The 115,343-nt window shown below is 44.6% G+C and carries 112 protein-coding genes (2 of these 112 cut by a window edge); 97 read left to right on the top strand and 15 right to left on the bottom strand.

The window, feature by feature from the left end; translation table 11 throughout:
* The 10 genes from mutS to NYR53_RS20085 all read left to right on the top strand — a co-directional run.
* Window positions 1-307, top strand: the end of a protein-coding gene (gene mutS, locus NYR53_RS20130; RefSeq protein WP_261306445.1) for a DNA mismatch repair protein MutS. Its footprint begins 2,321 nt before the window's first position; only the last 307 of its 2,628 coding nucleotides appear in the window; its start codon lies off the left edge, out of view; it ends in the stop codon at window positions 305-307.
* Between the two features lie 62 nt (window positions 308-369).
* The gene (locus NYR53_RS20125; protein ID WP_261301003.1) at window positions 370-1,803 is read left to right on the top strand and encodes a S41 family peptidase; all 1,434 of its coding nucleotides are present in this window, start codon (window positions 370-372) and stop codon (window positions 1,801-1,803) included.
* Window positions 1,804-1,808: 5 nt separating this feature from the next.
* The gene (gene mutL, locus NYR53_RS20120) at window positions 1,809-3,854 is read left to right on the top strand and encodes a DNA mismatch repair endonuclease MutL (RefSeq protein WP_261301002.1); all 2,046 of its coding nucleotides are present in this window, start codon (window positions 1,809-1,811) and stop codon (window positions 3,852-3,854) included.
* A 10-nt stretch (window positions 3,855-3,864) separates the two neighbouring features.
* On the top strand, window positions 3,865-4,635 hold the full coding sequence (locus tag NYR53_RS20115) for a class I SAM-dependent methyltransferase (RefSeq protein ID WP_367618551.1): 771 nt from the start codon (window positions 3,865-3,867) through the stop codon (window positions 4,633-4,635).
* Window positions 4,629-5,597 carry a tRNA (adenosine(37)-N6)-dimethylallyltransferase MiaA gene (miaA, locus tag NYR53_RS20110; protein WP_261301000.1) on the top strand — a complete coding sequence of 323 codons (969 nt, stop codon included), beginning with the start codon at window positions 4,629-4,631 and terminating at the stop codon, window positions 5,595-5,597. Before NYR53_RS20115 ends, miaA begins: the two co-directional genes overlap by 7 nt.
* 64 nt (window positions 5,598-5,661) lie before the next feature.
* Window positions 5,662-5,898 carry an RNA chaperone Hfq gene (hfq, locus tag NYR53_RS20105; protein ID WP_090821433.1) on the top strand — a complete coding sequence of 79 codons (237 nt, stop codon included), beginning with the start codon at window positions 5,662-5,664 and terminating at the stop codon, window positions 5,896-5,898.
* A gap of 138 nt (window positions 5,899-6,036) precedes the next feature.
* Complete coding sequence (locus NYR53_RS20100; protein ID WP_261300999.1) at window positions 6,037-8,595, top strand: transglycosylase domain-containing protein; 2,559 nt, start codon at window positions 6,037-6,039, stop codon at window positions 8,593-8,595.
* Window positions 8,596-8,697: 102 nt separating this feature from the next.
* Window positions 8,698-9,426: a peptidylprolyl isomerase gene (locus NYR53_RS20095; protein WP_261300998.1), complete on the top strand. Its 729-nt coding sequence runs from the start codon at window positions 8,698-8,700 to the stop codon at window positions 9,424-9,426.
* 45 nt (window positions 9,427-9,471) lie between these two features.
* A complete protein-coding gene (locus NYR53_RS20090) occupies window positions 9,472-10,131 on the top strand; it encodes an alpha/beta hydrolase (protein WP_261300997.1) in 660 nt (219 codons plus the stop codon).
* A gap of 5 nt (window positions 10,132-10,136) precedes the next feature.
* Entirely contained in the window at window positions 10,137-10,832 is a 696-nt protein-coding gene (locus NYR53_RS20085) for a YdcF family protein (protein WP_261300996.1), read from the top strand.
* Between the two features lie 72 nt (window positions 10,833-10,904).
* Here NYR53_RS20085 and NYR53_RS20080 read toward each other — a convergent pair whose 3' ends face one another.
* Both NYR53_RS20080 and NYR53_RS20075 read right to left on the bottom strand, forming a co-directional pair.
* Window positions 10,905-11,774: an SDR family oxidoreductase gene (locus NYR53_RS20080; protein ID WP_261300995.1), complete on the bottom strand. Its 870-nt coding sequence runs from the start codon at window positions 11,772-11,774 to the stop codon at window positions 10,905-10,907.
* Window positions 11,775-11,810: 36 nt separating this feature from the next.
* Complete coding sequence (locus NYR53_RS20075; protein ID WP_261300994.1) at window positions 11,811-12,608, bottom strand: GNAT family N-acetyltransferase; 798 nt, start codon at window positions 12,606-12,608, stop codon at window positions 11,811-11,813.
* Window positions 12,609-12,913: 305 nt separating this feature from the next.
* Between NYR53_RS20075 and NYR53_RS20070 the strand changes: the two genes are divergently transcribed.
* From NYR53_RS20070 to NYR53_RS20010, 13 genes are all read left to right on the top strand, one after another.
* Window positions 12,914-13,387, top strand: a complete 474-nt coding sequence (locus NYR53_RS20070) for a GNAT family N-acetyltransferase (RefSeq protein ID WP_261300993.1) — start codon at window positions 12,914-12,916, stop codon at window positions 13,385-13,387.
* A gap of 22 nt (window positions 13,388-13,409) precedes the next feature.
* Window positions 13,410-14,411 carry a lipoate--protein ligase gene (gene lplA / locus NYR53_RS20065; protein ID WP_261306444.1) on the top strand — a complete coding sequence of 334 codons (1,002 nt, stop codon included), beginning with the start codon at window positions 13,410-13,412 and terminating at the stop codon, window positions 14,409-14,411.
* Window positions 14,412-14,434: 23 nt separating this feature from the next.
* Window positions 14,435-15,061, top strand: a complete 627-nt coding sequence (locus NYR53_RS20060) for a histidine phosphatase family protein (RefSeq protein WP_261300992.1) — start codon at window positions 14,435-14,437, stop codon at window positions 15,059-15,061.
* 28 nt (window positions 15,062-15,089) lie between these two features.
* On the top strand, window positions 15,090-15,389 hold the full coding sequence (locus NYR53_RS20055; RefSeq protein ID WP_261300991.1) for an antibiotic biosynthesis monooxygenase family protein: 300 nt from the start codon (window positions 15,090-15,092) through the stop codon (window positions 15,387-15,389).
* A gap of 86 nt (window positions 15,390-15,475) precedes the next feature.
* Window positions 15,476-16,453, top strand: a complete 978-nt coding sequence (locus tag NYR53_RS20050; RefSeq protein WP_261300990.1) for an AAA family ATPase — start codon at window positions 15,476-15,478, stop codon at window positions 16,451-16,453.
* Between the two features lie 175 nt (window positions 16,454-16,628).
* Window positions 16,629-18,113, top strand: coding sequence for an FTR1 family iron permease (locus NYR53_RS20045; RefSeq protein WP_261300989.1), 1,485 nt, complete (start codon window positions 16,629-16,631; stop codon window positions 18,111-18,113).
* A 28-nt stretch (window positions 18,114-18,141) separates the two neighbouring features.
* Complete coding sequence (locus tag NYR53_RS20040; protein WP_261300988.1) at window positions 18,142-19,311, top strand: EfeM/EfeO family lipoprotein; 1,170 nt, start codon at window positions 18,142-18,144, stop codon at window positions 19,309-19,311.
* A gap of 25 nt (window positions 19,312-19,336) precedes the next feature.
* Window positions 19,337-20,614: an iron uptake transporter deferrochelatase/peroxidase subunit gene (efeB, locus tag NYR53_RS20035; RefSeq protein WP_261300987.1), complete on the top strand. Its 1,278-nt coding sequence runs from the start codon at window positions 19,337-19,339 to the stop codon at window positions 20,612-20,614.
* 189 nt (window positions 20,615-20,803) lie between these two features.
* Window positions 20,804-22,129 carry a GTPase HflX gene (gene hflX / locus NYR53_RS20030; RefSeq protein ID WP_261300986.1) on the top strand — a complete coding sequence of 442 codons (1,326 nt, stop codon included), beginning with the start codon at window positions 20,804-20,806 and terminating at the stop codon, window positions 22,127-22,129.
* Window positions 22,130-22,161: 32 nt separating this feature from the next.
* Complete coding sequence (locus tag NYR53_RS20025) at window positions 22,162-23,382, top strand: methionine gamma-lyase family protein (protein ID WP_437180189.1); 1,221 nt, start codon at window positions 22,162-22,164, stop codon at window positions 23,380-23,382.
* Window positions 23,383-23,477: 95 nt separating this feature from the next.
* Window positions 23,478-23,888: a MerR family transcriptional regulator gene (locus NYR53_RS20020; RefSeq protein ID WP_261300984.1), complete on the top strand. Its 411-nt coding sequence runs from the start codon at window positions 23,478-23,480 to the stop codon at window positions 23,886-23,888.
* 40 nt (window positions 23,889-23,928) lie between these two features.
* Window positions 23,929-25,269 carry a type I glutamate--ammonia ligase gene (glnA, locus tag NYR53_RS20015; RefSeq protein ID WP_261300983.1) on the top strand — a complete coding sequence of 447 codons (1,341 nt, stop codon included), beginning with the start codon at window positions 23,929-23,931 and terminating at the stop codon, window positions 25,267-25,269.
* 110 nt (window positions 25,270-25,379) lie between these two features.
* Complete coding sequence (locus tag NYR53_RS20010; protein ID WP_261306443.1) at window positions 25,380-26,618, top strand: aminopeptidase; 1,239 nt, start codon at window positions 25,380-25,382, stop codon at window positions 26,616-26,618.
* Window positions 26,619-27,164: 546 nt separating this feature from the next.
* Here the strand turns inward: NYR53_RS20010 and lexA are convergent.
* On the bottom strand, window positions 27,165-27,782 hold the full coding sequence (gene lexA, locus NYR53_RS20005; RefSeq protein WP_029195983.1) for a transcriptional repressor LexA: 618 nt from the start codon (window positions 27,780-27,782) through the stop codon (window positions 27,165-27,167).
* Between the two features lie 147 nt (window positions 27,783-27,929).
* Between lexA and NYR53_RS20000 the strand changes: the two genes are divergently transcribed.
* The 3 genes from NYR53_RS20000 (at window position 27,930) to NYR53_RS19990 (ending at window position 29,495) form a co-directional block, all read left to right on the top strand.
* Window positions 27,930-28,337, top strand: a complete 408-nt coding sequence (locus NYR53_RS20000) for a LysM peptidoglycan-binding domain-containing protein (protein ID WP_261300982.1) — start codon at window positions 27,930-27,932, stop codon at window positions 28,335-28,337.
* 140 nt (window positions 28,338-28,477) lie between these two features.
* The gene (locus tag NYR53_RS19995) at window positions 28,478-28,660 is read left to right on the top strand and encodes a DUF896 domain-containing protein (RefSeq protein ID WP_047677001.1); all 183 of its coding nucleotides are present in this window, start codon (window positions 28,478-28,480) and stop codon (window positions 28,658-28,660) included.
* A 43-nt stretch (window positions 28,661-28,703) separates the two neighbouring features.
* Window positions 28,704-29,495, top strand: a complete 792-nt coding sequence (locus NYR53_RS19990; RefSeq protein WP_261306442.1) for an HAD family hydrolase — start codon at window positions 28,704-28,706, stop codon at window positions 29,493-29,495.
* A 77-nt stretch (window positions 29,496-29,572) separates the two neighbouring features.
* On the opposite strand, the gene NYR53_RS19985 is transcribed toward NYR53_RS19990, so the two are convergent.
* Entirely contained in the window at window positions 29,573-30,115 is a 543-nt protein-coding gene (locus NYR53_RS19985) for a 1,2-dihydroxy-3-keto-5-methylthiopentene dioxygenase (RefSeq protein ID WP_261300981.1), read from the bottom strand.
* A 255-nt stretch (window positions 30,116-30,370) separates the two neighbouring features.
* Between NYR53_RS19985 and metH the strand changes: the two genes are divergently transcribed.
* Together metH and rnz are read left to right on the top strand one after the other, a co-directional pair.
* The gene (gene metH / locus NYR53_RS19980; RefSeq protein ID WP_261300980.1) at window positions 30,371-33,808 is read left to right on the top strand and encodes a methionine synthase; all 3,438 of its coding nucleotides are present in this window, start codon (window positions 30,371-30,373) and stop codon (window positions 33,806-33,808) included.
* A 105-nt stretch (window positions 33,809-33,913) separates the two neighbouring features.
* Window positions 33,914-34,843, top strand: coding sequence for a ribonuclease Z (gene rnz / locus NYR53_RS19975; RefSeq protein ID WP_261300979.1), 930 nt, complete (start codon window positions 33,914-33,916; stop codon window positions 34,841-34,843).
* 43 nt (window positions 34,844-34,886) lie between these two features.
* On the opposite strand, the gene tlp is transcribed toward rnz, so the two are convergent.
* Window positions 34,887-35,102 (bottom strand): small acid-soluble spore protein Tlp, encoded by a 216-nt coding sequence (gene tlp / locus NYR53_RS19970; RefSeq protein ID WP_047677018.1) that lies wholly within the window; start codon window positions 35,100-35,102, stop codon window positions 34,887-34,889.
* Between the two features lie 203 nt (window positions 35,103-35,305).
* On the opposite strand from tlp, the gene NYR53_RS19965 reads away from it, so the two are divergent.
* The 5 genes from NYR53_RS19965 to NYR53_RS19945 all read left to right on the top strand — a co-directional run bounded on the left by NYR53_RS19965 (window position 35,306) and on the right by NYR53_RS19945 (window position 39,403).
* On the top strand, window positions 35,306-35,731 hold the full coding sequence (locus NYR53_RS19965) for a CidA/LrgA family protein (RefSeq protein ID WP_261300978.1): 426 nt from the start codon (window positions 35,306-35,308) through the stop codon (window positions 35,729-35,731).
* Complete coding sequence (locus tag NYR53_RS19960) at window positions 35,721-36,410, top strand: LrgB family protein (RefSeq protein ID WP_261300977.1); 690 nt, start codon at window positions 35,721-35,723, stop codon at window positions 36,408-36,410. The genes NYR53_RS19965 and NYR53_RS19960 overlap by 11 nt, the downstream gene beginning before the upstream one ends.
* 187 nt (window positions 36,411-36,597) lie before the next feature.
* Window positions 36,598-37,368, top strand: a complete 771-nt coding sequence (locus tag NYR53_RS19955) for a GNAT family N-acetyltransferase (RefSeq protein ID WP_261300976.1) — start codon at window positions 36,598-36,600, stop codon at window positions 37,366-37,368.
* A gap of 20 nt (window positions 37,369-37,388) precedes the next feature.
* Window positions 37,389-38,372: a lysophospholipid acyltransferase family protein gene (locus tag NYR53_RS19950; RefSeq protein ID WP_261300975.1), complete on the top strand. Its 984-nt coding sequence runs from the start codon at window positions 37,389-37,391 to the stop codon at window positions 38,370-38,372.
* Between the two features lie 35 nt (window positions 38,373-38,407).
* On the top strand, window positions 38,408-39,403 hold the full coding sequence (locus NYR53_RS19945) for a metal-dependent hydrolase (RefSeq protein WP_261300974.1): 996 nt from the start codon (window positions 38,408-38,410) through the stop codon (window positions 39,401-39,403).
* A 95-nt stretch (window positions 39,404-39,498) separates the two neighbouring features.
* Here NYR53_RS19945 and NYR53_RS19940 read toward each other — a convergent pair whose 3' ends face one another.
* Window positions 39,499-40,101 (bottom strand): nitroreductase family protein, encoded by a 603-nt coding sequence (locus NYR53_RS19940; protein WP_261300973.1) that lies wholly within the window; start codon window positions 40,099-40,101, stop codon window positions 39,499-39,501.
* Between the two features lie 87 nt (window positions 40,102-40,188).
* Here NYR53_RS19940 and NYR53_RS19935 point away from each other — a divergent pair, with 87 nt between their 5' ends.
* The 25 genes from NYR53_RS19935 (at window position 40,189) to NYR53_RS19815 (ending at window position 68,439) form a co-directional block, all read left to right on the top strand.
* Entirely contained in the window at window positions 40,189-40,473 is a 285-nt protein-coding gene (locus NYR53_RS19935) for a hypothetical protein (RefSeq protein WP_261300972.1), read from the top strand.
* Window positions 40,474-40,600: 127 nt separating this feature from the next.
* Window positions 40,601-42,847: a DEAD/DEAH box helicase gene (locus NYR53_RS19930; RefSeq protein WP_261306441.1), complete on the top strand. Its 2,247-nt coding sequence runs from the start codon at window positions 40,601-40,603 to the stop codon at window positions 42,845-42,847.
* 86 nt (window positions 42,848-42,933) lie between these two features.
* Window positions 42,934-44,310 (top strand): ribonuclease H-like domain-containing protein, encoded by a 1,377-nt coding sequence (locus tag NYR53_RS19925; protein ID WP_261300971.1) that lies wholly within the window; start codon window positions 42,934-42,936, stop codon window positions 44,308-44,310.
* Window positions 44,311-44,535: 225 nt separating this feature from the next.
* The gene (locus tag NYR53_RS19920; protein WP_261300970.1) at window positions 44,536-45,345 is read left to right on the top strand and encodes an Fpg/Nei family DNA glycosylase; all 810 of its coding nucleotides are present in this window, start codon (window positions 44,536-44,538) and stop codon (window positions 45,343-45,345) included.
* 15 nt (window positions 45,346-45,360) lie between these two features.
* Entirely contained in the window at window positions 45,361-46,194 is an 834-nt protein-coding gene (locus NYR53_RS19915; RefSeq protein WP_261306440.1) for a deoxyribonuclease IV, read from the top strand.
* A gap of 11 nt (window positions 46,195-46,205) precedes the next feature.
* Window positions 46,206-46,583 (top strand): cyclic-phosphate processing receiver domain-containing protein, encoded by a 378-nt coding sequence (locus tag NYR53_RS19910; protein WP_261300969.1) that lies wholly within the window; start codon window positions 46,206-46,208, stop codon window positions 46,581-46,583.
* Window positions 46,584-46,604: 21 nt separating this feature from the next.
* The gene (locus NYR53_RS19905) at window positions 46,605-47,381 is read left to right on the top strand and encodes an ABC transporter ATP-binding protein (RefSeq protein WP_261300968.1); all 777 of its coding nucleotides are present in this window, start codon (window positions 46,605-46,607) and stop codon (window positions 47,379-47,381) included.
* Window positions 47,382-47,401: 20 nt separating this feature from the next.
* Window positions 47,402-48,439 (top strand): SAM-dependent methyltransferase, encoded by a 1,038-nt coding sequence (locus tag NYR53_RS19900; RefSeq protein WP_261300967.1) that lies wholly within the window; start codon window positions 47,402-47,404, stop codon window positions 48,437-48,439.
* 86 nt (window positions 48,440-48,525) lie between these two features.
* Window positions 48,526-50,166: a serine/threonine protein kinase gene (locus NYR53_RS19895; RefSeq protein ID WP_261306439.1), complete on the top strand. Its 1,641-nt coding sequence runs from the start codon at window positions 48,526-48,528 to the stop codon at window positions 50,164-50,166.
* A gap of 105 nt (window positions 50,167-50,271) precedes the next feature.
* Window positions 50,272-50,784, top strand: a complete 513-nt coding sequence (locus NYR53_RS19890) for an acyl-CoA thioesterase (RefSeq protein WP_261300966.1) — start codon at window positions 50,272-50,274, stop codon at window positions 50,782-50,784.
* 257 nt (window positions 50,785-51,041) lie between these two features.
* Window positions 51,042-52,157: a nucleotide-binding protein gene (locus NYR53_RS19885; protein WP_261300965.1), complete on the top strand. Its 1,116-nt coding sequence runs from the start codon at window positions 51,042-51,044 to the stop codon at window positions 52,155-52,157.
* Complete coding sequence (locus tag NYR53_RS19880; RefSeq protein WP_261300964.1) at window positions 52,154-53,416, top strand: TadA family conjugal transfer-associated ATPase; 1,263 nt, start codon at window positions 52,154-52,156, stop codon at window positions 53,414-53,416. Before NYR53_RS19885 ends, NYR53_RS19880 begins: the two co-directional genes overlap by 4 nt.
* Window positions 53,413-54,285, top strand: coding sequence for a type II secretion system F family protein (locus NYR53_RS19875; protein WP_261300963.1), 873 nt, complete (start codon window positions 53,413-53,415; stop codon window positions 54,283-54,285). The genes NYR53_RS19880 and NYR53_RS19875 overlap by 4 nt, the downstream gene beginning before the upstream one ends.
* A 1-nt stretch (window position 54,286) precedes the next feature.
* Window positions 54,287-55,156 (top strand): type II secretion system F family protein, encoded by an 870-nt coding sequence (locus NYR53_RS19870; protein WP_261300962.1) that lies wholly within the window; start codon window positions 54,287-54,289, stop codon window positions 55,154-55,156.
* Between the two features lie 15 nt (window positions 55,157-55,171).
* On the top strand, window positions 55,172-55,399 hold the full coding sequence (locus NYR53_RS19865) for a Flp1 family type IVb pilin (RefSeq protein WP_261300961.1): 228 nt from the start codon (window positions 55,172-55,174) through the stop codon (window positions 55,397-55,399).
* Window positions 55,389-56,393, top strand: a complete 1,005-nt coding sequence (locus NYR53_RS19860) for a TadE family protein (protein ID WP_261300960.1) — start codon at window positions 55,389-55,391, stop codon at window positions 56,391-56,393. The genes NYR53_RS19865 and NYR53_RS19860 overlap by 11 nt, the downstream gene beginning before the upstream one ends.
* A gap of 14 nt (window positions 56,394-56,407) precedes the next feature.
* Window positions 56,408-58,699: a hypothetical protein gene (locus tag NYR53_RS19855; protein WP_261300959.1), complete on the top strand. Its 2,292-nt coding sequence runs from the start codon at window positions 56,408-56,410 to the stop codon at window positions 58,697-58,699.
* Window positions 58,700-58,716: 17 nt separating this feature from the next.
* A complete protein-coding gene (locus NYR53_RS19850; protein ID WP_261300958.1) occupies window positions 58,717-59,382 on the top strand; it encodes a TadE/TadG family type IV pilus assembly protein in 666 nt (221 codons plus the stop codon).
* 36 nt (window positions 59,383-59,418) lie between these two features.
* On the top strand, window positions 59,419-59,928 hold the full coding sequence (locus tag NYR53_RS19845; protein WP_261300957.1) for an A24 family peptidase: 510 nt from the start codon (window positions 59,419-59,421) through the stop codon (window positions 59,926-59,928).
* Between the two features lie 13 nt (window positions 59,929-59,941).
* The gene (locus NYR53_RS19840) at window positions 59,942-61,423 is read left to right on the top strand and encodes a DUF6382 domain-containing protein (protein WP_261300956.1); all 1,482 of its coding nucleotides are present in this window, start codon (window positions 59,942-59,944) and stop codon (window positions 61,421-61,423) included.
* A 196-nt stretch (window positions 61,424-61,619) separates the two neighbouring features.
* Window positions 61,620-63,176 (top strand): ABC-F family ATP-binding cassette domain-containing protein, encoded by a 1,557-nt coding sequence (locus tag NYR53_RS19835; protein ID WP_261300955.1) that lies wholly within the window; start codon window positions 61,620-61,622, stop codon window positions 63,174-63,176.
* Between the two features lie 13 nt (window positions 63,177-63,189).
* The gene (locus NYR53_RS19830) at window positions 63,190-63,480 is read left to right on the top strand and encodes a Dabb family protein (RefSeq protein ID WP_261300954.1); all 291 of its coding nucleotides are present in this window, start codon (window positions 63,190-63,192) and stop codon (window positions 63,478-63,480) included.
* A gap of 177 nt (window positions 63,481-63,657) precedes the next feature.
* A complete protein-coding gene (locus NYR53_RS19825) occupies window positions 63,658-64,680 on the top strand; it encodes a M42 family metallopeptidase (RefSeq protein ID WP_437180188.1) in 1,023 nt (340 codons plus the stop codon).
* Complete coding sequence (locus NYR53_RS19820; RefSeq protein WP_261300952.1) at window positions 64,677-66,650, top strand: ABC-F family ATP-binding cassette domain-containing protein; 1,974 nt, start codon at window positions 64,677-64,679, stop codon at window positions 66,648-66,650. The genes NYR53_RS19825 and NYR53_RS19820 overlap by 4 nt, the downstream gene beginning before the upstream one ends.
* Window positions 66,651-66,825: 175 nt before the next feature.
* Window positions 66,826-68,439, top strand: a complete 1,614-nt coding sequence (locus NYR53_RS19815; protein WP_261300951.1) for an ABC-F family ATP-binding cassette domain-containing protein — start codon at window positions 66,826-66,828, stop codon at window positions 68,437-68,439.
* A 57-nt stretch (window positions 68,440-68,496) separates the two neighbouring features.
* On the opposite strand, the gene NYR53_RS19810 is transcribed toward NYR53_RS19815, so the two are convergent.
* Window positions 68,497-68,709, bottom strand: coding sequence for a hypothetical protein (locus NYR53_RS19810; RefSeq protein WP_261300950.1), 213 nt, complete (start codon window positions 68,707-68,709; stop codon window positions 68,497-68,499).
* Between the two features lie 72 nt (window positions 68,710-68,781).
* Here NYR53_RS19810 and NYR53_RS19805 point away from each other — a divergent pair, with 72 nt between their 5' ends.
* From NYR53_RS19805 to kapB, 3 genes are read left to right on the top strand one after another with little or no spacing between them, the layout of a single operon-like run.
* Entirely contained in the window at window positions 68,782-69,303 is a 522-nt protein-coding gene (locus NYR53_RS19805; RefSeq protein WP_261300949.1) for a hypothetical protein, read from the top strand.
* Complete coding sequence (locus NYR53_RS19800) at window positions 69,303-69,623, top strand: thioredoxin family protein (RefSeq protein ID WP_261300948.1); 321 nt, start codon at window positions 69,303-69,305, stop codon at window positions 69,621-69,623. The genes NYR53_RS19805 and NYR53_RS19800 overlap by 1 nt, the downstream gene beginning before the upstream one ends.
* Window positions 69,624-69,650: 27 nt before the next feature.
* Window positions 69,651-70,040: a kinase-associated lipoprotein KapB gene (gene kapB / locus NYR53_RS19795; protein ID WP_261300947.1), complete on the top strand. Its 390-nt coding sequence runs from the start codon at window positions 69,651-69,653 to the stop codon at window positions 70,038-70,040.
* On the opposite strand, the gene NYR53_RS19790 is transcribed toward kapB, so the two are convergent.
* Window positions 70,037-70,258, bottom strand: coding sequence for a hypothetical protein (locus NYR53_RS19790; protein WP_261300946.1), 222 nt, complete (start codon window positions 70,256-70,258; stop codon window positions 70,037-70,039). The two genes, kapB and NYR53_RS19790, sit on opposite strands and share 4 nt — an antisense overlap.
* Window positions 70,259-70,531: 273 nt before the next feature.
* Between NYR53_RS19790 and NYR53_RS19785 the strand changes: the two genes are divergently transcribed.
* From NYR53_RS19785 to NYR53_RS19680, 22 genes are all read left to right on the top strand, one after another.
* Entirely contained in the window at window positions 70,532-71,608 is a 1,077-nt protein-coding gene (locus NYR53_RS19785; protein WP_261300945.1) for a Gfo/Idh/MocA family protein, read from the top strand.
* A 16-nt stretch (window positions 71,609-71,624) separates the two neighbouring features.
* The gene (locus tag NYR53_RS19780; RefSeq protein ID WP_261300944.1) at window positions 71,625-72,260 is read left to right on the top strand and encodes a trimeric intracellular cation channel family protein; all 636 of its coding nucleotides are present in this window, start codon (window positions 71,625-71,627) and stop codon (window positions 72,258-72,260) included.
* A 38-nt stretch (window positions 72,261-72,298) separates the two neighbouring features.
* Window positions 72,299-72,778, top strand: coding sequence for a hypothetical protein (locus NYR53_RS19775; protein WP_261300943.1), 480 nt, complete (start codon window positions 72,299-72,301; stop codon window positions 72,776-72,778).
* A 145-nt stretch (window positions 72,779-72,923) separates the two neighbouring features.
* Window positions 72,924-73,085: a hypothetical protein gene (locus tag NYR53_RS19770; RefSeq protein ID WP_261300942.1), complete on the top strand. Its 162-nt coding sequence runs from the start codon at window positions 72,924-72,926 to the stop codon at window positions 73,083-73,085.
* 21 nt (window positions 73,086-73,106) lie between these two features.
* The gene (locus NYR53_RS19765) at window positions 73,107-73,811 is read left to right on the top strand and encodes a YhcN/YlaJ family sporulation lipoprotein (protein ID WP_261300941.1); all 705 of its coding nucleotides are present in this window, start codon (window positions 73,107-73,109) and stop codon (window positions 73,809-73,811) included.
* A 467-nt stretch (window positions 73,812-74,278) separates the two neighbouring features.
* On the top strand, window positions 74,279-75,163 hold the full coding sequence (locus tag NYR53_RS19760; RefSeq protein WP_437180187.1) for an ATP-binding protein: 885 nt from the start codon (window positions 74,279-74,281) through the stop codon (window positions 75,161-75,163).
* 4 nt (window positions 75,164-75,167) lie between these two features.
* Window positions 75,168-77,093 carry a nitric oxide reductase activation protein NorD gene (locus tag NYR53_RS19755; RefSeq protein ID WP_261300939.1) on the top strand — a complete coding sequence of 642 codons (1,926 nt, stop codon included), beginning with the start codon at window positions 75,168-75,170 and terminating at the stop codon, window positions 77,091-77,093.
* Window positions 77,094-77,240: 147 nt separating this feature from the next.
* The gene (gene purT / locus NYR53_RS19750; RefSeq protein WP_261300938.1) at window positions 77,241-78,419 is read left to right on the top strand and encodes a formate-dependent phosphoribosylglycinamide formyltransferase; all 1,179 of its coding nucleotides are present in this window, start codon (window positions 77,241-77,243) and stop codon (window positions 78,417-78,419) included.
* Window positions 78,420-78,462: 43 nt separating this feature from the next.
* Window positions 78,463-78,945: an acyl-CoA thioesterase gene (locus NYR53_RS19745; protein WP_261300937.1), complete on the top strand. Its 483-nt coding sequence runs from the start codon at window positions 78,463-78,465 to the stop codon at window positions 78,943-78,945.
* Window positions 78,946-79,575: 630 nt separating this feature from the next.
* Window positions 79,576-80,910 (top strand): group II intron reverse transcriptase/maturase, encoded by a 1,335-nt coding sequence (ltrA, locus tag NYR53_RS19740; RefSeq protein ID WP_261300466.1) that lies wholly within the window; start codon window positions 79,576-79,578, stop codon window positions 80,908-80,910.
* 977 nt (window positions 80,911-81,887) lie between these two features.
* The gene (locus tag NYR53_RS19735; RefSeq protein WP_261300936.1) at window positions 81,888-82,586 is read left to right on the top strand and encodes an MBL fold metallo-hydrolase; all 699 of its coding nucleotides are present in this window, start codon (window positions 81,888-81,890) and stop codon (window positions 82,584-82,586) included.
* 78 nt (window positions 82,587-82,664) lie between these two features.
* Entirely contained in the window at window positions 82,665-82,952 is a 288-nt protein-coding gene (locus NYR53_RS19730) for a GNAT family N-acetyltransferase (protein WP_261300935.1), read from the top strand.
* Window positions 82,953-83,203: 251 nt separating this feature from the next.
* Window positions 83,204-83,779 carry a histidine phosphatase family protein gene (locus NYR53_RS19725; RefSeq protein ID WP_261300934.1) on the top strand — a complete coding sequence of 192 codons (576 nt, stop codon included), beginning with the start codon at window positions 83,204-83,206 and terminating at the stop codon, window positions 83,777-83,779.
* Entirely contained in the window at window positions 83,776-84,366 is a 591-nt protein-coding gene (locus NYR53_RS19720) for an HAD family hydrolase (protein ID WP_261300933.1), read from the top strand. Before NYR53_RS19725 ends, NYR53_RS19720 begins: the two co-directional genes overlap by 4 nt.
* Window positions 84,367-84,476: 110 nt before the next feature.
* A complete protein-coding gene (locus tag NYR53_RS19715) occupies window positions 84,477-84,944 on the top strand; it encodes a DinB family protein (RefSeq protein WP_261300932.1) in 468 nt (155 codons plus the stop codon).
* 178 nt (window positions 84,945-85,122) lie between these two features.
* Window positions 85,123-85,938 carry a class I SAM-dependent methyltransferase gene (locus tag NYR53_RS19710; protein WP_261300931.1) on the top strand — a complete coding sequence of 272 codons (816 nt, stop codon included), beginning with the start codon at window positions 85,123-85,125 and terminating at the stop codon, window positions 85,936-85,938.
* A gap of 16 nt (window positions 85,939-85,954) precedes the next feature.
* Entirely contained in the window at window positions 85,955-86,401 is a 447-nt protein-coding gene (locus tag NYR53_RS19705; RefSeq protein ID WP_261300930.1) for an NUDIX hydrolase, read from the top strand.
* 71 nt (window positions 86,402-86,472) lie between these two features.
* Window positions 86,473-87,351 carry a methyltransferase domain-containing protein gene (locus NYR53_RS19700; protein ID WP_261300929.1) on the top strand — a complete coding sequence of 293 codons (879 nt, stop codon included), beginning with the start codon at window positions 86,473-86,475 and terminating at the stop codon, window positions 87,349-87,351.
* A 122-nt stretch (window positions 87,352-87,473) separates the two neighbouring features.
* Window positions 87,474-88,325, top strand: a complete 852-nt coding sequence (locus NYR53_RS19695; RefSeq protein ID WP_261300928.1) for an ornithine carbamoyltransferase — start codon at window positions 87,474-87,476, stop codon at window positions 88,323-88,325.
* Between the two features lie 67 nt (window positions 88,326-88,392).
* The gene (locus NYR53_RS19690) at window positions 88,393-88,890 is read left to right on the top strand and encodes a GNAT family N-acetyltransferase (RefSeq protein ID WP_261300927.1); all 498 of its coding nucleotides are present in this window, start codon (window positions 88,393-88,395) and stop codon (window positions 88,888-88,890) included.
* A 660-nt stretch (window positions 88,891-89,550) separates the two neighbouring features.
* A complete protein-coding gene (locus NYR53_RS19685; RefSeq protein ID WP_261300926.1) occupies window positions 89,551-90,354 on the top strand; it encodes a sugar phosphate isomerase/epimerase family protein in 804 nt (267 codons plus the stop codon).
* A 7-nt stretch (window positions 90,355-90,361) separates the two neighbouring features.
* Entirely contained in the window at window positions 90,362-91,156 is a 795-nt protein-coding gene (locus NYR53_RS19680; RefSeq protein WP_261300925.1) for a TIGR00266 family protein, read from the top strand.
* 90 nt (window positions 91,157-91,246) lie between these two features.
* Here NYR53_RS19680 and NYR53_RS19675 read toward each other — a convergent pair whose 3' ends face one another.
* Genes NYR53_RS19675 through cysT form a run of 4 tightly spaced genes read right to left on the bottom strand, consistent with a single transcriptional unit; the run spans window position 91,247 to window position 95,103 of the window.
* The gene (locus tag NYR53_RS19675; RefSeq protein WP_261300924.1) at window positions 91,247-92,359 is read right to left on the bottom strand and encodes a sulfate ABC transporter substrate-binding protein; all 1,113 of its coding nucleotides are present in this window, start codon (window positions 92,357-92,359) and stop codon (window positions 91,247-91,249) included.
* Window positions 92,360-92,394: 35 nt separating this feature from the next.
* Window positions 92,395-93,480 carry an ABC transporter ATP-binding protein gene (locus NYR53_RS19670; protein ID WP_261300923.1) on the bottom strand — a complete coding sequence of 362 codons (1,086 nt, stop codon included), beginning with the start codon at window positions 93,478-93,480 and terminating at the stop codon, window positions 92,395-92,397.
* A gap of 13 nt (window positions 93,481-93,493) precedes the next feature.
* Window positions 93,494-94,300, bottom strand: a complete 807-nt coding sequence (locus NYR53_RS19665; protein WP_261300922.1) for a sulfate ABC transporter permease subunit — start codon at window positions 94,298-94,300, stop codon at window positions 93,494-93,496.
* The gene (cysT, locus tag NYR53_RS19660; protein ID WP_261300921.1) at window positions 94,297-95,103 is read right to left on the bottom strand and encodes a sulfate ABC transporter permease subunit CysT; all 807 of its coding nucleotides are present in this window, start codon (window positions 95,101-95,103) and stop codon (window positions 94,297-94,299) included. The genes NYR53_RS19665 and cysT overlap by 4 nt, the downstream gene beginning before the upstream one ends.
* Before the next feature lie 504 nt (window positions 95,104-95,607).
* On the opposite strand from cysT, the gene NYR53_RS19655 reads away from it, so the two are divergent.
* The 9 genes from NYR53_RS19655 (at window position 95,608) to NYR53_RS19615 (ending at window position 103,023) form a co-directional block, all read left to right on the top strand.
* Window positions 95,608-96,399, top strand: a complete 792-nt coding sequence (locus NYR53_RS19655; RefSeq protein ID WP_261300920.1) for an ABC transporter permease subunit — start codon at window positions 95,608-95,610, stop codon at window positions 96,397-96,399.
* A 16-nt stretch (window positions 96,400-96,415) separates the two neighbouring features.
* Window positions 96,416-97,186 (top strand): ATP-binding cassette domain-containing protein, encoded by a 771-nt coding sequence (locus tag NYR53_RS19650; RefSeq protein WP_261300919.1) that lies wholly within the window; start codon window positions 96,416-96,418, stop codon window positions 97,184-97,186.
* Window positions 97,187-97,212: 26 nt separating this feature from the next.
* Complete coding sequence (locus NYR53_RS19645; protein ID WP_261300918.1) at window positions 97,213-98,823, top strand: FAD-dependent oxidoreductase; 1,611 nt, start codon at window positions 97,213-97,215, stop codon at window positions 98,821-98,823.
* A complete protein-coding gene (locus NYR53_RS19640) occupies window positions 98,823-99,161 on the top strand; it encodes a 4Fe-4S binding protein (RefSeq protein WP_171646110.1) in 339 nt (112 codons plus the stop codon). Before NYR53_RS19645 ends, NYR53_RS19640 begins: the two co-directional genes overlap by 1 nt.
* Before the next feature lie 47 nt (window positions 99,162-99,208).
* Window positions 99,209-100,231, top strand: coding sequence for an ABC transporter substrate-binding protein (locus tag NYR53_RS19635; RefSeq protein ID WP_261300917.1), 1,023 nt, complete (start codon window positions 99,209-99,211; stop codon window positions 100,229-100,231).
* Window positions 100,232-100,254: 23 nt separating this feature from the next.
* Window positions 100,255-100,665, top strand: coding sequence for a DUF4395 domain-containing protein (locus NYR53_RS19630; RefSeq protein ID WP_261300916.1), 411 nt, complete (start codon window positions 100,255-100,257; stop codon window positions 100,663-100,665).
* Window positions 100,666-100,870: 205 nt separating this feature from the next.
* A complete protein-coding gene (locus tag NYR53_RS19625) occupies window positions 100,871-101,701 on the top strand; it encodes an alpha/beta hydrolase family protein (protein WP_261300915.1) in 831 nt (276 codons plus the stop codon).
* A gap of 19 nt (window positions 101,702-101,720) precedes the next feature.
* Complete coding sequence (locus tag NYR53_RS19620) at window positions 101,721-101,930, top strand: YezD family protein (RefSeq protein ID WP_261300914.1); 210 nt, start codon at window positions 101,721-101,723, stop codon at window positions 101,928-101,930.
* A gap of 118 nt (window positions 101,931-102,048) precedes the next feature.
* Window positions 102,049-103,023, top strand: a complete 975-nt coding sequence (locus tag NYR53_RS19615; RefSeq protein WP_261300913.1) for an alpha/beta fold hydrolase — start codon at window positions 102,049-102,051, stop codon at window positions 103,021-103,023.
* Between the two features lie 291 nt (window positions 103,024-103,314).
* Here the strand turns inward: NYR53_RS19615 and NYR53_RS19610 are convergent, their stop codons facing one another.
* The 3 genes from NYR53_RS19610 to fadR are packed head-to-tail and all read right to left on the bottom strand — an operon-like array spanning window position 103,315 to window position 105,708.
* On the bottom strand, window positions 103,315-104,298 hold the full coding sequence (locus NYR53_RS19610; RefSeq protein ID WP_261300912.1) for an electron transfer flavoprotein subunit alpha/FixB family protein: 984 nt from the start codon (window positions 104,296-104,298) through the stop codon (window positions 103,315-103,317).
* Between the two features lie 19 nt (window positions 104,299-104,317).
* Window positions 104,318-105,082 (bottom strand): electron transfer flavoprotein subunit beta/FixA family protein, encoded by a 765-nt coding sequence (locus NYR53_RS19605; RefSeq protein WP_261300911.1) that lies wholly within the window; start codon window positions 105,080-105,082, stop codon window positions 104,318-104,320.
* A 38-nt stretch (window positions 105,083-105,120) separates the two neighbouring features.
* The gene (gene fadR / locus NYR53_RS19600; RefSeq protein WP_261300910.1) at window positions 105,121-105,708 is read right to left on the bottom strand and encodes a fatty acid metabolism transcriptional regulator FadR; all 588 of its coding nucleotides are present in this window, start codon (window positions 105,706-105,708) and stop codon (window positions 105,121-105,123) included.
* 293 nt (window positions 105,709-106,001) lie between these two features.
* Here fadR and NYR53_RS19595 point away from each other — a divergent pair, with 293 nt between their 5' ends.
* The 5 genes from NYR53_RS19595 to NYR53_RS19575 form a co-directional block, all read left to right on the top strand.
* Window positions 106,002-108,035, top strand: coding sequence for a (Fe-S)-binding protein (locus NYR53_RS19595; protein ID WP_261300909.1), 2,034 nt, complete (start codon window positions 106,002-106,004; stop codon window positions 108,033-108,035).
* A gap of 87 nt (window positions 108,036-108,122) precedes the next feature.
* Window positions 108,123-110,516: a 3-hydroxyacyl-CoA dehydrogenase/enoyl-CoA hydratase family protein gene (locus tag NYR53_RS19590; RefSeq protein ID WP_261300908.1), complete on the top strand. Its 2,394-nt coding sequence runs from the start codon at window positions 108,123-108,125 to the stop codon at window positions 110,514-110,516.
* Between the two features lie 74 nt (window positions 110,517-110,590).
* Entirely contained in the window at window positions 110,591-111,775 is a 1,185-nt protein-coding gene (locus tag NYR53_RS19585) for an acetyl-CoA C-acyltransferase (protein WP_261300907.1), read from the top strand.
* Between the two features lie 115 nt (window positions 111,776-111,890).
* Window positions 111,891-113,663, top strand: a complete 1,773-nt coding sequence (locus tag NYR53_RS19580; RefSeq protein ID WP_261300906.1) for an acyl-CoA dehydrogenase FadE — start codon at window positions 111,891-111,893, stop codon at window positions 113,661-113,663.
* A 35-nt stretch (window positions 113,664-113,698) separates the two neighbouring features.
* Window positions 113,699-115,343, top strand: partial view of a long-chain-fatty-acid--CoA ligase gene (locus tag NYR53_RS19575; protein WP_261300905.1) — the 5' portion only. It continues 26 nt past the right edge of the window; only the first 1,645 of its 1,671 coding nucleotides appear in the window; it begins with the start codon at window positions 113,699-113,701; its stop codon lies off the right edge, out of view.

Raw genomic sequence — 115,343 nt, 5'->3', positions numbered from 1 at the left:
CGAAATCGCAGGGCTGCCCGAGGACATCATTCAGCGCTCTTATGAGCTGCTGAATGGGTTTGAAGAGCGGGCGGCGGGCGCTGCGCAGATCGCCGCAACGACGGCAGCCGTTCCACCAGCGGCAGCCCCTGTACAGCAGCTGTCCCTCTTCGAGGACGACAGCAGTACAAACACGGCTGCTAAGAAGAAGCAGCCGGACGGTAAATCTCAGATGGTGCTCGACCAGCTGAAAGGGATTGATTTAATCAATATGACGCCGCTGCAGGCGCTCAATTTAGTATACGAATGGAAGCAAAAGCTGCAATAGCTGCAATAGCTTGCTTAGCACGTTTTTAAGGCCTAATCATATATATTCGAGGAGAGACGCACATGAAACAACCAAGAATGAGAACAATGAAGGTTACACTAGCACTGGCGTCGGCTCTTATGACGGTTCTACCCCTAAATGCATTGGCACAAGAAGATTTACAAACCCAGCAAGTCAGAGAAATCATTGGCAAACTGCATGTGAGTGGTGTAACAGAAGAAGCGTTAGCTAATCAAAGCATTAAGCAAATGATAGAAGGTCTGAAAGATCCATATACTGTATTTTTCAGCCAAGAAGAGTACGGCCAATTCTCCAGCTCCCTAGAAAATAATTATGTTGGTATGGGCGCTCGAATCGGGATCGATGACAAGGGTGTGTATCTATCTGAGGTTTTTGCAGGTTCATCTGCCGAATCAGCAGGCTTGCAGCGTGATGACTATGTCCGTGCCGTGGATGGCACACCTGCTTCTACAACCTCTATTGATGAAGTCAGAAACAAAATCGTTGGTGTAGCGGGCACGAAAGTTAATGTTACCGTTCAACGCGGAGACAAAGAGTTAACCGTCGAGATTACTCGCAAAGGGATCAATGTACCGGAAGTGTATAGCAAGAGCTTCACGAATGGTGTTGGTTACATTCAAATAACGGATTTCTCAAGCGATGCAGACGAGGATTTTGATAAACAGCTTACGAATCTGCAGGCAAAAGGTTTGAAATCGTTGATTATTGATGTTCGTAATAATCCAGGAGGTCTTGTGGATACGGCTCAGAACATTGCCAAGCATTTTGTCAAAGAAGGTGTTCTAATTCATACAAGAGACCGCAATGGTGTAGATGATCCGGTGTTGATCACGGGCGGAACGGAATTGTCTATTCCTGTTTATATTTTGGCGAATGAGTATAGCGCTAGCGCTTCGGAAGTGCTGTCAGGCGCACTGCAGGACTATAACGTTGCCAAAGTGATCGGCATGCAAACGTATGGCAAAGGCAGCGTACAACAGCTTTATCAATTGGATAGTAACAGTGCGCTGAAAGTGACGGTTGAAGAGTATTTAACGCCTAATAAACGTAAGGTCAACAAAGTCGGAATCACACCGGACATCAAAGTGGACGGGGCTTCTGCTCAATTGATTACCGCTTTACAGACAGCAGGGATCACAGATATTAACGTCGAGATTTCCAAGCACAGTGTGACTTATAACGGCGTAGAAATAGGAAGTGGATTCGGTAATTTCCGTGAAAATGGCAAATTATATGCATCAACTCGCGGCCTAGCGGCACTTGTTGGAGCTACGATTACATGGAACGATGCGACCCGAACAGTCGAAATTTCCGATAATAAAGGAACGCATACGATACCTGTAGAGGCTGACAAACTAATCATTGAAAATGGGACTAGCTACGTCAATGTTGATCTTTTCGATGATTATTTTCCACAGCTGCAAGTGAAGGATCAAGGGGAGAATGTTTCCATTCGCGCTGTAAAGGGGAACTAAGAAATATGGGTAAAATCCAGCTCTTAAGCGAACATATTGCGAATCAAATCGCCGCTGGGGAAGTCGTTGAACGACCTTCTTCTGTGGTGAAAGAACTCGTCGAGAACTCGGTGGATGCCGGCAGTACTCGGATTGATGTGACGATTGAAGAGGGTGGTCTTCAGCTGATTCGGGTGTCCGATAACGGCTCCGGTATGGCTTTGGAAGATTGCGAATTAGCTTTTCAGCGTCATGCAACGAGTAAAATTTCAACAAGTAAAGACTTATTCTCGATTCGAACATTAGGCTTCCGAGGTGAGGCTTTGCCGAGTATAGCATCCGTATCTAGGCTAGAGTGTGTCACTAGCTCTACGAATGATGGACTGGGGCGGAAAATTTCCATTGAAGGCGGCTCGATTCGCAGTGTCGAAGAAACGGCTGCTTCTCGCGGGACTGAAGTGTCGGTGAGGGAGTTATTTTACAACACACCGGCGCGGTTGAAATATATGAAAACGATCCAAACCGAGCTTGGCCATATCTCCGATTATTTGTATAGATTAGCGCTGGCTCACCCAGGTATCGCCTTTTCGTTGAAACATAACAGCAATCTCCTGCTTCAAACGTTGGGCAACGGAGATTTGCTTCAGGTCATCGCCGGCATCTACGGTACGGCAATCGGCAAACAAATGCTTCCTCTCCAAGTGGAAAGCTTGGACTACACCATCACGGGTTTCGTGGCGAAGCCCGAAATGACCCGCGCGAACCGTGGCGGCATCTCGACCATAGTTAATGGTCGTTACGTGCGCAACTTCGCGCTGAATCAAGCGCTGCTGCAGGGTTATCATACCCTGCTGCCGATCAACCGCTACCCGGTGGCCGTGCTGCACATCGGGATGGATCCTGCCTTAGTGGATGTGAACGTGCATCCATCTAAGCTTGAGGTCCGCTTCAGTAAAGAAGCGGAGCTAACTGCGTTAATCGAAGCCGAAGTGAAGCGGCTTTTTGGGAGGCAGGTGCTGATCCCGCAAGGGATGAAGCCTGCAGCACCCAAGGGCGCATACGTTCAGGAACAGCTGGATCTTACAAGAACGGTTGAGCCAGTAACTGATTCAAGCTCAACTACGCCGGCAGCTTCATCTGCGATCCCTGCGAAGCTTCCGGATTCTACAATTCAACGCGTACTCGTGGATTCAGACCGTATGGTTTTGCCACAAGTGAAGGAGGCCGTTACACCGTATCGACCAGAATCGGTGTCAACTTCCCGACCGCTTGCAGATGAGCCGCAAAGAAGTTCGACATCTTCGATAGCTTCTGGAGCTTCTGGAACATCATTTTCGAGCCGTCCGTCATCGCCATCCAACAACAGCTACACGTCTCCTGCTGGAGGCAATCCCAGAAGTACGTCGATTCAGCAGCAGCGTCGGACGAATGAAGCATTCATGGACCTGCTGCCCTCCAAACAGGAAGGCGAGGCTCCCCTGCTTCCCGCTTTTCCAAGATTGGACCCGATCGGTCAAATGCATGGCACTTATTTGGTCGCCCAAAACGAAGAAGGCTTGTTCCTGATTGATCAGCATGCTGCGCATGAACGAATTAATTATGAATATTATTATGAGCATTTTGGCAATCCTGCTGAGGCAAGCCAAGAATTACTCGTTCCTATTACTTTAGAGTTTACACCGTCTGAAGCTGGTATTATTGCCGAGAAGCTGTCGCTTTTTGAGCAAGCAGGCGTGTATATGGAGGCTTTCGGCGGGAATACGTTTCTTGTCCGTGCGCATCCCCACTGGTTTCCTTCAGGCGAAGAGAAGGGGATCATCGAGGAAATGTGTGAGTGGGTTCTCAGTGAGAAAAAAGCTGTAGACATCGCCAAACTAAGAGAAAAGGCGGCTATTATGTGCTCTTGCAAAGCATCGATCAAAGCTAATCAAGGACTAAGTGTTCTTGAAATGGAAACGCTGATCGATCGGCTAGCAGGCTGCCGTAATCCTTACACCTGCCCGCACGGACGGCCCATTGTCGTCAGCTTTACGACTTATGAACTGGAAAAAATGTTTAAGCGAGTGATGTAAACCCGTGTTAGTGACAACTTCATATAATCCGTCCAGTGTTTTATTGGACAAAGCCGTACGATTGGCTGCTGCGTATGACGGCCGAGTCGTACCCCGAAGGAAGTATTCTTTGGAACATCTTAGGAATAATTATAAGGATGATTCCCTTCTGCTTGTGACAAGAGATGAGATCAGGTACTATGGAGATGACCAACCTGCGTACTTTTTTCATCCAAGTATGGCCCTCGTTCGTGTCAAACGTATGCAGCGAGGTGAAGCCGATTTATTAATTGAGGCTTCTGGTGCAGCATTTGGCGATGATATCGTGGATTGTACAGCAGGTTTAGCGTCGGATTCTATCGTTTTCTCCTTTGCTGTTGGCCCGCAAGGAAGCGTCACGGCACTTGAAAGCGAAAAGATTCCAGCTATGCTGATCCAAGAGGGTTTAGCCGTTTATGAATCGGAAATTCCCGAGCTTAACGAGGCTATGAGGCGCATCACGGTTAGAAAGACACATCACCTCGCGTATTTACAGCAATTGGCACCGCAAAGTGTAGATGTTGTCTATTTTGACCCGATGTTTCGCAGTCCGATTGAGGAATCTCAAGCGATTTCTCATCTTAGACGCAATGCGAACGATGAAGCTGTCCGTATGGCATCTATCGAAGAGGCTAAAAGAGTTGCACGCAAGAGCATTGTGCTCAAAGAAAACAGAGACAGTAAAGAATTTGCCCGGCTCGGGTTCGAGCATGTATTGCGATCGACGACCAAAACAACGTATGGAGTGATTCGACTGTGTTAGCCCCATCAGCCAAGCCGAAATTACTCGTGCTACTAGGTCCCACGGCAGTTGGCAAGACCAAGCTAAGTTTAGAAATCGCTCAGAAGTTTGGCTGCGAAATTATTTCCGGAGATTCCATGCAGGTGTATCGAGGTATGGATATTGGAACAGCCAAAGCGAGTGAAGCTGAGCAGAAGCTTGTCCCGCATCATTTGATTGATATTCATGATCCTTCCTATCCCTTTTCGGCGGCTGAGTTTCAAGAGCGTGTAAAGGCATTGATTCTGGACATTCATTCGCGTGGGAAGCTTCCATTTATTGTAGGAGGTACAGGCCTTTATATCGAGTCTGTATGTTACGATTATCAATTCACGGAAGTCAGTATGGATGAAGCTTTCCGCCAAGAACAGGAAGCGTTCGCTATTGAGCATGGGGACGAGGCGCTGCATCAGAAGCTGCGTGATATTGATCCTGAAAGCGCTGATCGACTTCATGCCAATGATCGCAGACGTGTAATACGAGCTCTTGAGATCTATTATATCTCTGGTGAAACGATGACAGCCCATTTGGCAGCCCAGAAAAAAGAGTCTCCTTACGAACTATGTATCATTGGACTGACGATGGATCGCGCTACTTTGTACAAGCGAATTGAGGAACGTATCGACGTTATGATGCAGGAGGGGCTTATTGAGGAAGTTCAATCGATCCTAGCCGCAGGCTGTCCCAAGCAGGCGATTTCTATGCAGGCACTCGGTTACAAAGAAATCGTCAGCTATCTGGAAGGTGAGTTGAGTTTAGAGGAAGCGGTAACGCTGCTTAAGCGTGACACGCGCCGATTTGCGAAGCGCCAAGTGTCATGGTTTCGGCATATGAAAGACATTCATTGGGTGGATGTTACGGTATCAGCAAATTTTTCTGCCCATTTCCAAATTATTAATGATATACTAGCAGGAAAGTTTGTACATAAAATTGAATATAATTAACAAATACACCAACAGAAAATAGCGCCTTCTGGCGATAGTTTCATTCCATTGAGGGGGACCACTGATGAACAGATCCATTAATATCCAGGACAATTTTCTTAATCAATTACGTAAAGAAAGCATTCCCGTTACCGTATATTTAACCAATGGGTTTCAAATCAGAGGACTAATTCGCGCTTTTGACAACTTCACAATCATTATTGACAGTGAAGGCCGTCAACAAATGGTTTACAAACATGCCATCTCCACCTTCACGCCGCAACGAGCTGTTTCTTTAATGGCTGCTGAAGCTTCGGAATAATCCGTCCTCGAACGTTTAAGTATGCAACTTTTTTATGGACTGAATCGTCTAACCGAATAGAAACTTGTGGGAGCAACCTTGTTTAAGGTTGTTCTTTTGTTGGTTACTACAAGAGAGAAATGAACAACGAGGGAGTCGATGGATTTGGAGAAACCTACGAATAAGCAAACAACTGCGAATACAAAGACGAAACCACAAGGAAGCAAAAAAGGCTCTAAGAAAAAAGGATTCAATGTTCGCCAATTTATTATGGGTTCGATTATTGCTGCCATTCTGGCTATTATTTGTGCAATGGGCATTTATATCGTCGTTATTATGAACGGCTTTAAGATTCTTGATAACAACATTGATAAGATTGATACGGCGAGTGAATCGACGCTCATTTATGCGCAAGAAGAAGGAAAAGATAAGACTGCAAAGGAAATTGGTAAAATCTATAAAGGTGAAAATCGAGAAAGTGTGAACATCAAAGATGTTCCGGAGCGATTAAAGCAAGCCTTCATTGCAACGGAAGATCGTCGGTTTAACGAGCATTCAGGTGTTGATTTTATATCCATTGGGAGAGCGCTTGTTAAAGATATTATTCATATGAGCGCTGTAGAGGGTGGAAGTACAATTACCCAGCAGCTCGCTAAAAATGTGTTCCTGAGTTCCGAGAAAACAGCTTTTCGTAAAGGGACGGAAATGTCAATCGCTTTCGCATTAGACGAAAGGTTTAGTAAGGATGAAATTCTTGAGAAATATTTAAATCGGATTTTCTTCGGCAGTAACGCCTATGGCATTAAAGCGGCAGCCAAGGTGTATTTCGGTAAATCCAATTTGAATGATTTGAAGGTATGGGAGATGGCGACGCTAGCTGCTTTGCCAAAAGCGCCTTCGAAATATTCGCCACTCGCTCATCCGGACTTATCGAAGGAACGTCGAGCTGTCGTTCTTAGGCTGATGACTGATCAAGGCTATATTACAGAGGCCGAGCGTGCTGAAGCTGCAGCAGTAGATTATGTTCCGCCTGCAGCGTCTACGCAAGGCACCAAGGATTATGCGACTTTCTTGGATTATGTGGTAGATGAAGCTGAAAATATGTATGGCATCGATGAAGATGAATTGCTGACCAAAGGCTACCGCATCTATACGACCATGAATGAGAAAGCGCAAAAAGTGATGGAGCAGACTTATGCAAATCCAAGCTTTTTCCAGAAGGATGCTTCTGATGGTCAAAAGATTCAGAGTGCCATGGTTATTATGGATAACAAAACAGGCGGTTTGATGGCAATGGTAGGCGGCCGGGATTACAAAACAAAAGGCTTCAGTCGGGTCTATTCCAAAAGACAGCCGGGATCATCGTTCAAGCCGATAGCAGCATATGGTCCTGCGCTTGAGAGCGGGAATTATACACCGTATTCCATCTTAGATGATACGCAGACAACTTTCGGTAACGGGACTTACTCTCCACGTAACTATGACCGTACTACACATGGGCAAGTGACGATGTTTGAGGCCGTCAAAAAGTCTTATAATTTGGCTCCTGTTTGGTTATTAGATCAACTTAAAGTATCGAAAGCGATTGAATTTGCCAAAAAAGTCGGCGTTCCTCTCAATGAACAAAAGGACAAGAACTTGTCCATTGCGCTGGGTGGACTAACGGATGGCGTTTCTCCCTTGCAAATGGCGACGGCGTACACAGCATTTGCTAACCAAGGGATGCAAAATAAAACACATGCCATCCTACGCATAACGGATTCGAAAGATAAAGAAATCGTTGCCTATAAGCCTGAGAAGAAACAGGTTATTCAACCTAAAACAGCTTATTACATGACGCTGCTGCTTCAAGGTGTTGTAGAACCAGGCGGTACAGGGACTAAAGCGAAATTCAATCGTCCTGTTGCCGGCAAAACGGGTACAACTGGACTGGACATCAAGGGAATTGAACAATATGATCGTGATGTGTGGTTTGTCGGTTATACGCCGGAGTGGACAGCAGCTGTCTGGGAAGGTTTCGATAAAGTAGATGCGAAGCACTATGTTACAATCGGCAGCGGAAGCCCGTCGGCTATCTTTAAAGAAGTGATGTCGAAGTCGCTGGAAGGGCGACCTGTGACGAACTTCGTGAAGCCAGATGGGGTGCCTGATCTAACGGAACCGCCAAAAGGGATCTCGGATTTAACGGCTGTTTATTCACCTGAAACGAAGTCGGTTAAATTGGCCTGGACCTCACTAGGAGAGAAGATTGCTTATCAGGTGTTCCGAAAAGGTACCAAAGACACAGAGCCGAAGATGCTGATTCAATCGGCAACAACTGAGGTGAATGATACTACTGTTAGCAGCGAAGAAACTTATCAATATTATGTTGTACCGATTAATTTGGACTCAAATACTGAGGGTGCCAAATCCAATATAGCTTCTGTCGAAATACCGAAGGATGGCACACTACCTGACGGTACCAAGCCATCGCCTTCACCATCGGTCTCGCCGTCTACATCACCTGGTAAGAATCCGCTAGAGCCGACGCTATCGCCGGGTACGAAGCCTACGCCATCGCCCGGAAGTACGAATAAGCCTGGCACAAGTCCAACGCCAAGCATCAACCCAAGTCCAAGTCCTACCCCATCTCCGGCTAATAAGCCGGTTGATGGTTCCGAGGAAAAGCCGAAGGATGGCAAGCAAGACGGGGGACAGGTTATTGTACCGAAGCTATAGTAACTTGTTACTTTAGCGGGGTCTTTCGGATCGAAGCATGAAATACAACTAGACCCGCATTCCGCGGGTCCACACTACATACTATTAACGGAGGAATTTTCAATGAATTTGCCTTTCAACATGATTAAACCAGCTAAGCTATTTCCACTCACGTTAATCGCGTTAACGTTAATCGTTTCTGCCTGCGGCAACAAACCTACTGAATCTGCCGGTGGTTCAGCAACGCCTAAAAGCGGCGCAACGACGCCTGCTGCTACTTCGGTAGCATCCCCAGCGGCATCGCCAACTGCAGCTCCAAAGCAATGGAGCAAAGAGCCAGATATGACGATCGACCCGAACAAAACCTATCAAGCTGAAGTCACAACGTCCAAGGGATCGTTTACCATTGATCTGTTTGCTAAGGAAGCTCCGAAGACCGTTAACAACTTTGTGTTCCTATCCAAAGAAGGCTTTTATAACAATGTGACGTTTCACCGCATTATCAAATCGTTCATGATTCAAACAGGAGATCCGCTTGGCACAGGCAGAGGCGGTCCAGGCTACAAGTTTGCAGATGAGCTGAAAACTTCGCATAAATATGAACCCGGCATTGTCGCGATGGCGAATTCCGGTCCCAATACGAATGGCAGTCAATTTTTCATTTGTTCAGGTGAAGATTGTGCGAATCTAAATAAACAACCTAACTATTCGATTTTCGGCAAAGTAACGTCAGAAGGCATGGCAACAATAGCTAAAATCGCCGATACACCTGTTGAGATGGGTGGCGAAGCCTCACCAAGCAAGCCAAAGGAAAAAGTAACGATTAACGCAATCGCCATTAAAGAAAAATAGATGATCGTATTTTAATATTGTATGTTGGATAGGAGAAAAAACCGCGTGAAACAACCATGTTTATTGTTCCATGGATTCACCGGTGGACCTTATGAGGTTGAGCCGTTAGCACGGCATTTACGTGAACGCGGACAGCTTTGTGAGGTCCCGAGACTCCCATGGAACGGAGAATTCAGTCATCAATTAAGAGATTCGCATTGGGAAGATTGGGTACGTGAAGCTGAAGAGCATGCTGAGCGAATGACGCTCCAATATGGATCATTTGATATGGTAGGCTTCTCGATGGGAGGGCTGCTTGCCGCTTATTTATCCGTTCGATATCCGGTTCGAAGGCTGATCCTTTTGAATACGGCAGTTATTTATGTCAGTCCTAGAAGAATGCTGGATGTCATTCGAGATGAGTGGAAGTATCAAAGGAAAATCAGCTTTATTAAAGCGAAGTCCACGCCGCTGCGAGCTGCTTGGCAGTTTACGCAGCTCGTTCGACATTTGAAACCAGAACTAAGTCAAGTAAGCATACCGACACTCATCGCGCAGTCTGAGAAAGATCATGTCATTCATCCGCAAAGTGCGCAATACATCTACAGAAAGCTTAAAGGGCATCGCGAGCTGCATTGGCATTCGAGATCTAATCATTTGATTTGTCTGAGTGAGGATGCGGCCACGTTGTTTCGTCAAGTCAGTGCATTTTTGGATAAGGAGTAGCAAGGATGACTGTACAGCCAAACATGAATAAGAAACAACGAGCCATCTCTCCAACACCGAAAAAACGCCGACGAACAGGGCAAAAATCTAAGTTCAACCGTATGCTTACGAAAGTGTTTCGGATTGTAGTTACCGTATTCATCTTGCTTGTCGCTTGGATCGTCTATATCCAATGGAAGGTTCAAATTGCTCCTGATCAAACGCTGCCTAAGCAAGTTGACGTGGGTATCGTACTAGGAGCTTCCTTGCGCCAAGATATCCCCAGCCCTGGCCTCCAGGAGCGTCTAGATTTGGCTATTGCCCTTTATAAAGAGGGACGGTTTAAACAACTGATCGTTTCCGGAGGTCTGGATCATAACGGCTCCAAACTAACGGAGGCGGAGGGAATGCGTAATTATTTGGTTAAAAAAGGGCTTCCAGCCAAAAGCATTTTGATAGAGCCGCGGGCGACAAGTACTTATGAGAATTTGCTTTACAGCAAGCAAATTATGGACGAGCAAGGTCTTGTAAGTTCGATTATCATGACCCATCAATTTCATGGTTCTCGTTCACTCGACATCGCGGAAACGATCGGCTTGAAGCAGCCTCTTATTTCATCTACGAAGTCAGAAGTGCTCTTCATGCCTTACCATGAAGCGAGAGAAACGCTGGCTTACACGAAGTGGTATTGGACAAAGCTGCTACTAAAGGTAGGCATATGAGATAACAAAGAAGCATGACCTGTTAGCGGGAATTTCCCACTTGCTGGTCATGCTTTTTTTTTTGTGCCTTCGTTATCCGTTTACAATGGCTCCACCGTTTACATGCAGGATTTGACCAGCCATATAGGACGAATCCTCACTTGCAAGGAAAACATAGCTGGCAGCGAGCTCACTTGGCTGACCGGCACGTTTCATGGGTGTTGTCGAGCCGAACGTGGCAACTTCCTCTGCGGTGAACGTAGAAGGAATGAGAGGCGTCCAGATCGGACCAGGAGCCACGCCATTCACGCGTATGCCTTTAGCATTCAGTTGAAGAGACAGGGAGCGTGTGAAGGTGACAATGGCCCCTTTTGTAGCGGAATAATCGAGCAGCTGCTCATGACCGTGATAAGCGGTAATAGAAGCCGTGTTGATAATTGCGCTTCCGGATTTCAAGTGGGGTATTGCAGCTTTGGTCAAATAAAAGAAAGAGAAGATATTGGTTCGAAACGTCCGCTCCAGCTGCTCCGAAGTGATATTCTCGATGCTAGGCTGAGGATGCTGTTCTGCTGCATTGTTAACTAAGATATCGAGTTTTCCGAACTTCCCGATAGCTTGTTCAATGATTTGCTTGCAGAACTTTTCGTCACCAATGTCTCCGGCCACATGCAGACACTTTCGACCTGCCTTTTCCACATGACGCTGTGTTTCTTCCGCATCCGTATGTTCGTTCAAATAGACCAATACGACATCAGCGCCCTCTTTGGCATAGGCAATCGCGACAGCGCGGCCAATTCCGCTATCGCCTCCTGTAATCAGGGCGACTTTATCCTTAAGCTTGCCAGCTGCTTTATACCCAGAATGCTCAAAGACAGGAAGAGGGTTCATCTTTGCTTCAATGCCCGGTTGCTGGTCCTGATGCTGAGGCGGGAATGCCGGTTTCTTTTCTGTTGCTGTTGCCATGTGTTTATGCTCCTTTCATCCTAGACAAATTCTTTGTTAGGATGATACAAGGGGCTGCAATTCATACTTAGTTCGGTAATGATAGCCATAACTAGCTTGGTAACCCAGCTTTTCATACAAAGTTACCGCTGGTTTATTGGAAGTAATAACCTGTAAATACTGCTTCGTAGCACCGTGGTCCATACTCCATTCCGTCAGTGCGTGCATGAGGACGTATCCGAGTCCTTTGCCTCGGTAGTCTTCATGGATAACGACGTTTACAAAACCTGCCCATTCGTTCTCCACAATAGCTGTGCCTAACGCGATGATCTGGTCGTTTAATTTCAGCTTTAGGAACCCTTTTGAAGTCGGCATTCGTTCAAATAGTCCGTAATAGAAAGTTTCGCGTTCTTCGGGAAACTGTTCAAGCTTGAGAAAAGCATCAAGCCATGGAGCATCTGCTGCTTCAGCCCATTCAATCTGGACGGATGAATTCTTTTGCATGATCTTATTGTTTGCGTTATCGCAGACTTGTTGACTTGTTGCGGTCATCATTAAACATGGTGTGTCTATCACATATCCTTTTGTTTCAAGAAATTCATCCAGACCTTCGGGGGAAGCGTCGCTAATTTGAAAAATTGCGGGTAAACCAAGCTTTTGATAGAATTGCTCTATTTTCGCAAGCCAATTAGGATCATCTGGATATTCACCGATGGCAAGGACGCTGTTTGCACGTTTAGTGACGCCTCGGGAGGCCCGTAGGAGCCAATTGTCAAGGGAAGTGCATGTTTCGGCAGGCCACGTGTTTGAAGCCACTTTATCGATGGTGATAAAAAAGTCTGTTTTTTCGTACATTTCCAGCGTTCCTTCCTAATATAAGTTTCCAATATTATAAATAAAATTATAGAGTTATGTATATAAAATAATCCTGCGTATTTTAGTGTTGTAAAAATATCCCTAAAGATGCTAGATACTCAACTCGCCCCGGTAATCAGCTACTTTAACGATGAAAAACATCCTTAAAATTGCTCCTTCCCCCTCGCCACCCACAATCTTTATTCACCAAACTCACACACATATCCTTCCGCCAACGTGCTCCGCCAAAGTGGTAAAATATTATCCTTTGTTGTAAGCTATGAAACAACAGGAGGTGGATTTTCTTGGGACTCATCATTCGTACCGCACAATTAGAAGATTACGAATCCGTGAATGCCATCATTCGAGTAGGGCAGGAAGAACATGCGGATGCGTTGCCGAAGCGTTTTGCCAGGTTAGATCACGTTGTTGCTATGGGTTGGTACCGAAGTTTTTCAGATCAACAGAACAAAGTGATTTTAGTCGCAGAGAAAGAAGGCTTGGTCGTTGGGGTTGCTATGCTGGAAATGAAGAAATCGCCTACCTACGAAGCGCTTGTTCCTCGAACTTATGCGTATTTAAATGAACTGGCCGTTTCACCGGATTTTCTGCGTCAGGGTATTGGTACAAAGCTATATGAAGCTTCTATTGCCTGGGCTAAGGAGCGTTCAGCTGCTTCACTTGAATTAAACGTATGGGAATTTAATGAGCGTGCCATTGCCTTTTATCAATCTTTAGGGATGTCAACCTTAAATCGGACCATGACGACCGAGATATGATCAACAACGAAGGAGCATGATTATGCTATTTATCGATAACGAAGGAATCACAGATCCTCGGATTAATTTAGCCATAGAGGAATATGCCCTAAGACAACTCCCTAACGATGAGAGTTACTTGCTCTTTTACATCAACGAACCATCCATTATTATTGGTAAAAATCAAAATACAATTGAAGAAATCAATCCCGAATATGTCAAAGCGAATAACCTTCATGTGGTTCGGAGATTATCGGGTGGCGGAGCCGTATATCATGATTTGGGCAACCTGAATTTCAGCTTCATTACACGGGATGACGGTAACTCATTTCACAATTTTCAAAAGTTTACTGAACCCGTTGTTGAAGCTCTTCGTAAGCTTGGTGTTGAAGCGGCTTTAACGGGCCGCAATGATATCCAGGTGGGTGAGCGCAAAATTTCGGGCAATGCACAGTTTGCAACCAAGGGCAGGATGTTCAGTCACGGAACACTGCTCTTCGATTCAGAAATCGAAAACGTCGTATCAGCCCTTAAGGTTAATCTCGATAAGATTCAGTCCAAGGGCATTAAATCGATTCGCAGCCGGGTCGCTAACATCATCGAGTTCTTGAATGAGCCGATTACGATGGAGGAATTCCGAAATAAGCTTCTTGTTTCTATTTTCGGTGCCGAAGAGTCTGAAGTTCCCCTGTACAAGCTATCTGAGGAGGACTGGGACCGTATTCACGAACTATCTGAGGAGCGCTATCAGAACTGGGACTGGAACTACGGGAAATCACCCAAAAGTACAGTGCAAAATTCCAAACGCTTCGAAGGCGTCGGTACCATAGATGTGCGTTTAGATATTGAAGTAGGTCATATTCATGATATAAAAATATATGGAGACTTCTTCGGAGCCAGTGACGTAGCAGAACTAGAGGAAGCGCTGCGTGGTTCGCGGTATGAAGAGTCATCTGTAAGCGAACAGTTGTCAGGAGTGGAATTGCAGCGTTACTTTGGTGCGCTGGATTTGGAGTCTTTTATAGCATTAATGATGTTAAATTAGTGCAAGGAAGGGGGATGAAGACGATGACAAAGCTTTATTTAATTCGACATGGGGAAACGATGTGGAATGTGGAGCGCCGAATGCAGGGTCACTTGGATTCACCGCTTTCTACTTTAGGGGAGCAGCAAGCCTCTTGGTTGTCAAATGCTTTGAAGGATGTTCATTTTGATGTTCTATATGCGAGCAGCAGTGGTCGTACTTTGCAAACGGCGAATATCGTGAAAGGCTCGCGTGAGTTGGCGATTCATGCCTCGGATGAGTGGAAAGAAATGAATCTAGGTGCTTGGGAGGGGCGGATTTCGGCAGAAATTGCGGATCTGGATCCTGACAATTTCCATGCATTCTGGAATGCGCCTGATCTGTATAGACCTACGCAAGGTGAGTCTTATGCGGATTTGCAGGCTCGCGTTATACCAGCCACTGAGCAGCTGCTAAAGGAACATGAAGGTAAAACAATTGCCTTAATTTCACATACAGTCACGTTGAAAATGATCATGGCTTACTTCGAACGAAGAGCTCTAGCAGACTTGTGGAATCCGCCATATTTTCACCCTACTTGTTTAAGTCTTGTCGAAATCATTAATAATGAGCCTCTTATCCGGCTTCACGGGGATACGTCCCATTTTCAAGAGGAAGCTTTTGGTTTCTAACATACAGTATCAACTGGAGGAGATATCCATGATCTTAGAAGTAGCCATCCTTCCTGTAATCACAGGGAAAAATGCAGAGTTCGAAGCGGCGTTTCGCCAGGCATCATCCATTATTTCATCGATGAAGGGCTACATATCTCATGAGCTGCAAACGTGTATCGAGGATAGCAACAAATATTTGCTGCTCGTTCGATGGGAAACACTGGAGGATCACACCGTAGGCTTCCGCGGCTCTGAAGAATATCAAGAATGGCGAAAGCTGCTGCACCATTTCTATGACCCATTCCCGGTGGTCGAACATTATACGCTGTCACAAAAGTATCATTAACGGCTATCGCGGTCTAAAATGCGTCAAACGAGCGTAGGATGGATTGATACGAACCATCAAACCATCCTGTAAACGAGGTGATCCTCATGAGTGGTCGAAGCTTGCCATCCAGACAGATCAACATCGTCTTACGGCAGCCAGAGCCTGGTATGCATAGGCGAGCCGTTGATGGAGTAGGCAGCCTGACTCACGCTTCGCCGCTAGCCGATGCCGAGCCGCAGCTCACAGGAAAGAAGACGCCTCTCGAGGGTCCGCTTTCGGAAGTTTTCAAAGAGCTGAATCAACTGATTGGCCTTGATAATGTCAAAGAGTTGGTGCATGAAATCTATGCGCTCTTACAAATTTCGCAATTTCGCGCAGAAGCCGGGCTGCTCAGCAATGCGCACGTGTACCATATGATTTTCAAAGGGAGCCCCGGAACGGGTAAAACGACTGTAGCTAGACTCATGGGTCGTATGTTTCATGCCATGGGTGTTTTGAGCAAGGGTCATTTTATTGAGGTGGAGCGTGCAGATTTAGTAGGAGAATACATTGGACATACAGCTCTTAAGACTCGTGAGTTGATGAAAAAGGCAATGGGCGGCATCCTTTTCATTGATGAAGCCTATAGTCTGGCACGTGGAGGAGATAAGGATTTTGGTAAGGAATCCATCGATGCGCTGGTCAAAGGTATGGAGGATAAGAAGAATGATTTCATTCTTATTCTTGCAGGGTATAGCGACGAAATGGAGCAATTTCTGGCTACGAATCCAGGACTTCCTTCACGGTTTCCTATTCAAATTGATTTCGAGGACTATCCGATTGAACAGCTGATTCAGATTACCGAGCTCATGGCGAAAGACCGAGAATATGTTCTTCTCCCGCAAACGATTGTGAAGCTGAAGCAGCATTTAACCGATGAGAAAGCCGCAACGTGGCGTGCATTTAGTAATGCAAGGTATGTTCGGAACATTCTGGAGAAAGCGATGCGTCATCAGGCGGTAAGGTTGCTTAGTCAATACGTAAACGCGCCTTCCAAATTAGAATTGATGTCAATAAGGCCTGAAGATATGAAATTTAAATGAATTTTATAAAGCGATTTAACTTTTAACAGTTAAATGGCTTTTTTTTCTGGAATAAAACAATTGACAGATTGCTTGAACCGAGTAAAATAGACAGAGTGATTGATTGGTTGATAATGATTATCAATATTAACTTGGTTGAATTTGGGTTTTATTTTTCAATAGGGAGTTGTGATTCATGCGTAAAGTCATCTTAGTGAGTTGGTTAGCGCTAATAATGCTGCTATCAATTCCTTTAACAGTAGGTGCTAAGGCGGAGGACGATCTGGCCAAGGCGGATGAAGGTATCGTTCGCGCCATTCAAGCTGCGGAGAGCGGGAAGTTGGAGGATGCCTCTAAACTATTCGATACGTTTCAAATGAATTGGTTGTCCTATGAAAATGGTATTAAGGATCGCTCGCTGGCAGCCTATCAAAAAATTGAACAAGCGATGGGCGAAGTATCCTTCCAAACGCTCAAGCAGCCAATTGATTCGCAGAAATTGATCGCAGGATTGAATAATCTGCACTATTTGAACAAGAGTTTTATAGATGGCAATATGGATGCTTTCGGTAAAGTGGTTCAGAGCAATGGGGATATTACGGTGAGTTCATTGGTTGCTTTGCTGGAGAAAGCGGCGGATCAAATGAAGCAGAATGATATCGTAGGTGCTTCCGCAAGTATCCAAGAGCTTCGTAGTTCCTGGTTGCAGATTGAAGGTATAGTACTTACACAATCCTCATCTGTCTACACCTCGATGGAAAGAGACATGGTTACTGCGTACGCACAGCTGTCTGCTGTACCTGTTCAAGCTGATGAGGCTTCCGCAACCATTGCGCGAATGCACGCTGATTTGAAACCGTTAGCGGCCAAAACAAGCTATACCATGCTGGATGCAACGACTATTTTGCTCCGAGAAGGTCTGGAAGCTTTGTTAGTCGTTATTGCCTTACTAGGTTTCCTGAATAAATCAGGTCATGGTGATAAAAAGCAATGGATTTGGTATGGCGTACTTGGAGGCTTGCTCGTTAGTATGGCGCTTGGTATTGTCGTTCAACAGTTGTTTTCCGCAAGTGCATTTGGGAACAACAACTTCTTAATTGCTGGATGTACAGGGATTTTCGCCGCAGTCATGCTGCTGTATATGAGCTACTGGTTACACAGCAAATCAAGCGCTTCAAATTGGCAAAAGTACATACGGGATCAAAGCGTAAAAGCTTTGGCTACCGGAAGTCTCGTTTCTCTCAGTTTGCTTGCTTTTCTTGCTGTATTCCGTGAAGGAACAGAAACAGTCCTTTTCATGATTGGTATGGCATCCTCCATATCCTTGAGCTCACTTCTTGGAGGCATAGGAATTGGCGTTGCCGTCCTGCTCATTGTAGCTTTCTTAATCCTTAAAATTGGCTTACGTATTCCAATGCGTCCATTCTTTCTAGTTTCAAGCTTCTTCGTATTTTATCTTTGCTTTAAATTTGCGGGGATGGGTGTGCACGGGCTTCAGTTGGCAGGATATTTGCCCGCAACGACAGCTTCCTGGCTGCCAAGTTGGGACTTTATCGCACTGTATCCTACGTTAGAGAGTGCTATACCGCAATTTATTTTACTGATATCCGCGTTGTTCGCAGTTATCTGGGACCGTCGTAAAACGATTCAAATGAAAAATATGGCCTTATCTAAATCATAAATTAGAGAAAAGTGGAGGGGACTATCCCATGAACAAACGTCAACAACTTATCATTTTAGCAGCTGCAACAACACTTGTACTGGCAGGCTGCGGCAAAACAGAAACAACAACGGAAGTGACGAAAGTACCAGTCAAAGAAGGCTCAGCAGCACTCCTTACAAGTATTGAGCAATTGAAGGGTCAACTAGACACAAGTAAGGTTAAAGATCCGCAGAAGCAATCCGCACTGCTTGAAAATCAGTGGGCTAGCTTTGAAGATGAAGTAAAACCTAAGTTCCCAGAGCTATATTTTAAAGTAGAGAAGTTTCTGACTCCATTAGAAGCGGGATTGAAACAAGACAAGCTGGATTATGCGACATTAACGGCGCTCAATAATAATTTGAAAGCAGCAATTGCGGAGCTCAGGACATCCCTTGAAGATAATAAAGGTGCAGTTAATAAAGATGTCATCACCGCTTCCAAAGAACTGCAAGAAGCTGCAAAAGCTTATAATAATTATGTTCAGGAACAAGGGAAACAATTAGTTGCTGGACTCGAACAGCTGGATGCTGCAGTAAAGAGCGGCGATCTAAAAAAGGCACAAGAATCCTATGGACAATCCCGGATGCCTTATGAGAGAATTGAGCCTATTATTGAAGCTTTTAGCGAGCTGGATGGTGTAATGGATGCTCGTGTGGACGATTTTAAGGATGAAAAGGATCCGCAGTTCACAGGGTATCATCGTATAGAGTATTTGTTGTTTGTTAAAAAGAATGTGAAGGAAGCGGAAGCTTTTTCTTCACGATTGCTAGAAGACGGCAAGAAAATGCAGCAAGCAATTGCAACCACTACTATTGAGCCTACCGATTTTATCGCCGGTGTTGGGGAATTGATGGAAGAAGCGCAATCCAAGAAAATCACGGGTGAAGAAGAGCGCTGGAGTGGCGCCACTATACCTGTTATTCGTGCTAACGTTGAAGGTGCGCAAGCTATCTATGATCTCGTCAAAGGTGAGTTGAAGAAGAAAGACGCGGCGCTAGATGAGAAAATCAGCAAAAGCTTAGCTGCGGTTATTGAAACTATGAATACACTTTCACCTGCGGGTGCTGCTTGGAACGATTTTAGCAAAATAGAACAAGCCAAACAAATCGATTTGAAAAATAAACTCGAGGCATTCGCTGAGCCGCTAGTGAAAATGCCAGGAACATTAAGCAAATAAGGGAATGGAGAGGAGATCAACGGTAATGGGGGATAAAATGAATCGTCGTGCTTTCTTGGGGATGACGGCGGCAGGTGCTGCAGGCGTTGTCATTGGGGATCTGCTCGGGAAGGCACAGAAAGTGATACCTACCGGTTCGAACAAACAACTAGGTACTGTCGCTGCAAGCGCAGCGAATGAAACCATCTCATTTTATGGTGCTCATCAAACCGGTGTTGTGACTCCGGCCCAGAACTTTGCGAACGTGGCAGCATTTGATGTGACGACTCAGGATGTGAAGGAGCTAAAAGAGCTTTTGCAGCAATGGACCGAGATGGCAGCGACTCTTATGGAAGGCAAGCCTCTCGCGGTTGAACCTCAGGAAGGTAAATTCCCTCCTGTGGATACAGGGGAACAAATGGGCCTCGATACGGGTAAACTAACGATTACTTTCGCAGTTGGTGCTTCTTTGTTCGAAAAGGATGGTGTCGATCGGTTTGGACTTCGTTCTCGCAAACCAGCAGGTCTCACGGAAATGCCTATTTTCCATAAAGACTCGCTGCAAGAACAATTGACCCATGGAGACATCATTATTCAGGCTTGTGCAGATGATCCGATCATCTGTTTCCATGCGATTCGCAACTTATCGAAAGCGGCTCGCGGCGTTGCCCATTTGCGTTGGCAGCAGACCGGACAGTTAGGCGTGAAGTCCCAAGGGACGAAACGGAACTTGTTTGGCTTCAAGGACGGTACGGCTAATCCAGACTTGCAAGATGAACAATTTATGAAAAATAATGTTTGGGTTGAGTCGGGAGACGGTGCCTCATGGTTTGCAGGTGGAACCTACATGGTTGTTCGTCGGATTCATATGCGCATTGAAACATGGGATCAACAACCATTTTCGGATCAAGAAGAGATTATAGGACGACAGAAGGTTTCCGGAGCACCGATGGATGGACATTCGGAATTCGATAAGCCTAATTTCGCCGACGATGCCAAAGGTGAAGTCACACCACTTGATTCTCATATTCGCCTTTCAAATCCGCGCACGGGAGAGAATTCAGAACGTGAGCGCATTTTACGCCGCGGGTATAATTTCATGGATAACCTCGATAACGTTGGACGAATCAATGCCGGTTTGCTGTTCGTTTGTTTCAATCGGAATATCCAAACGCAGTTTGAATCCATCCAGAAAAGATTGACGAATCCGAAGCTTCCAGACAAGATGCTTTCTTATACGGACACAACTGGTGGAGGTTATTTTGCTGTACTGCCGGGTGTTCCATCTAAAGGTTCGTTTTTGGGACAAAGTTTATTTACTTAAAATAGGTGGAAAGCTACCGAGAGGCCGATGGTCTTTCGGTATTTTTGTGCCTTCTGATGGGAACACCGTTATAATCGAATTTTCCACTCATGCAAATTGACTTTCCCAAGCATTTCCTACACAATGATGAAGGAATACGCCCGCATGAGGCTATTTCGATCGTTTGAATGCAGCGTAAAGGAGACACTTATGAAAACAACTTCACATATGGTTGAGAAAGAAATCGATGACCGCGCGGTACTCGTTAGTCTGGTCACTCAGAAACAGAAGAAAAATGAATTATTAGCGGAATACTCGCTACAAGAGTTGGTCAAGTTAGCGGAAACAGCAGGTGTGCTTGTTTTGGAGACATTGACACAGAACAAAGAAACAAAGGATTCCAAATGGTTTATTGGTAAAGGGAAAGTTGAAGAGCTAAAGCTGCGTTTGGAGGAGCTTGGCGGGAATACGGCTATCTTCGATCAAGAGTTATCGGGTGCTCAAGTCCGTAACCTAGAGGCAGCCTTAGATGTGAAAATTATCGACCGCACGCAGTTGATTCTGGATATTTTTGCTCAGCGTGCCAAAACACGTGAAGGTATTATTCAGGTTGAGTTGGCGCAGCTCAGCTACTTGCTTCCAAGGCTGTCGGGACAAGGTAAGAACTTGTCACGTCTTGGTGGCGGTATCGGGACGAGAGGTCCCGGGGAATCGAAGCTGGAGACCGATCGTCGGCACATTCGCGGACGTATTGACGAGCTGAAGGCGCAGCTGGAAGAAGTAGTTCGTCATCGGACTTTGCATCGAGAACGCCGGAAGAAGACCGGTGTGTTTCAAGTTGCCCTTGTCGGCTACACGAATGCAGGGAAATCAACTTTATTAAAACAATTGACGCAAGCGGACGTCTATATTGAGAATCAGTTGTTTGCTACGCTGGATCCGACATCGCGGACGATGGAATTGCCAAGCGGCAAAGAGATCGTTCTAACGGACACCGTAGGTTTTATTCAGAACCTGCCGCATGATCTTGTTGCATCTTTCCGTGCTACGCTGGAAGAGGCCAATGAGGCCGATTTGATCCTTCATGTCGTTGACAGCTCAACCGATATGAGAAATGAGCAAATGCGCGTTGTCGCTGAGGTTTTGGAAGAGCTGGGCGCACATCAGAAGGAACAGCTGACCATTTTCAATAAAATTGATCTGTGCTCGCAAGAAGATAGAGAAATGCTTTCTACCGAAGGTGAATTTCTGAAAATCAGCGCGTACAATCCAGATGATCTGGAACGTCTGCGAATCGCCATTCAAGAGAAGCTGATGGGTGAGAGTAAAGAGTTCCGCATTCCAGCTGACAAAGGAGATATCATTTCCCTTATGTACCGAATTGGCGATGTCCTGGAGACGGATGTGGACGGAGAAGATATGCTGTTCAAAGTTCGCGTGAACAAGGATGATTACGTCAAATTGGCCTATCAATTGGTGGCTTACGATCAACATGCTCAGCAAGAGGCTCAAGATAGTGAGGGAGAGATTTACTAATCATGCAATTCGGGGATAAAGTTATGGAATTAATGGAAAGCGCAGAACGTCAAATAGATAGCGCTTTTCGCCAGATTGAGAAAACCATTGATCTAAACCAGTGGAAAGTGATCAGCGCTTTCCAAAAACATAAGGTAAGCGATTACCACTTTGCTTCTTCGACAGGGTATGGCTACAATGATCGAGGCAGAGAAGTGCTCGATCTTGTCTATGCGGATGCGATGGGGGCTGAAGCAGCACTCGTACGACCGCACTTTGTTTCAGGTACGCACACCATAGGCACCGCTTTATTCGGTGTGCTGCGACCGGGCGAACATCTACTTTACATAACGGGTAAGCCTTATGATACGTTGCATAAGGTCATTGGCAAGCCTAGCGACGGTATGGGATCGCTGCAGGACTTTGGCATCGTGTACAGCGAGGTTGCGTTGACTGAGGATGGCGCGCCGGACTGGTCGGCCATTGCGGCTGCCATTCAGCCGAACACGAAGGTGATCGGCATACAGCGATCGCGCGGCTACTCGTGGCGGCCTTCGTTCACGGTGGAACAAATCGGAGAAATGGTCCGATTTGTCAAGGAAGTGAACCCGGCCCTGATCGTCTTCGTCGATAATTGCTACGGCGAGTTCACCGAGCTGCTGGAGCCGACGCAGGTTGGCGTCGACCTCATGGCCGGCTCGCTGATCAAGAACCCCGGCGGCGGTATCGCCCCATCCGGAGGCTACATTGCCGGGCGGCGCGACCTCGTAGAGCTCGCCGCCTACAGACTGACCGCCCCCGGTATCGGGGGCGAGGTCGGTGCCATGCTCGGCGCCACGCGAGCAATGTTTCAAGGGCTTTTCCTTGCCCCTCACTTGGTGGGGCAAGCCGTCAAGGGCTCGGTCTTCGCCGCCGCGGTGTTCGAAGAGCTAGGCTTCGAGAGCCATCCGCGGTGGCAAACGCCGCGAACGGATCTGATCCAAGCGATCCGCTTCACGTCGGCGGATCACTTGATCACGTTCGTGCAGGGCATCCAGAAGGCGGCTGCCGTGGATTCGCACGTTGTGCCGGAGCCGTGGGATATGCCCGGCTATGAGCATCCCGTCATTATGGCAGCCGGGACGTTCATCCAAGGCGGCAGTCTGGAGCTGTCCGCGGATGCGCCGATTCGTGAGCCTTATATCGCTTATTTACAGGGCGGGCTTACCTATTCACACTGTAAGTTAGGGGTATTAACAGCGATCCAACATATGGAAGACAAGGGATTGTTATGAAAAATAAGACTGTGAACAAACCTAACACTCCTTGACACGTTTTTGTTACAAAGGTACAATAGTGGAGAGGTACTTACTGACCAGGAGTGATTAGCATGAGTGATGAAATACGTAGAAATATGGCGTTATTCCCGATCGGGATCGTCATGAAGCTGACTGATTTAACCGCCAGACAAATTCGTTATTATGAGCAGCATGAACTTATTATTCCGGCTAGAACAGCTGGTAATCAACGACTGTATTCGTTTAATGATGTAGAACGACTTCTTGAAATTAAAGATTTAATTGAAAAAGGCGTGAACATCGCCGGGATCAAGCAGGTTCTTCTCCCTGTTGATAAAGATTCAGAAGATGCAACGATTTTGAACGAACACACAGAAGTGAAGCGTAAAGAATTAACCGACTCCCAACTGCACAAAATGCTTAAGCAGCAGTTGATTGGCGGAGGTAAACGCCCTGATCAGGTATCTCTGATTCAAGGTCAGCTTTCCCGATTTTATAAATAGCAATTCCTAACCGCTTGTAAATTGAGAGGAGACTGCACACGTGAGCTACAACAATAATTTTTCCAAAGAAGACATCTTACGTATTGCCAAAGAAGAAAATGTTCGGTTCATTCGTTTGCAATTTACAGACTTGATGGGAAGCATCAAGAACGTAGAAATTCCTTACAGCCAACTCGAAAAAGCACTCGACAACAAAATGATGTTCGATGGTTCTTCCATCGAGGGTTATGTGCGAATTGAAGAGTCTGATATGTATTTGTATCCTGATTTGGATACATGGGTTATTTTCCCTTGGGTAACTGAGAGCAAAGTTGCACGTTTAATCTGTGATATCTATATGCCTGATGGCAGACCGTTCGCAGGAGATCCGCGTGCGATCTTGAAAAATGCTTTGAAACAAGCTGAAGAAATGGGCTTTACGGCTATGAACGTAGGTCCAGAACCAGAATTCTTCTTGTTCAAAACAGATGAAAAAGGGAATCCAACAACGGAACTGAACGACCAAGGTGGATATTTCGATTTGGCTCCGATGGATTTAGGCGAAAACTGTCGCCGCGATATTGTGTTGACGCTTGAAGAGATGGGCTTTGAAATTGAAGCATCTCACCATGAAGTAGCGCCAGGTCAACATGAAATCGACTTTAAATATGCAGATGCGATTAAAGCGGCTGACCAAATTCAAACCTTCAAACTCGTTGTCAAAACCGTTGCTAGACAGCATGGTTTGCATGCGACTTTTATGCCTAAACCTTTGTTCGGCATGAACGGTTCTGGTATGCACTGTCACCAATCGTTATTCAAAGGTGATGTGAATGCGTTTTATGAAGAGAACGATAAATTAGGTTTAAGTAATGTAGCTAGACATTATATGGCGGGTGTACTTCGTCATGCACGTTCTTTCGCTGCGATTACGAACCCTACTGTTAACTCTTACAAACGTCTAGTGCCTGGATATGAAGCGCCAGTTTATGTAGCTTGGTCGGCAAGTAATCGTAGCCCGATGATCCGAATTCCGGCATCCCGTGGATTAAGCACTCGCGTTGAAGTTCGTAACCCGGATCCGGCTGCTAATCCATATTTGGCGCTTGCTGTAATGCTTGCTGCCGGACTGGATGGCATCAAGAACAAAATGCAGCTTCCTCCTCCTACCGATCGTAACATTTATGTTATGACTGAAGAAGAAAGAGAGAGCGAGGGCATTCCTACATTGCCATTGAACTTGAAACAAGCGTTGGACGAGCTGCTTCGCAATGATGTAATTTGCGATACACTTGGCGAACATGCTTTGGCTCACTTCTATGAACTTAAAGAAATCGAGTGGGATATGTATAGAACACAAGTTCACCAATGGGAGAGAGATCAATATCTGTCCCTGTACTAATCGCTTAGCAAGTTGATATTCATGCAACAATTAGATACGAAAAGCCCGTCATTCTTCAGGAAATATTCTGAGCTGATGGGCTTTTTCACGCGAAGGAGATCATACGTATGATAGACAACTTTCAGAAAAATTTGGAAAAGTACGCTGAACTTGTTGTTAAAATAGGAGTTAACCTCGGTAAAGGCCAAGATCTGATGATAGAGTCGCCGATAGAATCCATAGAATTGACTAGACTCATTGTTAAGAAAGCCTACGAGGCAGGGGCGAATTTTGTTCAAGTACACTGGCAGGATGATGTGATAACTCGCAGTAGATTTGAATATGCCCATGATGAAGCTTTTGATTATTATCCAGAGTGGTATACGAGTATGTTAGAACGTTTTGTAGAAAACGGTGGAGCATTGCTGAACATCAAAGTGCCGGATCCTGATTTGTACGCGGGCATTGATGCAAGTTTGGTTTCTAGAGCATCTAAAGCGATGGCTACGGCTAGAGCTAAGTATCAGCATTATGTGAGAACAAGTAAGTTCAGTTGGTGCTTAATCAAAGCGCCTACGGTGGCGTGGGCATCCAAAGTGTATGCCGATTTGCCTGAAGAACAGCGGGTCGATGCGATGTGGGAGGACATTTTCCGGATAAATCGTGTTTATGAAGATGATCCGATTGCGGCATGGCGAGTACATATGGATCAATTGAAGCGCGTTCGCAGCGTGTTGAATGAGAAGCAATACGAGGCGCTTCAATATCGAGCGGCAGGAACAGATTTGCGAGTCGAACTGCCGGAAGGCCATATTTGGCTTGGCGGTGATACGGAGAACGCAAGTGGAATTCGATTCGTAGCGAATATGCCGACTGAGGAAGTTTTCACGATGCCTAAGCGAACGGGAGTCAATGGCACGGTGTCGAGCACCAAGCCATTAAATGTGAATGGGGCGCTTGTGGATCGGTTTTCGTTCAAGTTCGAGGGCGGTAAAGTTGTGGACTATCAGGCGGAAGTCGGCTATGAACATCTAGCAAAGTTGCTGGATATGGATGAGGGCGCACGGTATTTGGGAGAAGTTGCTCTCGTACCTTTTAATTCGCCGATCTCTAATCTTGACCGCATTTTCTACAATACGGGCATCGATGAGAATGCATCCTGCCATCTGGCTTTAGGAAGCTGCTACCCGATCAATTTGCAAGGTGGTGTCACTTTATCAAGTGAAGAGTTAAAAGCCCGAGGTGGGAACACCAGTTTGATTCATGTGGATTTCATGATCGGGACGGCTGATCTTGAGATCGATGGTGTCCTTGGTGATGGTACCGTTGAACCTATTTTCCGTCGTGGGAATTGGGCGATTGCTTTTTAGTTGATTATTTAGCTAATATTTTAGCTTAATTTCAATGGTCGAAGTACTCTTGGGTTTATCAATAGGATAGTGAGCAGTGAGCAGATGGAAGACGGAAGATGGAGATAAAGATAAAAGTTAGTAGTTGGAAAATAGAAGTCTATAGAGACCGTTAATTTATCCAAAAGTGTTGTGATTTTTAGAATAGAAGTCCTTAAAGGCTTCTATTCCTTGAAATTGAAGCAAAAGGGACCCAATATTACCGAATAGAAGTCTCTAGAAGCTTCTAATTCAGCAAACTGCGATCCTAATGAGTCAATAGCAGTCTCTAAAGACTCTTATCTGAATCGACAGTTCAGCCTTCTTGGCTATGATGGGATTAAAGCCCATATCATTAACTTTTTTAAATCCATAATTTGGATTTGTTGGACTACTATCTGCTAAGTTCACCCAGTTGATCCATAACTTCATCCATTTAGCCTGTTAATATCGAAAAGAACCGAGGGACTATTGTCCTCTCGGTTCTTTCTCATTGGTATTGTAAGTAGAATAAGGGCTGTATGTCTATTACATATCCCGGAACAAACCAATGACACGGCCAAGAATCGTAACATGTTTCAAAAGGATAGGCTTCAAAGCCGAGTTCTCCGGTTGTAGACGAATATGATCCTTTTCTTTGTAAAAGCGTTTCACCGTTGCTTCGTCATCTTCGGTCATCGCTACAACAATGTCTCCGTTATTCGCGGTTTGCTGCTGCTTAACGATAACATAATCGCCATTATGAATACCCGCTTCGATCATACTATCACCCATGACGCTAAGCATGAACACATTATTATCTCCTACCATGCTGACAGGAAGAGGGAAGTAGTCTTCAATGTTCTCTGTTGCAGTAATAGGTACTCCGGCTGTAACTTTACCAACGAGAGGGACGCGAGCTACAGAAACTGCAAAATGCGTTTCAGCACCGTCTAGGCCTAGAATTTCAATAGCACGAGGCTTAGTAGGATCTCGACGAATCATACCTTTCTTCTCAAGACGCTCCAAATGACCATGCACAGTAGAACTAGAAGCTAGTCCAACAGCTTCGCCGATTTCTCTAACGGAAGGTGGATACCCCTTATCTTTCACTTCATTCTTAATGAATTCCAATATAGCTTGTTGACGCTGCGAAATCTTACTCAATAGTTATCACTCCAATACTGGGAATCATTACCCAAAGTATAACATAGAACCCGAGTTCGTACAAACATAAGTTCGAGAAAAGGGTTGACTCAAACATGTGTTCGTGTTATTCTAATATCAGAACAAATGTTTGGGAGATGATTATTCATGTATATGGCTTATTCAAACACTAACACAACACACACACCTCATAGATCTGCTAGCCCATCCAAAGGGATGACTTTTATTCCTAGTAATACAAAAGCGATTGTTCGCTTCATCCTATTAGCAGTCATTCTTGGTACGGTGTTTTCATTTGGTGCTATGGTTCAAGCCTATGCAGGGGATGGAGCAGCAACTGCAAAGACCACAGTTTCCGTTACTTCTATTAACTCTTCTCCGAAAGCTGTCGCTCAAGATCAAGTCGTCATTCAACGCGGAGATACACTTTGGGAAATTGCTTCCACTCACAATAAAGGCAACGAGAACATTCGTTCTTACGTAGATAAATTGAAGACAATCAATCATTTAACCACGAGCTCCCTGAAAGAAGGACAGGTTTTATTGCTTCCTTAATTTCACTATGCTTTCTTGATAGACTTTAAACACGATGAGGCTTGGACATGTTCCTATGCCTCTTTTTGTTGTCTCTTGACATTCCTTAATAGGGATGGCAAAGTAGTACTCATATTGAATTTTTGACATGGAGGATTACGATGAGTGACAACATGGAACAAAATATCGAACGTATTAATGAGCTTGCTCGTAAAGCGAAAACAGTTGGCTTAACCGATGCGGAAATCGATGAACGCAACGAACTCAGAAAGAAGTATATTGAAGCATTTCGTGGCAATCTTAAAGTTCAACTTGATTCCATCAAGTTTACGGACGAAGAGTAATCGCTGCTCATATAGATACAACATTCAAAAGGGGAAATGAATGATGACGTTGAAAGCCGTACTTTTTGATTTAGATGATACGCTTCTGTGGGATGATCGCAGTGTGCAGGAAGCATTCGAAGCGACATGTGCTGAAGCTGCGAAACACGTAGCCGTAAATCCTGAAGAATTGGAAGCTTCCGTTCGCAAAGAAGCGCGTTCTTTATATGAATCTTATGAAACTTTTGCATTTACGAAAATGATAGGTATTAATCCTTTTGAAGGCTTATGGGCAAATTTCACACAAGGTGAGAATGAGAACTTTCGTAAGCTTGAGAAACTAGCGCCAGGATATCGCACAGAGTCTTGGACTAGAGGGCTTGGTGCGCTGGGAATAGAGGATCGTGAGCTTGGGTATAAGCTTGGAGAACTTTTTCCGGCAGAACGCCGCCGCCGTCCTTACGTTTATGAGGAAACGTTCCGAGTGTTGGACGCTTTGAAAGGCAACTATCGATTGCTGTTGTTAACGAATGGCTCGCCAGATCTGCAAAAGGAAAAATTAGCAGGTGTCCCCAAAATCGCGCCATACTTTGATCATATTGTGATCTCTGGTGAATTTGGTGTTGGTAAGCCTGCAACATCTATTTTCAACCATGCATTGGGATTACTCGGGATAGAAGCAGAGGAAGGAATCATGATCGGAGATAAATTGACTACGGATATTCTTGGTTCTGGCAGCGTTGGTATGCGCAATATTTGGATTAATCATCATGGGCTTCAAAGTGGAGATGAGATTGTTCCTGCGTATGAGGTTTCCCGTCTTCAAGATATTTTGCCGATTATTACGAACGGATAACATAAAATAAACAAAAACCCAGCGGTTGCTTAGGACGTTAAGTCCAGCGCAGTTGGGTTTTTGTTCATATAATAGAATTAGGCTTTAATAAATTCTGGATCATCAATGTTATAAGCAATCCAGCCATCTTTTTCGATGAAAAGACGAACGGCAACGATCTCGCGATTATCCATTAGTGTGAAGAAATGGTTCGTGTTTTCAGGAACGGAGATAACATCACCTGGTTCAAGTTCAACGTCAAAATAGCCAACTTCGCCTTCGGATTTGATAATGAAAATCCCTCGTCCAGAAACGATTGCGCGAATTTCATCTTCTGTATGGGTGTGCACCTGTTCGAATTTCTTCAGGAGCTCTTCGATGTTAGGTGTTGAATCGGAAAGTGCGATAACATCCCAAATTTCATAACCGCGTCTAGCAGCCAAATCACGAATTTCTTCTTCATAAGTGCTAATAATTTGAGCTTTGTCTTCATCGCTAAGAATGAATTTCTCACGTAGTGTTTCCGGAAGTTTGTTAGCATCCCAGTGTTCATAAACAACATTTTGACTATCCAAGAAGGCTTTAACCTGCTCTTCGCCTTCAATACGTTCATTCGTATTGCGAATTCTAATTTGTGCCAAGCTGCATCCCTCTTTCTAAGTAAATATAAATATAGGGATCTTTGACATACGATCAAAGTCTCTCCTTTGAATTATAGTGGAAATTTAGCTAGCTGTCGATGGTTGAACATAAGAATTTCCGATAAAACCTATAGGTAAATATGATATTTCAAATTCTTTTCATAGAAGCCGTATTCTGTTACACTAAAACATAACATATTTTGTCGTTTTTTTAGTTTTCTATTGCTTTAGGATAAGTTGAGAGGGAGTCATGCAATGATCAAAACACCGATACAAGAGCAGCTTAAAAAGAAAATCATGATCCTTGATGGTGCCATGGGTACAATGATTCAGCAAGAGAACTTAACAGCTGAAGATTTCGGGAGCGATGATTTGGACGGATGTAATGAAATTCTTTGTGTTACACGGCCGGATGTTATTCGCAAAATTCACGAAGCTTACTTCGCCGCGGGCGCTGATATGATAGAAACCAATACATTCGGGAGCACGAGTGTGGTACTTGCGGAGTATGATTTGCAAGACCGCCATCGCGAATTAAATCTTGCAGCAGCTAAACTGGCTATCGAGGCAGCGAATAAATATTCGACACCGGAGTGGCCTCGTTATGTTATCGGAGCCATGGGGCCTACGACCAAGACGTTGTCAGTAACCGGTGGAGTCACATTCGCTCAGCTAGAGGAAAGCTACTACGAGCAAGCGTTAGCACTCGTTGAAGCGGGTGTGGATGCTCTTCTACTGGAAACTTCCCAAGATACTCTGAACGTAAAAGCAGGCAGTATCGGGATTCGCAGAGCTTATGAAACATTGGGTGTTGAGCTTCCGATCATGATCTCGGGTACCATTGAACCGATGGGCACAACATTAGCCGGTCAAAATATTGAATCCTTCTATATTTCTTTGGAACATTTGAAGCCTATTTCAATGGGTTTGAACTGTGCTACTGGTCCTGAATTTATGCGGGATCATATTCGAACGTTGTCTGATATTGCTGAAACAGCGATTAGTTGTTATCCGAATGCCGGTTTGCCGGATGAGAACGGACATTACCACGAGTCTCCCGAATCTTTGGCCAAAAAGATGGCTGGTTTTGCTGAGCAAGGCTGGTTGAATATTGCCGGGGGCTGTTGTGGCACAACGCCTGATCATATTCGCGCAATGTCAGAGACACTCTCTCAGTATAAGCCAAGAACGCAATATGGGTCGCATTTACCTGCTGTCTCAGGGATTGAAACGCTATTTATTGAGCCTGAAAATCGTCCTATCATGGTCGGCGAACGGACCAATATTTCGGGTTCAAGAAAATTTAAACGCCTTATTAAAGAAGGAAAGTTTGAAGAGGGCTCTGAGATTGCACGTAATCAAGTTAAAAACGGTGCTCACGTTATTGATATTAACCTGCAGGATACAGACATTGACGAAGCTTATGCCGTTGAAGAGTTTATGCAGCAAGTTGTGAAGAAAGTCAAAGTTCCGTTAATGATTGACTCGACCTATGACCATATCATTGAGCTAGGACTTAAATACTCCCAAGGTAAAGCGATCATTAACTCCATCAACTTGGAGGATGGCGAGACGAAGTTCGAAGCAATTTTGCCTTTAATCAAACGTTACGGAGCTGCCGTTGTTTGTATTCTTATCGATGAACGAGGTCAAGCTGTTTCACGCGAAGCGAAGATCGAAGTGGCGACGCGGGCTTACGAGCTTTTGACAGAAAAGTATGGCATGAAACCTGAGGATATTATTTTTGATCCCAATATGTTCCCAGTAGGCTCTGGAGATCCGCAGTATATCGGTTCCGCCGTTGAGACGATTGAAGGCATCAAGCTGATTAAAGCTAAGTATCCTGCTGCTAAAACAATTCTTGGCTTAAGTAATATCTCCTTTGGTTTACCTGACGCAGGGCGTGAAGTGCTGAATTCCGTCTATCTGTACCATTGTACGAAGGCAGGTTTAGATTATGCCATTGTGAATACAGAAAAACTGGAGCGTTATGCATCCATCCCGGATACAGAACGTCAATTGGCTGAAGAACTTATTTACAATACGAATGATGAGACATTGGCACAATTCGTTGCCCATTTCCGTGAGAAGAAGGTCGAAAAGAAAGAGAAAATTTCGAATCTGTCTCTGGAAGAAAGACTTGCTTCTTATGTCGTAGAGGGGACCAAAGAAGGTCTGATCCCTGATTTGGAGCTTGCTTTACAGAAGTATTCGCCTCTTGAAGTCATCAACGGACCTCTTATGAAGGGGATGGAGGAAGTTGGACGCCTCTTTAATGGCAATGAACTGATTGTGGCAGAGGTTTTACAAAGTGCGGAAGTGATGAAGGCTTCCGTTAATTACTTAGAACCTTTCATGGAGAAATCCGAAACTGCCGTTAAGGGTAAAATTATTTTAGCAACAGTCAAAGGTGATGTGCACGATATTGGAAAAAATCTCGTCGAAATCATCCTTTCGAATAATGGCTATAAAATTATTAATCTCGGGATCAAAGTACCACCAGAGCAAATCATCGAAGCCTATCGTAGAGAGCTGCCGGATGCGATTGGTTTATCTGGATTACTTGTGAAATCGGCTCAGCAAATGGTGATTACGGCTCAAGATTTACGCACGGCAGGTGTGGATGTGCCGATTCTGGTTGGCGGGGCTGCGCTAACACGCAAATTCACCAAAACGCGTATTCAGCCTGAATATGAGGGTGTTGTGCTTTATGCGAAGGATGCGATGGACGGATTGGATATTGCCAATCGATTGAGTGACCCTGAACAACGCCAACGTCTCATTCAGGAACTCAGAGAAAGCTTGGAGTCCGATGTGATGGATACCGGCAAGAAGGAAGATAAACTGCCGCAGCTCACTCGTGTGAGTTCGTCTGCCGTATCGAAGGATCTTCCTGTGCAAGTTCCGCAGGATACAGATCGCCATATCATGAGAGATTACCCGATTAGTCATCTGATGCCTTATGTCAACATGCAGATGCTGCTCGGACATCATCTTGGTTTGAAAGGCAAAGTTGAGCAGCTTCTTAGCGACAAAGATACGAAAGCCCTTCAGCTCAAGGATACAGTGGATTCAATACTATATGCTGCTCAGCATAATGGGATTATCAAAGCCCATGGGATGTACCGTTTCTTCCCAGCACAATCCAGCGGTAACGATGTCATCGTGTATGACCCGCAGGATCACAGTAAAGTGCTTGAAACCTTCACATTCCCGCGTCAAGATAAAGAACCATACCTTTGCTTATCCGACTACCTGAAGTCAGTAGAAAGCGGGCAAATGGATTACGTCGGTTTCTTACTTGTTACGGCAGGGCATGATATTAATGATTTAGCTAAAGAATGGCGAGATAAAGGGGATTATTTGAAATCTCATGCTCTTCAAGCAACGGCACTGGAAATGGCTGAAGGATTTGCGGAGCGGATTCATCATATCATGCGAGATGTATGGGGAATTGCCGATCGCGTAGATATGACGATGCAGGAGAGATTTGGGGCTAAATATGTCGGACAACGATTCTCCTTCGGTTACCCGGCATGTCCGAATCTCGAGGACCAAGCGAAATTGTTCAACCTGCTGAAGCCAGAGGATATTGGCGTTGAGCTGACGGAATCGTTCATGATGGAGCCGGAGGCATCTGTTTCAGCGATCGTATTTGCCCATAAGGAAGCTCGTTACTTCAACGTAGGATAGAAAGTTTATGAATAAAGCGAGGCAGCTTGTACGGACTACAAAGTTCGTCGGCGTCCTCGCTTTCCATTTTGGCATTGTGATTTTAGAGAGAATGGAGTTTAGATCGTGGACTTGTATTTTTTGGGCACGGGGGCGGGAATGCCTTCCAAACAACGAAATGTCACCTCAATAGCTTTAAATTTGCTGGATGAACGTGGAACCTATTGGCTGTTCGACTGTGGAGAAGGGACGCAGCAGCAGATTCTAAACTCTCCAGTGAAACTGGGACGAACGGAGATGCTTTTCATCACGCATCTGCACGGGGATCACTTGTACGGTTTACCTGGCTTGTTAACGAGTCGTTCCTATTTGGGAGGGGATACACCTCTTACGCTATATGGACCGCGGGGTCTTAAGAGTTTTGTTGAAACAGCCCTCTCCGTAAGCGGGGCTCATTTAACATATACGCTTCAGATCGTGGAAATCGAGGAAGAAGGTCTAATCTTCGAAGACGAAAGCTTCCAAGTAGAGACGGCACGGCTAGAACATCGTATCGAATGCTTTGGTTTCAGGATCGTAGAGAAAGATCAACCTGGCAAGCTTATGCAGGAAAAACTAACGGAACTCGGCATACCGGCGGGACCTATTTATGGTAAGTTGAAGCAAGGCCAATCCGTCCAGTTGGAGGATGGTCGTACGCTTCACGGGACGGATTTTCTAGGAGCGCCGATACCTGGACGCATTGTCGTTATTCTTGGTGACACGCGCTATTGCAGAGGGGCTCAGCACTTGGCGCGAGGTGCTGATGTGCTAGTGCACGAGGCTACGTTCGCCATGGATAAGCAGGAGCTCGCGTATTCGTTTGATCATGCCACTTCCGTCGATGCGGCAAGAACAGCTCAGGAAGCGGGAGCGAATGCACTGATCATGACGCATATTAGCTCGCGATATCAGGGGGATGCCGTATTGGAACTTTTGCAGGAGGCTCAGAAGATTCACAGCAATAGCTACATAGCTAAGGATTTCTGGAGCTTTGAAGTGCCGCGTAAAGGGTAAAAAAGAAGCCTCTTCCAATTATGGAAGGGGCTTCTCGCTTTAATTATCTGTTCGTTTCGTCTTTTTTCTCCTCGATGAAGCCGCTAATGCTTTCTTTGCGGCGTTCATTCTTGGATTCGATGCTTTGTTTTTCCTCGGCAGTTATTTCATCCGCATGTTCGTCCAAGTAGTCCTCAGCTTCGTGCAAATTGGCTATCGTATGATCGATGGCGTTCTGCAAACGGGCTGGATTATCTTCGCGATTGTCTGGCTTTGCCATAGTATTTCTTCCCTCCCTTTAAGGCGATTGATTGACATCCTGTTATACAATTCCACAAAGTCAACAAGATTATTCACTGTTTAAGAAGTCAATTTCCTTGATTCTCCTCATACAATAAACAAAATCCCACGTCAACCGAGGTGATCATATGGAAATTACACTCGCTGAAGTGCTGCTTTCTATCTTTATGTCCTCGATTTTTTGTGTTATGTTTAGGGAAATACGAAATTATTACAAAGACTCTGGATAGTGCTGCTCACAGCTGGAATGGAGAATTTATGCTCGGTTTTGCTATATTACTAGGCTTTAATTTCTTAGGTTATGTGCTTCAGATGAGCCTGCACCTGCCGCTACCCGGCAACGTGATCGGGCTCATTCTTTTTACCGCGGCTTTGTTCATTAAGCTCATAAAGCTGGCTTGGGTGGAAGAAGCGGCTTCACTGTTGACAAGGCATATGATGCTCTTTTTTATTCCTTTTACCGTTGGCGTTCTTGCATTTATTCCGATCATTGGAGCTAATTGGCTTGCTATTTGCGGAGGGACTGTCGGTGCGACGGTGGCTGTTCTTGTGGTAACGGGTTGGGTATCTTCAAAGCTAGGACAGGAGAGTGCCAAACATGGCGAATAGCATGCTGCAGCATCCATTGTTTGGACTATCACTAAGTGTAATCAGCTATGCGTTAGCCAATTTGTTGTATCAACGATGGCGGTTTATGCATCCTCTTTTTAGTTGTACGGGGTTCATTATCATTATATTAGTATGCTTTCATATTCCTTATGAAGACTTTAGACGAGGAGCAGACGTGCTAACGCTTTTATTGGGGCCTGCAACTGTAGCGTTAGGCGTACCTCTTTATAAATACAAAGAATTAATACGTAGAAATTTGGCGCGGGTCTTAATAAGTGTTTTGGCGGGGGCTATTACGGGGATTGCAGCTAGTGCGGCCATCGTGGGGTTATTGGGAGGAAGTCAGTCCATTATCCTAAGTATGCTTCCCAAGTCGGTAAGCTCGGCCATCTCCATTGAGATAGCCGCGCGGTTAGGTGCGATTCCTGAATTAACAGCGGTTTTAACAACTTTAACTGGGCTGCTGGGCAGTATGTTTGGTACTCGGATCTTGCGTTGGTTTCGAATTAGAGATGATATCTCGATTGGCATTGCAATTGGAACAGCGGCACATGGCATCGGAACAGCCAAAGTATTCAAGGATTCTGAACAGCAGGGGGGATTTGCTGGATTATCCATGGGGATTTGTGGAATTATGACTTCGATTTTATTTATACCTATTTACATCTGGTTAAAATAGTTCCGTGCATGTTATTAAGGAACAGAGCTCGTTAAGAGCTCTGTTCCTTTTTACATTCAAAAAAAAGGAAAATGCTGAGGTGCGACATTCAAGAAATATTACAAATTCTTAATAACACGAAAACGAACATTTAATAATCCTCTGCTAACCTTAAGTTATAAGACTCAAGTTGAAAGGCGTGAGGAAGATGAGTGGACCACTTCTGAGTACGGCGCCCCAGCAAGCCAAGCTGTCGGTTAGGCTGGCAAGCAGCGCACAAGAGATTGAGCAAGCTATGCGGCTAAGGTATCAAGTTTTCGTCGAGGAAGAGAAGAACATGAGGATGCTGAATGAGCAGGGGCTTGAGAAGGACGCCTACGACGATTACTGTGATCATCTCATTGTGAAAGATATCGAAACCGAGCAAGTGATCGGTACTTATCGGTTGCTTCCAGGGGAGCGAGCTTTGAACGGGATCGGATTTTATTCCGAGACTGAATTCGATCTTACTGCCTATTCTGATTTGAAAAGTCAAACGCTCGAGCTTGGACGGAGCTGTATTGCTCCCGAATATCGTGGCGGAAAAGCGATTCAACTCCTTTGGGAAGGAATTGCAGGTTATATTAGCGAGCGTAATTATTCGCATTTAATCGGATGTGCGAGTGTGCATGTGGGTAATTTGGAGGAACTGAATTTGATCTACTCGATGCTGCGCCATAAGCAGGTGATAACAGACCGATTCGGTATTGAACCGCTTGCCACGCATCGTATCCCAGGTCTTGCTCAAATAGAAATCGATGGCAATGAAAAAGAGCTGTTCCGTAAACTGCCGCCTCTGATGAAAGGCTATCAATGGCTCGGAGCGGAGATTGGCGGAGACCCGGCATATGATGAGCTATTCGAGACCGTTGATTTCTTTATTATTTTACAAAAAGATCGTGTTACACGTCGTTATAAACGCCACTTTCTGACTACTTAAGCAGGTAAGGAGGACTTACCTTGTACGAATGGATTTCCAAGCTGACACTGAATGAACGTAGATTACTTCGCATCGAGAGAGTGCTCCGCGTTTTTCCAATTTGGATGATGTCGGCTGCTTGTTCTATGTTAGCGTTTGCGCTTTATCAGGCATTCCGAAAAGGGTTTCTGAAGCGAGTGGAACATAATTTAATAGACTTACTAGGTACTATGCCTAAGAGTTCATTAAAAGCTATTTCCAAGCACTATGTTCAAAATATCGTGTATACGCTTTATGAAATTCTTTTCCTTTCTGTTCGGTTGAAAAAGCTTCATGCGAGTCACTTTGACGTGCAAGGTGAGGAACATCTACAAGAAGCACAGCATCAAGCGAAGGGGAAGGGATTCATTGTCTATGCACCGCATGTTGGCAATTTTTTTAACTATTATTGGTATTTGACTCAGAAATTCGATTGCTTAACGGTGGCTTCAGCGGGAAGTCCCGAACTTAAACCTCTGTATATGAAGTTTGCTGCAATGGGTTGTAAAGGCTTAGATTACGATAGTGTCCCCCCACTTGCGCTATTTCGTACATTGAAAAAGCATGTGCAGAGCGGCGGAGTTGTTTTCATCCTCGGTGACTTCTGGAGACAGACATTTCCTTTATCTAGGCTATTTGGCCGACTGACTCGTACGCCTGAAGGTGCAGCCATGTTAGCGCTTGATCAGCATGTGCCGGTTGTACCTTTCTACGGGTATCGTGTAAAAGGGTTTAAACATAAGTTAGTTTATGGATCTCCCATGCATTTACACGAACAATTTGAGCGTTCAGGACGTTCAGAGCGTGCGGAGGCTAACTTACTTTTGAATGCGTTCATGGAGCGAGTTGTCCGTGAGCAGCCTTCGGCATGGTTTTATTGGTTTAATGTTCATGAACGATGGGAGAAGGTTCCATCATTAGATGCCGATAACACAAGTAATGATGGGATCGGAAGCATAGATTTGACCACAGAAGCAGCAGGATGATTCACACAACGACCAAAAGGATTGGTGATCGACACATGGACACTGGAAGCCACTTATTGTTCGGCGTCACGTTAGCGGGATTGGCTTGTTTGGAACCGGCAGTCGCACAAGAGCCTGCGCTGGCTCATGCCATACTTGCAGGAACACTCATTGGTTCACATGCCCCTGATTTTGACACCATTGCACGTCTGAGAGGATATGCGAAATATGTTCGCGTTCATCGAGGGATCACACATTCGCTGCCGGCTTTGTTCATTTGGCCCATCCTTTTAAGTCTGCCCCTCGCTGCCATGTTTGGTGTATGGGACCACCTGATAAGCTTATACCTATGGACATTTGCAGCTGTCGTGTTCCACGTATTTCTAGATTTGTTCAATGTGTATGGCGTTCAGTGCTTCCGTCCATTTTCCCAGAAATGGTTCCATCTCGACACCCTCTGTCTCTATGAACCATTCTTATTTGGTCTTCATGGCTTTGGTGTCCTACTTTGGTTGTTCATCTGGCACGGAAATGGTGGCGGCCATATCGGAGAAATGTTCGCTTTGATATATGCGGCAACCTTCCTCTATATTGCTATAAGAGCCTCGCAGCGCAATCGATTCGTAAAGCTCGTAAAAAGTGAATTGAACCTCGCAGACGGCATCTGTCATCTCATTCCGAGCCTAAGTTGGTTTGGGTGGCAGTTTGTTCTTGAGAGTGACAAATGTTTCTATCTAGGAGAGATAAGGCATGGTCGCGTAATGGTTCAAGAGGAGTACAGCAAAGCGGATTACAATCAGAACGATTCGCATCCTATTGTTCAGGCTACTATGGCCACGGATGGCGTTCGCGCCTTCTTGCATTTCGCGCAACGTATTCACGTGTGTTGGAAAGAGAAGAATGATGGTTATGAAGTGCAGTGGCGCGATGTGCGTTTCTGGCACAAACGCAAGCTTCCTTTCGGCGTTAATGTGATGCTTGACCGGGATATGAACGTGGTTAGTGATACGCTCGGTTGGGATAAGAAGGCTTGGGATCCGCCGTATGTTTGATAGATTTTGAAATGAATGGATAAAGTTGAATTTTCATATAAAAAAGAACACCTCAATACGATTCACTCGTGCTGAAGTGTTCTTTTTTTTAAAATTTAAAGCGTCTGACCAAATTCTCCGCTATATAAAAGCTCGCTTAACTCTCGTCTGCCTGATGGGACTTCGCGTTCTTGGAACTTCTCATCGAGAGCGTTAACGGGGCCGCGGTAACCAATGGCGATCACGGCATGAATGTCATACTCTTCAGGGATTTGAAGGGCTTCGCGGGCTTGATTCCGATCGAATCCGCCCATAGCGTGAGTGATTAAACCTTGATTGTTGGCTTCTAAAGCGAGGTAGCCCCAAGCAGTACCAGCATCGAACGCATGACTTGGGTTATCGCCGCCTTTTGCGGTTTTGGTATGTGAAATGACAAGGGTGAGGACAGGGGCTTTCTCGCACCATTCTCGGTTGCCTGGCATAATGAAGTTGTGAAATTTGGCTCTTTGCTCGGGTGTACGGGCAATAATGAAGCGCCATGGCTGCAAGTTGCTACCGGAAGGTGCCCATCTAGCGGCTTCAAAAAGACTAAGGAGAACATCTTCGGTCACTTCTTGATCGGTAAAGGAGCGTGGCGACCAACGTGTTAGGAATTGAGGGTTGATTTCATGATCAGGTTGACGATTGGATTCGACTTCAGCAGGTAAAGAAGTTGTCACTATGAATTCCTCCTTATATTTGTAATCTTCCTAATATTACCTGATTTCAAACTGGATTACGAGTTCCTGGATTTCCCCTTGAATTGTATGGTTATTCATGATTATGGCAAAACTAGTTGTTATGAAATGAAGGACCAAGAAGAGGTGCGAGAAACCATGAATTTTACTAGTCATGATGTTATTATTATCGAAAGAGCTCTAAGAACGGCGATGAAACATGATAGGGAAGAGCATCGTTCAAGAGATTATCAGGAAGTTTTGCTCAAAATGCAAGAAAGTGCGGAACAAGCCCTTCGTGTGAATGCTCAGCTTGCTAGCGCCGATCATGACGGAATTCGGTATGATTATGATGATTCATCTGATCTTATGTAGACATACGAACAAAAAAATGAATAGCAGTTACAGACAGAAGCCCTAGTAAATAAATGGGGCTTTTTTATTTTGTTTGAGACGTTTATAATAGGGGAACAATCGTTCTATGCGGAGTGGTGAAAATATGATAAGAAAAAAATCCCTATCGGATTTAATACAAGGTTTAAAAAGGAATGAAAATATAGTTAATTGGCATGAAGTTGAACCGCAAGAAGCAAAGACTCGTTCAATGCCTGAAAGCGTAGACCTAAGAATAAAGTCCGCTTTAGCTCAAAGAGGAATAGATCAGTTATACACTCACCAGCACACCGCTTATGAAACTGTACGTAAAGGTGAAAATATTGTTGCTGTTACTCCAACTGCTTCGGGTAAAACACTTTGTTATAACCTTCCTGTCTTACAGGCAGTGGCCGAAGACGACGGAAGCCGAGCGCTTTACTTATTTCCAACGAAAGCCCTAGCGCAAGATCAAAAAAGTGAATTGAACGAAATTATTACTGAAATGGGCATTGATATAAAAAGCTTTACATATGACGGCGATACTGCCCCAGCAATTAGGCAACTTGTAAGAACAGTAGGGCATATTGTAATTACTAATCCAGATATGTTACATGCTGCAATCCTTCCCCATCATACGAAATGGGTCAGTTTATTTAGTAATCTTAAATACATTGTCATTGACGAACTACATACGTACAGGGGCGTTTTCGGCAGCCATGTAGCAAATGTTATACGTAGATTACAACGAATCTGCAAATTTTACGGCAGCAATCCACTTTTCATTTGCACGTCTGCCACTATAGCAAATCCGAAGGAACTAGCTGAACAACTTACAGGAAAGCCTATGCGGCTAATTGATGATAACGGCGCACCAAGGGGAAGGAAGCATTTTGTTTTCTATAACCCGCCAATTGTAAATAAGTCGTTAAACATTCGGAAAAGCGCAACAGTGGAAGTAAACCAGTTAGCCAAAGAATTTTTATCAAATAAAGTACAGACTATCGTTTTTGCCCGCAGTCGGGTAAGAGTTGAGTTAATCTTAAGCCACCTGCAAGAACTAGTAAAAAATGAGCTAGGGGCCAAATCCATAAGGGGATACAGGGGCGGCTACTTACCGAATCAGCGACGGGAAATTGAAAGAGGATTAAGGAACGGGGAGATTTTAGGCGTAGTAAGTACGAATGCTTTAGAACTTGGGGTAGACATAGGGCAGCTGCAAGTTTGTATCATGTCGGGGTATCCGGGCAGCGTCGCCAGCACATGGCAGCAAGCAGGCCGGGCTGGAAGACGGCATGGGGAAGCCCTGGTGGTTATGGTAGCCAGCAATACCCCTATAGACCAGTATCTCGTCTTAAATCCCGAATACTTTTTCGAGCGTTCCCCGGAATCGGCAAGAATTAACCCGGAAAATTTATTAATCCTGGTAGATCATTTACGATGTGCAGCGTATGAACTTCCCGTAAAAATTGGGGAAGAATTCGGCCCATTGGAGATAACCGACATATTGGAATACCTAGTAGAAGAAAGGGTACTTACTCATGCTGGGGATTCGTTTTACTGGGCCAGTCAGTCATTTCCTGCCCATGAAGTAAGTCTTCGATCCGCAGCGCAGGAAAATGTAGTCATTATCGACCAGTCAGACGTAGCGAATGTAAAAATTATCGGCGAGATGGACAGATTTAGCGCCATGACCCTTCTGCACGACGAAGCTATATATCTACATGAGGGAGTACAGTTTCAAGTAGAAAAATTAGACTGGGAACATAAGAAGGCATACGTACGGGAAGTCGATGTAGAGTATTACACTGACGCGAACCTGGCAGTGAAGCTAAAAGTCTTATCTATAGACCTAACAGGAAAAAGGCGAACAACGTCAATTCATTACGGCGACGCCGCAGTAAATGTTATGGCAACCATGTTTAAAAAAATCCGTTTAACCAGTTTCGAAAATATTGGGTACGGCCCGATTAAGCTTCCCGAAGAAGAACTGCATACCAGCGCGACCTGGGTAGAAATAAATGAGGTTGACCCGACTTTAGAAACAAAAACACTAGAGCAGTTATTAATGGGAATATCCAATGTTATAAGACATATCGTACCCATTCTTGTCATGTGCGACCGTAGTGACATTCATGTAGTTTCACAAATAAGAGCAGAACATTCGCAACTGCCTACGATCTTTATATACGACCATTACCCCGGCGGTATCGGATTAGCGGAAGATGTATATAAACGATTCGACGAAATAAAAGAAGCAGCCAGGAACTTAATTCGAAAATGCCCCTGTGAAGACGGCTGTCCTTCATGTATTGGAACTGAAATAGAAGGGATGGACGCAAAGAAAAAATCCCTTTTATTAATGGAGGGATTATAAATGCGTGGTTCTGTATCCTACAACATTAACCTGCTTGGCAAGAAGCTGGCCCTGGAGCTTCTTACGCAGCTCGAAGGCGGTGCCCGATGAGCGGGCTTCGTGAGAGGCTGGGCCGCCTGCGAGGACCTGCGGCGGCTCAGGCAGCACCGCCGACCCTGCCAGTGGCAGACGGCGAGTGGGCGCAGCTCGGCGCCCATGTAGAAACGAGCTCGGCGGGCTCGTTCGTCATGCGGCGCCGTGTGTACGGCGCGGACAGCGTGCACGGCAAGTATCGGCTGCGTGAGCTGGCCGATGTTGCACAGCAGCTGTCCTGCTTTCACGACCGTGACGCCGTCGTCCGGCTCGAAGAATTGCTCTTCTTCGACACCGAAACGACCGGACTCGGCGTCGGTGCTGGCAATGTGCCATTCATGGTCGGCATCGGCTTTTATACCGGTGAGCTGTTCACGGTAGAACAGCTATTGATTCGCAATCCAGCGGAAGAGCATGCTATGCTTGTCTATTTGCAAGAACTGCTCGACCGCTTCACGCATATCGTTTCCTACAATGGTCGAACGTTCGACTGGCCTATTCTCAAGAATCGCTATGTGCTTAATCGACTCCAATTGGACGATGGGAAACTGCTTCAGCTTGATCTTCTTTACCCCTCGCGAAGCTTGTGGCGAAACACGCTGCCATCTTGCCGTCTGAGCAAAGTCGAAGAGAGCCGCCTAGGTTTTGAGCGAGTAGATGATGTACCGGGGTCCATGGCACCTGCTTTATATTTTCAGTACTTGGCGGAGAAAAATCCATCCGTACTCGAAGGTGTTTTCGTTCATAATGAGCACGATATCGTTACTTTAGCAGCATTAGCCATACATTTCGGCAAGCTAGTGAGAGGAGAAGGTGAACTTGATCCCGAGCTTGAACTAGAAGAATTGTTCCGGACAGGTCTGTGGCTAGACAAAATGGGCCGTTTTGCCATAGCTGAGACTTATTTCGAAGAATTATATGCTAGGCTCATAAATGATCCGAAGTCATCTAATCCAACTGATCAAGAATCAGCCATTCTTCTATTAGCTGCCTTTTATAAGAAAAATGGTGAATATCTTCGCGCAATTGAGCTATGGAAGCGCTGGATTGCTATCAAAAACGCGAGTATTGCGCTCCATTTGGAGCCTTATTTGGAGTTAGCGATGTATTACGAGCATCGTGAGAAGGACTATGCTCAGGCGATATTTTACGCTGAGGAGGCTTGGGCAAAGCTCTGGCGCCGCCGTTCACTTCACCGTGGTGATAAGCGTCAAAACGAAGTCGAGGAAGCACTTGAGAAACGTATCCGGAGATTGAAAGGAAAGTTGAGGAAAACCGAAAGTCATTCGTTTGAGATGACATCCCCTGCTGTGAAGGGAAAGAACACATCGAAAGCGAAAACCAAAACACGCAAAGTCAAGCCGATTTACGTCAGTGAAGGGCTAATTTAATGAGGATGGATGCCATTTCTCAGAATCTTTAAGAGTAGCTATCTCGCCTAAAGACTGCTATTTGTCATATTCAGAGTATAATGACAGGAATAAGAGTCCTTAGGGACTCTTATTTTAAGTGAAACCTGACCTTCAAGGGTGTGCCGGTGAGTTTCAATGAGTTATATCCGTTTACTTTCCCGGTCATTTGGTTATACAAGGAAGAAAAGGCAAGGAGAGAGTGCCATGCCCGAACTTCCAGAGATGGAAACGTATCGTCAACAATTGACGCGTTTGATCCAGGGAACACCAATCACTGGGGCGGAAGTTACTCGTCCGAAATCATTGAATGTGGAGTCGGATCGTTTCATTCGTAAGTTAACCGAAAACCGAATTGTACGGATAGAGCGCAGAGCCAAACATCTACTGTTTCACTTGGTAACTGGTGAAGTTTTGTTATTGCATTTAATGCTTGGCGGTTGGATGTTCTATGGTACGGAGGATGAGAAGCCGGATCGGACAACGCAAGTTGTGATCCATTTTGGCACAAAGCACTTATATTTCATCGGATTGCGGTTAGGATATTTGCACATGCACACACTGCTTGAGGTTGATCAACTTTTAGGCAAGCTTGGGCCTGAGCCATTGGATGCCAGTTTTACCTTTGCACAATTCATGAAGGTGCTGAAAAGTAAAAATAGCAACTTGAAAGTAGCATTTGTCGACCAATCGTTTCTGTCAGGGATTGGGAACTGTTATTCCGATGAGATATGCTTTTATGCGGGAATTCTCCCTCTTCGTAAGCTATCCTCCCTGACCGAAGAAGAGCAAAATCGCTTATTTCAAGCCATGCGCTCCGTACTTCTCGAAGCTATTCAATTCGGTGGATATATAGACGAACCGTTGTATGTTGGTGACCGTTTAACGGGTCAATTCGATGCGAAATGTCGTGTATATGATCGAGAAGGGGAGCCATGTTTGCGCTGTGGGCATCCACTAATAAAGACAGAAGTTTCGAGTCGCAAATGCTTCTACTGTGCGAATTGTCAAGCGTGAAAGGGCTGATTCGTGATGTTTATTGGCGCTCATGTTAGTACACGTGGCGGCTATTTAGGTGCGGCCAAAACTGCTCTGTCTATAGGTGCAAATGCATTTCAATACTTTCCAATGAATCCGCGAAGTCTTTCTACCAAATTAGTTAATCAAAGAGATACCCATGCTTGCGCACAATTTTGCCTGGAACACAGTATTTTGTCGATTGGACACGCTCCATATCCCTTGAACCCAGCGGCTGATATGGTTGAACGCGAGATTATGGTAAAGCTTTTGAGAAATGGTCTAGAAATTACAGATGCCTGCGGTTCGGTAGGATTAGTGGTACACTTTGGAAAATATATTGGAAAAGACCCGTTACAAGGCTATAAAAATATAATACAATGTTTGAATAGCGCTACTCAGGGATATGAGGGGTCTTCTTTGATTTTATTAGAGAATCAAGCTGGGGAAGGTGCTCAGCTAGGGTTGACCATGGAAGAAATGGTTCAAGTGCGTAAACTCAGTGAAGCTCCAGATAAGATTGGTTTTTGCTTAGATACATGTCATGCATTTGCGAGTGGTTTGTGGCAGGGGCATAATTGGTTAGAGCTTGAGACCAAGGGTAAACACCTTGATTATCTTCCGCATCTGAAGGCTGTTCATTTGAATGACTCTGTCCATCCATATGGTTCTCGTCGAGACCGCCATGCGAATATTGGTTCTGGATACATAGGTCTAGATCATTTTCAGCAGATGCTGATCTCACCTTTTTTGAAGCAAATTCCAATCGTTCTTGAAACAGGTTCAGGCAGGGACGGGACACATACTCAGGAAATTGCACTGGTGAAATCATTGGTTAGAAGTACTTGATTCATTCCATCATGAACAGGAAAGGAAATCCGATCATGATTCATGTATACTTAGATGACTTGCGCCCTTGTCCCCAAGGATTTACTTTAGCCAAAGATGTCAAAGAATGCATTTTACTGCTTCAAGAGTTTGATGTTGATATTTTATCGTTAGATCATGATTTGGGTTGGTCTACGATGGAGACTGGCATGGACGTCGTCATTTGGTTGACGCAACAGCGTAAATTTCCCAAAACGATTTATATTCATACTTCCAGTCCCTCGGCCTGTACGGCTATGTACCAAACACTTTACACGGCCAAACCCGAAGGGATGAGTCTATACCCTCACCGAATTCCTGACGATTTGCTCATGCAGATTGCACAAGGGACTTATAAGAGTGAGCCATAGTCAGAAAGGAATCGACCGCAGATGATCCATTTATCAGGTATTCATTTTATTAGAGGAGAACGTCATATTTTACAGGATGTGAATGTACACATTCAGCCAGGTGAACACTGGGTATTGTTAGGTCGTAATGGTTCAGGAAAGACAACATTGCTTGAAATGATGAATGGATACGAGTTCCCAAGTCGGGGAACGGTAGACGTGCTAGGTAACCGGTATGGTCAATGTGATGTGAGGGAAGTTCGTAAGAAAATAGGCTATATTTCACAGTCTTTATTCGAAAAATTGAATCTAAATGACCCCGTCCTCGAGGTTGTCGCTACGGGTGAATATGCCTATCTACGGTTCTATCAGGAAATTCCGCAAGAGGTGAAAGATCGTGCTCTAGTTATGTTGGAGCGTGTCCGCATTCCTCATTTGGCTCATCAGCCTTTAGGAAGTCTTTCGCAAGGAGAACGGAAAAAAGTCATGCTTGCCAGATCGCTCATGATGAAGCCTTCCATTCTCATTATGGATGAACCGGCGGCTGGTCTAGATTTATACGAGAGAGAACGTTTTCTTACAGATGTCAACGACCTCAGCAAGCAAAACATTACGGTCGTCTACGTGACGCATCATATCGAAGAAATAATCCCTTTATTTACGCATGTTGCTATTATTGAACAAGGTGAAATCATTGCTGCGGGGCGCAAAGAAGAGGTACTGACTCCGGAAAATATTCATCAAGCTTTTGGGATCGATATCACGTTAGAATGGTTCCAAGATCGACCATGGATTAAGGTTATTGAATCAAGATCGTAGATTACATAAAGGATGCGGCTATGACACACTTAACGACATACATTGGTACTTCGAATCACGGGTTCGCTCAATATGCACAAGATGAAATTCGTAAATTATTTCCTTTAACTAAATTTACTTTGTTGGTGCCAACAGAGGTGTTTTTATTCGAAGTGCCCGAGGGTTCTGAAGATATGACCACAACGCTTAAAGAGCAGGAGCCTATGTTTCTTAGGCATGTTCAGCCTGTGAGTCAACACTGGGACCTGAGTCGTACAGATGCGGATATTGTACATCTCAAGGCTTGGTTAAGAGAAGCCATAACTTCAGGGCTTATAGATTCAGGCGAGAAAATAGCCATCCAAGTGCGCAAAGAAGAACGGGCGGATGTACCTTATGCGCCTTTCACTGTTAAGGCAGCTTTAGATGAAATCTTGGTTTCTGAGATTCAGGCTGAACCGGTAGTGCGGTATGCGGATCGAATCATTTCTGTGTATATTAGCGCTAAGAAGCTATTCGTGGGGCTATCCAAGCCTGCCGACAATTTGTCTGATTGGTCAGGCGGTGCGATTCGCTTCATGAAGGAAGAGGATCAAATCTCCCGTGCTAAATTCAAACTTTTGGAAGCGGAACAGCGATTCGGTATTGATTTCAGTGTTGCTCGTACGGCACTAGATATTGGCGCGGCACCTGGTGGATGGACATCATTACTTTTGGAGCGTGGCTTGCGTGTTACGGCTATTGACCCTGCATCCATGAGTCCTAGACTTCAAGGTAATCCTCTTCTCACGATTCTTAAGAAAAATGCTGGCGATGTAAAGCTGAAGGAAAATCAATTTGATTTGCTTGTCTGTGATATGAGCTGGGATCCTCGTCAGATGGGTCGTTTAGTAGCGGATTTACTTTATTCCTTACAAAGTGGGGGAACGGCAATCATTACGGTCAAACTCATGCACAAAAAACCGTTCCAAACGGTACGTGATGTTTTGAAGATTTTGGAGCCGACTCTCTTCCTGCTTAAAGCCAAACAATTGTTTCATAATCGAGAAGAATTGACACTTTATTTGCAAAAGTCGTAGAATGTGGAAATAAATGTAGATTTTTAAAGATGGCCCTCTTATAATCAAGGTAAATCTTACCTGATAAGGGGGTCATTTATTTATTGATGAACAAACAAAGCTGGATCGGAACATGCATTGGGGGAAGATATCGAATTGAAGATTTGCTCGGTCAAGGTGGAATGAGTCATGTGTACTTAGCAGAGGATTTGAAGCTGAAAGGGAAGAAATGGGCAGTGAAAGAATGTTTGCCTTTTGAAGCCGATGATATGACGTTCTTCCTGGAAGAAGCGGAAATGCTCGCTAGGCTCCAGCACCCACAGCTGCCGCAGTTAGTTGATTATTTTACAACCGAGGATGGAAAAGGGTTCTTGGTCATGGATTATATTCAAGGGCCAACGTTACAAGACCTATTCGAAGATAAGGGTCGCGAGTTACCTGTAGCGAAAATTGTTCATATGGCTTTTCAGCTATGCGATATACTTCACTATTTGCACACGTTTCAGCCTCGTCCGATTATTTACCGCGATCTAAAGCCCTCCAATGTGATGTTGAATGAGCAGAACCAAGTCCGATTAATCGATTTTGGCGTTGCCCGACACTTTAAACATGGTAAACAATCCGATACCATGCAAATGGGTACGATTGGCTTTGCGGCTCCCGAACAATTCTTGGGCTTACAAACCGATGCGCGCACGGATTTATTTACACTTGGCTCCATGCTGTATTACTTATTATCGGGCGGCCAGTATGCGTATATCACTCAAAAACCGTTGGAACAGATACGCCCAGATTTACCAGAAGCGCTAACCTCCACCGTACGATTACTCCTGCAAGAACACCCGCAAAACCGTTGTCAATCTGCTATGGAAGTAAAAATGAGACTTCGTAACATCTATTCCGACCCAACTTTGGCCTCGCAAGCTCTTCATCTGCAAACACCATTCGTCAATTCGACACCTGATAAATTAATTATTATTGGCGGTTTATTCGCTGGTGTAGGTGCGACATTCCTTGCGATTACATTAGCGAGAATTTTTCATTCTATGCAGATTCCGAACGCGCTTGTGGAGCAGCCGACCATTGAACCTGATTTGTATATGCTCCTTTACGGCGATAGCAAGGCCCCCAAGGATTACCCATTCGTGTCGAATCTCATTAGTGACCAAACGTCAGCAGCGATTTCATCATGGACTAACGGTTTTACGACATGGGTACCCCTTCATCCTGAGGGGTTTCAAAACTCATGGCATCCTGCGGATTCCTTCAAACTTCTACATACGATAAAAAAACCAATCGTCATTTGGGACGTATCCACGCATTGGGAGGATCCTTCCGTTCAGGAGCTTTGTCATAGTGCGGATGAGATCATTGTTGTCGTAGACGCTTCTCCAGGCAAATGCAATCGACCAAGTTCACGAGCACATTTCAAGGGATTTGATAAGTATCAGCAGCGTGGTAAAAAGGTGCATTATGTGGCAAACGGCACGATGCCGGGACATTTCAGGAATGAGTGGATTGATTCTCTTCCTGCGACACCGATATGTACCCTGCCTGAAATCCCGCGTACTGAAGTTATGCGTGCTGTTTGGAAAGGGGAATGTATTCAAGACCAGACCGAGGTTTTGGTGAAGTTGAGAGACGCTCTGGCCCCTTTACTTAGAGAGATTCTGCCGGCAGATACGCTTGGAATGAGCATTTTGAAGGGGAGTAAATCATTCTTCTCACGTTTCAAAAAGCTTGGTTAGCCTTTAATAATTTTGTAAATCAATTCTCAAGCTATAACCAAACGACCTTAATTGTGTTATGATGAGTCATATTTCATTTAGATGTATATAGAGGGGGCCATACATATGGAACAACGATTTGCTAGAGAATCCAGATGCTTCAAGACGTCACGAATTTTTCCTACAGATGTAAATAATCACAACACGCTCTTTGGTGGAAAGTTGATGTCCTATATTGATGACATTGCCTCGATTGCGGCACATAAACATTGCCGGAGGTCTGTCGTGACAGCCTCAACAGATTCTGTTGACTTTTTGTCGCCTATACACACGTCAGACTCTGTTTGCTTAGAGTCATTTGTGACATGGACAGGTAAAAGCTCGATGGAGGTTTTCGTCAAAGTTGTAACTGAAGATTTAAAAACAGGGGCAAGAAAAATTGCCGCAACCTCTTTCCTGACTTTCGTTGCACTCGATGATAACAAAGTTCCAGTTGAAGTTCCAGATGTGATTCCGGAAACGGAAGAAGAGAAGAAGCTGCATGAATCAGCGCCACACCGTGCAGAAATGAGACGTATACGGAGAGTTGAAAGTAAGAAATTAGCCAGCTTCTTCACGATGAAATACCCTTGGGAATAAAAGGGATTGATTTTCCGTTAAAATGTGGTACAATTTGGATAAATTAAATCGGACAAGCGGAAGCACCGCTGATCGTGGAGATCTTATCTCCTCAATCGGCGCGTGCTTTTTTTGTTTTCTCCGAATCGTGAAGGAGGATGATGCATGAAGGTTGAGACGACAACTCGCATTGCCATTGTGCTTACGGTTATTAGCTTTGTCTTAATTGTCAGTGGCGTGTATGCCAATGTTTCATGACTTACATTAAGGAGGTAGGAATGAATAAAATTCAACTTTACGTCTTAGATGATGACATCGATTACGCAGAACGACTTGCGGCATTCATACGATCTACTGAGTTCGCGGAGAGACTACAGGTGAAGCTTTTTTCGAAAATAGAATTGGTCATCGAGTTGTTAGAGAATCAGCACTTGGATGGTGTTTTATTGCTTTCCGAGGCGTACTATCCTATGTTGATGAATCGGAGTACATCCTTATGCAAAATGATATTGAGTGAAACGATTGCAAATTCCAAAGAAGCGGAGACGAAGATTCCGTTCTTATATCGTTTTCAATCGCTGCACCAACTGATATCGCGTCTTCAGGCATTTTATACGGAAAAGCATCGATTTGATGCGGGTTCTGGGACGAAAAGAACTAGAGTTCTCTCTGTTTACAGCAGCAGCGGGAATAGTGGGAAAACGATGACCGCCATTCATTTGGCGAAGCAGTTGTCTTTTCGTGGGGACCAAGTTTTTTATCTAAGTCTGGAGTTGGTCAGTTCAGCCTCTCTGTGGCTTCAGGGTGATTTAGGACGATTTTCGCAGCTTTTATACTATATGAAAAGCACGCCTGACTTACTAGGACCCAAGTTGCAGCTGCTCAAATCCCACGATTCTAGGCTGCGTATCGATTACCTGACTCCCAAAGATCAGATCAGGGAAATGCAAGAAATGAGCGGCGAGCATGTCCGTCATCTTATTGAATCATTGATCTCGTTGAACGAGTATGACTTTATCATTGTTGATTTAGAAGCCACTGTGCATCCGAGAATTGTAAAAAGCTTGGATATTAGTGATCATGTCATCTGGATTGTACGGGACGATATGAATGACATGTTTAAAACAGAGGCTCTCATGAAGCAAATGGGCTCCTTGCAGAATATACATTTTGTTTTCAATAAATATACGGGCAAGGAAACGAATGATTTCTCAGTTTTGGGAAAGGAAATTACGTATAAGCTTCCGTATATCCCCGAGTGGAAAGTTTTAAGCACTCCAGAGCAGATCTGGCAATCCGGCGTATTTTCAGAACAGACGTATGACATGTTCACTGCGATACAAATAGGAAAAGATTATTCTTCTTCGGTTAGAAAAGGGGCTGCTGCTTCATGAATCATGAGTTGTTTCTCACTTTGAAGCAGCAGATTAAGGAGAGGATTGACCTTTCCAGCACGGTCAGCGACAAGACATTAATTGAGCTTATTGAGGAGTCCGTATTCAACGCAGCAGGAGATCACGGATGGACTTCAAGCGAGATGCATGCTCTAGTAAAGCAAATTTTTGATTCTTTCCGGGGCTTGGATATCCTTCAACCGCTGATTGATGATCCATCCGTGACAGAGATCATGGTCAATGGGCACGAGTGCATTTTTTTTGAAAGAAAGGGCGCCGTTGAGCGATATCCGTATCCTTTGGAGAGTGCAGAGAAGCTAGAGGATCTCATTCAGATGATTGTTTCTAAAGTGAATCGGATTGTGAATCAAGCAACGCCAATTGTCGATGCTCGTCTGCCTGACGGGTCGAGGGTCAACATTGTACTTCCACCGGCTTCCTTGTCTGGGCCGACCTTGACGATTCGTAAGTTTCCGGAAAAGCCCTTGCAAATGGCGGATTTGATTGGTATGGGAAGTATTTCGGAGGAGGCAGCAGAGGTTCTGCAAGTGATGGTTGAATCAGGCTTTAATGTCTTTATTGGGGGCGGTACAGGGTCAGGGAAGACGACATTTCTAAATGCACTAAGTGCTTGGATTCCCCCGCACGAACGCATTATTACGATCGAAGATTCTGCTGAGCTTCAGATACAAACTATCCCTAATTTGGTGAGAATGGAAACCAGAAATGCCAATACGGAAGGGAAAGGAGAGATCACGATCCGAGAACTTATTCGTTCTTCGCTGCGCATGCGTCCCAATCGAATTATTGTTGGGGAGGTTCGTGGTGCAGAGGCATTAGATATGTTAGCTGCGATGAATACTGGTCATGATGGGAGTCTCAGCACGGGACATGCGAATACGTCCGTTGATATGCTCAGCCGACTAGAGACGATGGTGCTCAGTGGAGCCCCGCTTCCAGTAGACGTCATCCGTAAGCAAATTGCCTCTGCATTAGATGTAATGGTTCATGTTAGCAGAATTCGTGATCGCACTCGAAGAGTGACAGAAATTCATGAGGTACTTGGTGTGAAGGATGGCGAGGTTCAATTGCATCCCCTTTTCATATTTGCAGAAAAAGGGGAGACGATGGATCGTAAAGTACTAGGTGAGCTCGCCTATACTGGAAACCGACTGCACAACATGCACAAAATTCAAATGGCAGGTAAGAAGCTGCCAGATTGGTTTACACAGGTGCAGGAAGAGCGTGATTCAGGATGAAGCTAGTACTGCTTCTTGTCATTATCGGAGCTTTCAGCTGGTTTTTTCTTGTGTATTTGGAACGAAGAAAAAGAACATCTAAGAGAGCTGAAGTTCAGCCCATCCAGCAAACAGCTACAGTGAACCAATTGATTGACTACAACTACTATCAGCTGTCCTCCAAGGAAAAAGTAAGTGCTATCCTAATGCTTGCCTTGCCTGCGTTCATTGTAGGTTATATTTTCTACAAAAGCTTCGTTCTTGCTGCAGCATTGGCTGCGGTAGGCTTCGCATTTCCCCGTATACGAAAACAGCAATTAATTCAATTACGTAAAAACAAACTGTATGTTCAGTTTAAACAAGCACTAAGCTGTCTGTCCTCCTCTATGACGGTTGGAAAGTCGATTGAAACAGCATTTAGAGAGGCATTAGAGGATCTGAAGATGCTGTATCCAGACCCCGCTTGCCTGATCGTCATTGAATTTAGTATTATCTGCCGAAAAGTAGAGAACGGGGAGCCCATTGAAGCTGCTCTGAAAAACTTAGCGGATCGCTGTCATTTAGAAGATGTAAGAAGCTTCACAGACGTATTTTTAACTTGTAAGCGGACGGGTGGCAATTTGGTGGAGGTCATGAAACGAACAGCTACGGTAATTGGCGAAAAACTTGAAATTTCACAGGATATATCCGTGATGATCGCACAGAAACGTTTTGAATCAAGGGTGCTGCTATTTGCTCCGATCGTTATTGTTGCCGTACTTGCGTTCTCTTCACCTGATTACATGGTTCCTCTTTACACAGGCAGTGGTGTAATTATCATGTCAGCAAGCTTGGTGCTGCTTGGTGCTTGCTATGTATGGACTCAAAAAATCATGAATATCAAGGTGTAGCATGTGGATCACGATTGTATTTATTTCTCAGATAGCTGTTTGTATGCTGTTATTTCTATGGGGGCGCATGTTATATGGCGAGATTATCAATGCTCACACGTATCCGTTCCAGATGAAACTGCTGTTACCTTACAGCTATTTGCTCATCGACAAGCTTAATTTGATGGAAAAATTGCCCGATTTTACGGCAAGAGTACATCATAAATTAATTACACTGCATGGGAGAAGTTTCGCTGCACAGGGCAGTAAATGGTTTCTAGCTGAGCTTATCTCTGTATCGACCTTATGCTTACTAATCCTAACTCTGTTATCCGTAGTAGCTGGTGGAGATAGTTCTCTGTTTGGGTTTGGGTTGCTAGCCGCTGCCATCGTTCCCGTGATCATGGTGCGAGATTTAGATACTAAAATCCGCAAGAAACAGCAGTTGATGATTCTAGAATTGCCAGAAATATTAAGTACAATTGTGCTGCTCGTAAACGCCGGAGAGACTGTGAATCGGGCATGGATACGCTGTGTAGAGGCTAGACCTCATAAAGCACAAACACCACTTTACAAGGAATTAGCACAAGCCGTTCATGAGCTGGAGATGAATGTATCCTTTGCAAAAGTAATGGAGGATTTCAGCAAACGATGCGCACTTCATGAAGTGTCCTTATTTACTTCTACGCTTCAGCTGAACTCTAAGAGAGGTGGTAGCGATTTTGTTGTCGCGCTGCATGCACTTTCGTTGGATCTTTGGCAAAGAAGAAAGTCGGTATCACGAACATTAGGTGAAGAAGCATCATCGAAGCTTGTTTTTCCTATGGTTCTTATTTTCGTTGTCGTGATGGTCATTGTTGCGGCCCCAGCTTTACTTATGATGAAACAATAATGGAGGTATGTGGAGATGAAAACGACGTTAGATGAGCTGAAAAAGTTTTGGGAAGATGAAGAAGGATTAGGCACTTTGGAGATTTTATTGATCGTCGCAGTGCTTGTAGCTATTGCAATTATTTTCAGAAAATGGATCGTCTCGTGGTTCCAGAAGCTGATTGGGGATGCCAACTCTGATTTGAAAGACAATAGCGCGGTTGTTCCTTGTGCGCCTAGTCCAACAACGAGCTGTGCGCCATAGGCGTCTACTGAGTTTCCGTGTTAGTGAGGATGGAAGCTTTACGTTAGAAGCTTCACTAGTATTTCCGTTGATTCTATTATGTACGGTTACACTTCTTTTTGTGGGCATGTATGCGTATCAGAACGTATTTGTTCAGCAGCTTGCGAGAACAACAGCAGAGCGTCTTGCCTTTACGTGGACTAATAGCCACAAAGATCTGGTAACAGGAAACTTTAACCCTAGTGATACAGATGGCCTTTATTGGCGACTTACACGAGACAATGTGACAGATTTATTCGGAATGCTGAGCGGTGGTGGCACGACAGAAGTCAATATTCCCTCAAGCAGATCTAGTGGTCACGTTGAGAGTAAACTTGTGAAACCCTCAGCTTTACTACCTCAGGGAGTGACGGGAACTGCAAAATACGCCAACTATCTTTTTGACCATCAGATTGAGGTGAAATTGAAAAAGTCATTTCTTATGCCAGTGCAGTTTAAGAGATGGTTGGATTCTGAGCAAACAACTGGGAGGGCTGTTTCACATGTTGTGGAATCGGTTGAACTCATTCGATTAACGGATATTACACGTACGTATTTCAAAGCGATCAAAGGTAGAATTTCTCCTCAAAAGGCTAGAGATGCACTCGTAGAGCCTATTCAAGATGACTTGTCTGGACCTAGTGTGTCAATCCAATCAGAGCGTCAAGCCGCGGCATATTTGAAGTCTTTGGTTGGAGGTACAGAGGTCATTCTAAAGACAGCGTCAGGAAAAAGCAGAACCATCGATGCGTTGGATGCTCGTGGAGTTGGCCACCAGGCTTTTTACAATATGACAGAATTTCAGCTTCGCACCGAGCAAATGCCTAAGGATATAGAGCTCCTTGATGAAAGGGCACAAGTGAAGGGTATTGTGTGGCACTTTTTCAAAAAAGATGCCAGCGGCAATGGAATGCCATCTAATTCATTTCGTAAGGAGCTAGAGCGTAAAGGGATCGTTGTTGTCATCCACAAATAGAAAGGGGGGAGTTTTTGAGGGAATTTGTTCGTTCAGAGAAAGGTGCAGTGTCTGTCTATCTGATACTCATCATTGTGCCGATATTTTTATTTCAAGCCGTACTCATTGATTTCGCAAGAATTAAACTTGCTGAAAAAGAAACGGAATCAGCGGTCAAAGCGGCAACACGATCGGTTATGTCAGCATACGATACAGAGCTGCAAGCGATGGGACTCTATGGTCTTGGTATTCCACAGGATGAAACGGAGGCGTTATTCCGCAAGGTTTTCGCAAGTAATTTGTCAGGTCAAGTATCGGCTGGCGCATTTCATTATGTGGATACAAGACCTGTAGAGAATGGCATGCGTGTTACCCCGGTTTACACATTAGCGAGTCATGCGATTTTTGAGCGTCAGGTGCTGGAGGATATGAAGATCAAGGCTCCCATCGAGTATACACTTGAGATTACCGATAAGTTTCGAAAAAGCGGAACAAAAGCTCCATTCCACTTTGGGTCTCAGTTTTCGAAAGAGGCAGCAGAGATTGAAAAACTCATGGATCAAAGAGAAAGTGCGCTAGATGAAGCATGGCAGAGCAGCGAAGAGCTTGTTGGTAAAATATCGAAGTATCATGCTTATTATGAAAAGCGTATCGCCGAACTAGACGAATTAGCTGCTCAAATTGGCATTCATACAGCAGATGAAGTGAGAAGCGAAATCGTAAATGTGAAAGAGCAACTTCGATCGATTCAAGATTCCATAAGGGATCTGGATATATCAATAGCTGCGCTAAGCCAAGCTGGACCTGGCGCTGTGTCTGGCATACAAGCCCTCGCAGCTTCTAAACAAATATTAAGTTCTCAGGCACAAGTCTTCGCCCAGAAGTTAAATGAGCTAGAAGCGTTGTTGCAGCTGATTATTAAATACGCAGCACTCCTAGCTGCTACGAAGCTGGAGGTTCCGGCAAACGGAAGAGAAATCCAGCGATTACAGCAAACAATTGAGCCAGCTCTACGGTTAGCAAAGCAGCGAAATGACGAGATACGTACGAAGCTGAATGGGATAACTCAAAGTTCGGGAAGCGGAACACCGGGAGGACCATCTAATGTCTATGAAGTGTTCCAAAACGTTCCTGTTTTAGGTGATGAATATTTCTACAGGTATCAGACGGCCATAGCTAGTATTACTGCGTTATTTACTGCATTCGAAGAAGTAATTAACACCGTATTTCTATACACATCTGATAATACAAGCAGAGCAAACCTAGCGAATAGTGCTTATTTTTCTGAATCTAACGAATTTCATAGGAAGCAAAGTGTTTTGGAAAAGACAAGAATGGACAAAAATGAGGCAACGGCAGCGAATAAGCGCCAACAAAAGAACAAGATTCAAGCCATTTTGGATCAAGCTAAACAATCAATCGGTTCTTGCAGTTTGCCGAATAATCAGAGTACTGACACTGAACTATACAACCGTCTTCAAGGGGAGGCAAGACAAGCAGCAGGTGAGAAAGGATTGTACCAAAAGTACAGAGAAGCTAATGCTCAAGATACGATGGTCGGCAGCGAGATTGCTTATGATTTAGAGAAACCAGAACCTGTAAGCTTAAACGCGATGGGGATGCTTGAAGCGTTTAATAACGCGGCAGAATCGATGAGAAATGAGCTTTATGTGAATGAATTTGCCCTTACGAAATTTAGTTACCGAACCTATGGATTGGAGAAAGACCCTGCGGGTCAGCCCAAATTATCCAATGAACTGGTGGATCCTGGAAAGCATAAGTTGGCAAATCAAGAGGTGGAGTATCTGTTATATGGATTTTCATCCTGTATGGCAAATATTTCGTCCGCTTATGCGGAAATGTTTGCATTCCGTATGGCGATCCGAACAGTCGAGGCGCTCCTTGATCCGAAAAAAGAACTGCTCGGTATAGGCTCACCCTTACTCGTGTTCTTGGCTGCTGCAGCAGAAGGCGCGCTGGAAGCTTTTCAAGATATGAACAAATTAACAAAAGGTGAAGCTGTAGAGTTATCTGCCAAAATCACGACATCAGTTTTAAGTTTGACGTATAAGGACTATTTACGCATATTTCTGCTCTTACATAATAATAATACGAAACTTATGGCTAGAATGCAGGCTCTAATCGAACTAGAAACGGGTAAAGATTTAGTTCAAGAAACGACGTATATTCAGGGAAACGGATCAAGCGAAGTGAGGTTGTGGTTTATTCCGCAAATCATGAAGCTGCTAGATGGGACTGGGTTACTGGGGTGTAAAGTGCAAGGGAATCAGTGCAGGTTCAGCAGTACTTCAGCTGTAGCATATTGAGGAAAAGGGGGCTGTTTATGCTTCGAAAGTTTCACCATGAGCAGAAAGGCGGCATGGTGTTGGAGGCCTCTTTGGTGCTGCCCTTCTTTTTAGCTTTTGTGATTGGTCTGATCATATGTATTCAAATTGCTGTACTAGAGATGGAGCTGCAAGCCGGTGTTTCGGAGGCAACAAAGTCAGTTGCCGGACAATTATACCCTGTAAGGCTTCTTGTCCAAGAAGCTAAATCGAAATTCGATCAGAGTCATGCAGCTCAGATGATGAGTTCAGTTGTAGATCGTGTACAAACGGCTCGTGATCAAGTGAAGAACACGGAGAATTTGGCCGATGAATATGCTGCTTACATACCGAATACACTCCTAGAGCTTGTTAAATTGGAAAAAGAGAAGCGCGAGTTAGGAGAAGGGAAGGCTCAAGAAGAGTTGGAAGAGCTTTATGATAGTCAAGTTAAGCCGCGCATTCATGCTGCATTCACACCGATTGTTTATGCATTTTGTAATCAAACAATTATGAAGAAAGAGAGATTTAAGGTCACTGCTATAACCCTCCCCAGTATGGAAAGCGGTGGTGATGCCCTTTTCGGAATTGAAGCTCAAATGACCTACAAGCTACCGCTGCCGTTTATAAGTCACACGATAATATTAAAGAAGAAGGCTGTGGAGCGGGCATGGGTAGGCGCCTAAGAACCTTGAAAAACGTTTAGGAGGGACCATTTTCCTTTGATTCATTTGATCTTATTTATACTTATTGCCGTTGCCTTTGTAATTGATGCACGTAAATCACTAATCCCAAACAAGGTTACTATCTGTGGAACAATGATTGGCTTTGTATTCCATGCTTTTACTGAAGGTTGGAGCGGTGTTCTTTTTGCTGTAATGGGTGCAATTACTGGTTTTACGGCTCTTCTTTTGCTTTATTTTTTTGGTGCTTTAGGTGCTGGTGATGTGAAGCTTTTTGCCGCAATTGGGGCGATTATGGGGGTTTCATTTGTCCTTCAATCGATGTTATATGCCATTTTATGTGCAGGTGTTATCGGACTTATTTTGCTCTTTATCCGTAAACAGATGATACATACAGGTCGTAAGCTTGCCATGTGGCTAGTTTCTATCGTTGTTATTCAAGACATGGGCAGTCTGATAGGAATGAAACATCAAAAAAACATGAAATTTCCGTTTATGTATGCGGTTGTACCGGGCGTTGCATTGACATGGTATTATTCGTTTTTATGAGAGAGGTGAATCGATGACGCAAGAAGTATTTGGACTTCGTTATGAATTTGTATATCGACATGGTCATTACATGGTGTTATATAAGGAAGATGGTTTGGATTCAAAGACTCTTTCGACTTTGCAGGTCAGGATGCTTGAAGCCAACGATGTGCCGAACCTTCTGCCGCTAGAAATACAAGAAGTGGATTTCCGCATAAGTTTACTATATAACTTGTCGGCTAAACGAATGTTGGCTCATGTTCTGAAGGTAGAAGGGTTGTCTAAACAGCATTTTGCAAAACTCATGTATGCGATTGTTTGTGCATTAGGAGAAAGTAAAAATTACATGCTTTTTGAATCCGGATATGTTTTGAAAGATAATTTCATCTTCATTGGCAGTGATTGGTCGGATGTATATCTGACATACGTTCCGCTTGAATCTATCAATGATGAAGATTCCGTCTTCAAATCGCTTGAGTCTTTGATGAAACACCTCTCACTTAAATTGAATGATGACGAGAGAAACAATGTGGTTTCATGGATGGAGTCATTATCGCGGAATCAGAACTTGCAAGGATATAAAGAGAATCTGTTAGAACTAATGGATGAACAAACGATCCTGAAAGAAGCTTCTTTGATATCTAATCAGAAAGATGATGAACAACACACTTTAAAACCATTTAACATGCAAATGCCTGCTTTAAAAGTAAATGAGTTGCCCAAGCCACTTTGGAAGCGGGATGAAGGTCAGCAGCAAGTTCGGATAAACACCACTATAGAGGAACTGGCCACTAAAATGAACGAAGAGCAGGGAAATCAGGTATCTTTTATAGCTTTATCAGGACGGAATCGAACGATTTTCCTTGCAGTTGTTATTCTGCTAATCGCGTTTATTTGGCAGAATTATTTTACATACCCATCTACAGGTACTCTGCAAATAAGCGCAGGAATCTCGATTTTACTCATGAATGTTTGGTTTGTTATTCGATTTTTAGGATTACCACACTTTCAACGATTCACAAAAGGAAGCAGCGGGGTTAACCTCGCCTTCTTGCCGATTGCAGAAAAGAAGCTAGAACCAAACCTAGTAACACCAACACCTGAACCAATAAATATCCAAAATTACTATGAAAATTTACATATGCATACGACCTTACTTAATCACAAAAAGCCAAACGCAACCGTTTTCCTTGGTAGGCACATGAATCAACCAATAGGAGCCAGGCTTGAATGGCAGTTTGAAGGGACGACAAAGTCTGTTCCACTGAAGAACGATCATTTTACGATGGGCAGAGGCGATGCCAATTTGAAGGTCGATTATGTTTTGGATGAAGCGGGAGCTTCCCGATTACATGCTGAAATTATTAAAAATGAAGAGGGTTACGTGATAAAAGATACAGGTTCAACGAATGGGACCTATTTAAATGGTGAACCATTAGTTACTTACCAGCTCTACCCTTTAAAGGATGGGGATGAGATTCGAATTGTGCGGCAGGAGATTAAATTTCGTTTGTAAAAGTAAAAAGTCACGATCATTTGGCTTGATCCGCGACGTCCCTAGTGGGGCGTTTTTCTGCATAATTTTATAAAAGCCAATGAATACGCTTCCCAGAGGAATTTACCTATTCCTGTCTTGCATGAGCAGTGTTATAATAAGAAGTCGTGAGTAAGAGCGATTATCTTCGAAATAGACAGGAGTTAGGAATTACGAGATGAGTCTTTTGACAATTGAAGATTTGAGCCATAGCTTTGGAGATCGTACGCTATTTAAAAATGTATCCTTTCGATTGCTCGCTGGAGAGCGTGTTGGTATCGTTGGTGCTAATGGCGTGGGGAAATCCACGTTAATGAATATATTGACCGGAAAAGTTCTAAAAGATACAGGTAAGGTTGAATGGACGCCGCGCGTTCATTACGGATATTTGGACCAGCATTCCGTGTTAGAAGCGGGCAAAACCATTCGCGATATTCTGCGCGATGCTTTCCTTCCTCTCTTTGAAGAGGAGAAGGAGATGATGGCGATTACCGAGAAGATGGGTGACGCCACACCGGAAGAGCTTGAGGTTCTTCTAGAGCAAATGGGCGATATTCAAGAGCGTTTGGAAATCGGCGGCTTTTATATGCTGGATGTGAAAATCGAAGAAATGGGTAATGGTCTTGGCCTTAATGCCATTGGTTTAGACCGTGACGTTACTTCCCTTAGCGGTGGTCAGCGGACGAAGGTGCTTTTGGCTAAACTGCTTTTGGAGAAACCGACTGTTCTTCTCTTAGATGAGCCGACCAACTATTTGGACGTTGAGCATATTGAATGGTTGAAAATGTATCTCAAAGATTATCCGTTTGCCTTTATGTTGATTTCACATGATACGGAATTCATGAATGAAGTTGTAAACGTGGTCTATCACTTGGAATTCACGAAGCTGACTCGCTATACAGCGAATTATGAGAAATTCCTGGATATGGCTGAAATGAACAAAACACAGCATATTGACGCTTATGAAAAGCAGCAAGAGTACATTAAAAAACAGGAAGATTTCATCGCGCGTAATAAAGCGCGGGCTTCAACTTCAACCCGTGCCAAGAGCCGGGAGAAACAACTTGATAAGATTGACCGAATTGAGCGACCGGAGACGGCTATGAAGCCGACTTTTGTGTTCAAGGAATCACGTTCAAGCAGTAGAGTTGTTTTTGAGGCGGAAAACCTGGAGATCGGTTATGATCGTGCTCTTCTACCTAAGATGAATGTAACGATTGAGCGCGGCGAGAAAATAGCTATTGTCGGATGCAACGGTGTAGGTAAATCTACACTTCTCAAAACGATTCTTGGTAAGCTTGAGCCTTTTAGCGGCAAAACATACCGTGGTGACTACTTGAGTCCTGCCTATTTTGAACAAGAGGTTAAAGCACCAAACATGACGCCGATCGATGACGTTTGGAACGAGTTCTCTTCGATGACTCAGAATGAGGTCCGAGGTGCACTTGCCAGGTGTGGGCTCAAAAATGAGCATATCACACGTGCGATGGGTAATCTTAGCGGTGGTGAACAAGCGAAAGTAAGGCTTTGTAAACTGCTGATGAGAGAAAGTAACTGGTTGTTATTCGATGAGCCTACGAACCATTTGGACGTTGTTGCCAAAGAAGAGCTTCAGAGGGCTTTGAAAGAATATAAAGGTACCGTTCTGCTCGTTTGTCACGAACCTGAATTTTATGAAGGTTGGGTAACAAGAGTGTGGAATGTTGAGGAATGGTCTGCAAAAGTAACCAATTAGGGGGAAATCATTCATGTTAACGCACGTTGTGTTTTTTAAGCTCAAAGATCGCAGTCCGGAAGCGGTTGAAGTAACAAAGGCTGTACTTACGAACATGGAAGGTAAAATCCCGGTCCTGCGTCATATTGAGGTTGGAACTGACATTTTGCATCTGGAACGTTCGTATGATATTGCATTGATTACCAAATTTGATTCATTAGAGGATCTCAAGGCATATGACACGCATCCCGTTCATGAAGAAGTGAAGGCCCATATGAAGACAGTCCTTGATGGAACGTCCATTTGTGTTGATTTCGTAAGCTAATCTAGTTTGAAAAACATAGGGGAACAGTGTAGTATCACTAGAGGAGGCTTGTTTGTGACATATGTCATGAGCTTGCTTACGAAACCTAGACTGCACTGTTTTTTATGTCTCTAGAGAAAATATAATATATAGAAAAGGGAGGAATCCCGAGTGAAAACGAAATTAAATAAAGCTTATATGACAGAAATTTTAGAGCTGCTGCTGCGGACTCCGAGCCCGACAGGCTACACGCATCATATTATGCAAAAAGTTGAACAAGAAGTAAATAAGCTCGGATTTGAGCTTACATATACGAAAAAGGGCTGCGGTATTGTAACGATTCCTGGTACCCGCCAAGAGCGTGTCATTGGCATTTCTGCGCACGTGGACACACTCGGCGCAATGGTGCGTTCGATCAAAGATAATGGCACTTTGAAAATCACTTCATTGGGCGGTTTTATGATGGGCGCTATTGAAAATGAATACGTTCAAATTCATACGCGTGATGAACGCGTTTATGATGGGACTATTCTGACGTCGAGGCCATCTGTACATGTGTATGAAGATGCAAGGGAATATAAACGTGATGAAGCCAATATGGAAGTGCGTATTGATGAGCTAGTGAAGTCCAAGAAAGAGGTTCAAGATCTTGGCATTCGAGTGGGGGATTATATTTCATTCGATCCGCGCGTGCAAGTGAAGGAGAATGGCTTTGTAAAGTCGCGTCATTTGGATGATAAAGCGAGTGTTGCTTCCTTGTTTGGGCTATTAAAGTTGATAAAAGATGAGGGCTTGAAGCCTGAATTTACAATCAAGCTGTTCTTCTCCAATTATGAAGAGGTTGGTCATGGTTCTGCCTTTATCCCTGATGATATAACCGATTTTATTGCGGTGGATATGGGTGCTCTGGGTGATGATTTGAGCGGAAGCGAGCGCGATGTATCGATTTGCGCGAAGGATTCCTCAGGTCCTTATGATTATCACATGACTTCGAAAATGATTGAACTGGCCGAAAAGCTGGAAATCGGCTATGCCGTTGATATTTATCCGCGGTACGGTTCAGATGCATCTGCCGCGCTTCGAGGCGGACGCGATATTCGTGCTGCGTTGGTGGGTCCAGGTGTTCATGCGTCACATAGCATGGAAAGAACGCATATGGATGCTGTAGTGAATACAGCAGCTCTTCTTGCGGCTTATATCATGGAGCCGGTCCTCGCATGAATATACTTAGTGCAGTCAATATAACCAAAACATTCGGCGACAAGGTGCTGTTCGATGATATTTCGTTCACGGTGAACGAGAAGCAACGCATCGGTCTCATTGGCGTGAACGGAACAGGCAAGTCCACGCTGCTGAAGCTGCTAGCGGGGCTGGAAACAGCGGATCGCGGCAAGCTCGTGCACGCGAACCATTTCCGAGTGGAATACTTGCCACAGAACCCGGAGTTCGATCCGAACTCCACAGTTCTTGAGCAAGTATTCCACGGCGATACGCCGCTCATGAAGACGCTTCGCGACTATGAGCTTGCACTTGCTGAGTTGGAGTTGGACTCCTCCAACGAGAAGAAACAAACGCGGCTGTTCAGCGCCCAGTCGCGCATGGATGAGCAAGGTGCCTGGGAAGCCAGCACCTTGGCCAAAACCGTGCTGATGAAGCTAGGCATCAGCGAGTTCGACAAGCCCGTCGGCCAGCTGTCCGGCGGTCAGCGCAAACGCGTTGCCATGGCACGCGTTCTCATTCAGCCCGCCGACCTGCTCATCCTCGATGAGCCGACGAACCATATTGATAACGAGACGGCCATCTGGCTTGAGGAATTCCTCAGCAAATGGCGCGGAGCCTTGCTGCTCGTTACCCATGACCGGTACTTCCTAGAGCGGGTAACCTCCCGCATTCTGGAGCTGGACCGGGGAAAGATCTACAGCTACGAGGGGAACTACGAGTGGTTCCTCGAGAAGAAGGCGGAGCGGATGGAGTCCGAGGCAGCCAGCGAAGATAAGCGGCAGAATCTCCTCCGCCGCGAACTGGCTTGGCTTCGTCGCGGTGCGAAGGCGCGCACGACGAAACAGAAGGCGCGCATTGGGCGCGCCGAAGAACTGCGGGACCGCAAGGTAGATGGTCCCGGGGAGAAGCTTGACATGGCGCTGGCAGGCAGCCGTCTTGGCAAGAAGGTGATGGAGCTCGAAGACGTCACCAAAGCTTTCGAGAGCGGAAAGCCGCTGCTTAGCGGCTTCAGCTACATCGTAATGCCGAGGGATCGCCTCGGCATCATCGGTCCGAACGGCAGCGGTAAATCGACGCTGCTGAACATGCTCGCCGGTCGTATTCAGCCCGACAGCGGGACGATCGAGACCGGTACGACCGTGAAGCTTGCTTACTACACGCAAGAGAACGTCGAGATGGATGAGAAGATGCGCGTCATCGAGTACATCAAAGAAGCTGCGGAGCAGATTCGTACCTCGGATGGAGAGACGATATCGGCGTCGCAAATGCTCGAACGCTTCCTCTTTTCGCCAACCCTGCAGTGGTCGCCAATCGGGAAGCTTTCCGGCGGTGAACGACGCAGACTTTATTTGCTCCGCACGCTTATGGGAGAACCGAACGTACTTCTTCTGGATGAGCCGACCAACGACTTGGATATCCAAACTTTGACCATACTGGAAGATTATCTGGATCAATTTCCTGGGGCTGTTATTACGGTTTCCCATGATCGATACTTTTTGGATCGGACCGTTTCGCATCTCTTTGCCTTTGATGGCGCTGGCGGGATTGAGCCTTACATTGGCAATTATTCCGAATACTTGGAAGAGAAGCGTGAGCAGGAAGAAGCTGATCAAGCCCGGAAAGAATTGATTCGTCAAGCAAGCTCTACCAAGTCTAATGTTGGTTCCAACACATCTTCAGCTGTAGACAACAGCAATTCTGCGGCAGCAGGTAGCTCATCGAATGCGAACCGTCCCAAGAAGCTAACTTTCAAAGAACAGAAGGAATGGGACGAAATTGAGAGTACGATAGCATCTTTGGAAGACAAAGCAGCGAGCTTGAAAAAGCAAATTGAAGCGGCTGGCAGTGATTTTGATCGTGTTCGCGATCTGTATGAGCAAGAGCAGCAAACGGCAGCGGATTTGGAAGCGGCGATGGAAAGATGGACTTATTTATCCGAGTTGCTAGAGAAAATAGAACGAAACAAATAGGAGAGACTTTATCTTCAACGTTATCTTCGAGACATCTTCGATTAGGGATCCCAAAAAGGAGAGACTTCGTTCTTCGATTAGGGATCCCAAAAAGGAGAGACTTTAATCTTCGATTAAAGGTCCCTATATATGATATGATAGAACAAACTACTATAAAGGCAGGTATGTACTAAACATGATTAATGTTAATAACGTGACGCTTCGTTACGGCAAGAGAGCCCTATTCGAGGACGCCAATATCAAATTTACACCGGGTAACTGCTACGGATTAATCGGAGCAAATGGTGCCGGTAAATCCACTTTTCTGAAAATTCTTGCCGGTGAGATTGAGCCAAACACAGGCGAAGTCAGCATCACACCTGGTGAAAGAATGGCTGTATTGAAGCAAAATCATTATGAGTTTGACGAAATCGAAGTTTTGAAAACTGTTGTTATGGGTCACTCTCGTTTGTTCAAAATTATGGAGGAAAAAGATGCTTTGTATGCCAAAGCTGATTTTTCGGAAGAAGACGGCATGAGAGCAGCTGAACTCGAAGGCGAGTTTCAAGACTTAGATGGATGGCAGGCCGAATCGGATGCCGCTGAGCTCCTTATCGGTCTGGGTATCCCGACTTCCCTTCATGACACGAAGATGAAGGATCTTGAAGGCAATGAGAAAGTTCGTGTTCTCTTAGCGCAAGCGTTGTTCGGCAATCCGAACATTTTGCTGCTCGATGAGCCTACCAACCATTTGAACTTAGAGTCTATTCGTTGGCTGGAACAATTCCTTTCCCGCTTTGAAGGCACAGTAATCGTAGTATCCCATGATCGTCACTTCCTGAACCAAGTATGTACACATATTGCGGATATTGACTTTGGGAAAATTCAAATGTATGTGGGGAACTATGATTGGTGGTACGAGTCCAGTCAACTGGCCCTTCGACTAGCTAGAGATGCTAACAAGAAAACCGAAGAAAAACGTAAAGAGTTGGAAGCTTTTATCGCACGCTTTAGCGCGAATGCTTCCAAATCCAAGCAAGCAACTTCCCGTAAAAAACAACTTGAGAAGCTTACTCTTGAAGATATTAGACCTTCCAGCCGTAAATATCCGTTCATTCACTTTAAAGGTGAGCGTGAAGCTGGTAAACAGCTGTTAGCAGTTGAAGGTTTGTCCAAAACGATTGATGGCGTTAAAGTATTAAACAACTTGTCGTTTACGATCAATAAAGGTGATAAAATTGCCTTTGTCGGTCCGGATGGAATTGCTAAAACGACGCTTTTCAAAATCCTGATGGGTGAAATGGAAGCAGATGAAGGCACGTATACTTGGGGAGTTACAACTTCACAAGCCTATTTCCCGAAAGATAGTCAAGATTATTTCAACTCCGAATTGACATTGGTAGACTGGCTTCGTCAGTATTCGAAAGATCCGGACGAATCCTTCCTTCGCGGATTCCTAGGCCGTATGTTGTTCTCAGGCGAAGAAGCTTTAAAGAAAGCGAACGTCCTCTCCGGGGGAGAAAAAGTACGTTGCATGTTTTCCAAAATGATGCTCAGCGGTGCTAATGTTCTCATTCTTGATGAACCTACGAACCATTTAGATTTGGAGTCCATTACGGCTCTCAATAACGGTCTTGTTGATTTTGATGGTACGATTTTATTCGTTTCCCATGACCATCAGTTTATCCAAACGATCGCTACCCGCATTATGGAAATCACACCGAAAGGTATGATCGACAAAATGTTAACGTACGATGAGTATCTGGAAAGCGAAGATGTGAAAAAACAGCGTGAAGTCCAATACGCATAAAGTAAAAAGCGCCCTGACAATTACTCTCAGGGCGCTTTTGCCTACGCAAAGCGATGTTTAGCTGCCGCCGGTACGACGGCGTTGATTATTTACTTTTTTCGTCATTTGGCTTTTGCCGCTTTGGTTAGTGTTTCCGGCTTGTTTCGGGTTAGCACGTGCAGCGGCTTGATCCGCTTTCTTCTGGGCTAGTTTCTGCTTGATCGCATCAGCTAGACTTACTTTTTTGGGGCCTTGTTGTTCGCCCTGTTGATCTTCAGGCTTGTCTGACATAGGAACACCTTCTTTACGTGGTATGCTTTTAGTATAATCGAATCAAAGAAAAGATGAAAGAAGGTGTGGAGGATGTTTGACCCAACGATCTATGACAATATAAAGGTTGTGCTTGAGGGAGCTGTCTATGACTTGGATTTGGACGGTAAAATTATCATCACGCGGCGGCATGATCAAGTTGATCTATCCTCGATGTCACGCACATATGCCATTGAATTTGCCCGTAAAATCGATAAACCAAGCAAAGCCGAAATTAACCTGCATGTTCATTTGAGTGATTTAGCAGCGGAAATTTTAGAAAATCCAACAGCCAAACCAGGCTGTACGTTGACCATTAAGCTCTTTACCAAAGTTAATAACCCAGAATTGGAATGTCCTTATATCGAAAAGCAATTAGGTGCCATCTGGGAGCATCGTCCGCAAGTCATTCAACTGCTTTCTTATGAATATGGACATCATCCAATTACGTATCATAATCAAATCACATTATCTTTTGGTCGCAAAGTGGATGAAAGTCAAATTGATGATTTCCCTCATCTTATCGCGTATGCTGTAGATAGTTTAGCTTGGTTGGATGAAAGAGGGAGCAAGTAATGCAGGAATTAACGGAGCAGGAGCTGTTAGAGCGAGTAAACAGAACGCAAGAAAGTTCGTTTGCAGTTTTTCTGTATACACCTTTATGTGGGACATGCAAAGTGACAGAGCGGATGTTAGATATCATTAAAACGATGCTGCCTGCTTTACCGCTTGTAAAGAGCAATATTAACTTTCTTCCGCAAATTACTCGGGAGTGGCAAATTAGCAGTGTACCCTGTATAGTCATCTTAGAACAGGGAAAAGAGAAAGAATTTATGTACCGCATGCAATCGGTGGATGAGCTGTATCGTAAACTGCTGCCGCTTAACCGCATGTGAAATAGAGGAGAATGGAGTTGTTGATGAATGAGTAGTTTTCAAATAGGAGATCGCGTAACGGCTGAGTATAAAACAGGTGCTTATTATGGTGAGGTTGTGGAGGTAAGCAGTTCGATGAAAGCGGCAGTCCGCATTCTGGCTGTAAAGGAGCATCCGACACAGGGGGATTTACATAACCCGATGGATCCAAGTGTAGCTTTTTTTCATCAACGACGAGCTTTGTCTTATCAAGAAATTGCCTTAATACCTATATCCACTATACGTCCTTATGCGGGACAGATTCCGGATTACCAAGATTCTCTGAAGAGAGCGCTAATGGCGCAAATCAGTAAGCTGTCGGAAATGGAAGCGTGGGCCCGACGCTCTCTGCAGGAGCTTGATCAGTTACAGAAAGAATATTTCGGGGCGAAAGATTAAGAAACTTCCAGATACAATTTCGTGCCGTCGTTATATTTGAAAATGGCGACATCACCTATGATCTCGATCATCGAGATCATTTTTAATTTTTTGCGAAATTCAAAATTCATCTCAAATTCCTTTAGCTTACTGGACAACAGTTCCATATGGGATCGTTTATGTGTGAAATTAAGCACAGGGATGGTTTTGTTTTTGAATTTAATGGTTAATGCTTGCATGTCAAGCCCTCCTTCGAGTTTTCCATTGGGAAAACGAACTTCATTCGCATTCATTACGTCTGGTCTTTACATTAAGGATACATTTCAAATGTTAGATATGTTAGGGTCAAACTATTAAAAAAGTTTTAGCAATTTATTATATGTAAAGAATAGCTCTAGAGGGCCAGTTCCTCAAAGATTAATTTGAGCACAAGATATTGGTTGTTGCGACGAAGGATAAGCACATTTATAATAAGAAAGATTGAAATCTAACACGTTCTGGGGGATAAAGAAATGACAGCTGGAAAGCCAATTCGTATAGGTATTATAGGTTCCGGTAATATCGGAAATGTACATATGGAAGTGCTGAAAAAAGTGCCTGAGGCCGAAATCACCGCTGTAACAGATGTCTATTTGCCGCTTGCTGAAGCTAGAGCCAAAGAACATAACATTGAACGTGTTTATGAAAGTACGGACAAGCTGCTCTCGGACCCATCTATAGATGCGGTAATTATTGCTGTGTCTAATGAATGGCATGCGCCGATCGCGGTACAAGCACTAGAGGCCGGCAAGCATGTTATGCTCGAGAAGCCCATGGCTTTAAATCTTGCGTCGGCTAAACAAATTGTTGAAGCGGAACGCAAAGCAGGCAAAGTCCTGATGATTCCGCACCAACTGCGTTGGGAGGCCTTATCATTAGCTGTGAAACAACAGGTTGAGAAAGGTGCGCTTGGCCACATTTATCATGCAAAAGCAGGCTGGTTGAGACGCAAAGGAATTCCGGGCTGGGGAACTTGGTTTACCCAAATGGGGAAATCCGGAGGCGGACCACTAATTGATCTTGGTGTGCATATGTTGGATTTATCTTTATACTTGATGGGAAATCCGAAACCTGTTTCAGTCTATGGAGCGACGTACGCTGAGTTCGGACCGCGTAAAAAAGGGATTGGATCCTGGGGAGCACCTAATTGGGAAGGTCAATATGATGTGGAGGATTTGGCAACAGCGCTGATTAAATTTGACAATGGAGCTACTTTATCACTGGATGTAAGCTGGGCAGCTCTCATTGAAACAGATAACCAACCTTATGTTCAGCTGCTTGGGAGCGAAGGCGGGGCCTCGATTCGTGGAACGAAAGGGAAGCTGTTCGCAGAAATGTTCGATCGCGAAGCCGACATTGACCTTACGGTACCTGAATTCGATGAAGGACCTCGTGTCCGTATGGCGAGACATTTCTTGTCGTGTATCGAGAGCGGCTTACAGCCGTTGACATCTGTCATGACGGGATATACGAATAATTTAATCTTGGATGCGATTTACCGTTCATCGCAAACAGGTAATGAAGTGAAATTGGACTGGGACATCGAGTAGATAGGGGCTGCAGGAAGTGAATTGGGAGTTATTTAGTATCATCGGAACGATTGCATTCGCGGTGAGTGGAGCCATAGTTGCCATGGAAGAAGAATATGATATATTAGGCGTCTATGTACTCGGACTTGTTACGGCTTTCGGCGGCGGAGTCATACGGAATTTATTGATTGGTAAACCGATCGTCCTGCTTTGGGAACAGGGTATCTATTTTCAAATTGCCTTGTTTGCAATGACACTTGTGTTCTTTATGCCCGTTCGATTCATCCGATTATGGAAGACTTGGGAAGCTTTCTTCGATGCGATTGGTTTGGCTGCTTTCTCCATTCAAGGTGCACTTTATGCAACGAATATGGGCCATCCGCTTAGTGCCATTATTGTTGCCGCTGTGCTGACGGGTATTGGCGGGGGGATTGTACGGGATGTCTTAGCAGGACGCAAGCCGCTCGTGCTCAAGGATGAAATTTATGCCGTTTGGGGCATGTTGGCTGGTGCTTTAGTCGGACTTGGTTGGACCCAAGGCGCATGGCAGTTAGCTGTCCTATTTTCGCTAATCGTGGTTCTGAGAATGCTATCGGTCTTTTATAAATGGAAACTGCCCAAACGTTCCTTGCGGGGTTCCATAGGTGAGACAACACGTAGAGCTGATTTGTAGCATCCTGTTATCTAAAGTTTGAAAGGAGGATGGTTAAGATGGAAACTTCATTGTTACAGCAGCAAAAGATTTCGGCAGAGACGATTGCTTCGCGAATTATTTCGGTGAAAGAGTTACTGCACACGGAGCTTGACATGTATGAGGTATCTAAGGACGTAGAAACAGGAGAGCATTATCTGCATTATGCTTACATGCACCGGGATTTTACGAACACCGGCGAGCCGGAATCGTTTCATTATTTGCTGCCTATAGACAGCGATGATGTGCTAGGGTTGATATTTGGGGAGCAGGGTTATGCCTATCCAGAACATTGGCACAAATCATTTTTGCGAAATGGTCCAGAAGGTTTTTATATTTGGTTTGACCCTTCGCATGAAGCGCAACAAACAGAGGATGATGCGATTGCACAGGATCTATTAAATAAGCTGAGAGCTTTTCGTGAGAATGGGAATGTAGACCCGGAAGCGGTCCGTATGTTGCTTGATGAACTGGATGAAACCCGCAATAAAAAGGAATAGCTAGGATTGACAGCCTTTAAAATGTTTTTCTAAAGAAGCCAGCTTGCCGATAATTCGGCGGCGGGCTTTTTTTTGTTTAGTAAAAATCAGGATAAATGTCCATATTAACACCAATAGCTTTTGCTTAGGAGAGGGGGAAGAAATCATGGATACAGAGTCCTACCGTTTTGCTAATTTTGGCACACGTGAAGATTTGCTGGAAGATCTGCGCAGTCTAGAGTCCCGTATGAAGGATGAGCTGGGGTATGAGGTCGCCCTAATTGCTTACACGCAAGAAGATGATCAGAGTAAGAAAAATAAAGTTTGAGCTATTAGATGGGGGGCACATATGAAAAAGACGATATTCAAAATCGTGGTGACCGCTTTACTCGTTAGCCTTTCAGCAGGCTGTACAGCAGTGAGTCCCAAAAATCAAGCAGGCGCAAGCTCTTCCAACCCGAAAGCCGGCAGTTGGGATACAGGATTAAGAAACAATGAAAATCCTTCGATGGGTGCAAAGAGTGTCAATCAATCACCGCAGCCAACGATACTTCAACCTACGATCGATAATGTGAAAGCACATGTCAACACGCATTTGAAGCTGAATCGGGATTTGGCGGATCAAATTATTCAAGCGGCGCACCTAGGATCTACCGCAGTTGCTATAACCGATAACAATATTTATGTCGCTGTTGATATGGGGGGCATGCAAGCGATGGGCGCTGATGATGGCGTTAAAATGTTAAGTAAACATAACGACCCGGAAAACGAAGCAGGCTTGTTCGGCTCGGGGGTAGGCTCCCAGATGGATTGGCTCTCGGCCAAACCGCTTCCAGCGGAAAGTGCCAATGCCATTCGACATTTATTAACTCGGATTTATCCGGAAACGAATATTTTCATCTCGTCGAATCCACATTTCGTGAATCGGATGATGTACTATGACACGCAACAGCGAAATAATAAACGAATGGATACGTATTTGAATGAATTTAATACGATGGTCCAGTATGTGTTTCCAACCTATTCCTCGGGGCAAAGAAATGTCTTACCTTAAGAATGATGAACAGGCAAAATGCGTAACTTTTCCATAATTGCGTTCCCTCAGCTGTCTGCTGGGGGTTTTGTCATATATATTTGCGTTCTTAAAATGTTGAATGACTTCTAAAAAAGGAGTATGACGGTGTTAACAGATTCCGAATAACGGAATGCTTGGCACGCGTCTAACTAGGATAAATGAGCAATCGGTATAAGGTCCGCGCTTATTGTAGTTCGCGAGAGTGTGATTACGTTCATAAGGATGATGTAATCCAAGCGATTAACTTTGAAACCGCATATGGTTTGGCGCTGTATTATAATGATATCCCTTCCAAACCGAGTTGTCCGAAGTGCGGCGAATCGATGGCTTTTTATTCCCATTCCATTATTGATGAACCGTGGTTGCCCTGAAAAGCTTGACAATCAAAGCTTCCCTGATAAATAGTTAGAGGACAAAGGGATCAGGAAAGGACCACCAAAGTCATGATGATAGACACTTTACCACAAGAATTATATGAGCATATAGAGCAGAAAAAACAGCAAAGAAGCAAAGAGCTTACCGCAGAAGATCGTAAACTTATTGGAACTGCAGCTTTCGAAGCACCTCGTGAAGACATATTAACGGATGCCCTGATTGCTCTCTATTTGGGCAAAAATGTCTTGTTGAAGGGTCCAACAGGATCGGGAAAGACGAAGCTGGCTGAGCATGTTTCAGCATTCTTTGATCAGCCCATGCATGCCGTAAACTGTTCAACAGATCTCGATGCGGAAGCCTTGCTAGGATTCAAAACGCTAACGCACGATGAACAGGGTCGTACTCAAATAGCCTTCATTCCCGGTCCGATCATGAAAGCCATGACGAAGGGGCATTTTCTATACATAGACGAAATTAATATGGCCAAGCCGGAAACGTTACCTTTGATAAATGGTGTTCTGGATCATCGTAGATCGATTACAAACCCTTTTACAGGGGATGTCATTTCGGCACATACGGACTTCCGTGTTATTGCAGCAATTAACGAAGGTTATATTGGTACAGTGCCTCTCAATGAAGCTTTGAAAAACCGATTTGTAACGATTGATGTTCCCTATTTGCAAGGAGAGACACTATTTCAACTGCTTAAGAGCAAATCTGTTTTACGGGATGAAAAGCAATTAAGAACATTCGTACAGTTATCTGCCGATTTACTATCCCTCATTGAGATGGGGCAGCTGCCCGACGAAGCAGGTTCGATTCGAGCTTTACTGGATGCTTGCGATTTGACGGCATATATTCCTCCCATGCGGGCAGTTGCGCGAGCGATCGCGGATAAGTTAGAGGATGAAAGGGAGCGTGCAGCCGTGATGAATGCGGCCGAGACGTTATTCTAAGCCAATGTTTGTAGGAAAGCTAAGCTTACTAGAGGATAAAATCGATGCGATGCTGCAAATGCAGCTTGTAGATTTGGCCCGGATGTTCACGAAACGCAAAGAACTTGAGGTGGAAGCAGCGTTCCATGCTGACTATGAGGAAACTTCTGCTCGTTTAACTGTGAGTCAGTTTTGGCGGGACTATCCTCCGGTTGATAAAGCGGCAGGAATGAAGAGTGATGTTTACCTGCGCGGTATCGGTAGTGCTTGGTACACAGGTGCTGATGCGGTAAAGTCATATCTACATTCTTGCCAAAGTGCGAGCCTCCCGAAGCTGGCTAATTCGATCTTTGCGCTATGTGAGGATATGCGGTTAGAGCGTATTTGTCGAGCTCGCAGACCTGGAACTGCCCGTGTATTCGCACATCGACATCGCATTTTAAGGGTCTATTTTCATCATAAGCTGCGGACTCACATAAGCAAAGGCGAGTTGGCAGACGCTGTTCTTTTATTGGTTTATGGTTGGTTTACCGGTTTGGAATGGCATACAGGCTTGGAGGATGCTGGTACTGGACTTTCCGGTCGGTTAGCTCAGCTGTATCCGATTTTCGAACAAATTGAGGAAGCTGAACATACGGCCGAGGTTGCTGCTTGCTGCGAGGCGATGATGGACTCGCTGTCTTATTGGCTAGACAGAGATGCGACAGCCGCTTATTTCTGGATGCAGCCGTGCAGCGGAGTGGAGGAGCCGCTGCCTGCAGGGTATAAGGGCGAGCTGAAGCGTGCGAAGCGGCTCGCTAACGATGATGTGCTCCCCGAGCAAGAGGGGGAGCGTCGTCATCAGTCGGGCCAGGAGCGCATGCCGACCTGGCACCGCGAGAGCAGCGACCGCAGCCCTGGGCTGCTGCGGTTCGAGCTGGAGCGCGGCTCGCGCACAGCCGCGCAGGGGTCTGCGCCCCGCGAGGGCGACGCGGCCGACCAGGCGCTCGCCATCGCCCAAGGGCGCTCGGTGCGCGCTAAGCGCACTGGCGCCGCCTCCGGCGAGCGGCGCGAGGGTGCTGCCGTGCCCGCTGCCGCGGGGCACGGGGAGGGCGCCGTCGCCGCCTATGCGACGGCGACGTGGCTGGCGCCTGAACCGCCGACTGCTGCGCAGGAGGCCGGGTACAGGCGCCTGAGCGAGCGCGCAGCGCCGCTCGCGAAGCCCTTGCAGCGTGCCATCCGGCGCACGCTGGAGCAGAAGCGGATCGCCCCGCACGGCGATCGGCTGTTCGGGCGGCTCGACAAGCGGCTAACGCGAGCCGTGACGCAAGAGATGCCGCGCCTCTTCTATAAGAAGCGCGCGCCGGTCCCCCAGCTCGACGCGGCGTTCGCGCTGCTCGTCGACTGCTCGGCGTCCATGTATGACAAAATGGACGAAACCAAGCTCGGTCTCGTGCTCTTCCACGAGACCCTCCGAGCCTTACGAATCCCGCACGAAATCGTGGGATTCTGGGAGGACGCGGACCGCGTCACGGAGCAGGAAGCGCCGAACCTGTTCCAGGTTGCTGTCGACTTCGGCTCCTCCTTAGCGTCCGGGAGCGGCGCGGCTCTGCTGCAGCTTGAGCCGCAGCAGGACAATCGCGACGGCTTCGCGATTCGCCGCATGACGGAGCGGCTGCTGCGCCGCACAGAACGGCAGCGCATCCTCATGGTGTTCTCGGATGGCGAGCCTTCGGCAGCCAATTATAATGATGTTGGTATCCTCGACACCTATGAAGCCGTGCTGCACGCTCGGCGTCAAGGTATTGAGGTTATCAGTATTTTTCTGGCTAATGGTGTTGTCCATGAAACGGAGCGGATTGCTATGCGCAACATGTATGGGCGCAGCAGCATTGTCGTTCCCAATGTGGAGGATCTCGCCGAACAGTTGGTGCCTATTTTGCGCAAACTTCTGCTCAAATCTATCTTTTAATGTCGAAATCCTTTACAATAGATCAGGGTATTTTTATGTTTATGGCAGCAGAAATACCCTGTTTATCACCAATATCTTTTTTTTCCTACATACATTTCAAACCATTTATTCGCTTATTTTGACATCACATAAGGGGGATTTCATTTCATGTACGGAGCACCATTATCGAACAAAGCCAAGAAAATTATGCTGCTTGGATCCGGGGAGCTTGGGAAAGAAGTTGTTATCGAAGCGCAGCGCCTAGGGATTGAAACAATTGCTGTGGACCGTTACGCGAATGCACCAGCTATGCAAGTAGCACACCGCAGTCATGTCATTAATATGCTTGATGGGGAGCAGCTTAGAGCTTTGATTGAGCAAGAGCGACCGGATCTTATCGTACCTGAAATTGAAGCGATCGCTACGCCTGTTCTTGTGGAGCTTGAGAAGGAGGGCTATCGTGTCATTCCTACAGCTACAGCATCCCGTTTGACGATGGACCGCGAGGGGATTCGCCGTCTTGCTTCGGAAACACTAGAGCTGCGGACAGCGAAGTATGCTTTTGCAAATAGTCTAGAAGAATTGCATGCTGCCGTTGCGGAGATTGGTACACCATGTGTCATTAAGCCGATCATGAGCTCCTCGGGAAAAGGGCAAAGTGTATGCCGCACACCTGAAAATGTGGAACAATCGTGGAACATCGCTATGGAAAGCGGCCGCGCGAAAAACGCTCGTGTAATTGTGGAAGAATTCATTCATTTTGAATCTGAAATTACGTTGTTAACGGTTCGTTCCGTTTCAGGAACTACGTATTGTGAGCCGATTGGCCATATTCAAAAGGATGGCGATTACATCGAATCATGGCAGCCTCATGCGATGACGGAGCAGCAAATTTTAGACGCCCAACACATGGCCAAAACCATTACGGACGCTCTTGGAGGCTTCGGTCTTTATGGCGTTGAGCTGTTCCTGACCAAGGAAGGCGTATATTTCAGTGAAGTTTCGCCGCGACCACATGATACAGGTATGGTTACGATGGCAACTCAGGATTTGAGCGAGTTCGCCCTGCATGCTAGAGCAATTCTGGGGCTTCCTATCACAGGAATTCGTCTTTTGACGCCAGGTGCAAGCTATACACTTAAAGCGGACCGTGAACAGGTAGAGTATACAATTAGCGGGTTAGAGCAAGCTCTATCCGTACCCAACACACAGGTTCGCGTCTTTGGTAAGCCAGAGACGAAAGTGGGACGCCGCATGGCTGTTGCGCTGAGCAGTGCAGATACGGTAGAGGAAGCACGAAGCCTTGCGAAGCAAGCGGCTGGCCTGCTTAAGCTAAACTACGAATAAAATTAGATTACCCAAGTCAAGTCATCATCAGGAGGCAAGCATAATGGAAGCAAAACCAGCAAGACTCTCCCGAACCGTGTTGACAGAAATCATTTTGCCGGCAGACACGAATTATCACAATACCGTGTTTGGCGGCCGCGTGATGCAGTATATAGATAAGGTTGCAACAATAGCCTCGATGCGCCATTCGCGCAGAGGTGTCGTGACAGCATCTAGTGATAGTTTAGACTTCTTCGCCCCTGTCAAATTAGGAGAGGCCATTCAGTTGGAGGCATTTGTAACGTGGACACATCGAAGCTCGATGGAGGTTTATGTGAAAATCGAATCGGAGAACCTTCTAACAGGTGAAAAGAAGCGTACTGCGACGGCCTACCTAACCTTTGTGGCGCTAGATGATAACGGACAACCGTGTCCGGTGCCGGAAATCATCCCAGAAACAGATGAAGAAAAACGCCTGTTCGAAACAGCCGAAACCCGATTTGCCGCGCGCAAGCTGCGCAAAGAAGAGCGCAATTTGACACAATAAGTTAAATACTTTCATCGTAAATAGCTGAGATTGACGGAATTTCCATCTAGATGTAATAGTTAATGAATGCAATAGCTCTTCCGAAAGTATCGGGCAGTGCGCGCCTAGCCAAGCTAGGCACAACTTACTGATGCAAGTTCAGTCGGGGTAAGGTCCAAGCCGCCCCGTAGCTAGCAGGCAGACGTCGGCGAAATCCGGCGGCTGAAGCCCTGTGAAAAGTCGCGCCTCGCGCGATGAAGCAAATCTGCAGGCCGTAATGAAAATGAATCCTACCGCATCGTGAAACTGAACCCGGGAGGGATAAGAGGGAGCCGAGCCACGACTGCCCCGGCGAAGGCCATGGAACGCGCAAAGATCTTGGAATGCAGCGCAAAAGAACCCTCCGGTGTAAAGGGATCGGCATGCAGAGACAGTTGTGTTTGGAACTAGGGAGACCCTCCCCCGCACGAAGTTTTTTTTTTCGTAACAAGCAAACCTATAAGCCCCAAAGGTGAAATGGCGAGCTGCGGGAAGGGAGTCGGAGGGGGCCATACTACCAATGATCCGGCGGACAACATAACCCCGGGGAGGGAAGGGCGCCGAAAGGCAATACCCCACTTCGTTTACGGGATATCAAGGAGGTAAGAGCAAGTGAATGCCGAATACACGGCTAACGCCACCAATGAAAACGCTCGACAACTCCAAAATACCCTCTATCTTGCGGCTAAGGAGAACCCAAAGCGTAAGTTTCATGCGCTGTACGACAAAGTATTCCGGAAAGATATCCTGCAAGAAGCATGGAGAAGAGTGAAAACCAATCGTGGAAGTGCCGGCATCGATGGACAATCAATCGAATTCATCGTCCGAGAGATTGGCGAAGAATCCTTCATCGAAGAGATCAGGCAACAGCTAATGAATGGGGAATACCGACCTTCTCCGGTCAAACGGAAAGAGATTCCGAAGCCGGACGGAAAGGCACGTCCCTTGGGTATTCCAACAGTCCGTGACCGGACTGTTCAGATGGCAACCAAACTGGTGATCGAAGGTATATTCGAATCAGATTTTAAAGATTGCTCTTACGGATTTCGCCCCAAACGGTCGGCTCACCACGCTATAAAGAGCATCCGGGAAAGCATCAATTGGGGCGTCATCAACTGGGTGGTCGACGTAGATATAACAGGCTACTTCGATAATATCTCCCACAGCAAGCTGATGAAACTGGTCGAAGAACGCATCTGCGACAGGCGCATTCTAAAGTTAATTAGACAGTGGCTTGAAGCAGGCGTTATGAAGGATGGCGTATGGCACAAAACGGAGATCGGTAGCCCACAAGGCGGTGTAATATCTCCTCTTCTCGCCAACATTTATCTCAACTACCTCGATACGATATGGGAGAAACAATTCTCTCATCTGGGCAAGCTAGTAAGGTATGCAGACGATCTTGTCATTCTATGCCGGTACAAACCGCAGGCACTCGAAGCTATTCATGTACTCAAGGCTATCTTCGGAAAACTAGAGTTGACCATGAACACATCCAAATCAAAGTTAGTATGTCTATGGAAGAATCAGGATGGGTTTGACTTTCTTGGCTTTCACCATAGGAAGATGCCGCATCTCCATAAAAAGGGGGTTATGTATAGACTTCGAAGCTTTCCATCGAAGAAAGCGATGAAGAAGATGCGTACTCGTTTGAACGAAGAAACGGCATCCCGAGGACGGTTAAACTGGCCGTTAAAGCAAATGGTTGGGCTACTGAATCCTATGATCCAAGGGTGGCGTAACTTCTACGCTCATCTGGATGTAGATCGAAGTATGGCAAACCGTTTCCTTGCGAAAGTGGACTGGTACATCCTGAGGAGATTGAGACTGTTCTGGAATAACAAACATAGGAAGCGCAAGCGGAATTGGTCAGAAATGCATATTCTGCTTCAACGTACAGGACTGAAAACATTATGCACTTGGGTAAAACCGTACTGCCCTGGATGAAGAACGTCGGAAAGCCGTATGCGGGAAAACTGCATGTACGGTTTGATGAGGAGGGGCTGGGATCTCCAGCCCTTTACTCTACTCCTTTAAGGAATCTGCCTTTTTTTAATAGATAAGAATTTATTTTATATGTTTTGGGGTAAGCGAAACTTACCTCTTATTTATATTTGTATGTTTTGGGTTTGAGCGGTCTTTAACGAGAAGAAGTGACTGTGGTTGTGGTAAACCTGCAATTGAGCAGGCTTTTTTTCTTTGATTAGCTCCTATTCGTACATTCCTGCAATTGTGCAGGCTTTTGCGGTCTTTTTTTAATTTCAGGATGGAAACGCTAGAATGCCTGCATATTCGTATTAGCAGGCTTTTCCTCTTTTCAAACGAATTTAGCAAAAATGTCTGTACTTTTGCAGTTATTGTGGGCTGCTGAATAATCGTGCTCCTTATACGTTGGTGAAGCCCTAAGGGGATTCAACTGCTAAGAGCCAAAGTTCCTTGTACACCGGTGAACAGCAAGTCTGCAAATAATAATCGTGTAGTTAATGCCTAATTAATTGAAATAAACAACTTCAACAGCGCTAGGAGCCCACATCCCTTCTTATACACGAAAGAATGGGGTTATACCACGGACCTGAGGCAGAGCCTGAGGTTTTTTCTTGTTGCAAAAAAATCATTAAGAGAGGTTTTTTATGGAAAATATCGAAATATACAGGAGTCTACATTTGCAACTCATTTATTGGAAGCTGGGACTGACCTGCGCTATCCAAGTAATAAAAACTCTAAAATTTAAATCAAGATAATCACATGCAAAACTCTTCCATAATCAAAATTACACGAAATCGATTCGCATAATAATCAATATTGGTTCTAATCAAGTAATTGCTTCGGATAATAATCAGCCATGTAAATTTATTATACAAATTCGGTGCTTAGATCCAATAGTTAAGTGAAATAGTCGCAAAACTAAAAAAGGAGAAAAAATTATGCAACTTTTTGCCATAAAGTTTGGCGAATCACCCCTGTATTCAAAGTATATTTATCGTGATATAAGCACCGACGAGAAAATGCAAATCTCATGGTCTTACTATTTGGCCAAATTCAATAATAAAACGATTTTATTCGATGTTGGTTTTCGAGACCAGATTATCGCTGAGGAGTGGGGCATAACATTAGTAGATATAGATAATGAAATTAATAGTTTAGCTAATTTGAGTCATGTTGATGTCGTATTTATCACCCATAGCCATTTTGACCATATTGACAATATTGATTTATTCGGGAATTCATTGATAATTATTTCTTACGATGAATGTATGCATGTGATAAATAATGGGAAACAAGCTATCAGAGAAAGACTTCTTAGAGAAAACGTATTAACAGTTAAAGATGAGTTTTTATATGATAATAAATTTAAATTCAAAGTTATTGGCGGTCATACAATCGGTTCATCAGTAATTTATTTTGAAGAGAACGAAAAGAATTATGTAATTACAGGAGATGAATGCTATAACTGTAATAATTTATTGGAGAATAGACCTATTGGAATTTATTCAAAGATAGAAAAAAATGAATCTTTTATCTCTGATGCTCATCAGAAGGGGTATATTCCTTTACCTTATCATGATTTAAATCTATTTAATAAATATAAAAAAGTTTCAAGTAATATTGTCCAAATCATTTAGTATGTAATTCAAAGAAGGCGACTACTTTACCTAACATCACCGATGCAATGATAATAAAAACTTAAAGGATGTGTCACAATGCCTCGACTAATTGGTGATCGAATTATTTTGAGAGAGTATAGCAAGGAAGATCTAAAGTTTATGAGACAGTGGTGTAATGATCCGGAAATCGTTGATAACTTATCAGATATTTTTTTATTTCCGCATACAGTAAATGGAACAGAACAATATTTAAATTCAATACTTGAAGGAAAAACAGAGCAGAAGGGATTTGTAATTGCTCACAAAGATACTGAGGAGTACATAGGACAAAAATGGTCGTTATTCAGATACGATTTATATGAGCATATTGAAAAGAGAATATGAAGAAATAAATAAACAGTAATGTTTTAAGTGAGAATTCAAAGAAAGGCGACCCATCGTATAAAACCGTATTCACGCTGCGGGGCTAACGCCCCTTGGTCTGCCCGAGGCAATTCGAGGAATATGAATCAGTCAGACAACCCTGCACTGGCTAGGTCCGTCGGATCCGGCAGCAAGCAGTGAGGGTTCGTAAATACAAGAACGTTAGATGAAATCATTGCATTTATTAACGTTATTTTCGAGGAGGTCTTATCATGAAAACCAGTATTTATATGGTGAGACATGCAGAGTCGCCATTTGTATTTGGACAAGAAAAAACTAGAGGATTATCTGAAGAAGGACTCGCAGATTCGAGAAGAGTATCCGATTTGTTAAAGGATGTTGAGTTCGATTCTATTGTTTCAAGTACTTATACTAGAGCAATTCAGACGGTGCAATATTTAGCAGAAAGTAAAGGGTTACCAATAAAAGAATTTGAAGAATTAAGAGAAAGACCAATTAAGGGACTGGATTACAAGGCTCCTTGGGAAGAATTGTTGAAGGCAATAGAGACGTCATTTGTTGATTTAGACTTTGCTTTAGAAGGTGGAGAATCGACGAGGGATGCACAACAAAGATCAATACCCATCATTGAGAATTTACTTAAACAGTACCGTGGAAAGAATATTGTTATCGGAACTCACGGGAATATAATGACATTAATAATGAATTATTATAATAACAACTACGGATTTGACTTTTGGAATAGCACTTCAAAGCCAGACATCTATAAGATGACTTTTATTGATAATCAATTAGAGGGTATTGAAAGAATTTGGGATGCTGAATGATGGCCAAGCCACAATTAGTCTTAGACATAGCAGGTGTGTTAGTTAATAATCTGTCATCTTTATTTTGGAAAGAACTTGGTACGGGATCGGGTGTAACTTTTCAAGTGTTGAAAGAACAGTTTAATGAAATCAGAAAGGGTCTTTGGACTGGGAATCTCAAGGAAGAGCAGTTTTGGATATGGCTAATTGATCGTTACCCAGGTATAAACAAAGATAGGGCAAGAGATATTTTGATAGGAACGTTAGAGCCTTTGCCTTCAGTTCAGTTTCTCGAACAATGGAGTCGAATAGCTGACATTCATCTTTTAAGTAATCATTGCAGAGAATGGATAGAACCGGTTCTATCTAAGCTTGAAGGAGATATAAAGAGTGTCACTATTTCAAATCAAGTTGGAATTTGCAAACCAGATATACGGATATATGAATTGGTTGAAAGGTATTTTGAATGTAAAGATCGGATTTTATATATCGATGATCAAGAAAAGAATTTAAAACCGGCAATGAGTCTTGGGTGGAATATTTTAATTGCAGACGATCAGAACAATTGGATTAAAGAAGTTGAACCTTTATTAAGGGCAGATATGTAGGCGGATCCGAAGAAGAGGTTCCGTTGTATAACAACGTATTCACACTTCGAAATTATGGTATAATATGCCGTAAACAATAATTTGAAGGAGTGAGGACGATAGAACACTTTTTGTTCAAACAGCTGGCTTTCGTAAGAGGCCAAACTTTAAAATTGATGGATGGCGTTACCGAGGAAACAGCCGACCGGATCCCTGATGGCTTTCGAAATACGATCCGTTGGCAGCTTGGGCACGTTTATGTCGTGCTTGAACGGTTCGCATTTCAATATTTGGGTCTTCCGCTTCGTTTGCCAGAAGGGTTCAAGGAGCAATTTGAGTATGGTACAACGCCTTTAAATTGGTCCGATTCCGCTGCCATTCCGACCTTGCCAGAGTTGGAGAACTTGCTGAAAGATCAGCAAGAGCGGATACGTGATGTGCTTGGTCTTCGTATGCAGGAGAAGATTGTTCCACCTTATACAACTTCAGCTGGAATGACCTTGGAAACAACAGAGCAGTTTCTTGGTTTTAATTTGTACCATGAAGGCATGCATATAAGTATCATTAAACTTTATAAAATTTTATTACGAGATTCATAGTAACGTAATAGTAAAAGCGCATGTTGCTTAGGTGACATGCGCTTTTTTTCGGTTTGTTTTGACTTTATATGAATTAGAGGAATATTTTGGGATTTATTGAATTAAAGTAAGGAACGTTTATTTCTTTGAACGAAAGAGTTTCTCTATCTATCAAAATCTTTTGAAGGAGTAGATATATATGGATAATGTAATTAATTATTATAATAGATTTGACGAATGGGGCCGCCTTGATAGAGAACCTATTGAATTTATAGTTAACTGGCACCATATACGAAGTTTGCTGCCGCAAAAAGGGCACATCTTAGATAACGGAGCTGGACCGGGTAAATACTCAGTTGAATTAGCAAAATGTGGTTATGATGTTACACTTACGGATCTCACCCCGAGATTAGTGGAATTAGCTGGTGAGAAGGCAGTCGAGTTGAAATTAGAGGAATTTTTCAAAGGTTTCCATATTGCTGACGCAAGAAATTTAGACATTTTCAATGATGAGCAATTTGATGCATCTTTGATGTTGGGGCCTTTATATCATTTACAGACACCAGCGGATCGGGATTCTGCCGTACAAGAATTGCATCGAGTTACTAAGCGGGAGGGTATTGTATTTGTCGCGTTTATGACAAGGATTCGGCATCTAACGACTTCATTATTATTCCCTCAACACTGGAAACCGAATGATAACATAGAGAATATAAGTTCATTTTTAGAAACCGGTATATTTAATCATACGGACGAAGGACGATTCACAGGGGCGTATTATTTTAACATAGAAGATATTAATCCATTCATGGAATCTCAAGGATTTGAGACTCTCAAATTGATTGGGTCATCTAGTATAGCTGGTTCATTTAAATCAGAGCAATTTGACTATTGGCGTTCTCGTGGCGAAGACGAATTCCAAGAAGTTATGAATATGATTTACAAAGAATCTGAGAATCCTCACATATTAGGAGTGTCTTCACATTTATTGTACATCGGTCGAAGAAAAAACTGAAAGGAGTTATATAACTATGGGCTACATAATGGATTTAAGAAAAATCGTTGGAACAAGACCATTAATTATGGCAGGTGCTTGTGTCGTTGTTATTCATAATAACTCCATTTTATTTGAGAAAAGAACTGATAATGGCATGTGGGGATTGCCCGGAGGATCTTTAGAGCCAGGGGAAACAATGGAACAGGTAGCAAGAAGAGAGTTATTTGAAGAAACCGGATTACAAGCCAAGGAGCTTGAATTATTAGATGTTTTTTCAGGTCAAGAGCTGTATTACAAATATCCACATGGTGATGAGGTCTATAATGTAGTGGCTGCTTTTTTATGTAAAGAATTTGAAGGAGTTATCAATCAGGATGAGTCAGAAGTTACAGAAATTAAATTTTTTGAATTAGGTGAGATACCTGACAATATTAGTCCTCCAGATAGACCAATAATAAATACTTTTTTTAAAAGATTGTAAACCTAGAGCAAAGATTAGCAGCTTTAACGACCAGGAGCCCAAATTACGCAATTGATAAAAGGAGCTTAAAAATGTCCGAATATTACTGGGACAAAAAGATTGAATACTTAAGAAATACTCGAGAATTGTATTACAATGATGATTATTTAGAATTTTTAGTGAAAACTGTTTGGAAGATTTTAAAACCGGTGAATATCATCGATTATGGTTGTGGCTTTGGATATTTGGGGCTTAAATTGTTACCGCTTTTACCTATTGGATCAACCTACACGGGAATTGACAAGGGTAATGAACTAATTAAAACGGCGAGGGAAGTCTTTTTAAATCAGCCTTATCCATCAGAATTTTTCGTAGCAGATATTGAAGAAGTTACAATAGATAGAAAGTATGACATAGCTATGTGCCATGCTTTTTTATTACATATGTCTGATTCGAAGAAAGTACTTCAGAAGATGATTGATTGTGTTTTAGATGATGGAATGGTCATTTGCTTTGAACCGCATTGGATTGCTAACATGTCAAACTACGGTCTTAATGAACTGGAGCAATCTAAAGTGATTAAACTGGGTATTTTGCAAAAATTGTACGAGGGAGATTTTAATCGCAAGGGAAAGGACGGAAATATTGGAATCAAATTACCAATCTATCTCAGTCAATTAGGTTTAAAGAACGTTGCATGTAGAGTAAGTGATAAGGTTAATTTCTTGGATCAGAATATGGACATGGTAAGTAAGCAAAGTCTTTATAGCTCTTTGAGGGAAGAAGGATTAGGGGAGCTGCCTGGAGAGAAAGAGGAATTTCTTCAGAATTTAGTGAATCGGGGATTAATGTTTGATGAGGCGATGAGTCAATATGAAGCTGAGTTACTATTTTCAAGGGAATTCGATAATAAATCCTACTTAACATATGCACCGAACATGAAAATTACATTTGGCACTGTAAAAAGATAGCACAACAACGGCTTGATGATGGCGCGGACATCTCCTTCGGGTAGTAAGGGTTTAGGAACAAAAAAATCTTATAGGAAACAGCGCAAATATAACGAATCAAATAACAAAGGACGTAGTCGCTCATGCATTTGTTGGAAATAAAGGCTCTTTCAGAAGAACAAGTCCTAGAAATATTTGAACTAACCAAATACCTTAAAGTAACTCAAACTAATAAATTTCTATGTGGAAAGACATTCGTTTTATTTTTTCCTGAAACAAGTATTAGGACAAGAATTACTTTCGAGAAGGGTATTAAGGACTTAGGTGGTGAGTGTATTTTATTTCCCCCTGAAACACTTGATAAAAGAGAGGACCCAAAAGATGTAATGAATTATTTGAGTAATTGGGCTGATGGTTTAATCATTAGGCATTCCGACTTTTCAAAACTTAAGGAACTATCACTTTATGGCTCGATTCCAATTGTCAACGCTATGACTTCTAATAACCATCCATGTGAGATACTTTCTGACCTGTTTTCAATAGTGGAATTAAGAGATAATTATAGGGAGTTAGTTTATACATTCGTTGGTGCAGCAAATAATATTTCAAACTCATGGATGGAAATTGCTAAAGTAATGGATCTTAAATTCAATCATGTTTGTGCATCTGGTCATGAACTCGCCGATAACAATTCAAATTATCAATTTTCGACTTTTCTTGAAACTACGCTGAATAGTAGCGATGTGATACTAACGGATTCTTTACCAAGTCAATTCTTAAATAAGGAATATATAGGTAAGTATCAAATAACAGTAGACAGAATGAAGTTAGCAAACAAAGGTGCATTATTAAACCCTTGTCCACCATTTTTTAGAGATGAAGAAGTTAGCGATGAGGTAATGGAATCCGAATATTTTGTGGGACATGCATTCAAGAAAAATTTAATCTTTGTTCAACAAGCTGTTTTGATGTACTGTTTGGGTTTGAAAATTTAAGAGGTTAACGTACCTTGGTCTTCCCAAGGGAATTCCCGAATTAAACGATGAAAGGAGTTTTAATATCATGATCAGATTGTGTGAAAACAGAGATAAAGAAGTTATCTATCAGATTATCAATGATGCAGCTCAAGCATACGAAGGAGTTATTCCTCATGATTTGTACCATGTACCATACATGACTATGGAAGAATTAAATCATGAAATGAATGAAGGAGTTATGTTTTGGGGGCTAGAGGAAAACAATGAATTACTTGGAGTTATGGGAATACAAGATAAAGGGGAAGTTTCATTAATCAGACATGCTTATGTTAAAACGAGTCAACGTAAAGGTGGAATAGGGACCAAGCTTCTGTATCATTTAATTAATTTAACAGATAAACCAATTTTAATTGGGACTTGGGCATCGGCTGAATGGGCAATTAATTTTTATCTAAAGAATGGATTTAAGTTAATTTCACGTGAAGAGCAGGGGGAATTACTACATAGATTTTGGAATATATCTGAAAGACAAGTCGAGACATCTGTAGTACTATGTGATAGTAAATGGAATTCTCATAGTTGATGAGACTTGAGGGACTTTTCAATAAAGAAGCGACTTAGAAGAACAATGTATTCACGTTACGGTACCTGTAGGTCCTTGGTTTGCCCTAGTCTTTGTGATTCGGGAACACAACAACGTAGGTGAAATCTTGGAATGAAGAATCATAAGAAGGTGAATCAATGAAGATTAATGAGATGATCAATATATAATTGAGGAATTTCCATTTGAAAATGATATTTTATATAGAATATCAAAATGTACTAAACTTGATGATGAAGATTTAGAGTTGGTAATTGACATTGTTTATGAATACGAACCAGAATTACTTCAGCAATGGAAAGTAAATTGTATTAATGTCGAATACCACGAATTAAGATTCCATTATCATGAAAGTATTGAGGAAACGAGTGATCATATCTTACTTTGGCAATTTAATCAACCTCAGCAAGAACTTTATTTTACTAATAGACCCAAAAACATATACAAATTAATAGGAGATTTATACTGAAGTAAAGACAACTATATTGCCGAAGAAGATACCCCATTCTAATTTCAGATTACTATTATTAGACGACTCATATGTTATTGCAAAGGAGTTCAATGCAGAAAGGAAAAAGTAATTTTGATGGTGATTCAAAATCTTAGAAAATATATGACATCCTAATATGGAGGTAGTCTATATTGCAGCTAGGAATGCCAACTTTAATAGAATTTAAAACACTTGAACAGAATGTTGACCTATGTAAAGAATTAAGTCTTGATTTCATTGAACTAAATATGAATCTTCCGATATGTTTGCCAGAGAATTTAAGCCATCAGGAAATAAGGCGAATTAAGAAAGAATATGGCATTGAATTTACTGTTCATTTACCAGAAGAAATTGACTTATCATCGTTTCACCCTTCAATAAGAATAGGACATTTACAAAGATGTATTGAAACAATTGAATGGGCTAATAGGGCAGGAATTGAAACCCTGAATATGCATTTAAACAATGGCATTTACTTTACACTGCCCCACGAACGAATGTGGATTAATGAACAATATGAATCAGAATTTATTAAATTACTCTTTGAATCATATTCTAAACTCTATCAGCTTGCTAAATCTCTAAATGTTGTTCTGTCGATAGAGAATACATGTAACTTTCATGTTCCATTTATAAGCAGGGCGCTCGAAATGTTAGCGAAGTTCGAAAATTTTCACCTTACATGGGATGTAGGGCACGATGCTAAAGTTAATTTCAAGGAAGAGGTTGTATTCCGCGAATTTTCTGATCGCATTAAGCATATGCATCTCCATGATTGCAATGATCAATCAGACCATCAGCCCCTTTATAGCGGTAATGTTCCGATTAATGATCGACTTCTTTTTGCTGAAAAATATGACTTATCTGTTGTGATTGAAGTAAAGACTAGTGCATCATTAAGAGAATCAGTAAATCAAATAAAGAAAAATTCCTTATGGAAAACAAATTGGAGGTAAGAAAGTAATGAACGCACATGAGATTGACTATCGTATTTTAGGAAATGAAATGCAGTATGTGGAAATCGAGTTGGATCCGGGAGAAAGTGTGGTAGCTGAAGCCGGTAGTATGATGATGATGGATCAAAACATCCAGATGGAGACTATCTTTGGAGATCGAAGCAGTGATAATAAAGGGTTCATGGGCAAACTGCTTGGAGCTGGTAAACGATTATTAACGGGTGAAAGCTTGTTCATGACGGTTTTTACGAATCACAGCTCACACGGGAAAGAACAGGTTAATTTTGCTGCACCTTATCCTGGGAAGATCCTAGCGATGGATTTGCAAGATCTCGGTGGTAAGTTGATTTGTCAAAAAGACTCCTTCCTATGCGCAGCGAAAGGTGTTTCGGTAGGCATTGCTTTTCAGCGTAAGTTAGGGGCTGGTTTCTTCGGTGGTGAGGGTTTCATCATGCAGAAGATTGAAGGCGATGGTTTGGCTTTTGTTCATGCTGGTGGTTCTATCTGTGAGCGTGTCCTTCGTCCAGGAGAAATGCTTCGCGTGGATACGGGGTGTCTCGTAGCTATGACACAAGAGGTTGATTATGATATTGAGATGGTCAAAGGCGTTAAAACGGCGTTGTTCGGCGGTGAAGGCTTATTCTTCGCTACGTTACGCGGACCTGGACGCGTCTGGATTCAATCCTTGCCGTTCAGCAGGCTGGCGGACCGTATGGCTTCAGCATCGAGAGCTGGAGGAAGGAAAGAAGAGGGAAGCATCTTAGGCGGCCTAGGTAACTTACTTGATGGAGACGGAAGATAAAGATTGTACTCATAACATATAATAATAATAATAATAATAAAAAAAGCCCGGAAGCGAATTGTACATTCGCACCGGGCTTTTCCTATGTTCTTACTTGGCTCCACCTTCTGCAAGGATGGTTTCCCAAATTGCGCCTTTGCCATAAAGCTCTTTGTTTACTTTGTCCCAACCGCCGAGATATTCAATGTTGAATAAGCCAGCAGGCGTAGTATAGTTTTTCTCGTATTTCTTAGCGACCTCAGGTAGGACGGAACGGAAGCCTTTTTCTGCGAACACGGTTTGTGCTTCAGGTGTATATAAGAAGTCTAGGAACGCTTGCGCTACTTCACGATTACCATGTTTGTCTACGTATTTGTCAATAAGGGCAACTGGATTCTCGATGGATGTTGTGTACTGTGGGATGACTTCAACATACTTTTTACCGGATTGAATACGAGCCAGAAGCTCATTTTCATAGGTTACGATCGCATCGCCAACACCTTTATCGAAGGTTGTAAGGGAATCTGCTCCACTTTTATCCAACACTTTAATGTTTTTGTATACTTTGCTTACCAGATCTTTTGCAGCCGCTGGGTCTTTTTTACCTGCAGCTTCGGAAGCTTTCAGGCCTCCGCCGTAGATGGCATTAATATCCCATTTGGCACCGCCGGAAGTACTTGGATTAGGAATCAGAACTTCAACACCCGGTTTCGTCAAATCAGCCCAGTCTTTAATTCCTTTCGGATTGCCTTCACGAACACCAATTGCTGCAATCGAAGCTGTGATATTACCTTTGTAAGGATTGTTTTTCCAATCGTGCGTAATTAAGCCCTTCTCAGCGATCTTTTGAATGTCACCTTCCAAAGATAGTGGAGCGATGTCAGCCTCAAAACCTTGGATAATGGCAGTAGCTTGTGCGCCAGAAGCCACATAGGATTCTTGGAATTCAACAGTTTGACCTGTTTTCTTTTTCCATTGATCCTTAAATTTTGGAATAATGAGATCGAAGGATTCTTTGACGACCGAATAAGCTCCAAGTGTAATCGTCACTTTGCCGCCTTCAGCCTTTGGAACAGCGCTTGCCGCGGCAGTTGCAGCAGCTGTTGCTGCCGCAGATGGAGCAGGTGAGCTAGCTGATTTCGTCCCCGATCCGCAAGCTGTCAGGGCAATACTTGCTGTGAATAGTGTTGCTGTGATTAAGCCAAGCGTTTTGAAATTTTTCATGGTTTACAACTCCCCTTTTAATGTATACACAATTTTTATATAAAAACAGGCAGTGGATCTTGTTTAGCCTGATTCTCAATCAACTTATTGTCCGTTTTCGTAAACACGGAGATGTGATGAATGAGGATATTTACCTCATCACCAGGTTGATAAATCTTTTCCTTCACGGACTGATAAGCAAATAGCTTGATAGCCCCTGTATCAATTTCCAAATACCAGGAATCCCCTCGGAAATGAGCATGCGTTACTTTCCCTTTTTCCCCAGCTGTTGCGAGATGAGAAACATCATGGTTGCGAACTTCAATGGATTCTGGTCGAATCATTACGTTAACGTCTGGAAGCCATTGACCATCCTTCTGTAATTCTTCCAAGTAAGGAAACCCGATTAGTGGGGTATATTGCGAAATAATATTAGATTCTCCAATAAACGAGGCTACAAAAGAGGATGCAGGCTTCGTGTAAATCTCCCAAGGACTTCCTTGCTGCTCAATTTTTCCGCCTTGAACAAGAATGATTTCGTCCGCAACTTCGATGGCTTCATCTTGATCATGCGTAACGAATAGGGTAGTTACTTTAAACTCATCGATGAGGTTTCTCAGCCAAACGCGGAGCTCTTTTCGAATTTTAGCGTCAATGGCTGCAAAAGGTTCATCAAGCAAAAGCAGTTGAGGTTCGGGTGCTAAAGCTCTTGCGAAGGCAACCCGTTGGCGTTGACCGCCAGAAAGCTGATGAGGGTATTTGCGCTCACTACCGGCAAGCCCCATCAAACCTAGAAGATAAGTAACGCGATCTTGAATGAAGTCTTTAGGTTTTTTCAGAACCTTCAAGCCATAGGCCACATTTTCAAAAACGGTCATATGCTTGAAGAGCGCATAGCTTTGAAACACGAAGCCAATTCCTCTTTCTTGAACCGGAAGATGTGTCGCTAGTTTCCCGTCGAAGTAAATATCGCCAGTAGTGGGGCTTTCTAATCCTGACAGCATGCGAAGAATGGATGTTTTACCGCCTCCGCTTGGCCCTATCAAACCTACCAGATGACCTTTCGTAATGCTGAAATTAACGTCCTTGATGGCATGAAACTGCCCGAAATGTTTATTAAGGTTCTTGACTTCGATGTGCATACGGGGCTCCTCCTTAATGGCTTCTCAATTTTTCACTTCTTCTTTTCAACCACTCAAGTGCTAATAAAATAGAAATCGATATGAGACCTAAGACGAAAGCAACGCTGTTCGCTGCCACGAGGTGGAATTGTTCGGCATCTTGATAAACAAGGGTTGTCGCCGTTTGCGTCTGATTAATGATATTGCCGGATACGACTAAGATCGATCCAAACTCGCCAAGTGCTCTTGCGATCGTTAAGATGAGACCGTACAGCACGCCCCAACGAATACCTGGCCATGTAATTTGAAGGAATGTACGCCAAGCACCAGCGCCTAGTGTAGCAGAAGCTTCTTCCGACTGTGTACCAATCTCTTCAAGTAAAGGCACCACTTCACGTACCATCAGAGGGAAAGTTATGAACATCGTTGCTAAGACCATGCCGGGTACAGCATAAACAACTTTCATATTGTGATCTTCCATAAAAGTCCCAAAAGTCGTATTTGGACCGAAAATCAAGATAACCATTAAACCGACAATGATAGGAGATACAGCAAATGGGAGATCAATAAGTGCATTGATGACAGGCTTCAACCAGCGAGAGATCCAAGAACCTCTGACAATTTCTAAGGAAATGTAAATGCCGACAATGGCATTAAGAATGGTTACAATCACGACGATAATGAAAGAAATTTTCATGGCATGCAGCGCTTCAGGTCGAACAAGAGCGTCGAAAAAAGCTTGCGGGCCTTCCTCAAAAGCACCAAAGGTAATACCAAGAAAAGGCAACATAATAAGTAAGAAAATAACGAGAAAGGAAATACTGATCAATACTTTTCTCATGCTAGGCGCCCCTTTCCGCGTGTCAGTACATTGATGATCCAGAGAATAAGGACGGACAATGTAAGGAGCACAAGAGAGATAGCGGCTGCGCCTTCGGGATTAAAGTTCTGTGTTTCACCATATATATAGACCGATGCGACCATCGTTTTACCGGGCAGATTACCTGATATGAGGGAGATGGCTCCAAATTCGGCAAGTGATCGAGAAAAGGCGAGCATGCTGCCGGCTATGATACCTGGGAAAATAGCTGGGAATACGATTCTACAGAAGGTGTAAAATCTACCCGCACCAAGCGTAAAACTGGCTTGTTCTTCTGCTGGATCGATTTGTTCAAGCAACGGTTGAACAGTTCGAATGACAAAAGGGAAGGTAACAAATACAAGGCCGATTACGATAGCCGTTTGATTATAAAGCAGCTTAATTCCCACGTGGTCGAGCCAGACACCTAGCGGACTTGAAGGACCTAGTAGGGTTAGGAACATTAAACCAGCTACTGAAGTCGGAAGCGAGAAGGGGAGATCTACCATGCTGTTTAAAATGCTTTTGCCGCGGAACGTATAGCGGACGAGAACATAAGCAATGATGGTACCTACAATCGCTTGAATGATGGTTGAGACAACACTGAGCTTCATGGTTAACACAATGGACTTCCAGGCTAGTGGTCCTGTAACCTCTTTCCAAAATGGATCCCAACCTAACGAAAATCCTTTCATATAGATGGAACCTATTGGGATGACAAGAAGTACTAACAAATAGCCGATAAGCACAGATCGAACCGTAGCTTTAAAAACCTTATTTCCCACATTACACCACCTAATGTCATTAATCATAGCTACTTACTCGGAATAATAAATTGACTATACCAACGGTTGGTCTGATTTGTCAATACGCCTAAACTCATTTTTATGCAAGAAAGATGAAATTTTTTTCTAACAAGTAAATTCACAAGGAATATGGCATGATTTGCACGACTAAAATACAGTTTTTGCACACGATTTTCTGATGTTAAAAGACAAGCTTATTAATGAAGGAATATTTCAAAAGAAATAAACGTTGGCTGAAAATAACGTTTTCTTAATGGAATAGTCTTTTAGCATGTAGAAAAACTCATTGACGAAGCCTATAACTGGTGATAGTATAGGAAACATATCAAAACCAAGTAATCGGGTATGAATTATTTAATTAAATAAAAGAGTCGACCAGATGACTGGAGACTTCCATTCTTGCTTAGCATTTTGAGGCATGAATCGGGAGTCTTTTTCGTTTTCTAACGCCACTTTACTTTATGAGAAGAAAGAGGGATTCACATGCTAGCTAATCGCACTTCATCATTAACTGAATCAAAGTTTTGGCAGCCTTGGGTCATACCGATCCTCATTTTGATTCTATGGCAAGTTCTTGGCTTATCCGGGTGGTTATCTGACCGCATCCTGCCTACGCCTTGGGAGGTTTTAACGGCTTTATACGGTGTAATTAAAGATGGCACAATTTTCGAATATGTAGCAGTGAGCACGAAGCGGGCTTTTCTTGGGTTCCTGATTGGCGGGAGCATTGCATTCGTCATTGGTTTGCTAAATGGGATATTTCCAATCGCCGAACGATATGTAGATTCTTCTATCCAAATGGTGCGAACCATCCCGCACTTAGCGATGATTCCTCTTGTTATTATGTGGTTTGGTATTGGTGAGACCTCAAAGCTCTTCCTTGTTTCATTGGGAGTTGCTTTCCCCATATATCTCAATACGTTTCATGGGATTCGATCCGTCGATCCAGGTTTAGTTGAAATGGGTAAAGTGTATGGCCTTAAAGGGTTCGCGTTATTTACAAAAGTGATTTTACCAGGGGCGTTGGCGAATATTTTACTTGGCATCCGATTTTCATTAGGCATCATGTGGCTTAGTTTAATTGTAGCTGAAACGATTGCGGCTGATTCCGGAATTGGTTATATGGCAACGCATGCGAGGGAATTTATGCAAATGGATGTTGTCGTGTTATGTGTGATCTTGTATGCCTTGTTGGGGAAATTATCTGATTTAATTGCCAAGTATTTTGAAAATCGTTGGCTGAAGTGGCATCACAACTACTTGAATAAAGCCTAGAGAAGGGGGAATAGTCATGAGCATTAAAAGCGGAGGCACGCAGCTGCACATTCGGAATGTAAACAAATCATTTGGTCAAACACATGTATTATCGGGGATTGATTTATCGATTAAACAAGGTGAATTTGTAGCAATCGTAGGTCGAAGCGGATGTGGAAAAAGTACGTTACTTCGTTTAATTGCAGGACTCGATGAAGCGTCAAGCGGTGCCATCTTATTAGATGCTCAAGCGATCAATGGTATTCACGAAGATACGAGAGTGCTGTTTCAGGAACACCGTCTGCTGCCATGGAAAAAGAATATCGATAACGTGCGGATCGGTGTTAAATCCGGCGACAAAGAAGTCGCCTTTAAAGCACTCCAGCAGGTTGGGCTAGAGCATAAGCGGGATGATTGGCCTGCTGTCCTCTCCGGTGGTCAAAGGCAGCGTGTAGCCTTGGCAAGAGCATTGGCTGGCAATCCGCGTCTGTTGCTTTTAGATGAACCGTTAGGCGCTTTGGATGCTTTAACTCGCATTGAAATGCAGCAGCTTATTGAGCAGTTATGGTTGGAGAAGCAATTTACTGTCCTGTTGGTCACACATGATGTGAGTGAAGCTGTAGCGTTAGCGGACAGAGTCATTATTATCGAAGATGGGAAAATAGGGCTGGACTTAAAGATCTCGCTTTCTCGACCTAGAGAGCATGATAGTGGATTCGCTTATTATGAGAAGACCATTTTGGATAGGCTTCTTGTCAAGCAACCGTATGAGCAGGTAAGAGCTGCGGCAGATGCATTCTCAATTTAAAAACGAACATAAAGGAGGACGAAGGAATGGCTCAATTTGATTTGCAGCTTCAAGCGGATGTACTAATTATTGGTGGAGGACCTTCTGGCGCATGGGCGGCCATTACAGCAGCCAAAGAAGGAGCGAAAGTCATTCTGGTCGATAAAGGATATTGCGGGACGAGCGGCGCCACGGCACCATCAGGCACAGGCTTATGGTACGTGAATCCCAATGCGGATGAGCGTGAGGAAGCTATGAAGAGCAGGGAAGCGCTTGGCGGTTATTTAGCTGATCGCGGTTGGATGAAGAAAGTTCTAGATCAAACTTATACCAATACGAATCAAATTGCTGCTTGGGGGTATCCATTCCCGCTCGACGAAACGGGAACTTCGCACCGGAAGAGCTTGCAGGGGCCTGAATACATGAAGTTGATGCGCAAGCAAGTGCAGAAAGCAGGAGTTCGTATTCTGGACCACAGCCCGGCGCTCGAACTGCTAGCTGATGAGCATGGTGTTGCAGGGGCAACTGGGGTGAACAACCAAACGAAAGATACATGGCGTGTGGATGCGACTTCCGTCGTGATTGCAACGGGCGGATGTGCTTTCCTTAGTAAGGCTCTGGGTACAAATGTCTTGACAGGGGATGGGTACTTGCTCGCGGCTGAAGCGGGGGCTAACTTATCGGGCATGGAATTTTCCACCGCTTATTCGTTAGCGCCGGCCTTTTCTCCTGTAACGAAGTCTGCCTTTTATACGTGGGCAACATTTTACTATGAGGATGGCAGCATAATAGAAGGCGCGGGCTCGCAAAAGGGGCGTTCAGTGATTGCTCGAACGCTTCTGACGCAGCAAGTTTTCGCTAGAATCGATAAGGCTGATGAAATCGTCAAAAAAGCGATGCGTCAGGCGCAGCCTAACTTCTTTCTATCGTTCGATCGCCTAGGTATTGATCCGTTCACTCAAAAGTTTCCTGTCACTTTGCGGTTTGAAGGGACTGTAAGAGGTACTGGCGGTATCCATATTATTGATGAAACGTGTGCGACGGAAGTACCTGGACTTTATGCAGCAGGAGATGCAGCGACAAGAGAGCTAATCTGCGGTGGATTTACGGGAGGCGGAAGTCACAACGCAGCTTGGGCTATGTCCTCGGGCTATTTCTCAGGTGAAGCTTCGGCTAAATATGCGCTGAAACTGGGTGCAGCAGCTTCAAATAGGAAGGCTAAAGGATTGTCCGAGGCTACAGGTGTACCTAAACAAGCAACGACAAGATCCGATTCACCTGATACGCAAGAAATTATCAAAGCGGTTCAAGCTGAAGTATTCCCGTATGACCGTAATTGGTTCCGTACAGGAGAAGGCTTGCAAGATTCGCTGGAGCGCTTGAATCATCTTTGGCATGAGCTGAAGCAGGGCATTCAAGCGAGTAATGGGAATGTTGTACGTGTTCGTGAAGCTGCTGCAATGACGGCCACAGCGAGATGGATGTACACCAGTGGTTTGGAACGTAAGGAAACACGCGGCATGCATCGCCGGGAGGATTTCCCTCGTGTTGATCAAGACCAGCAGTATCGCATCATTAGTGGTGGTTTGGATTCAACATGGGCGAAGCCTTTAGTTGACCCATCCTTTTCAAGCGTCAAAAAGGAGGCTGTTGTGTAATGATTGAACTGCTTAGTAAAGATCGCTGCATTAGCTGCAATCAGTGCGTATCCGTATGTCCAACGAATGTCTTTGAATCCGTAGCGGGAGATATTCCGGTCATCGCCAGACAATCGGACTGCCAAAGCTGCTTCATGTGTGAGTTATACTGTCCAACGGATGCTCTTTATGTTTCTCCGGTAGCGGAACAAACGATAGCAGTGAACGAAGGAGAGCTAGTTCAAGAAGGTTTATTAGGAAGCTATAAAGAGAACATTGGCTGGGGGAAAGGCCGAGAATCGACAGCCTCGTCAGACGGTTCCTATATCATTTTCCAACGTATGCGTGCCTCGCATTAATTCGATTATTATCCATTTCACTCAACTATCAGGGGGTCCAAAGACATATGACACAGAGATCATTGAAATTGCTCAGTTTTGCTCTTATTCTAACTTTATTTACAGTATTATTAGCAGCTTGCGGCTCAAAATCGACGAAAACAACAGCTCCCGCAACCACCACTACAACAGCATCAGAAGCAAAAATTACACTGCCTGAAACCCTGCGTATTGGATTTATTTCTGCAAATAATAATAAGACCATTACCGGACCGGAAGGCTGGGCGCAATCCAAAGGTTACCTCGAAAGCGAACTCAAGAAATACGGTGTTAAGGAGTTCAAATATTTCAACTTCCCGAATGGTCCTAACTTGAACGAGGCGATTACCGCGGGAACACTGGATGTTGGGATTTACGGGGATACACCCGCTATAAATGGGAAAGCTGCAGGTCTGAAAACGCGTTTGATTAACCAAACTCAAATTAATATGAATGCCTGGTTGGTAGCTAAAGCGGACGGTCCTAAGACGTTAACTGACCTCAAAGGTAAAAAGGTCGCTACTTCCCAAGGTTCCTATATGAGCCGATATTTAACAAGCTTACTTAAGGAGCAAGGGCTTGATAAAGATGTGAAGATCCTGCATTTATTGCCTGCTGATGGCGAAGCTGCACTATCCCGCGGTGACATTGCAGCTTATGCCTACCCAACTGGATTCGGGCCTTTACTTCTAAAAAAAGGATATGTTGCCATTGATGAAGCGGCTAAACATCCCGTTCTACAGGGCTCTAGTCTAACCGTAGTTACGGAAGATTATTTGGCTAAGAACCCGCAATTTCCTAAACTCTGGAACGATCTTCGTACGAAAGCAGTGAAGGAAATACGTGAGAATAGTGAAGAATATTTCAAATTCTATGCGGAAGCTTCCGGGTATCCAGTGGACGTTGTGAAAGCATCCTTCAAAATCGAGCAATGGCCCATTGAATCAAGCACAACGGATGGTTTGAAGCTTATAGAAGAAACGAAGAAATTTCTTGTGGAACAAGGATTGGCGAAGAAAGATTTTGTTATAACCGACTGGTTAACGAAATAGGATTGACCAAGGGGGGGGTGAGGGTGAAAGAAGTTCCAATTTCCTATGTGAAGGCTAATCAAACGGGTATCGTTCTCTTTGTCCTTCTGGCATTTGCGTTTCAATGGACCTGGCTAGTTACCTTGCTTTGGGTGATTCAGGTGCTTGGCCTAGTAGGTGGCGGGAAATGGAATCTGTTCGTGGCGGTGTCTAAACGGTTTCTATCTCGAAGTGGAACGGAAACACAAGCTGCAGAGTTGACAAGGTTTAACAATGCTTTGGCCGTTTTATTTCTTTCTTTATCACTTGCTTTTTTTGCCTTCGGTTTGAATATGGTGGGGTACATCTTCACTGGCTTTTTACTCTTAGCTGCAGGCGCAGCTTTGCTGGGCTATTGCATCGGATGTACGATTTATTATCGGTATAAGCAATTCATAGTCAGACAACGGGTATAGCGCGGTTAATGAAAGGTAAATATGGAAAGACTCTCACTAGAGTAAGGTGGGAGTCTTTTGTATCCACATTAGGACCAATAATAATTGCCGAAAATATGTTAAAAATAGGATTGACACCTCTAGTAGGTGATGCTAATATTGGTTTATACCTAATTCACACTAAACTTATCGGAATTATATGTGAAAACGAAAGGGAGTTAACATCATGGAGCATGCTATCACAATTCAAAGCGACGACGTCGAATTGGCCGCAACGTTACATTACCCGACTAATCAATCAGGAGCCGCGCAAGTTGATTGTCAACGTTGGCCACTTATTATCATCTGTCATGGATTTATTGGCAGCCGGATAGGTGTGGATCGGTTATTTGTGAAGGCAGCTCGTGAGTTTAGCTCGCAAGGCTACTTGGTTCTCCGTTTCGATTACGGTGGTTGCGGTGAGAGCACTGGCGACTATGGCGCTGGCGGGCTGGATGTTCTGGTTGAACAAACGAGAAGTGTTATTGATTACGCCTTGACGATTGATTGTGTAGATCTTAGTCGTGTAATTTTGGTGGGTCATAGCTTAGGCGGTGCGGCAGCCGTTTTAACGGCGGCGAGAGATAATCGCGTGAAAACACTCGTGTTATGGTCAGCTGTCGCTCATCCACACAATGATATTGTAAGAATTGTAGGCAAGAGTGAATACGAGAAGCTTCCTATAGGCGGAGCGATCGATCATCATGGCTATGTATTGACAAGTCAATTTTTTGATTCTTTATCTCAGCATCAACCGTTTGAACAACTTCGTAAATTTAACGGCGATGTCCTCGTTATTCACGGTACTGCGGATGATATTATACCAGTCGATTATGCGCCATTATACCAGAAGATGTTCTGGATGCGATCAGAGGGTCAATGCGAACTAGAGCTTGTTTATCAAGCAGATCATACTTATTCAACAACAAGTTCTAAGAAAGAACTATTTGAGAAAACAGGGAACTGGTTATCCTTTATCCAGAAACAGAAAAAAGATTGGAACGATTGGACAATTTAATGGAAGCGGAGGCAAGAGAATGGCGAAACCACTAGAGTTAGATGATATTTGGGTGGACAGAATTAAACAAATGTTAAACGGGTTGGAGTACGGTTCCGTACAAATCGTCGTTCACGATGGTAAAATTGCTCAAATCGATAAGACAGAGAGAAAACGATTCGACGCCTTATCTCAACCGCAATCCCAATTGCAAGCAGTAAAATCAGTGAAACAAACTAGTAAAGGTTAGCATATAGCGCTTAAAAATAAAAAGTGGTCTCCAAGCCCTCTTTCCTCGGAAAGGGGGCTGTTTTCATGAAGAGGAAGCTTTATAATGAGGAAGAATAGGCGGAATATTTTGGTGTGAAATGGAAAGTTTATGGGGGGATCTTATGCAGAAGCAGCATTTTATATGGAAAGACTCTAAGCAGATAAATAACTATGTATATGAATGGCTGCCTGATGAGACCAGTGAAATAAAAGCGATTGTGCAAATTGCACATGGCATGTCCGAGACGGCCGCTAGGTACGAGAGGCTAGCTGCTTTATTAACAAGCCAAGGTTATGCTGTCTATGCAAACGATCATTTGGGGCATGGACGAACTGCAGGTTCACCTGAAGCCGTAGGTAAATTTGGCAAAGATTGCTTTCATGGCATGGTTGAAAATATGGGACAGATCACCAGTGAGATCCGTAAAAGGTATCCAGCTCCTATTCCTTTGTTTGTGATGGGTCATAGTATGGGCTCATTCTTGACGCAGCACTACATGGTGTCGTATGAAACAAAACATCCGGACCACGTTCAAGGAATTATTTTGTCAGGCACCAATGGTAAACAGGGACCAGCTTTACAAGCTGCAATTGCCATTGCTACAACAGAAGCAGCTATTCGAGGGGATCATCATAGGAGTGAACTTGTTACATCCCTTTCATTTGGAGCTTTTAATAAAAGATTCGCACCGAATCGAACGCCATTCGATTGGCTAAGTAATGATGCAAGTGAAGTTGATAAATATGTAGACGATCCTTATTGCGGAGTCACGTTTACATCGGGTTATTTCAGAGATTTTTTTAGGGGACTAAAGGAAATTCATCAAGCTAAACATGTAAGACAGATCCGTAAAGATTTGCCTTTGTACGTATTCTCAGGTGAAGATGATCCGGTTGGTGGAGGCAGTGGGGTGCGCAAGCTGCTTAGCATGTACGAGGAACTTGGGCTTAAAAACGTAAGCAGCAAGCTTTACCCTCGCGGCAGACATGAAATGTTAAATGAAGTGAATCGGGATGAAGTCATGGATGACATTGCAGCGTGGCTGAATGAGCAGGTTGCAACTAGGGGTTAGATATTGGAAGTAAATTGAATGTGAGCAGAAGGCTGCTCTTTCTTGTAGAGCTATCTATGAGCGAGGGGCAGCTTTTGCTTTTTAGTGAGAAATTGGAGAGACTTAAGCATTTCTTTGGAGCTGCTGGCGAATGCCTTCACGTTGGTGTTATAGGCATGGGAAATGCTCCTGTCTTTATGTATGTATGCTGAGTTTACTGGATAGCTGGGTGAAGTTCAAGAAAAAAACCACCCTGTTAGCAGGCTTAGCCTGATTATCAGGGTGGTCAATTGACGAGTAGAGAGGGAGCCACTACTTCAGCAGCATGCGGAATTCCTCGGTCAGCAGGGGCACGACCTCGAACAGATCGCCGACGATGCCGTAGTCGGCTACTTTGAAGATCGGCGCCTCAGCATCCTTGTTGATCGCGATGATGACGCGCGAAGAGCTCATCCCGGCAAGATGCTGGATGGCGCCGCTAATACCGCACGCGATGTAGATCTCCGGCGTCACCACCTTGCCGGTCTGGCCGATTTGCATCGCGTACTCGCAGTAGCCCGCGTCGCAGGCTCCGCGGGAAGCCCCGACAGCGCCGCCCAAGACGGCAGCCAGCTCTTCGAGCGGCTGGAAGCCATCGGCGCTGCGCACGCCCCGTCCGCCGGAGACAACGATCTTGGCTTCTGCCAAGTCGATGGTGCCGGACGTTTTCTTAACGACCTCCCGGATGATGCTGCGCAGGGAGGGAGCGGGGTAAGCAACATCGATGACCTCGGCTTGACGCGAAGAGTCAGGCTCGGAGACTGCGATGTTGTTCGGTCTTATCGTGACGACCCATGTGCCATTCGGGTCGGTAAACGCTTTCTTTTCGACGGCTTTGCCAGCGTAAAGCGGTCGCGTGAACTGCACGCTATCCCCGCTGCGCGAGATAGCCGTAACATCCGAGAGCTGGCCAGCTGCGAGCTTCGCCGCGGCCAGCGGTGCGAGATCTCGGCCAACTGCCGTGTGGCCGAAATAGAGCGCGCCTGGCTCGGCGATATCCGTGACAGCCAGCAAAGCGCTCAAGTAGGCTTCCGAGCTGTAGCTCTCCAGCTGGTTGTCTTCGACGACATAGATGGTGTCTGCGCCATAAGCCGCAAGCTCACCAGCAAGCGCTTTGCTTCCTGCGCCGCCAATTAATACTGCGGCGATGCTATCACCATCAAAAGCGGAAAGCTGCGCTGCGCGTAAAGCTTCAAAGGATACCTGACGCAGCTTGCCACCGCGTGCTTCTGCAACAACGAGAAATGTTTTGCTCATAAATGTAGCCTCCCCTTATTTAGATCACTTTGGATTCGCTGCGTAATGCTTGCACGAGTTCGGTAACTTGCTGTGGAAGGTCGCCTTTTAGGATGCGGCCTGCTTTGCGCTCAGGTGGCAATGTCAATTCCAAGCGCTCTGTTTTGGCGACAGCAGAATCAGCGCCTTCAATATCATCAAGTGTTAAGTGCTGGAACGGTTTTTTCTTTGCTTTCATAATCCCAGGAAGTGAAGGGTAGCGTGGCTCGTTCAAGCCTTGCTGTGCCGTGAATAGAGCAGGGAGAGGTACCTCGATCACTTCGATATCGCCTTCTGCATCGCGGTGGGCAACCGCTTTTCCTCCGGAAATTTCCAGCTTTGTAATAGAAGCAACATGAGGTAAGCCTAGGAGGGAGGAGAGTCGTATGGCGACTTGCCCAGCCCCGTTATCGACTGAGAAATTTCCGCCTAATATAAGATCAACGGACTGTCCGCGCAAATAGTTGGCCAAAATTTCAGCTACTTCGAACTCATCTCCCTTAATGCGTTCATCAGAGATAAGAACAGCTTCATCAGCCCCCATCGCCAGTGCAGTTCGCAGCGCTTCGGCAGTACGTTCTGGACCAACCGAGAGTAGAGTAACCTTGCCGCCCAGCTCATCTCGAATTTGAATGGCTTGCTCAACCGCATATTCATCGTAAGGATTGATGACGAATTTCACGCCATCCTCTTGAACGGCGCCGCCCTGCAGGACGATTTTTTCCTCCGTATCAAACGTTTGTTTCAATAATACAAAAATGTCCATAGTCAAGCTCCTTCCTGAATATACATGTTATACAGACCTTAAGACTCGATGCCTTTCATGAAAAAATCAATGGTAGGTCCAACTTGAGCGGTTAACGAATACTTCCGGCCAGAAATGAGCCAAGAAGTAACGACTTCATCCATGCCGCCAAAAATGAGAAGCCTCACGAGCTTCACTTCAAAATCAGGACGGAAACTGCCGTCTTTCTTACCTTTTTCTAATATATTTTCAATGAGGATAATATATCTCTTTAATGCAAGGCCAATCTCTTTGCGAAGCTCGAGATCACTCTGTCTGAGCTCAATTTGGGTGAGGTAAGCCAGATGAATATTCCCTTCCAGTACACTGAAATGAATCTCACATACTTTGTGCAGCGCTTCTCTAGCTGTCATTTGGTCATTCAGCCCATGATTGAGCTTCTCAACAAGCTCGCCTAATTTCTCTTGAAACAGGCTGGTCAAAATATCCTCCTTCTTTTTGAAATAAAGATAGATGGTCCCATCGGCCACGCCAGCTTCCTTGGCGATTCGGGAGACTTGAGATTTGTGAAAGCCATGCTCAGCAAACACTTTCAGAGCGCCCTCGAGAATTGCGTAATACTTGTCTGGTTTTTTGCCACTTGTCAAGGAGATCACCTCGGTGTTAGAATACAAATATCGGTGAATGAATACTCATTCATTTTCGTAATTTCATCATAAAATACGCAGTACGCCTTGTCAACGACTTATTCAGCTTATTAAAGCAAGTAGGAAGGTTTGCCGGCTTACACTTCACAATGAAGCATTTTTCAACTCTGGAAATAGGGTCAAATGGAACTTGCTTTTTTACGATGCTTGAATGTAAGCGGTTACTTTGCGAAAACGCTGAACATGCTTACGTAGAAAGTTTTGCTAACGCAAAACGTTAGGGAGGGTCCTCAATGACCGGTTCACTCATTCAGTTTCTTTTATTTCTGGCGGTTACGGGGTTTGCCGTGTATTTGTTTGTACGTGTTGTATATCACCGATATTTGTACATCAGGCTGGGCAAGTCTGTGAATTTGAAAACGGAAGCGAAGGCGCGGTTGAAGGAATTTGCGATTCAGGTATTTGGCCAGACCAAGCTGTTGAAGGATAAGAAGAGCGGCATCATGCACATTGTGATCTTTTATGGATTCATTATTTTGCAGCTTGGGGCGCTTGATCTCATTTTGAAGGGATTAATTGGCCATGGGTTACCAATACCAGGTTACGATTATTTCACTTTGATGCAGGAAGTGACGGTTGCGCTGATTCTTCTGGCCATGGGATATGCAACGTATCGCCGTTATGTAGAAAAGCTAAAACGGCTGAAACGCGGTTGGAAGCCTAGTATCGTTATATTCTTCATTTTTTTCTTGATGCTATCTGTCGTTGTCAGCGGTGGCTTTGAACGGGTGAAGGAAGGGATGGAGACATCCGCTTTTGCGCCTATTTCATCTCTGTTCGCAGCAGCCTTTAGCGGGATGTCGCAAACAGCGGCAACGGTTGGTTTCTATATTAGCTGGTGGATGCATTTGCTGATCCTACTCTCTTTTCTGATCTATGTACCACAGTCGAAGCATTTTCACATTATTACAGCGCCTATCAATATCTTACTGCGCCGCACAGAGCCAATCGGTAAACTAGCTTCGCTTAATCTAGAGGATGAAGAAGCGGAGTCGTTCGGTGTAGGCAAAATTGAGGATTTCACACAGAAGCAGATGCTTGATTTCTACTCTTGTGTGGAATGCGGGCGCTGCACGAATGTTTGTCCCGCGAATACGACAGGTAAGATGCTGTCGCCGATGCATTTGATTACGAAGCTTCGTGATCATTTGACGGAAAAAGGCGCCGCCATCACCTCGAAATCACCATGGGTGCCAGCTTTTGCTTTCGCTAGTCCAAGTACCCATAACCCGCTAGAAGTTGAGCTTATTGGCGGCGTTATTACGGAAGAGGAGCTGTGGGCTTGTACAACCTGCCGCAATTGTGAGGATCAATGTCCTGTTGGGAATGAGCATGTGGATAAGATTATCGATCTGCGCCGACATCTTGTATTGACGCAGGGCAGCATGCCTCATGATGGCCAGCGTGCTTTACAAAACATCGAAAGACAAGGAAATCCTTGGGGTATTAGCCGGAATGATCGCGTGAAATGGGTCAAAGAAGTAGATCCAAATGACGAACTCGGCGTGTGTACGGTGAAGGAAAATCCGGAATTCGAGTACTTGTTTTTCTTGGGTTCCATGGGCGCCTATGATAATCGCAGCCGTAAGATCACGCATTCTTTTGTTAAATTGATGAAGGAAGCCGGCGTCTCCTTTGCCATTTTGGGCAATGAGGAGAAGAATTCCGGTGATACACCTCGCCGGATGGGCAATGAATTTCTATTCCAACAGCTGTGTGCGGACAATATTGCGACTTTTCAAAAGTATAAGGTTCAGAAAATCGTAACGACGTGCCCGCATACGTATCATACATTCAAAAATGAATATCCTGAATTTGGACTTACGGCTGACGTTTTCCATCACACCGAGCTGTTGGATCTGTGGGTGAAAGAGGGGCGTCTTAAGCCGCAGCATGAAGTTAGAGAGCGTATTACGTACCACGATTCTTGCTATCTAGGCCGCTACAACGAAGTGTATGAGGAGCCACGCAATGTACTCCGGGCAATTCCAGGGGTTGAGTTGGTTGAGCAAGACCGTTCTCGCGAGAACAGTATGTGCTGCGGTGCCGGTGGCGGCATGATGTGGATGGAAGAAACCGCAGGCACACGCGTTAATGTAACGCGCACGGAACAGCTTTTGAGTGTGAAACCCACCGTTATCAGTTCTGCCTGCCCTTATTGCTTAACGATGGTGGAGGATGGAACGAAGCTTAAGGAGGTCGAGGAACAGGTTAAAGCGCGAGATATCGCTGAAATTCTTGCCATGTCAGTGTTTGGAACGCCTTAGGATAACGACTTTATCGCCTTACAGGCAAGCGTTTTTGTCAAGGTTGATGCGAAAACTGAAAAAAATCATGTAGGAGGAAATTTCCATATGACAAAGATTCGTACAGCGGCCGTTATCGGCTCCGGTGTGATGGGCTCCGGCATTGCTGCCCATTTGGCAAATGTAGGCATTCCCGTGTTACTGCTCGATATAGTGCCAGCCCAGCTACAGCCACAAGAAGAAGCTGCCGGCCTTACGTTAGATCATCCCAAGGTGCGGAACCGATTTGCTCTTAACGCGATGGATAAGCTCAAGAAGACGAACCCTGCTCCCTTATATAGCGAAGCTTTTGCTGAACGCATTACACCTGGCAATCTGGAGGATGATTTAGCGAAGCTTGGAAGTGTGGATTGGATTATTGAAGTTATAGTGGAAAATTTGCAAGCGAAGCAGCAGCTCATCAGCCGTATTGAATCCGTTTGGAAGCCGGGAACCATTGTTTCCTCAAATACATCGGGCATTTCAATCAATGCCATGGTTCAAAGCGCCAGCCCTGAGTTTAAAAAGCATTTCCTTGGCACTCATTTTTTTAATCCGCCTCGCTATATGAAATTATTGGAAGTAATTCCAAATGAACAAACTGACCCTGCAATTGTTGCTTTTATGACTGACTTTTGTGAGAAAAAGCTTGGAAAAGGTGTTGTTCAAGCGAAAGATACGCCGAATTTTATTGGCAATCGAATTGGCACTTATGGGCTTTTGGTTACTTTACGTGAGATGCTCGCGAGCGGGTATTCCGTTGAAGAGGTAGATGCCGTAACGGGTCCGGCTATGGGCCGCCCGAAGAGCGCGACGTTCCGTACGCTTGACTTGGTGGGTCTGGATACATTCGTTCATGTTGCCAATAACGTGTTTGATCTTGTGACTGACCCGGCAGAGAAGGAAATTTTCAATACACCTGCAATTTTGAAAACGATGGTAGAAAAAGGTTGGATTGGTGAGAAGCAAGGCCAAGGATTTTATAAAAAGGTGAAGTCCGAAGCTGGTAAAGAAATTCAGTCTCTAGATTTAAATACGATGGAATATTCGGCAAGCCGAAAAATCAGTTCTGGCTCTCTGGAAGCCGCGAAGCAGGCGAAAGGCACGGTAGGGAAGTTAAAGGCTTTGCTCGGCGCGAAAGATCGCTATTCGGATTTGGCGTGGAATATTTTGAAGCCAGTGCTCCTCTATTCGGCAGAGAAATTAGATGAAATTGCAGATTCCATTGTCGAGATTGATCATGCGCTCAAATGGGGCTTTAACTGGGACCTCGGTCCTTTCGAAACGTGGGATGCCATTGGGCTGAAACGTTCTGTGGAACGAATGGAAGCGGAAGGCAGCAAGGTGCCTGATTGGGTAAAAGCTTGGATTGCCGCCGGCCATGACAGCTTCTATGAGAACAGGGGAGGCCAGAGTTTTTACTATCTGAAAAATGAATTTCGCGGTGTTGAAACAAGACCGGAACTTATTTCACTTGCCTCTTTAAAACAGCAGAATAAAGTCATTCGCTCGAATAGCGGCGCTAGCTTGATTGACATTGGTGACGGGGTTGCATGTCTAGAGTTTCACTCACCGAACAATGCCATTGGGGCCGATATTCTCACGATGATTCAGCAAAGCGTGGACGAAGTACGCAGCAACTATCGCGGAATGGTTGTCGCTAACGAAGGCAAAAATTTCTGCGTCGGCGCCAATGTGATGCTGTTGCTAATGGAAGCACAGGATGGGGAGTGGGATGAAGTAGACGGCATCATTCGTTTATTCCAAAACTCCATGCTGAAGCTCAAAAGGCTTGAAAAGCCGGTAGTTGCTGCGCCACACAAGATGACACTTGGTGGCGGGGTTGAGGCTTGTATGCCGGCTGACCAAATTATTTTCTCAGCGGAAACGTATTATGGACTCGTTGAGGTGGGAGTTGGCTTAATTCCTGCTGGTGGCGGATGTAAAGAGTTAGCGCTTCTAGCAAGTCAACAAGTTCGTGACCCGGAAGTCGATCTACAACCGTGGATTAATGCAATTTTTGAAACGGTGGCCATGGCAAAGGTGTCGACGAGCGGTCATGATACGAAGCGTCTAGGCTTTATGAGAGCACAAGATTCGGTAGTTGTGAATCCGGATCATCGTATTTATGAAGCGAAGCAAGCGGTTCTTCGCATGGAAGCGGCAGGATACACGCCCCCTGCGCAAGAGAAAATCCGCGTCGTTGGCGAGAATGGTAAAGCGGTGATGCAAATTGCTGCCTATACGATGCGTCAAGGCGGATATATCAGCGAGCACGATCAATTGATCGCGAACAAGCTTGCGCACGTGCTTGCAGGAGGGAATGTGCCAGCAGGAACATTAGTCTCAGAGCAGTATATGCTCGATTTAGAGCGTGAAGCCTTCCTTAGTCTTTGTGGAGAGCAGAAAACACAGCAGCGCATGCAATACATGCTTTCCAAAGGGAAAGCACTGCGGAACTAAGAGAGAAGACCTTGCCTTTCTAATTAGAAAGCCCCGAGTGGTGCAAGTCTATTACTCATAATGAGGTGAAATCGATGAAAGAAGCAGTCATTGTATCGATAACGCGCACGGCAGTCGGTCGCGCGAAGAAAGGCAGCTTCGCTCAAACCAGAGCGGAGGATCTAGGTAAAGCCGTATTGGAAGAAGCAATACGCCGTGCTCCTGGACTCGACAAAGGAGATGTCGAGGACATCATCATCGGGTGCGCGATGCCCGAAGGCGAGCAAGGGCTGAACTTCGCCCGCACGATGTCGTTGTATGCGGGCTTCCCGGTGACCGTGCCGGCGATCACGGTCAATCGCTTTTGCTCCTCCGGGCTGCAAGCCATCGCATATGCGGCGGAGCGCATTATGCTTGGCCACGCGGAGGTGATTGTCGCCGGAGGCGTTGAGAGCATGAGCCACGTCCCGATGACGGGCTTCAAGCTCTCGCCGCATCCGGGGCTGGTTGAGAGCATGCCCGAGGTGTACATGGGCATGGGTCACACGGCCGAAGAAGTCGCGCAGCGCTTCGGCATCTCGCGCGAAGCGCAGGATGGCTTCGCAACGCGCAGCCATCAGAAGGCAGCTGCCGCGATAGCAGCCGGCAAGTTCGTAGACGAGATCGTGCCAGTTAGCACGAGCGTGAAGGGCATTGACGAACGCGGCAAAGCGTTCGAGCGGAAGTTCGTGTTTGCCACGGATGAGGGCGTTCGCCCCGATACATCCGTGGAAGGGCTTGCCAAGCTGAAGCCTGCGTTCAGCTTGGGCGGCTCTGTGACGGCGGGCAACGCGTCACAGACGTCGGACGGCGCAGCGGCGGCCGTGCTGATGAGCCGCGAGCGCGCAGAAGCGCTCGGGTTGAAGCCGCTGGCGACGTTCAAGTCTTTTGCGCTTTCTGGCGTGGAGCCGGAAATTATGGGCGTCGGGCCTGTGAAGGCGATTCCGAAGGCTTTGCAGATGGCGGGCATCACGCAAGACCAAGTGAATCTGTTTGAAATCAACGAAGCGTTCGCTTCGCAATGTGTCCATATTATTCGCGAGCTGGGCTTGAATGAAGATTTGGTGAATGTGAACGGTGGCGCCATTGCCCTCGGGCATCCGCTTGGGTGTACAGGAGCGAAGCTGACAACGAGCTTAATTCATGAGCTGCAGCGTCGTGGCGGCGGGTATGGTGTAGTGTCCATGTGTATCGGCGGCGGGATGGGGGCCGCAGGAGTTTTTCAGGTGCACCCTGCGTGATTGACCTAGAAAGTGAAGTGCGATTTATGTGGATGGCAACATCCACGTTCCCTTAATCGGCGTTGTATCCATTTAAATTTACCCTTGTACAATTAATCTAGAGGAGAGATGAACCATGGCGGAGAAAGTCGTAGGCGGTAGTTTTGTTATTTCGGATACGGATTTTCATGATATTGTGACCCCTGAGGATTTTACCGAAGAGCATCGCATGATTGCGGAAACAACGCGTGATTTCGTATCAGGGGAAGTCATGCCGAATGATGAGCATTTGGAAAAGCTCGATTATGATTTAACGGTAAAACTGATGCGCAGCGCGGGAGATCTCGGATTACTTGGCTCTGATGTACCTGAGATTTATGGCGGACTAGGGTTGGATAAAGTAAGTTCCACGGTGATTAGTGAAAATCTCGCCCGTGCTTCATCTTTTGCTTTATCCATTGGGGCGCATGTCGGGATTGGCACGCTGCCGATTGTATTTTTTGGTACCACGGAACAGAAGAAGAAGTATTTGCCCGACCTTGCGACAGGCGCGAAAATCGCGGCCTATTGTTTAACGGAACCAACATCCGGCTCGGATGCTTTGGGCGCAAAAACGACAGCTCGTTTGTCCGATGATGGCAAGTATTATCTTTTAAACGGATCCAAATTGTATATCACGAATGCCGGATTTGCTGATATTTTCATCGTTTATGCCAAAATCAACGGCACTGATTTCACAGCCTTTATCGTTGAGAAGGGTGATCCTGGCTTTACGATGGGGCCGGAAGAGAAGAAGATGGGGATCAAAGGCTCGTCGACGCGTCCGCTTTATTTTGAAGATGTCCGTGTGCCGGCCCAGAACTTATTGGGTGAAATCGGGAAGGGGCACCTGATTGCTTTCAACATTCTGAATATTGGCCGTTACAAATTGGCTACTGGTTGTCTGGGTGCTTCCAAGGAGACGATTGAGTTAGCTTCGAAATATGCGAATACCCGCCAACAGTTTAATACGCCTATCTCACGTTTTCCCTTGATTGGTAAAAAGTTGGCGGAAATGAACATTCAAACGTATATGTTGGAGAGCATGGTGTATAGAACGACTGGATTGTTCGATACCATTCTCAAGGATATTGATCATACGAGCCCGGATGCCGGTAAACATTCCTCAAAAGGGATTTCCGAGTACGCGCTGGAATGCTCCATTAATAAGGTGTTCGCGTCTGAAGTGTTGGATTTTGTTGCGGATGAGGGCTTGCAAATTCATGGCGGTTACGGTTTTATCCAGGAGTACAAAGTAGAACGTATTTATCGGGATTCACGGATTAATCGAATTTTTGAAGGTACGAATGAAATCAATCGCCTGCTCATTCCAGGTACGTTGGTGAAGAAAGCAATGAAAGGCGAACTGCCTTTGCTGCAAAAGGCACAAGCGCTGCAAGCAGAACTGCTCTCTATCGTTCCAGGCCAAACGTTCGAAGGCACGCTAGCCGAAGAGGTGCATCTGGTTTCGATGGCGAAGAAGGTTTTCCTGATGGTCGGTGGGCTTGCGGTACAGAAGTATGGTATGGCGCTAGAGAAAAATCAGGAAGTTTTAAGCATTTTAGCTGACATCATGATCCAAATTTTCGCTGCTGAAAGCGGTCTTCTTCGTACGCAAAAGCTGATTGAAAAAGCAGGGGAAGAAAAGGCAAAGAATGCGATCCAAATCACGACGGTTTTTGTTCATGAGGCCTTTGACAAAATTGAGGCATATGCGAAGGAAGCGCTCAGTACGATGGAAGAAGGAGATGTTCTTCGGACTCAATTATCTATTTTGAAAAAACTGTCTAGACGCAGCAGTGTGAATACGGTTGGTCTGAAGCGCGACATCGCCGCACGCGTTATTCAGGGTGAGAAATTCATCGTATAGTCATCGATGTCAAGAACCTAAGGGGATGGTTTGGAATGAATGAGGCAAAGCCTTGGCTGCGCCATTATCCGTCTGAAGTGGCACCGACTTACGAGTACCCGAAGCATAATCTTGCACGTTTGTTGGTAGATTCCGCGCATAAGTTTCCGGACCGGCCTTCCTTGTATTTCTTGGGGAAAACGCTGCGTTATCGGGAGGTATTGGACGCCTCCTATCGTTTTGCCAATGCTTTGAAAGAGTTAGGCGTTAGCCAAGGGGATCGGGTGTCGATTATGCTGCCGAATTGTCCTTCGGCTATCATCGCCTACTTCGGAACCCTGATGATGGGCGGGATCGTCGTCATGACGAATCCGCTTTATGTGGAGCGAGAGCTGGTTCACCAGCTCTCGGATTCCGGAGCAACTGTTATTGTAACGTTGGATTTGCTGTTTGATCGTGTGCAAAAGGCGAAAACGCAAACACCGATTCGACATGTGATTGTGACTTCAATTAAGGATTATTTGCCCTTTCCCAAAAATGTCTTATATCCGATTAAAATGAAAAAAGATGGTGCAAACCTTGCTGTCACATACGGGGAGGGTGTTTATTCTTATAAAAAGCTGCTCCGCGCAGCTTCTCGCGCCCCGATTTGTGTAGATGTGGAGGTTGACGAGGATATTGCCCTTCTTCAATATACCGGAGGGACGACGGGGATATCCAAAGGAGTCATGCTGACGCACACCAATTTGATTGCTAATACGTACCAAACCAGTCATTGGTGCTATCGTACTCGGATAGGTGAAGAAAGATTCTTGGGGGCTATTCCATGCTTCCATGTCTTTGGCTTGACAGTCTTGTTGAATCAATCCATGTATCGGGCAGGGATGCTGATTCTCATTCCAAAGTTTGATATCAACTTAATTTTGGACACGATTCATTCATTGAAGCCAACGATTTTCCCGGGTGCGCCAACCATGTACATTGCATTAATTAATCATAAACGCGTGAAGGAAGTAGATATTTCTTCTATTAATGTTTGTGTAAGCGGTTCAGCGCCGCTTCCGTTAGAGGTGCAAGAGCGCTTCGAGGCATTGACTGGCGGTAGATTAATTGAAGGTTATGGGTTGACGGAAACCTCCCCTGTTACGCATGCGAATCCCATTTGGGGTTTTCGGAAAATAGGCTCAATTGGGATCCCTTTTCCGGATACTGATACGAAGGTGGTTGATTCAGATTCAGGCCAAGAGCTGCCGGTTGGGGAAATTGGCGAAATTATTATTAAAGGGCCTCAGGTGATGAAAGGCTATTGGCAGCGAGAGTACGAAACGGCTATGACCATCAGAGATGGCTGGCTTTATACGGGCGACATGGGGCGTATGGATGAGGATGGGTTCTTCTCGATTGTTGATCGCAAGAAGGATTTAATCATAGCCGGAGGCTACAATATTTATCCGCGTGATATTGAGGAGGTTCTCTTCGAGCATCCGGCCATTCTGGAGGCTGTTGTTGCAGGGGTACCGGATGAGTATCGGGGAGAAACGGTGAAAGCATTTATCGTGTTAAGACCGGGAATGACGCTAACGGAAAAGGAACTTGAATTGTGGTGCCGTGAGCGATTGGCTGCCTATAAAGTGCCTCGGAAAGTCGAATTCCGCCAGTCTCTGCCGAAAACGATGATTGGAAAGGTGCTGCGCAGGCAAT

This window comes from Paenibacillus andongensis (assembly GCF_025369935.1).
GTDB classification, from domain to species: Bacteria; Bacillota; Bacilli; order Paenibacillales; family NBRC-103111; genus Paenibacillus_E; species Paenibacillus_E andongensis.
The sequence above is the reverse complement of the archived record's forward strand: the minus strand, read 5'-3'. Positions and strand labels throughout refer to the sequence as shown.

Excerpts from the sequence above, each read along its gene's own strand:
- NYR53_RS20100 (WP_261300999.1), top strand. The coding sequence starts at position 6,037 with ATGGATTTGGAGAAACCTACGAATAAGCAAACAACTGCGAATACAAAG.
- NYR53_RS19760 (WP_437180187.1), top strand. The coding sequence starts at position 74,279 with ATGATAGACACTTTACCACAAGAATTATATGAGCATATAGAGCAGAAA.
- NYR53_RS20050 (WP_261300990.1), top strand. The coding sequence starts at position 15,476 with ATGAGTGGTCGAAGCTTGCCATCCAGACAGATCAACATCGTCTTACGG.
- metH (WP_261300980.1), top strand. The coding sequence starts at position 30,371 with ATGATCAAAACACCGATACAAGAGCAGCTTAAAAAGAAAATCATGATC.
- NYR53_RS19695 (WP_261300928.1), top strand. The coding sequence starts at position 87,474 with ATGCATTTGTTGGAAATAAAGGCTCTTTCAGAAGAACAAGTCCTAGAA.
- NYR53_RS19665 (WP_261300922.1), bottom strand. The coding sequence starts at position 94,300 with ATGAGAAAAGTATTGATCAGTATTTCCTTTCTCGTTATTTTCTTACTT.
- NYR53_RS19670 (WP_261300923.1), bottom strand. The coding sequence starts at position 93,480 with ATGCACATCGAAGTCAAGAACCTTAATAAACATTTCGGGCAGTTTCAT.
- NYR53_RS20025 (WP_437180189.1), top strand. The coding sequence starts at position 22,162 with ATGGAAAGCGCAGAACGTCAAATAGATAGCGCTTTTCGCCAGATTGAG.
- NYR53_RS19755 (WP_261300939.1), top strand. The coding sequence starts at position 75,168 with ATGTTTGTAGGAAAGCTAAGCTTACTAGAGGATAAAATCGATGCGATG.
- NYR53_RS19720 (WP_261300933.1), top strand. The coding sequence starts at position 83,776 with ATGATGGCCAAGCCACAATTAGTCTTAGACATAGCAGGTGTGTTAGTT.
- NYR53_RS19830 (WP_261300954.1), top strand. The coding sequence starts at position 63,190 with ATGTTAACGCACGTTGTGTTTTTTAAGCTCAAAGATCGCAGTCCGGAA.
- NYR53_RS20045 (WP_261300989.1), top strand. The coding sequence starts at position 16,629 with ATGCGTAAAGTCATCTTAGTGAGTTGGTTAGCGCTAATAATGCTGCTA.
- NYR53_RS20055 (WP_261300991.1), top strand. The coding sequence starts at position 15,090 with ATGATCTTAGAAGTAGCCATCCTTCCTGTAATCACAGGGAAAAATGCA.
- hflX (WP_261300986.1), top strand. The coding sequence starts at position 20,804 with ATGAAAACAACTTCACATATGGTTGAGAAAGAAATCGATGACCGCGCG.
- NYR53_RS19745 (WP_261300937.1), top strand. The coding sequence starts at position 78,463 with ATGGAAGCAAAACCAGCAAGACTCTCCCGAACCGTGTTGACAGAAATC.
- mutL (WP_261301002.1), top strand. The coding sequence starts at position 1,809 with ATGGGTAAAATCCAGCTCTTAAGCGAACATATTGCGAATCAAATCGCC.
- NYR53_RS19910 (WP_261300969.1), top strand. The coding sequence starts at position 46,206 with ATGAACAGGAAAGGAAATCCGATCATGATTCATGTATACTTAGATGAC.
- NYR53_RS19650 (WP_261300919.1), top strand. The coding sequence starts at position 96,416 with ATGAGCATTAAAAGCGGAGGCACGCAGCTGCACATTCGGAATGTAAAC.
- NYR53_RS19925 (WP_261300971.1), top strand. The coding sequence starts at position 42,934 with ATGAGCGGGCTTCGTGAGAGGCTGGGCCGCCTGCGAGGACCTGCGGCG.
- efeB (WP_261300987.1), top strand. The coding sequence starts at position 19,337 with ATGGGGGATAAAATGAATCGTCGTGCTTTCTTGGGGATGACGGCGGCA.
- NYR53_RS20080 (WP_261300995.1), bottom strand. The coding sequence starts at position 11,774 with ATGGCAACAGCAACAGAAAAGAAACCGGCATTCCCGCCTCAGCATCAG.
- NYR53_RS19885 (WP_261300965.1), top strand. The coding sequence starts at position 51,042 with ATGAATAAAATTCAACTTTACGTCTTAGATGATGACATCGATTACGCA.
- NYR53_RS19595 (WP_261300909.1), top strand. The coding sequence starts at position 106,002 with ATGACCGGTTCACTCATTCAGTTTCTTTTATTTCTGGCGGTTACGGGG.
- NYR53_RS19590 (WP_261300908.1), top strand. The coding sequence starts at position 108,123 with ATGACAAAGATTCGTACAGCGGCCGTTATCGGCTCCGGTGTGATGGGC.
- NYR53_RS20125 (WP_261301003.1), top strand. The coding sequence starts at position 370 with ATGAAACAACCAAGAATGAGAACAATGAAGGTTACACTAGCACTGGCG.
- lplA (WP_261306444.1), top strand. The coding sequence starts at position 13,410 with ATGCTATTTATCGATAACGAAGGAATCACAGATCCTCGGATTAATTTA.
- NYR53_RS19785 (WP_261300945.1), top strand. The coding sequence starts at position 70,532 with ATGACAGCTGGAAAGCCAATTCGTATAGGTATTATAGGTTCCGGTAAT.
- NYR53_RS19605 (WP_261300911.1), bottom strand. The coding sequence starts at position 105,082 with ATGGACATTTTTGTATTATTGAAACAAACGTTTGATACGGAGGAAAAA.
- NYR53_RS20060 (WP_261300992.1), top strand. The coding sequence starts at position 14,435 with ATGACAAAGCTTTATTTAATTCGACATGGGGAAACGATGTGGAATGTG.
- NYR53_RS19810 (WP_261300950.1), bottom strand. The coding sequence starts at position 68,709 with ATGTCAGACAAGCCTGAAGATCAACAGGGCGAACAACAAGGCCCCAAA.
- NYR53_RS19725 (WP_261300934.1), top strand. The coding sequence starts at position 83,204 with ATGAAAACCAGTATTTATATGGTGAGACATGCAGAGTCGCCATTTGTA.
- tlp (WP_047677018.1), bottom strand. The coding sequence starts at position 35,102 with ATGGCAAAGCCAGACAATCGCGAAGATAATCCAGCCCGTTTGCAGAAC.
- NYR53_RS19655 (WP_261300920.1), top strand. The coding sequence starts at position 95,608 with ATGCTAGCTAATCGCACTTCATCATTAACTGAATCAAAGTTTTGGCAG.
- NYR53_RS19865 (WP_261300961.1), top strand. The coding sequence starts at position 55,172 with ATGAAAACGACGTTAGATGAGCTGAAAAAGTTTTGGGAAGATGAAGAA.
- NYR53_RS19690 (WP_261300927.1), top strand. The coding sequence starts at position 88,393 with ATGATCAGATTGTGTGAAAACAGAGATAAAGAAGTTATCTATCAGATT.
- NYR53_RS19990 (WP_261306442.1), top strand. The coding sequence starts at position 28,704 with ATGACGTTGAAAGCCGTACTTTTTGATTTAGATGATACGCTTCTGTGG.
- NYR53_RS19615 (WP_261300913.1), top strand. The coding sequence starts at position 102,049 with ATGGAAAGTTTATGGGGGGATCTTATGCAGAAGCAGCATTTTATATGG.
- NYR53_RS19610 (WP_261300912.1), bottom strand. The coding sequence starts at position 104,298 with ATGAGCAAAACATTTCTCGTTGTTGCAGAAGCACGCGGTGGCAAGCTG.
- NYR53_RS19870 (WP_261300962.1), top strand. The coding sequence starts at position 54,287 with ATGTGGATCACGATTGTATTTATTTCTCAGATAGCTGTTTGTATGCTG.
- NYR53_RS19850 (WP_261300958.1), top strand. The coding sequence starts at position 58,717 with ATGCTTCGAAAGTTTCACCATGAGCAGAAAGGCGGCATGGTGTTGGAG.
- NYR53_RS19710 (WP_261300931.1), top strand. The coding sequence starts at position 85,123 with ATGGATAATGTAATTAATTATTATAATAGATTTGACGAATGGGGCCGC.
- NYR53_RS20020 (WP_261300984.1), top strand. The coding sequence starts at position 23,478 with ATGAGTGATGAAATACGTAGAAATATGGCGTTATTCCCGATCGGGATC.
- NYR53_RS19875 (WP_261300963.1), top strand. The coding sequence starts at position 53,413 with ATGAAGCTAGTACTGCTTCTTGTCATTATCGGAGCTTTCAGCTGGTTT.
- NYR53_RS20040 (WP_261300988.1), top strand. The coding sequence starts at position 18,142 with ATGAACAAACGTCAACAACTTATCATTTTAGCAGCTGCAACAACACTT.
- NYR53_RS20075 (WP_261300994.1), bottom strand. The coding sequence starts at position 12,608 with ATGTACGAAAAAACAGACTTTTTTATCACCATCGATAAAGTGGCTTCA.
- NYR53_RS19700 (WP_261300929.1), top strand. The coding sequence starts at position 86,473 with ATGTCCGAATATTACTGGGACAAAAAGATTGAATACTTAAGAAATACT.
- NYR53_RS20000 (WP_261300982.1), top strand. The coding sequence starts at position 27,930 with ATGTATATGGCTTATTCAAACACTAACACAACACACACACCTCATAGA.
- NYR53_RS19705 (WP_261300930.1), top strand. The coding sequence starts at position 85,955 with ATGGGCTACATAATGGATTTAAGAAAAATCGTTGGAACAAGACCATTA.
- NYR53_RS19735 (WP_261300936.1), top strand. The coding sequence starts at position 81,888 with ATGCAACTTTTTGCCATAAAGTTTGGCGAATCACCCCTGTATTCAAAG.
- NYR53_RS19680 (WP_261300925.1), top strand. The coding sequence starts at position 90,362 with ATGAACGCACATGAGATTGACTATCGTATTTTAGGAAATGAAATGCAG.
- NYR53_RS19675 (WP_261300924.1), bottom strand. The coding sequence starts at position 92,359 with ATGAAAAATTTCAAAACGCTTGGCTTAATCACAGCAACACTATTCACA.
- NYR53_RS19935 (WP_261300972.1), top strand. The coding sequence starts at position 40,189 with ATGGTTATTCATGATTATGGCAAAACTAGTTGTTATGAAATGAAGGAC.
- NYR53_RS19815 (WP_261300951.1), top strand. The coding sequence starts at position 66,826 with ATGATTAATGTTAATAACGTGACGCTTCGTTACGGCAAGAGAGCCCTA.
- NYR53_RS19890 (WP_261300966.1), top strand. The coding sequence starts at position 50,272 with ATGGAACAACGATTTGCTAGAGAATCCAGATGCTTCAAGACGTCACGA.
- NYR53_RS19775 (WP_261300943.1), top strand. The coding sequence starts at position 72,299 with ATGGAAACTTCATTGTTACAGCAGCAAAAGATTTCGGCAGAGACGATT.
- NYR53_RS20095 (WP_261300998.1), top strand. The coding sequence starts at position 8,698 with ATGAATTTGCCTTTCAACATGATTAAACCAGCTAAGCTATTTCCACTC.
- NYR53_RS19820 (WP_261300952.1), top strand. The coding sequence starts at position 64,677 with ATGAATATACTTAGTGCAGTCAATATAACCAAAACATTCGGCGACAAG.
- NYR53_RS19995 (WP_047677001.1), top strand. The coding sequence starts at position 28,478 with ATGAGTGACAACATGGAACAAAATATCGAACGTATTAATGAGCTTGCT.
- NYR53_RS19840 (WP_261300956.1), top strand. The coding sequence starts at position 59,942 with ATGACGCAAGAAGTATTTGGACTTCGTTATGAATTTGTATATCGACAT.
- NYR53_RS19640 (WP_171646110.1), top strand. The coding sequence starts at position 98,823 with ATGATTGAACTGCTTAGTAAAGATCGCTGCATTAGCTGCAATCAGTGC.
- NYR53_RS19905 (WP_261300968.1), top strand. The coding sequence starts at position 46,605 with ATGATCCATTTATCAGGTATTCATTTTATTAGAGGAGAACGTCATATT.
- NYR53_RS19645 (WP_261300918.1), top strand. The coding sequence starts at position 97,213 with ATGGCTCAATTTGATTTGCAGCTTCAAGCGGATGTACTAATTATTGGT.
- NYR53_RS19825 (WP_437180188.1), top strand. The coding sequence starts at position 63,658 with ATGACAGAAATTTTAGAGCTGCTGCTGCGGACTCCGAGCCCGACAGGC.
- NYR53_RS19800 (WP_261300948.1), top strand. The coding sequence starts at position 69,303 with ATGCAGGAATTAACGGAGCAGGAGCTGTTAGAGCGAGTAAACAGAACG.
- NYR53_RS19625 (WP_261300915.1), top strand. The coding sequence starts at position 100,871 with ATGGAGCATGCTATCACAATTCAAAGCGACGACGTCGAATTGGCCGCA.
- NYR53_RS19770 (WP_261300942.1), top strand. The coding sequence starts at position 72,924 with ATGGATACAGAGTCCTACCGTTTTGCTAATTTTGGCACACGTGAAGAT.
- NYR53_RS19945 (WP_261300974.1), top strand. The coding sequence starts at position 38,408 with ATGGACACTGGAAGCCACTTATTGTTCGGCGTCACGTTAGCGGGATTG.
- NYR53_RS19635 (WP_261300917.1), top strand. The coding sequence starts at position 99,209 with ATGACACAGAGATCATTGAAATTGCTCAGTTTTGCTCTTATTCTAACT.
- NYR53_RS19895 (WP_261306439.1), top strand. The coding sequence starts at position 48,526 with ATGAACAAACAAAGCTGGATCGGAACATGCATTGGGGGAAGATATCGA.
- hfq (WP_090821433.1), top strand. The coding sequence starts at position 5,662 with ATGAACAGATCCATTAATATCCAGGACAATTTTCTTAATCAATTACGT.
- NYR53_RS19620 (WP_261300914.1), top strand. The coding sequence starts at position 101,721 with ATGGCGAAACCACTAGAGTTAGATGATATTTGGGTGGACAGAATTAAA.
- purT (WP_261300938.1), top strand. The coding sequence starts at position 77,241 with ATGTACGGAGCACCATTATCGAACAAAGCCAAGAAAATTATGCTGCTT.
- NYR53_RS19580 (WP_261300906.1), top strand. The coding sequence starts at position 111,891 with ATGGCGGAGAAAGTCGTAGGCGGTAGTTTTGTTATTTCGGATACGGAT.
- kapB (WP_261300947.1), top strand. The coding sequence starts at position 69,651 with ATGAGTAGTTTTCAAATAGGAGATCGCGTAACGGCTGAGTATAAAACA.
- NYR53_RS19790 (WP_261300946.1), bottom strand. The coding sequence starts at position 70,258 with ATGCAAGCATTAACCATTAAATTCAAAAACAAAACCATCCCTGTGCTT.
- NYR53_RS19960 (WP_261300977.1), top strand. The coding sequence starts at position 35,721 with ATGGCGAATAGCATGCTGCAGCATCCATTGTTTGGACTATCACTAAGT.
- NYR53_RS19900 (WP_261300967.1), top strand. The coding sequence starts at position 47,402 with ATGACACACTTAACGACATACATTGGTACTTCGAATCACGGGTTCGCT.
- NYR53_RS19730 (WP_261300935.1), top strand. The coding sequence starts at position 82,665 with ATGCCTCGACTAATTGGTGATCGAATTATTTTGAGAGAGTATAGCAAG.
- NYR53_RS19955 (WP_261300976.1), top strand. The coding sequence starts at position 36,598 with ATGAGTGGACCACTTCTGAGTACGGCGCCCCAGCAAGCCAAGCTGTCG.
- NYR53_RS20085 (WP_261300996.1), top strand. The coding sequence starts at position 10,137 with ATGACTGTACAGCCAAACATGAATAAGAAACAACGAGCCATCTCTCCA.
- NYR53_RS19920 (WP_261300970.1), top strand. The coding sequence starts at position 44,536 with ATGCCCGAACTTCCAGAGATGGAAACGTATCGTCAACAATTGACGCGT.
- NYR53_RS19765 (WP_261300941.1), top strand. The coding sequence starts at position 73,107 with ATGAAAAAGACGATATTCAAAATCGTGGTGACCGCTTTACTCGTTAGC.
- NYR53_RS19835 (WP_261300955.1), top strand. The coding sequence starts at position 61,620 with ATGAGTCTTTTGACAATTGAAGATTTGAGCCATAGCTTTGGAGATCGT.
- NYR53_RS19880 (WP_261300964.1), top strand. The coding sequence starts at position 52,154 with ATGAATCATGAGTTGTTTCTCACTTTGAAGCAGCAGATTAAGGAGAGG.
- NYR53_RS19805 (WP_261300949.1), top strand. The coding sequence starts at position 68,782 with ATGTTTGACCCAACGATCTATGACAATATAAAGGTTGTGCTTGAGGGA.
- NYR53_RS19585 (WP_261300907.1), top strand. The coding sequence starts at position 110,591 with ATGAAAGAAGCAGTCATTGTATCGATAACGCGCACGGCAGTCGGTCGC.
- NYR53_RS19915 (WP_261306440.1), top strand. The coding sequence starts at position 45,361 with ATGTTTATTGGCGCTCATGTTAGTACACGTGGCGGCTATTTAGGTGCG.